The 111,782-nt window shown below is 72.1% G+C and carries 104 protein-coding genes (2 of these 104 running past the window's edge); 49 read left to right on the top strand and 55 right to left on the bottom strand.

What is annotated here, in order from left to right; all coding sequences use genetic code 11:
- The 5 genes in view from GXW74_RS05225 to GXW74_RS05205 are tightly spaced (at most 6 nt apart) and all read right to left on the bottom strand, a layout consistent with a single transcriptional unit that may run on beyond the window.
- Positions 1-1,683: the 5' portion of a polysaccharide biosynthesis/export family protein gene (locus tag GXW74_RS05225; RefSeq protein WP_246522888.1), read on the bottom strand. 165 nt of this gene lie to the left of the window's left edge; 1,683 of the gene's 1,848 nt are visible here — the first part of the coding sequence; it begins with the start codon at positions 1,681-1,683; its stop codon lies off the left edge, out of view.
- Positions 1,673-2,869, bottom strand: coding sequence for a capsule biosynthesis protein (locus GXW74_RS05220; protein ID WP_211845244.1), 1,197 nt, complete (start codon positions 2,867-2,869; stop codon positions 1,673-1,675). Before GXW74_RS05220 ends, GXW74_RS05225 begins: the two co-directional genes overlap by 11 nt.
- Positions 2,838-3,476, bottom strand: a complete 639-nt coding sequence (locus GXW74_RS05215; protein WP_246522887.1) for an ABC transporter ATP-binding protein — start codon at positions 3,474-3,476, stop codon at positions 2,838-2,840. Before GXW74_RS05215 ends, GXW74_RS05220 begins: the two co-directional genes overlap by 32 nt.
- Before the next feature lie 6 nt (positions 3,477-3,482).
- Positions 3,483-4,274 carry an ABC transporter permease gene (locus tag GXW74_RS05210; RefSeq protein WP_211845242.1) on the bottom strand — a complete coding sequence of 264 codons (792 nt, stop codon included), beginning with the start codon at positions 4,272-4,274 and terminating at the stop codon, positions 3,483-3,485.
- A complete protein-coding gene (locus GXW74_RS05205; protein WP_211845240.1) occupies positions 4,271-4,645 on the bottom strand; it encodes a DVU3141 family protein in 375 nt (124 codons plus the stop codon). Before GXW74_RS05205 ends, GXW74_RS05210 begins: the two co-directional genes overlap by 4 nt.
- A 147-nt stretch (positions 4,646-4,792) precedes the next feature.
- On the opposite strand from GXW74_RS05205, the gene GXW74_RS05200 reads away from it, so the two are divergent.
- The 4 genes from GXW74_RS05200 to GXW74_RS05185 are packed head-to-tail and all read left to right on the top strand — an operon-like array spanning position 4,793 to position 10,111.
- Positions 4,793-6,679: a capsular polysaccharide export protein, LipB/KpsS family gene (locus GXW74_RS05200; protein ID WP_211845238.1), complete on the top strand. Its 1,887-nt coding sequence runs from the start codon at positions 4,793-4,795 to the stop codon at positions 6,677-6,679.
- Positions 6,679-7,911 carry a capsule biosynthesis protein gene (locus GXW74_RS05195; RefSeq protein WP_211845236.1) on the top strand — a complete coding sequence of 411 codons (1,233 nt, stop codon included), beginning with the start codon at positions 6,679-6,681 and terminating at the stop codon, positions 7,909-7,911. The genes GXW74_RS05200 and GXW74_RS05195 overlap by 1 nt, the downstream gene beginning before the upstream one ends.
- A complete protein-coding gene (locus GXW74_RS05190) occupies positions 7,908-8,699 on the top strand; it encodes an SDR family NAD(P)-dependent oxidoreductase (RefSeq protein WP_211845234.1) in 792 nt (263 codons plus the stop codon). The genes GXW74_RS05195 and GXW74_RS05190 overlap by 4 nt, the downstream gene beginning before the upstream one ends.
- The gene (locus tag GXW74_RS05185; RefSeq protein ID WP_211845232.1) at positions 8,696-10,111 is read left to right on the top strand and encodes an LTA synthase family protein; all 1,416 of its coding nucleotides are present in this window, start codon (positions 8,696-8,698) and stop codon (positions 10,109-10,111) included. The genes GXW74_RS05190 and GXW74_RS05185 overlap by 4 nt, the downstream gene beginning before the upstream one ends.
- Positions 10,112-10,176: 65 nt before the next feature.
- On the opposite strand, the gene GXW74_RS05180 is transcribed toward GXW74_RS05185, so the two are convergent.
- The 4 genes from GXW74_RS05180 to GXW74_RS05165 all read right to left on the bottom strand — a co-directional run bounded on the left by GXW74_RS05180 (position 10,177) and on the right by GXW74_RS05165 (position 21,041).
- Positions 10,177-10,965, bottom strand: a complete 789-nt coding sequence (locus tag GXW74_RS05180) for a formyltransferase family protein (RefSeq protein ID WP_211845230.1) — start codon at positions 10,963-10,965, stop codon at positions 10,177-10,179.
- Between the two features lie 185 nt (positions 10,966-11,150).
- Positions 11,151-12,464 (bottom strand): aminotransferase class I/II-fold pyridoxal phosphate-dependent enzyme, encoded by a 1,314-nt coding sequence (locus GXW74_RS05175; RefSeq protein ID WP_211845228.1) that lies wholly within the window; start codon positions 12,462-12,464, stop codon positions 11,151-11,153.
- On the bottom strand, positions 12,461-19,687 hold the full coding sequence (locus tag GXW74_RS05170; RefSeq protein WP_211845226.1) for a type I polyketide synthase: 7,227 nt from the start codon (positions 19,685-19,687) through the stop codon (positions 12,461-12,463). The genes GXW74_RS05175 and GXW74_RS05170 overlap by 4 nt, the downstream gene beginning before the upstream one ends.
- A 34-nt stretch (positions 19,688-19,721) precedes the next feature.
- On the bottom strand, positions 19,722-21,041 hold the full coding sequence (locus GXW74_RS05165; protein WP_211845224.1) for a glycosyltransferase family 4 protein: 1,320 nt from the start codon (positions 21,039-21,041) through the stop codon (positions 19,722-19,724).
- Positions 21,042-21,401: 360 nt separating this feature from the next.
- Here GXW74_RS05165 and GXW74_RS05160 point away from each other — a divergent pair, with 360 nt between their 5' ends.
- The 9 genes from GXW74_RS05160 (at position 21,402) to GXW74_RS05120 (ending at position 29,886) form a co-directional block, all read left to right on the top strand.
- Positions 21,402-21,830, top strand: coding sequence for a PaaI family thioesterase (locus GXW74_RS05160; RefSeq protein ID WP_211845222.1), 429 nt, complete (start codon positions 21,402-21,404; stop codon positions 21,828-21,830).
- A gap of 100 nt (positions 21,831-21,930) precedes the next feature.
- Positions 21,931-22,632, top strand: a complete 702-nt coding sequence (locus tag GXW74_RS05155) for an isochorismatase family cysteine hydrolase (protein ID WP_211845220.1) — start codon at positions 21,931-21,933, stop codon at positions 22,630-22,632.
- Positions 22,629-23,624 carry an asparaginase gene (locus tag GXW74_RS05150; RefSeq protein ID WP_211845219.1) on the top strand — a complete coding sequence of 332 codons (996 nt, stop codon included), beginning with the start codon at positions 22,629-22,631 and terminating at the stop codon, positions 23,622-23,624. The genes GXW74_RS05155 and GXW74_RS05150 overlap by 4 nt, the downstream gene beginning before the upstream one ends.
- 152 nt (positions 23,625-23,776) lie before the next feature.
- On the top strand, positions 23,777-24,529 hold the full coding sequence (locus GXW74_RS05145) for a YoaK family protein (RefSeq protein ID WP_408903856.1): 753 nt from the start codon (positions 23,777-23,779) through the stop codon (positions 24,527-24,529).
- A gap of 389 nt (positions 24,530-24,918) precedes the next feature.
- Positions 24,919-25,539 carry an HD family hydrolase gene (locus tag GXW74_RS05140; RefSeq protein ID WP_211845218.1) on the top strand — a complete coding sequence of 207 codons (621 nt, stop codon included), beginning with the start codon at positions 24,919-24,921 and terminating at the stop codon, positions 25,537-25,539.
- 462 nt (positions 25,540-26,001) lie between these two features.
- Positions 26,002-26,895, top strand: a complete 894-nt coding sequence (locus GXW74_RS05135) for an amidohydrolase family protein (RefSeq protein WP_211845216.1) — start codon at positions 26,002-26,004, stop codon at positions 26,893-26,895.
- 325 nt (positions 26,896-27,220) lie between these two features.
- Positions 27,221-28,234: an NAD-dependent epimerase/dehydratase family protein gene (locus GXW74_RS05130; protein WP_211845214.1), complete on the top strand. Its 1,014-nt coding sequence runs from the start codon at positions 27,221-27,223 to the stop codon at positions 28,232-28,234.
- Positions 28,231-29,202 (top strand): tripartite tricarboxylate transporter substrate binding protein, encoded by a 972-nt coding sequence (locus GXW74_RS05125; protein WP_211845212.1) that lies wholly within the window; start codon positions 28,231-28,233, stop codon positions 29,200-29,202. Before GXW74_RS05130 ends, GXW74_RS05125 begins: the two co-directional genes overlap by 4 nt.
- Before the next feature lie 63 nt (positions 29,203-29,265).
- Positions 29,266-29,886 carry a hypothetical protein gene (locus tag GXW74_RS05120; RefSeq protein WP_211845210.1) on the top strand — a complete coding sequence of 207 codons (621 nt, stop codon included), beginning with the start codon at positions 29,266-29,268 and terminating at the stop codon, positions 29,884-29,886.
- Positions 29,887-29,910: 24 nt separating this feature from the next.
- Here GXW74_RS05120 and GXW74_RS05115 read toward each other — a convergent pair whose 3' ends face one another.
- The 5 genes from GXW74_RS05115 to GXW74_RS05095 all read right to left on the bottom strand — a co-directional run bounded on the left by GXW74_RS05115 (position 29,911) and on the right by GXW74_RS05095 (position 35,053).
- Entirely contained in the window at positions 29,911-30,567 is a 657-nt protein-coding gene (locus tag GXW74_RS05115) for a sulfotransferase family 2 domain-containing protein (protein WP_211845208.1), read from the bottom strand.
- On the bottom strand, positions 30,567-31,262 hold the full coding sequence (locus GXW74_RS05110; protein WP_211845206.1) for a sulfotransferase family 2 domain-containing protein: 696 nt from the start codon (positions 31,260-31,262) through the stop codon (positions 30,567-30,569). Before GXW74_RS05110 ends, GXW74_RS05115 begins: the two co-directional genes overlap by 1 nt.
- A 434-nt stretch (positions 31,263-31,696) precedes the next feature.
- Entirely contained in the window at positions 31,697-33,043 is a 1,347-nt protein-coding gene (der, locus tag GXW74_RS05105) for a ribosome biogenesis GTPase Der (RefSeq protein ID WP_211845204.1), read from the bottom strand.
- 10 nt (positions 33,044-33,053) lie between these two features.
- Positions 33,054-34,394 (bottom strand): outer membrane protein assembly factor BamB family protein, encoded by a 1,341-nt coding sequence (locus tag GXW74_RS05100; protein ID WP_211845202.1) that lies wholly within the window; start codon positions 34,392-34,394, stop codon positions 33,054-33,056.
- Positions 34,394-35,053 carry a tetratricopeptide repeat protein gene (locus GXW74_RS05095; RefSeq protein ID WP_338148142.1) on the bottom strand — a complete coding sequence of 220 codons (660 nt, stop codon included), beginning with the start codon at positions 35,051-35,053 and terminating at the stop codon, positions 34,394-34,396. The genes GXW74_RS05100 and GXW74_RS05095 overlap by 1 nt, the downstream gene beginning before the upstream one ends.
- A gap of 108 nt (positions 35,054-35,161) precedes the next feature.
- Between GXW74_RS05095 and GXW74_RS05090 the strand changes: the two genes are divergently transcribed.
- Positions 35,162-35,692: a hypothetical protein gene (locus GXW74_RS05090; protein ID WP_211845199.1), complete on the top strand. Its 531-nt coding sequence runs from the start codon at positions 35,162-35,164 to the stop codon at positions 35,690-35,692.
- Here the strand turns inward: GXW74_RS05090 and GXW74_RS05085 are convergent.
- The 4 genes from GXW74_RS05085 to radA form a co-directional block, all read right to left on the bottom strand.
- Positions 35,675-36,394, bottom strand: coding sequence for an SDR family NAD(P)-dependent oxidoreductase (locus GXW74_RS05085; protein WP_211845196.1), 720 nt, complete (start codon positions 36,392-36,394; stop codon positions 35,675-35,677). The genes GXW74_RS05090 and GXW74_RS05085 overlap by 18 nt on opposite strands.
- A 167-nt stretch (positions 36,395-36,561) precedes the next feature.
- Positions 36,562-38,022 (bottom strand): amidophosphoribosyltransferase, encoded by a 1,461-nt coding sequence (gene purF, locus GXW74_RS05080; protein WP_211845194.1) that lies wholly within the window; start codon positions 38,020-38,022, stop codon positions 36,562-36,564.
- 9 nt (positions 38,023-38,031) lie between these two features.
- Positions 38,032-38,592, bottom strand: a complete 561-nt coding sequence (locus GXW74_RS05075; RefSeq protein WP_211845193.1) for a CvpA family protein — start codon at positions 38,590-38,592, stop codon at positions 38,032-38,034.
- A 33-nt stretch (positions 38,593-38,625) separates the two neighbouring features.
- Positions 38,626-40,038, bottom strand: a complete 1,413-nt coding sequence (gene radA / locus GXW74_RS05070) for a DNA repair protein RadA (protein ID WP_211845191.1) — start codon at positions 40,036-40,038, stop codon at positions 38,626-38,628.
- A gap of 89 nt (positions 40,039-40,127) precedes the next feature.
- Between radA and GXW74_RS05065 the strand changes: the two genes are divergently transcribed.
- Positions 40,128-40,934: a tetratricopeptide repeat protein gene (locus tag GXW74_RS05065; protein WP_211845189.1), complete on the top strand. Its 807-nt coding sequence runs from the start codon at positions 40,128-40,130 to the stop codon at positions 40,932-40,934.
- Positions 40,935-41,061: 127 nt separating this feature from the next.
- Here the strand turns inward: GXW74_RS05065 and asnB are convergent, their stop codons facing one another.
- The 4 genes from asnB to GXW74_RS05045 all read right to left on the bottom strand — a co-directional run bounded on the left by asnB (position 41,062) and on the right by GXW74_RS05045 (position 45,817).
- Positions 41,062-42,819 (bottom strand): asparagine synthase (glutamine-hydrolyzing), encoded by a 1,758-nt coding sequence (gene asnB, locus GXW74_RS05060; RefSeq protein ID WP_211845188.1) that lies wholly within the window; start codon positions 42,817-42,819, stop codon positions 41,062-41,064.
- Positions 42,820-42,823: 4 nt separating this feature from the next.
- Positions 42,824-43,837, bottom strand: coding sequence for a glycosyltransferase (locus GXW74_RS05055; RefSeq protein ID WP_211845308.1), 1,014 nt, complete (start codon positions 43,835-43,837; stop codon positions 42,824-42,826).
- Between the two features lie 14 nt (positions 43,838-43,851).
- Complete coding sequence (locus tag GXW74_RS05050) at positions 43,852-44,631, bottom strand: glycosyltransferase family 2 protein (protein ID WP_211845187.1); 780 nt, start codon at positions 44,629-44,631, stop codon at positions 43,852-43,854.
- Positions 44,632-44,878: 247 nt separating this feature from the next.
- Entirely contained in the window at positions 44,879-45,817 is a 939-nt protein-coding gene (locus GXW74_RS05045; RefSeq protein ID WP_211845186.1) for a glycosyltransferase family 9 protein, read from the bottom strand.
- Between the two features lie 73 nt (positions 45,818-45,890).
- Between GXW74_RS05045 and ygfZ the strand changes: the two genes are divergently transcribed.
- From ygfZ to GXW74_RS05030, 3 genes are all read left to right on the top strand, one after another.
- Entirely contained in the window at positions 45,891-46,715 is an 825-nt protein-coding gene (gene ygfZ, locus GXW74_RS05040; RefSeq protein WP_211845185.1) for a CAF17-like 4Fe-4S cluster assembly/insertion protein YgfZ, read from the top strand.
- Positions 46,712-47,173, top strand: a complete 462-nt coding sequence (locus GXW74_RS05035) for a methyltransferase family protein (protein WP_211845184.1) — start codon at positions 46,712-46,714, stop codon at positions 47,171-47,173. The genes ygfZ and GXW74_RS05035 overlap by 4 nt, the downstream gene beginning before the upstream one ends.
- A gap of 319 nt (positions 47,174-47,492) precedes the next feature.
- Positions 47,493-48,311, top strand: coding sequence for a hypothetical protein (locus GXW74_RS05030; RefSeq protein WP_211845183.1), 819 nt, complete (start codon positions 47,493-47,495; stop codon positions 48,309-48,311).
- Here GXW74_RS05030 and GXW74_RS05025 read toward each other — a convergent pair whose 3' ends face one another.
- The 4 genes from GXW74_RS05025 to GXW74_RS05010 are packed head-to-tail and all read right to left on the bottom strand — an operon-like array spanning position 48,312 to position 55,069.
- Complete coding sequence (locus GXW74_RS05025) at positions 48,312-49,349, bottom strand: PDDEXK family nuclease (RefSeq protein ID WP_211845182.1); 1,038 nt, start codon at positions 49,347-49,349, stop codon at positions 48,312-48,314. It lies immediately after the preceding gene.
- 15 nt (positions 49,350-49,364) lie between these two features.
- Positions 49,365-52,037 (bottom strand): pyruvate, phosphate dikinase, encoded by a 2,673-nt coding sequence (gene ppdK / locus GXW74_RS05020; protein WP_211845181.1) that lies wholly within the window; start codon positions 52,035-52,037, stop codon positions 49,365-49,367.
- 13 nt (positions 52,038-52,050) lie between these two features.
- Positions 52,051-54,207, bottom strand: a complete 2,157-nt coding sequence (glyS, locus tag GXW74_RS05015; RefSeq protein ID WP_211845180.1) for a glycine--tRNA ligase subunit beta — start codon at positions 54,205-54,207, stop codon at positions 52,051-52,053.
- Complete coding sequence (locus GXW74_RS05010; RefSeq protein ID WP_211845179.1) at positions 54,200-55,069, bottom strand: glycine--tRNA ligase subunit alpha; 870 nt, start codon at positions 55,067-55,069, stop codon at positions 54,200-54,202. Before GXW74_RS05010 ends, glyS begins: the two co-directional genes overlap by 8 nt.
- A gap of 77 nt (positions 55,070-55,146) precedes the next feature.
- Between GXW74_RS05010 and GXW74_RS05005 the strand changes: the two genes are divergently transcribed.
- The 3 genes from GXW74_RS05005 (at position 55,147) to GXW74_RS04995 (ending at position 57,654) form a co-directional block, all read left to right on the top strand.
- A complete protein-coding gene (locus GXW74_RS05005) occupies positions 55,147-55,554 on the top strand; it encodes a ketosteroid isomerase-related protein (RefSeq protein ID WP_211845178.1) in 408 nt (135 codons plus the stop codon).
- A 163-nt stretch (positions 55,555-55,717) separates the two neighbouring features.
- A complete protein-coding gene (locus GXW74_RS05000) occupies positions 55,718-56,464 on the top strand; it encodes an HNH endonuclease (protein ID WP_211845177.1) in 747 nt (248 codons plus the stop codon).
- A 56-nt stretch (positions 56,465-56,520) separates the two neighbouring features.
- Positions 56,521-57,654 carry a M20 family metallopeptidase gene (locus GXW74_RS04995; protein WP_211845176.1) on the top strand — a complete coding sequence of 378 codons (1,134 nt, stop codon included), beginning with the start codon at positions 56,521-56,523 and terminating at the stop codon, positions 57,652-57,654.
- A 111-nt stretch (positions 57,655-57,765) separates the two neighbouring features.
- On the opposite strand, the gene GXW74_RS04990 is transcribed toward GXW74_RS04995, so the two are convergent.
- A complete protein-coding gene (locus GXW74_RS04990) occupies positions 57,766-58,581 on the bottom strand; it encodes a S49 family peptidase (RefSeq protein WP_211845175.1) in 816 nt (271 codons plus the stop codon).
- A gap of 60 nt (positions 58,582-58,641) precedes the next feature.
- Positions 58,642-59,268: a hypothetical protein gene (locus tag GXW74_RS04985; RefSeq protein WP_211845174.1), complete on the bottom strand. Its 627-nt coding sequence runs from the start codon at positions 59,266-59,268 to the stop codon at positions 58,642-58,644.
- Between the two features lie 243 nt (positions 59,269-59,511).
- On the opposite strand from GXW74_RS04985, the gene GXW74_RS04980 reads away from it, so the two are divergent.
- From GXW74_RS04980 to GXW74_RS04945, 8 genes are all read left to right on the top strand, one after another.
- Positions 59,512-60,144: an isochorismatase family protein gene (locus tag GXW74_RS04980; RefSeq protein WP_211845173.1), complete on the top strand. Its 633-nt coding sequence runs from the start codon at positions 59,512-59,514 to the stop codon at positions 60,142-60,144.
- Positions 60,141-60,962, top strand: coding sequence for a hypothetical protein (locus GXW74_RS04975; protein WP_211845172.1), 822 nt, complete (start codon positions 60,141-60,143; stop codon positions 60,960-60,962). The genes GXW74_RS04980 and GXW74_RS04975 overlap by 4 nt, the downstream gene beginning before the upstream one ends.
- Positions 60,963-61,247: 285 nt before the next feature.
- Positions 61,248-61,997, top strand: coding sequence for a maleate cis-trans isomerase family protein (locus GXW74_RS04970; RefSeq protein ID WP_211845171.1), 750 nt, complete (start codon positions 61,248-61,250; stop codon positions 61,995-61,997).
- Complete coding sequence (locus GXW74_RS04965) at positions 61,997-62,506, top strand: GNAT family N-acetyltransferase (RefSeq protein ID WP_211845170.1); 510 nt, start codon at positions 61,997-61,999, stop codon at positions 62,504-62,506. Before GXW74_RS04970 ends, GXW74_RS04965 begins: the two co-directional genes overlap by 1 nt.
- The gene (locus tag GXW74_RS04960; RefSeq protein WP_211845169.1) at positions 62,503-62,931 is read left to right on the top strand and encodes a CoA-binding protein; all 429 of its coding nucleotides are present in this window, start codon (positions 62,503-62,505) and stop codon (positions 62,929-62,931) included. Before GXW74_RS04965 ends, GXW74_RS04960 begins: the two co-directional genes overlap by 4 nt.
- 110 nt (positions 62,932-63,041) lie before the next feature.
- Positions 63,042-63,818, top strand: a complete 777-nt coding sequence (locus tag GXW74_RS04955; RefSeq protein WP_211845168.1) for a DUF2076 domain-containing protein — start codon at positions 63,042-63,044, stop codon at positions 63,816-63,818.
- Positions 63,819-64,306: 488 nt separating this feature from the next.
- The gene (locus GXW74_RS04950) at positions 64,307-65,164 is read left to right on the top strand and encodes a LysR family transcriptional regulator (protein ID WP_211845167.1); all 858 of its coding nucleotides are present in this window, start codon (positions 64,307-64,309) and stop codon (positions 65,162-65,164) included.
- Positions 65,165-65,227: 63 nt separating this feature from the next.
- Positions 65,228-66,028, top strand: coding sequence for a YdcF family protein (locus GXW74_RS04945; protein ID WP_211845166.1), 801 nt, complete (start codon positions 65,228-65,230; stop codon positions 66,026-66,028).
- Positions 66,029-66,168: 140 nt separating this feature from the next.
- Here GXW74_RS04945 and mltG read toward each other — a convergent pair whose 3' ends face one another.
- Genes mltG through GXW74_RS04930 form a run of 3 tightly spaced genes read right to left on the bottom strand, consistent with a single transcriptional unit; the run spans position 66,169 to position 68,748 of the window.
- On the bottom strand, positions 66,169-67,176 hold the full coding sequence (gene mltG, locus GXW74_RS04940) for an endolytic transglycosylase MltG (protein WP_338148141.1): 1,008 nt from the start codon (positions 67,174-67,176) through the stop codon (positions 66,169-66,171).
- A gap of 13 nt (positions 67,177-67,189) precedes the next feature.
- Positions 67,190-68,473: a beta-ketoacyl-ACP synthase II gene (gene fabF / locus GXW74_RS04935; protein ID WP_211845164.1), complete on the bottom strand. Its 1,284-nt coding sequence runs from the start codon at positions 68,471-68,473 to the stop codon at positions 67,190-67,192.
- 35 nt (positions 68,474-68,508) lie between these two features.
- The gene (locus GXW74_RS04930; protein ID WP_211845163.1) at positions 68,509-68,748 is read right to left on the bottom strand and encodes an acyl carrier protein; all 240 of its coding nucleotides are present in this window, start codon (positions 68,746-68,748) and stop codon (positions 68,509-68,511) included.
- A 244-nt stretch (positions 68,749-68,992) separates the two neighbouring features.
- Between GXW74_RS04930 and GXW74_RS04925 the strand changes: the two genes are divergently transcribed.
- From GXW74_RS04925 to rsmA, 10 genes are all read left to right on the top strand, one after another.
- Complete coding sequence (locus tag GXW74_RS04925) at positions 68,993-70,576, top strand: ABC transporter substrate-binding protein (RefSeq protein WP_211845162.1); 1,584 nt, start codon at positions 68,993-68,995, stop codon at positions 70,574-70,576.
- Positions 70,577-70,989: 413 nt separating this feature from the next.
- Positions 70,990-71,547 (top strand): chromate transporter, encoded by a 558-nt coding sequence (locus GXW74_RS04920; RefSeq protein WP_211845161.1) that lies wholly within the window; start codon positions 70,990-70,992, stop codon positions 71,545-71,547.
- Complete coding sequence (locus GXW74_RS04915; RefSeq protein ID WP_211845160.1) at positions 71,544-72,068, top strand: chromate transporter; 525 nt, start codon at positions 71,544-71,546, stop codon at positions 72,066-72,068. Before GXW74_RS04920 ends, GXW74_RS04915 begins: the two co-directional genes overlap by 4 nt.
- Before the next feature lie 69 nt (positions 72,069-72,137).
- Entirely contained in the window at positions 72,138-72,458 is a 321-nt protein-coding gene (locus GXW74_RS04910) for a hypothetical protein (protein ID WP_211845159.1), read from the top strand.
- A 103-nt stretch (positions 72,459-72,561) separates the two neighbouring features.
- Positions 72,562-73,989 (top strand): FAD-binding oxidoreductase, encoded by a 1,428-nt coding sequence (locus GXW74_RS04905; protein ID WP_211845158.1) that lies wholly within the window; start codon positions 72,562-72,564, stop codon positions 73,987-73,989.
- 235 nt (positions 73,990-74,224) lie between these two features.
- Positions 74,225-75,379 (top strand): LPS export ABC transporter permease LptF, encoded by a 1,155-nt coding sequence (gene lptF, locus GXW74_RS04900; protein WP_211845157.1) that lies wholly within the window; start codon positions 74,225-74,227, stop codon positions 75,377-75,379.
- Positions 75,376-76,500, top strand: a complete 1,125-nt coding sequence (gene lptG, locus GXW74_RS04895) for an LPS export ABC transporter permease LptG (protein ID WP_211845156.1) — start codon at positions 75,376-75,378, stop codon at positions 76,498-76,500. Before lptF ends, lptG begins: the two co-directional genes overlap by 4 nt.
- A 12-nt stretch (positions 76,501-76,512) precedes the next feature.
- Complete coding sequence (locus tag GXW74_RS04890; RefSeq protein ID WP_246522886.1) at positions 76,513-78,771, top strand: LPS-assembly protein LptD; 2,259 nt, start codon at positions 76,513-76,515, stop codon at positions 78,769-78,771.
- A 204-nt stretch (positions 78,772-78,975) separates the two neighbouring features.
- Positions 78,976-80,325, top strand: coding sequence for a peptidylprolyl isomerase (locus tag GXW74_RS04885; protein WP_246522884.1), 1,350 nt, complete (start codon positions 78,976-78,978; stop codon positions 80,323-80,325).
- Between the two features lie 10 nt (positions 80,326-80,335).
- A complete protein-coding gene (gene rsmA, locus GXW74_RS04880) occupies positions 80,336-81,166 on the top strand; it encodes a 16S rRNA (adenine(1518)-N(6)/adenine(1519)-N(6))-dimethyltransferase RsmA (protein ID WP_211845154.1) in 831 nt (276 codons plus the stop codon).
- Positions 81,167-81,229: 63 nt separating this feature from the next.
- Here rsmA and GXW74_RS04875 read toward each other — a convergent pair whose 3' ends face one another.
- From GXW74_RS04875 to GXW74_RS04865, 3 genes are read right to left on the bottom strand one after another with little or no spacing between them, the layout of a single operon-like run.
- Positions 81,230-82,579 carry a sensor histidine kinase gene (locus GXW74_RS04875; protein WP_211845153.1) on the bottom strand — a complete coding sequence of 450 codons (1,350 nt, stop codon included), beginning with the start codon at positions 82,577-82,579 and terminating at the stop codon, positions 81,230-81,232.
- A complete protein-coding gene (locus tag GXW74_RS04870) occupies positions 82,576-83,235 on the bottom strand; it encodes a response regulator transcription factor (protein ID WP_211845152.1) in 660 nt (219 codons plus the stop codon). Before GXW74_RS04870 ends, GXW74_RS04875 begins: the two co-directional genes overlap by 4 nt.
- Positions 83,235-83,549: a PepSY domain-containing protein gene (locus tag GXW74_RS04865; RefSeq protein WP_211845151.1), complete on the bottom strand. Its 315-nt coding sequence runs from the start codon at positions 83,547-83,549 to the stop codon at positions 83,235-83,237. Before GXW74_RS04865 ends, GXW74_RS04870 begins: the two co-directional genes overlap by 1 nt.
- Before the next feature lie 126 nt (positions 83,550-83,675).
- Between GXW74_RS04865 and GXW74_RS04860 the strand changes: the two genes are divergently transcribed.
- Entirely contained in the window at positions 83,676-83,978 is a 303-nt protein-coding gene (locus GXW74_RS04860; protein WP_211845150.1) for a PepSY domain-containing protein, read from the top strand.
- Between the two features lie 68 nt (positions 83,979-84,046).
- Positions 84,047-84,613, top strand: coding sequence for a cytochrome b (locus tag GXW74_RS04855; RefSeq protein ID WP_211845149.1), 567 nt, complete (start codon positions 84,047-84,049; stop codon positions 84,611-84,613).
- Positions 84,614-84,648: 35 nt separating this feature from the next.
- Here the strand turns inward: GXW74_RS04855 and GXW74_RS04850 are convergent, their stop codons facing one another.
- The 3 genes from GXW74_RS04850 to GXW74_RS04840 form a co-directional block, all read right to left on the bottom strand.
- Positions 84,649-85,572 (bottom strand): AEC family transporter, encoded by a 924-nt coding sequence (locus GXW74_RS04850; protein WP_211845148.1) that lies wholly within the window; start codon positions 85,570-85,572, stop codon positions 84,649-84,651.
- Positions 85,573-85,738: 166 nt separating this feature from the next.
- Entirely contained in the window at positions 85,739-86,374 is a 636-nt protein-coding gene (gene gmk, locus GXW74_RS04845) for a guanylate kinase (protein ID WP_211845147.1), read from the bottom strand.
- Complete coding sequence (locus GXW74_RS04840; RefSeq protein ID WP_246522882.1) at positions 86,364-87,269, bottom strand: YicC/YloC family endoribonuclease; 906 nt, start codon at positions 87,267-87,269, stop codon at positions 86,364-86,366. Before GXW74_RS04840 ends, gmk begins: the two co-directional genes overlap by 11 nt.
- Before the next feature lie 30 nt (positions 87,270-87,299).
- Here GXW74_RS04840 and GXW74_RS04835 point away from each other — a divergent pair, with 30 nt between their 5' ends.
- Both GXW74_RS04835 and GXW74_RS04830 read left to right on the top strand, forming a co-directional pair.
- Positions 87,300-88,088 carry an SDR family NAD(P)-dependent oxidoreductase gene (locus GXW74_RS04835; protein ID WP_211845146.1) on the top strand — a complete coding sequence of 263 codons (789 nt, stop codon included), beginning with the start codon at positions 87,300-87,302 and terminating at the stop codon, positions 88,086-88,088.
- Between the two features lie 75 nt (positions 88,089-88,163).
- Positions 88,164-89,255 (top strand): acyltransferase family protein, encoded by a 1,092-nt coding sequence (locus GXW74_RS04830; protein ID WP_211845145.1) that lies wholly within the window; start codon positions 88,164-88,166, stop codon positions 89,253-89,255.
- Positions 89,256-89,389: 134 nt separating this feature from the next.
- Here GXW74_RS04830 and GXW74_RS04825 read toward each other — a convergent pair whose 3' ends face one another.
- The 3 genes from GXW74_RS04825 to GXW74_RS04815 all read right to left on the bottom strand — a co-directional run bounded on the left by GXW74_RS04825 (position 89,390) and on the right by GXW74_RS04815 (position 92,388).
- Positions 89,390-90,262 carry a DMT family transporter gene (locus tag GXW74_RS04825; protein WP_211845144.1) on the bottom strand — a complete coding sequence of 291 codons (873 nt, stop codon included), beginning with the start codon at positions 90,260-90,262 and terminating at the stop codon, positions 89,390-89,392.
- Positions 90,263-90,361: 99 nt separating this feature from the next.
- Entirely contained in the window at positions 90,362-91,051 is a 690-nt protein-coding gene (locus tag GXW74_RS04820) for a nitroreductase (RefSeq protein ID WP_211845143.1), read from the bottom strand.
- The gene (locus GXW74_RS04815) at positions 91,051-92,388 is read right to left on the bottom strand and encodes a dihydroorotase (protein WP_211845142.1); all 1,338 of its coding nucleotides are present in this window, start codon (positions 92,386-92,388) and stop codon (positions 91,051-91,053) included. Before GXW74_RS04815 ends, GXW74_RS04820 begins: the two co-directional genes overlap by 1 nt.
- 110 nt (positions 92,389-92,498) lie before the next feature.
- Here GXW74_RS04815 and GXW74_RS04810 point away from each other — a divergent pair, with 110 nt between their 5' ends.
- The gene (locus GXW74_RS04810) at positions 92,499-93,458 is read left to right on the top strand and encodes a patatin-like phospholipase family protein (protein ID WP_211845141.1); all 960 of its coding nucleotides are present in this window, start codon (positions 92,499-92,501) and stop codon (positions 93,456-93,458) included.
- 139 nt (positions 93,459-93,597) lie between these two features.
- Here the strand turns inward: GXW74_RS04810 and GXW74_RS04805 are convergent, their stop codons facing one another.
- A complete protein-coding gene (locus GXW74_RS04805) occupies positions 93,598-94,482 on the bottom strand; it encodes a TauD/TfdA dioxygenase family protein (protein ID WP_211845140.1) in 885 nt (294 codons plus the stop codon).
- Positions 94,483-94,705: 223 nt separating this feature from the next.
- On the opposite strand from GXW74_RS04805, the gene GXW74_RS04800 reads away from it, so the two are divergent.
- Positions 94,706-95,212, top strand: coding sequence for a GFA family protein (locus GXW74_RS04800; RefSeq protein WP_211845139.1), 507 nt, complete (start codon positions 94,706-94,708; stop codon positions 95,210-95,212).
- A gap of 104 nt (positions 95,213-95,316) precedes the next feature.
- Here GXW74_RS04800 and GXW74_RS04795 read toward each other — a convergent pair whose 3' ends face one another.
- From GXW74_RS04795 to GXW74_RS04730, 14 genes are all read right to left on the bottom strand, one after another.
- Positions 95,317-95,853, bottom strand: coding sequence for a carboxymuconolactone decarboxylase family protein (locus tag GXW74_RS04795; RefSeq protein ID WP_211845138.1), 537 nt, complete (start codon positions 95,851-95,853; stop codon positions 95,317-95,319).
- A 173-nt stretch (positions 95,854-96,026) separates the two neighbouring features.
- Entirely contained in the window at positions 96,027-96,602 is a 576-nt protein-coding gene (locus GXW74_RS04790) for a peroxiredoxin (RefSeq protein WP_211845304.1), read from the bottom strand.
- Between the two features lie 174 nt (positions 96,603-96,776).
- Positions 96,777-97,553, bottom strand: coding sequence for an ABC transporter ATP-binding protein (locus tag GXW74_RS04785; protein ID WP_211845137.1), 777 nt, complete (start codon positions 97,551-97,553; stop codon positions 96,777-96,779).
- The gene (locus GXW74_RS04780; RefSeq protein ID WP_211845136.1) at positions 97,550-98,335 is read right to left on the bottom strand and encodes an MlaE family ABC transporter permease; all 786 of its coding nucleotides are present in this window, start codon (positions 98,333-98,335) and stop codon (positions 97,550-97,552) included. Before GXW74_RS04780 ends, GXW74_RS04785 begins: the two co-directional genes overlap by 4 nt.
- Positions 98,336-98,339: 4 nt before the next feature.
- On the bottom strand, positions 98,340-99,431 hold the full coding sequence (gene alr, locus GXW74_RS04775) for an alanine racemase (protein ID WP_211845135.1): 1,092 nt from the start codon (positions 99,429-99,431) through the stop codon (positions 98,340-98,342).
- On the bottom strand, positions 99,431-99,904 hold the full coding sequence (locus GXW74_RS04770; protein ID WP_338148140.1) for a GNAT family N-acetyltransferase: 474 nt from the start codon (positions 99,902-99,904) through the stop codon (positions 99,431-99,433). The genes alr and GXW74_RS04770 overlap by 1 nt, the downstream gene beginning before the upstream one ends.
- A complete protein-coding gene (locus tag GXW74_RS04765; RefSeq protein ID WP_211845134.1) occupies positions 99,897-101,408 on the bottom strand; it encodes a replicative DNA helicase in 1,512 nt (503 codons plus the stop codon). The genes GXW74_RS04770 and GXW74_RS04765 overlap by 8 nt, the downstream gene beginning before the upstream one ends.
- Positions 101,409-101,584: 176 nt before the next feature.
- Positions 101,585-102,589 (bottom strand): glycosyltransferase family 2 protein, encoded by a 1,005-nt coding sequence (locus GXW74_RS04760; protein WP_211845133.1) that lies wholly within the window; start codon positions 102,587-102,589, stop codon positions 101,585-101,587.
- A gap of 202 nt (positions 102,590-102,791) precedes the next feature.
- The gene (locus GXW74_RS04755; RefSeq protein ID WP_211845132.1) at positions 102,792-104,021 is read right to left on the bottom strand and encodes an SAM-dependent methyltransferase; all 1,230 of its coding nucleotides are present in this window, start codon (positions 104,019-104,021) and stop codon (positions 102,792-102,794) included.
- A 148-nt stretch (positions 104,022-104,169) separates the two neighbouring features.
- Positions 104,170-104,739 carry a 50S ribosomal protein L9 gene (gene rplI / locus GXW74_RS04750; protein WP_211845131.1) on the bottom strand — a complete coding sequence of 190 codons (570 nt, stop codon included), beginning with the start codon at positions 104,737-104,739 and terminating at the stop codon, positions 104,170-104,172.
- Positions 104,736-105,659, bottom strand: a complete 924-nt coding sequence (locus GXW74_RS04745) for a DUF2232 domain-containing protein (RefSeq protein WP_211845130.1) — start codon at positions 105,657-105,659, stop codon at positions 104,736-104,738. The genes rplI and GXW74_RS04745 overlap by 4 nt, the downstream gene beginning before the upstream one ends.
- 24 nt (positions 105,660-105,683) lie before the next feature.
- The gene (gene rpsR / locus GXW74_RS04740) at positions 105,684-105,962 is read right to left on the bottom strand and encodes a 30S ribosomal protein S18 (protein ID WP_211845129.1); all 279 of its coding nucleotides are present in this window, start codon (positions 105,960-105,962) and stop codon (positions 105,684-105,686) included.
- Between the two features lie 6 nt (positions 105,963-105,968).
- Complete coding sequence (gene rpsF / locus GXW74_RS04735) at positions 105,969-106,442, bottom strand: 30S ribosomal protein S6 (RefSeq protein WP_211845128.1); 474 nt, start codon at positions 106,440-106,442, stop codon at positions 105,969-105,971.
- Between the two features lie 174 nt (positions 106,443-106,616).
- Entirely contained in the window at positions 106,617-107,195 is a 579-nt protein-coding gene (locus GXW74_RS04730) for a TetR/AcrR family transcriptional regulator (RefSeq protein ID WP_211845127.1), read from the bottom strand.
- Between the two features lie 87 nt (positions 107,196-107,282).
- On the opposite strand from GXW74_RS04730, the gene GXW74_RS04725 reads away from it, so the two are divergent.
- The 4 genes from GXW74_RS04725 to GXW74_RS04710 all read left to right on the top strand — a co-directional run.
- On the top strand, positions 107,283-108,119 hold the full coding sequence (locus tag GXW74_RS04725; RefSeq protein WP_211845126.1) for an N-acyl homoserine lactonase family protein: 837 nt from the start codon (positions 107,283-107,285) through the stop codon (positions 108,117-108,119).
- Positions 108,120-108,230: 111 nt separating this feature from the next.
- Positions 108,231-109,190, top strand: coding sequence for an ACP S-malonyltransferase (gene fabD, locus GXW74_RS04720; protein WP_211845125.1), 960 nt, complete (start codon positions 108,231-108,233; stop codon positions 109,188-109,190).
- Between the two features lie 201 nt (positions 109,191-109,391).
- Positions 109,392-110,129, top strand: a complete 738-nt coding sequence (gene fabG / locus GXW74_RS04715) for a 3-oxoacyl-[acyl-carrier-protein] reductase (RefSeq protein ID WP_211845124.1) — start codon at positions 109,392-109,394, stop codon at positions 110,127-110,129.
- Between the two features lie 642 nt (positions 110,130-110,771).
- Positions 110,772-111,782: the 5' portion of an RtcB family protein gene (locus GXW74_RS04710; RefSeq protein ID WP_211845123.1), read on the top strand. It continues 333 nt past the right edge of the window; 1,011 of the gene's 1,344 nt are visible here — the first part of the coding sequence; its start codon is at positions 110,772-110,774; its stop codon lies off the right edge, out of view.

Genomic DNA, 111,782 nt, shown 5'->3' with positions numbered 1-111,782 from the left:
GCGCAGCATCAGCGTGGACATGCGGCCGCGCTCGGTCAGCCCGCCGGCGGCATCGATGAACTGCTGCGTCGACCAGCCATCGCGCCAGACGACCGCCTGCGGCATGTTGACCTCGCCTTGCACCATCACGGTCTGGGATCGCTCGGGGATGACGATGATGTCGCCGTTCTCGAGCCGCAGCGGCGCGCAGGCGCCGTCCTGCCCCATCACCACGAGCCGCCCTTCCGGCTGCACGCGCCGCGCGCGGGAGATGTACTGGGAGACGAGGTTCGCCTCCGCCGTGCGCGCCTCCGCGACCGAGCCCGTGGGCGCGGGGGAGAGGAAGAGCTGCCGCTCCAGCCGGTCCAGCGCCTCGTCGATCGCGCGCTTCTGCTGCAGCGCGAGCGAAGGGCGCAGGATGAAGACGCCCTCGGTGTTCGCGAGCCCTGCATCCACCGCGATGTGGTCGAGGATCTGGCAGACGGTCATGTCGCGGTCGGCCACCAGCACGGAGGGGTAGAGCCGGCTGCCCTCGATGTTGACGCGGATGGTCCGCGTCGCGACGTCGGCGACGAAGGTGACGGTGTCCTGGTCCTGCAGCGTCTGCTGCGCGAGCTCGCGGATCGTCATGTAGCGGGAGAAGGGTTGCGCGTTGCGCACGCCGCGCACCACCGCGTTGGTCGCGGCGGGCAGCGGCCGGGCGAGCTCGACCAGGTCCCGCCCCGAGAGCGAGCCGCGGCTCGTGCTCTCGAACAGGTAGTTGTTGCGCACCGCCCCGTCGGCGCCGACCATCGCGCGCTGGCGGCCGACCACGATGGTGTCGCCTTCCTGCAGGCGGAGCTGCGGCAGCCTGCCGTCGAGCAGGAAGCGGTAGAGATCGACGTTCGCGATGATGCCGCCGCCGCGGGTCAGCGCGATCTCGCGAAAGGAGCCGCGGCCCGGATCCACGCCCCCCGCGCGGACGAGGAAATCGAGGATGCTGTCCGAGGCGACGCCGGCATAGCGGCCCGGCGCGCGCACGAACCCGGTGACGAAGACGCCGATGCGCTGGGTCGAAAGCGTCGTTGCATAGACCTGCACCTGGGAAGTGTAGACCTTGCGCACCTCGGATTCGACCACGGCCTGCAGGTCGCCGACGCGCACGCCGGCGACGCGGATCGGCCCGATATTCGGCAGGAACAGGTTGCCCGCCGGGTCGATCACGCCGACCAGCTCGGAATCGACGGCGCCCCAGGCGCGCACCGAGACGCGGTCGCCCGGCGCCAGCACGTAGTTCGGGTTCGGCGCCTCCGAGGAACTCTGCGCCTGGCCGGTGAAGAGGGACGCGCCGAAGACCGTGGTGGCGGGGCCCGACAGACGCGCCTGGTCGCCGAGCGGCGCGACGAGGGAGGCGCCGCCCTCCGCCTGGGTCGGGCTGCCCATGCGTTCGGTGCCGCGCTGCTGGCCGGGGATGTCGGCCAGGCTGCGCTGGTCGAAGATGGGCGGCGGCTGCGCGGCAGGCGTGCCGGAGGGCGTCGTCACCACGCCCTGCTGCTGCGTGCCGGACTGCCCGAGCAGCGGGAAGCCCGGCAACTGGCCCGGCACGCCGCCGATGCCGGTGGCCAGCGAGCGGGAGGAGGATTGCGCCACCGCCTGACCGGCCGCCATGGCCCCGATCGCCAGCGCCAGCAGCAGCGCGAGGCAGCGCCGCAAGTCAAACCGCATGTTCGCGCATCCCCGCCACGAGCAGCCACCCGATCCCGAAGGCCACGCAGAGTCCCATGAAGATGCTCGCGACACTGATCAGCTTCCGCGGATAGAGGGGGTAGACGGCAAGGTTCGGCTCGACGACGCGCGAGAGGTACATCTGCTGCCGCTGCGCTTCCATCCGCGCCGTCTCGAGGCTGGCGGTGGCCGAGGCGAGCTGCCGGTCGGCGAATTCGCGTTCCAGCATCAGGCGTTCGAAGGTGCCGAGCTGCTGGGCGAGGGCGCCGTCGCCGCGGGTGCGGCGTGAGCGTTCGGCCGCGATCTGGCGCTCCAGCGCCTCGATGCGGTTGCGCGTGTTCTGCAGCGCCGGATTGTCGGGCCGCATGAAGGCCATGCGCTCGCGCAGTTCCGCCTGCGCCGCGACGACCGCGGATTCGAGCGCGGAGATGGTCTGCACCGCCGCCTGCGCCGTGCCGGCGCTGTCGAGGTCCTGCTGCTGCTCGCGGAAGCGTGCCAGGGCTTCGCGGCTGTTGGCGACGCGGCGCTCGGCGATGGTGACCTCGTCCCGCGCGACGCGGAGCGCGTCCTCGCGCGCGCGTTCCGAGAGGCTGTTCACCAGGGTTTCGGAGAGCTGCAGCAGCGTCTCGGCGAGCGCCTTGGAATCCTCGGGGCGGAAGCTGCGCACGCGCAGCGTCATCACGCCCGTCGCGGCGTCGAAGGTCGCGCTCACCATGTTGTTGTAGTAGCGGGTCAGCCGTTCCGGATCCTCGTTCCAGAGCCGGGCGAGGCTGTCGGCCTCCTCGCGCTGCCAGATGTCGATCAGGTTCAGCCGCTCGTTGGCGCGCATCACCGCGTCGTGGGAGAGCAGGAAGTCGCGCACGCTGTTCGCCTCGCCCGAGGCGGAGGCCCCGCCGCCCGCGCCCACCGCCGCGGAGAGCATGGTGCCGAGCGAGAGCTGCGGCGCGTCGGCGCGCGAGCGGACGACGAAGCGCGCCTCGGAGACGAATTGCGGCGCCGCGATGCCGTAGAAGTAGATGATGGCGAGCAAGGTCGGCGCCAGCACCCACCAGGTGAAGGGGTGGCGCAGGAAGCGTCTCAGCCGCCGTTCCGGCCTGCGCGGCGGCGTGTCCGGAGCCGGGCTCCAGGTCGCGACCGGCTCGGCCGGGGCGACCTCAAAGGCTGTTGTAGGTGGCGAGAGCTTCATCGATGTCTTCGTAGAAGGTGAGGGTGCCCTGATCCAGCACCGCCGCCCGGTTGCAGAGCTGGCGGACGAGGGAAGGCTGGTGCGTCACGAGAATGAGACCGGCCCGCTGCAGCCTTGCCGCGAAGGCCCGGCCGAATTTCGTGTCGCCCACCGCCAATGCCTCGTCCACCAGGAAGCAGTCGAACTCGACCGCGAGCGAGATGGCGAGGCCGAGGCGCGAGCGCATGCCGCTCGAATAGGTGTGGACCGGCATGTTGAGGTATTCGCCGAGCTCGGCGAAGGATTCGACGAACTCGACCGTCTCCTTTGCCGGGCGTCCGTAGATGCGGGCGATGAAGCGCGAATTGTCGGCGCCCGAGAGCGCCGGCTGGAAGCCGGCCGCCATGCCGATCGGCCAGGAGACCGACATGGACCGGCGGATGGTGCCGCGTGTCGGCGCCTCGACGCCGCCGAGGATGCGCACGAGCGTCGACTTGCCGGTGCCGTTGCGGCCCAGCACGCCGACGCGCTCGCCCTTGCGGAACACCGCGTTGACGCCGCGCAGCACGTGCTTGCGCCCGACATTCATCGGATAGGACTTCTCGATGCCGATGAGCTCGAGCGCCATCGCCGCCTATTCCAGGCCCAGGCGGTTGCGCACCAGCCGCAGGCCGGCGAGCCCGAGCAGATGCGGCACCAGGATCCAGCCCGCGACATAGGACAGGTCGTAGACCGGCCGGTAGGTGTCGCCGAACTGGCCGTCGCGCAGCAGCTCGAAGATGTGCACCGTCGGCACCCAGAGCACGATCTCCTGCATCCACTCGGGCAGCCAGTCCACCATGAAGAACAGGCCGCTGAAGGGCAGCATCAGGTAGGACATGGCGTGCACGAAGCGTTCCAGCCCATCCCACTCGCTGGTCGCGGCACCGATCATCAGCGCCAGGCCCTGGGCCAGCAGGAACATCAGTCCCATCGAGGCCAGCATCTTCACCGGGCTGTCGGGAAACTCCCCGCCCATCGCCACGGCGGCGAAGACGAAGACCACCATCACGCCGGTGCAGGCGATCGATTCGATCAGGTGGCGGGCATAGAACAGGTCGGGCAGGGTGACCTGGCGATGGTAGAGCAGGCCCCGGTTGGCCCCGATGGTGCCGGAGGCGCGGTTGACGATGCCGCGGAAGTTGAAGAACAGGATGTAGCCGATCGCGAAGAACTCGAAGTTGCTGCGGATGCCGTCGGTGCCGCGGACCTGGTGGATCACCGCGATCATCGTGCCGAGCAGCAGGGGTTCGAAGAACAGCCACAGGTAGCCCAGCCGGTGCCGGCCGAAGCGCGTGTGCATCTCGCGGATGATCAGCGCGCCGATCACGCGCAACTGCATCCGCGCGCAGTCGATCAGCAGCGGCCGGGACGCGCTTTGGCTCACGGAGAAGCCGTGGCGTTGCGGATCAGCGGGCGCGCCTCGCGCCAGCCGGTGCCGGCGCGGCAGAGCAGCCGCGTCTCGGTTCCGCCGCCGGTGCGGACCAGGACCTCCCGGCATTCCCGTCCGCTCGCGGCGGCATAGGCGCGCACCATCCGCACGCGGGCGGTCTGCCCTGTCCCCGCCAGCACGACGCCATCCTCCGCGCCGGGCGAGGCGGAGGCGGCGAAGGCGACCACCGGGTCGGTGATCGGCGCCGGCGCATCCGCGATCGAGGACGCAGCGCCGCCGCCTGTCTCCGCGCAGGCCGCCAGAAGAAGCGCGACGAGGCCCCCCGTCGCCAGGCCGCGTCCGAACCGGTTGAGGCCAACGCCCATCCGCATGCAATCCTTGGTGCTTGTGGCGCCGGAACCTAGCCTTTTGCCACGGCTTACGCAAAAACAAGACGGTGCGGTTGACTGCCACGATCGCGTGCGGGGCAACCGCTCCGGCCATACAATCTTTCGCATCGGGATAACGAAGGCTTGCAACCCGCGCGTGCAGATTCCTCCCCCGGACGCCTCCTTGCGGCGGGGAACCTGCTCCGGCGCTGGCCACACCTGCCCGCCTTCTTCCCGGAGGAGCCGCTGCGGCCGCTGCCGCCGGTTGCGGCCGGCGAGGATCGCCTCGCCCTGCCGGTCGAGGACCCGGCGCCGGCCGCCTGGGGCGGGCGCGTCCTGCGCCTTGCCGCGGGCCCCTTCGCGCCGCCCCGCTTCGGCGCCCGCCTCGTTCCCGCCGTGCTGTTCGCCGCCGAGGACCCGGACCCGGTCGCCGCCGCGCTCGCCCGCGCACCGCCGCCGGAGGCGCTCGCCCGCGCCGCCGCGCTTCGTGCCCTGCTGCGGCAGGCAAGGATCGGCGGCCCCGCCGGCCTGCCCGACCCGGGCCCCACCGCGATCGGCAGCGGGCCGGGGGAAGCCGTGCTGGTCATCGACCCCTGCGACCCGGCGCGTGCCGCGGCGGCGGCGGCGCTCTGGCGCCGGGCCGAGACGCTCGCCGCCGGCCGTCCCCTGCTGGCCTGCCGAGATCCGGAGGCCGCCCCTGACGCGCGCCCGGTCCTGCCGGCGACGCGGCCAGGGCGGTTCTCCCCCTGGACGCTGATCGATGCGGCCGCGGCGTTGCACGCCCTCCAAGGCCCCACTGCGCTGCTCGCCGCCCTCGCCGGCGTGCCGGGCACGCACGCGGACGGCCTCGCGCTGCTCGCCGCGCTGGCTGCCGCGGCGCGCTGCGCCGACCCGGTGCGCAACCGCCCGATCGCGCTTGAGGAGGCGATCCCGCTGCTCGGCGCCTGGCGTGTCGAGGAAGCGGCCAATCGCGGCATCGCCGTCTGCCTCGGCATGGCCTTCTGGAAGCGCCGCCGCATGGCGGCCGCGCTCGCCTCCGCCGCCGGTCCGCCCGCCTTCGTCCGCCGCACCGGCCCGGCCATCGCCCAGGCCCTGCGCCGCGGCGGGGCGATCGCCGCCTGGCCGAGTCGCGCACCCGCCGACCTCCTGCCGCGCGCGCGCGCCGCCGGCGTGCCGGTGGTCTGGGTGGAGGACGGCTTCATCCGCTCGGCCGGGCTCGGCGCCGGCTTCCTGCCGGCCGCCTCGCTGACGCTCGATTCGCGACGGCCCTGTTTCGATCCCTCGGGGCCGAGCGACCTCGAAGTGCTGCTCGCCACCGCGGAGTTCCCGCCGGCGCTGCTCGCCCGGGCCGCGGCGCTGCGGGCGACGCTGATCGCCCGCGGCATCACCAAGTACAATCTTGGCGGCGAGGCGCCGATGCTGCCCGCGACACCGGGCCGGCGGCGCATCCTGGTGCCGGGGCAGGTGGAGGACGACCTCTCCGTGCGACTCGGCGGGACGGCTGAAGTGCGCGGCAACCTGGACCTGCTGCGCGCCGTCCGCGCCGCCAACCCGGATGCCTTCATCGCCTTCAAGCCGCATCCGGATGTCGAGGCCGGCTACCGCCGCGGCGCGGTGCCGGATGCCGAGGCCCGCGCGCTCGCCGACGCCGTGCTGTCCCGCGTGCCGATCGCACCGCTGCTCGCACAGGTGGAGGAAGTCCATACCCTGACCTCGCTGACCGGCTTCGAGGCTCTGCTGCGCGGCCTTGCCGTCACCTGCTGGGGCCGGCCGTTCTACGCCGGCTGGGGGCTCACCGAGGACCGTGCGCCGCTCGCGCGCCGCGTGCGTCGCCTCAGTGTCGATGCACTTGTCGCGGGTGCGCTCATCCTGTTTCCCCGCTATCAGGACCCCGTGTCGGAACTCCCTTGTCCGCCCGAAGCGCTGCTCGACCGCCTGGCGGATGCCGCCCCCTGGAGGGGTGGGCCGATCGCGCGGCTGCGGCGCTGGCAGGGACTTGCGATGGCGCGCCTGCTGCCGGGGCGCGGCTGATGCCGCGACGTTCCTTCCTCTTCCTGCAGGGCCTCGCGACGCACTTCTTCGTGCGCCTGGGGGATGCGCTCGCCGCGCGTGGCCATGCGGTGCACCGGGTGAACCTCAGCCCCGGCGACCGCCTGTTCTGGCGCCGTCCCAACGCCACCGACTTCACCGGACGCCCGGAGGACTGGCCCGCGGCGCTGGCCGCGCTGATCGAGGCGCACGAGGTCACCGACCTGGTGATGTTCAGCGATTGCCGGCCGATGCATGTCGCGGCGCTGGACCTCGCGCGCAGCCGCGGCGTCACCTGCTGGGTGCTGGAGGAAGCCTATCTGCGCCCCGGCTACATCACGCTGGAGAACGGGGGCGTGAACGCCAATTCGCCGCTGCCGCGGAACGCCGGCGCCATCCTGGCGCTGGCGCGGGGCCTACCGCCGGCGGCGCCGGAGACGGCCTCCGCCGGCTCCTTCCTGCGCCGCGCCACCGATGACGTCCGCTACAACGTCGCCAATCAGCTCGGCCGGCGCCGCTTCCCGCACTGGCGGACGCATCGGCAATGGAACGCCTTCCACGAATATGCGGGCTGGATCGCGCGCGGGGCGCTGCGTCCCGCGCGGCGCGCCATGGCGCGGCGGCGGCTCGCGCGCCTGCTGGCCTGGTCCGGGCCGGTCTTCGTCCTGCCGCTGCAGCTCGAAGGGGACTACCAGCTTCGGCTGCATTCGCCCTTCGCCAGCCTGCGTGACGCCATCGCGCGAATCGTCGCCTCCTTCGCCGCGCATGCGCCGCGCGACGCGCTGCTGGCGGTGAAGGGCCATCCGCTCGACAACGGCCTGACAGCCTGGGGCCGCATCGCGCTCGATGAGGCGCGTCGCGCGGGTGTCGGCAACCGTGTCGTGTGGCTGCCGGAACTGCCCTTCGGCCCGGTGCTGGCGCCGGCCGCCGGGGTCGTCACGGTCAACAGCACAGCGGGGCTGCAATCCCTGCGGGAAGGCAAGCCGGTGGTGGTGCTCGGCAGCGCGCTCTACGACATTCCCGGCCTGACCTTCCAGGGCGGGCTCGACCGCTTCTGGACCGAGGCCACGCCGCCGGACATGGCGCTGGTCGATGCGCTGCGCCGCGTGCTTGCCGCGCATGCCCTGATCCGCGGCGGCTTCTTCGACGACGCCGGCATCGACGAGGCGGTGCGCAACGCGGTGGCGCGCATGGACGCGCCGGTCAGCCTCGCCGCGCTGAAGGCGGCGGAATGAGCGCGCCGCTGCCGCCGCCCCGCTGCATCGTCGTCTCAGGCGCCTCCCGTGGCCTTGGTGCCGCGCTGGCCGAGCGGCTGGCAGCCCCCGGCGTCGTGCTCCGCCTGGTCGCGCGCGGCGCGGAGGGCCTCGCCGCCACCGCCGCGCGCTGCGCCGCGCAGGGGGCCGAGGTCGAGACCGCCGCGATCGACGTGCGCGACGGCGCCGCCCTCGCCGCGCGGCTGCTGGCGTGGGAGGCGGCGCGGCCGGTCGATTGCGTCATCGCCAATGCCGGCATCTCCCGCGGCGTCGGCCCCGACGGCGCCTGGGAGGGGCTGGACGGTGCGACCGCCCAGGCAGCGGTGAACCTGCTCGGCGCCATGCACCTGGTCGAGCCGCTGCTGCCCGCGATGCGCGAGCGCCGTGCCGGGCGCATCGCGCTGGTCGCCTCCGTCGCCGCCTATCGCGGGCTGCCGGATGCGCCGGGCTATGCCGCCTCCAAGGCCGGGCTGCGCGTCTATGGGGAGGGGCTGCGCGCGGCGCTCGCCCCAAGCGGCCTGTGTGTGACGGTGGTGCTGCCGGGTTTCTTCGACAGCGCCATGGGTGCCCGCTGGAATGGGCCGAGGCCGCTGGCCATGGGGCTCGATCGCGCCGCGGACATCACCCACCGCGCCATCCTGCGCGGGGCGCGGCGCTGCGCCTTCCCGCTGCCGCTCGCCGCGCTGCTGCGCGTGGTGGACGCGCTGCCGGCGGGGCTGTCCGACTGGGCGGTGCGGCGGATGCGCTTCAGCATCGCGCCCGAGGCGTGATCCCGGAGTTCCACCTCCTGGCCGGTGCCCTGCTGCCGCTGCCTGCCTGGGCCTGGCTGCGGCACGGAGCGCGGGCGAGGGCCTCGGCCTGGATGCTGCTGGACGCGGCGCCGGTGGCGGCGCTGTTCCTGGCACTCCTGGCGGTCACCGAACGGCCGGTGCTGGCGGGCGGGCTGGCAGCCGGCGCCTGCGTGTTCCTCGCCGTCGCCGACCGCGCCAAGCGCGCGACGCTCGACGAGCCGCTGGCCTTCACCGATGGCGGGCTGCTCTGGCAGGTGCCGGCGCATCCGCGCTTCTACCTGCCCTTCGTGCCGCGGGCGGTGCTGGTCGGCGGGATCGGCGCGGGGGTGCTGGCCTTCGTCGCGGTGCTGGTGCTGGAGCCGGCGGTGGCACTCGGCCTGACCGGGCGCGCGGCCCTGCTGGCGGCGGCGCTGGCGCTGGCCGGGCTGGTGCTGCGGCCGTTGCCGCTGCTGCGCGGCGCGGCCCTGGCGCGGGACCCGGCGCGGGATGCGGCGCGGTTCGGCCCGCTTGCCACCTTCGCGCTGCATGCGCGGCTTGCGGGGACAGAGCGGCCCGCGCGCCGCGCCGCGCATCCGCCCGCGCCGGCCGTGCTGCGGGCGGATGAGGTGTCGCCGCATCTCGTGCTGCTGCAACTCGAATCCTTCTGCGATCCGCGCCGCTTCGGGCTGGCGCAGGCGATGCCGTGCTGGGATGCGCTGGCCGGGATGGCGCTGTCGCACGGGCGGCTCGCGGTGCCGGGTTTCGGCGCCAACACCATGCGGACGGAATTCGTGGTGCTGACCGGGCTCGACGATGCGGCGCTCGGGCTCGACCGGCTGAATCCCTATTTCCGCTTCGCGCGGGCGCCGGTGGCGTCGCTCGCCTGGGCGCTCGGCGGGGCCGGCTACGGGACGGCCTGCCTGCATCCGTATGATCCGCGCTTCTTCGGGCGCGACCGCGTGCTGCCGGCGCTCGGCTTCCGTCGCTTCGAGGCCGCGGACGCCTTCGCCGGCGCGCCGCGCGAGAACGGGCTGGTGACGGATGCCGCGCTCGGCGCGCGGATCGCGGCGGAGATCGCTGCCGCCGAGGGACCGTTGTTCCTTTACGCCATCACCGTTGCCGCGCATGGTCCCTGGCCCGGGCCGGACCCGGCGGCAGGCTGGGCGGCGCGCATGGCGGCGACGGATGCGATGCTCGGGGTCGTCGCCGATGCCGCGCGCGCCTGTGGCCGCCCTGTCGTGCTGGCGGCCTTCGGCGATCATCGCCCGTCCCTGCCGGCGATGCGCCGCGGCACCGACACCGACCACCTGATCTGGCGCAGCGATGTCTTGGCCGGTGGGGCACGTCAGGATCTCGACGCCGTCGGCCTGCATCGTGCGGTGCGCGCCGCGCTTGGCATGCAGTCCAGGTAACGGGGTCCAGGGGCCTTTCGGCCCCTGGCAGAGCGGGACGGGGGAGACGGCGTCTCCCCCGGTCTCTACGCCGCGACGCCGCCCAACTCCCGCGCCACGCGATAATCGCCGAATCCGGCCAGCCCGACCCCGGCCTTCGCCGCCGCCTTCAGCGCCGCCCGGTCCGGGAAGGGCCGATAGGGCAGCGCCGCCACCTCCCGCCCGCGCTCGCGCCCCGCCGCGATGTCGTCGATCACCTGCAGCAGCATCTCGGCGCCCGCATGGTGCAGCGCCCGCGCGATGCCCGAGACGGTGGCGCCCGCCGGCAATGCCACCGCGCGCTGCGCCAGCACCGCGCCGGCGTCGATGCGCGGCGCCAGGCGATGCACCGTCACGCCGAAGTACCCATCGCCGTCAACGGCGGCCCAGAAGCACGGCATCGGCCCGCGATGCAGCGGCAGCAGGGAAGGGTGCAGGTTCACCCCGCCCCGCGTCGCCAGCGCGATCGTCTCCGGCGACAGGATCTGGTCGAAATGACAGGTGACGATGAGATCCGGCCGCGCGGCTTCGAGAGCCGCCTGCCCCGCGCCGTTGATGTCGTGGATCACCACCGGCCGCAGGCCCCGCGCGGCGGCCGCGGCGGCGAGCGGGCCGGCGCCGCGCGGACGCAGCAGGCGCGGCGCGGCGAACTCCACGAACAGCCAGGGGAGGATGCGCGGCCCGCAGCGGGCGACGATCTCCCGCGTGCGCGCCACGCCGCCACGGAAGGGGTCGGAGATGCCGAGGAAGACCACCTCCTGCGAGGTCTCGCGCAGCACATGCGCGGCGGCGGCGGCGCTGGCGGTGCTCTCCAGGGTCAGCAGGGCGATGCGCATGGTCACGGAGCGCCGGGGGAGGGGAACCTCCCCCGGCACCCCCTTCCTTCCTTGCGGCTCCGCCCTCGCATGAGGGGCGCGCTAGAGCAGATCCCGATCAGGTGGAATCACCTGATCGGGCAAAGATGCTCGCGAAAACAAGAGGCCGGAGCGGTTGCCGTGAGCCAAGGCGAACGGAAACCACTCTAGCCGTCGATCTCGGCGGGCTGGGCGCCGGCCATGGCAGAGCGGACGGCGGCGATGGTGCCGCGAAGCTGCGCCTCGCTGTGCTCGCATGAGAGGAAGAAGCGCAGGCGGGCGGAACTGTCGGGGACCGCCGGATAGAGGATGGGCTGCACGTTGACGCCGCGATCGAACAGCGCCTGCGACAGGCGCGCCGCGCCGACCGAGGACCCGACGATGACCGGCACGATCGCCAGGCCGTTCGATGTGCCCGTGTCGAGCCCCGCTTCCTTCGCGAGGCGCAGGAACATCGACGCATTGGCCTGCAGACGCGCGACGCGCTCCGGTTCCGCATGCAGGATGCGCAGCGATTCCAGCGCGGCGGCGGCGAGCGCCGGCGCCATGCCGACCGAATAGACGAAACCCGGCGCGGAGTGCTTGAGCCACGCTATCAGGTCGGCATTGCCCGCGATGTAGCCGCCGCAGCCCGACAGCGTCTTGGACAGCGTGCCCATCCAGATGTCGACATCCTTCGCATCCACGCCCCAATGCTCGTGGATGCCGCGGCCGGTGGCGCCGACCACGCCCATGCCGTGCGCCTCGTCGACCATCAGCCAGGCGTCGTGGCGGCGCGCCATCTCGACGAAGCGCGGCAGTTCCGGGATGTCGCCATCCATGGAATAGTGCCCCTCGATGACGATCAGCGCGCGGCGCGCCCCGCGACGGGCGGCGGCGAGCTCCTTCTCCGCCGCGCGCCAGTCATTGTGGGCGAAGGCGATGCGTCGCGCCCCCGACAGCCGCGCTCCCTCGGCGCAGGAATTGTGGATGGCGGCATCGTGCAGGATCAGGTCGCGCGGCCCCATCAGATGGCCGAGCACCGTGACGTTCGTGGCATGGCCCGACACCAGCGCGAGCGCGGCATCGACGCCGTAATGCGCCGCCAGAGCCTCCTCCAGCGCCGCATGCACGGGCCTTTCGCCGGACACCATGCGCGACGCCGAGGCCGAGACGCCGTAACGCTCGATCGCCGCATGCGCCGCTGCCAGCACGCGCCGATCCCCGTTCAGCCCGAGATAGTTGTAGGAACCGAAATTCACGACCTCCCGGTTGCCGATGCGGGTCGTCGCCCCGGCGATGCCCTCGTGCGGGCGGAAGAACGGGTTTTCGAGGCCCAGCGCGCCGGCGGCCTCGCGGATCAGCTCCATGTCGCGCTGGCCCGGCAGCTCGCGGAAAGCGCGCGCCGTGCGGGGGGCTGGCCCCTTCTCCTCCCTGCGCTTCGACAGGCGCTGCAGAAGGGCGAGGCGCGCCGTCGCCGAAAGCCCGAAGCCCTGGGTCATGGCTCTGCCCCCACCACCGCCGGGGCTGGCTCGTAGGCATCCATCAGCGACTGCAAGGCCTGCTCCGCCCGGTCCTCCAGCACCACGCCGGCGATGCGGCCGGCAAGCATGGCGATGGTCAGGTCCTCCGTTACCGCCGCCAGCGGCACCTGAACGCCGAGGCGGCGTTCCAGCGCCATGCGCAGCTCCAGCCCGCCGAGGGAATCGAGCCCCAGCCCCGCCACGGGCGCATCCGCCGCGATGGCCGCGATCGGCAGGCGGAGGATGCGGGCGATCTCCTCCTGCGCCAGGCGCACGAGCCTGTCGCGCGCTTCCTCTGGCGGCAGGGCGCGCAGCTCGGCGCGCAGGTCGGCGCCCTCCGCGCCGCCCTCGCGCGCCGTGCGCACGGCGGCATAGGCGGGTTCGGCGAGCACCGGCAGGGCGGAGGACAGGCTCGACCAGGTGACCCGCGCAAGATGCGCCACCGGCACGCCCGCCCTGAGCAGCGCGGGCAGCGCCGAAAGCGCCTCCTGCGCCGGCATCGGCGCGACGCCGGTGCGGCGTTCCAGTGTCCCGGCGGTGACGGCGTCGCGCGCCAGCACGCCGGTATCGGCGATCGGGCCCCATCCCACGGCGAGCGCGGGCCGGCCCTCGGCCTGGCGTCGCCGCGCGATCGCCTCCAGCGCCATGTTCGCCGCGACGTAGTTGGCCTGGCCCGGATTGCCGAAGGCCGTGGTCGCCGAGGAGAACATCAGGAACAGGTGCAGCGGGTCGTTCGCCGTCAGACGGTCGAGATTCTCCGCAGCGGTCACCTTGGGCGCCAGCACGGCGGCGAAGCGTGCCGCATCCATGGTGGGGGCGGCGCCGTCCGCGAAGGCCGCGGCAGCATGCACCACGCCGCGGATCGGCGGCTCCTCGCGCCGCAGCCGCGTGAGCAGCGCGCCAAGCGCCGCGGCATCCGTCGCGTCGCAGGCCTCGATGCGCGCGCGGGCGCCGAGCGCGGCGACCGTGCGCAGCGCCGCGCCCGCCCCCGGTGTTTCTCCGCCGCGGCGGGAGACCAGCGCGAGATGCGTCGCCCCGTTGGCCGCCAGCCACTTCGCGCATTCCAGCCCGAAGCCCTGCACGCCGCCGAGCACCAGGTAGGTGCCGTCCGCATCCGGCCGCCATTCGGCCGGTGCCGTGCCGCCCAACGCCGCCGGTGGTCGGATCACCAGCTTGCCGATATGCGTCGAGGCCTGGAGCGTGCGGAACGCCATCTCCGCTTCCTCGGGCGCGAAGGCCGCGTGCGGCAATGGCAGCAGCGCGCCTTCCGCGAGCCGCGCGGTGATGTCGGCGAGCAGCGCCTGCGCGAGCTCGGGCTTCGCCCGCGGCAGCGCATCCGCATCCACCGCGAAGTAGGACACGTTGCGCCGGAACGGCCTGAGCGGCGCGCGGCGGTTCTCGACGAAGTCCCGCTTGCCGAGCTCGATGAACCGCCCGAAGGGCGCGAGGAGGCCGAGGCTGCGTTCCATCGCCTCGCCGGCCAACGAGTTCAGCACCACGTCGACGCCGTCCGGCCAGACAGCGCGCAGGGCGTCGGCGAAGCCGGCATCGCGGCTGTCCAGCACGAGGTCGGCGCCGGCGAGGCGCAGGAAGGCGCGCTTCTCCGCGGTGCCGGCGGTGGTCGCGACCACCGCCCCGGCAGCCTGCGCGATCTGCAGCGCCGCGAGGCCGACGCCGCCCGCCCCGCCATGGATCAGCACGCGCTCCCCGGGCCGGATGCGCGCCAGCGTCTCCAGCGCATAGGAGGCGGTGATGAAGGCGACCGGCACGGTGGCGGCCGCTTCCGGCGCCATGCCGGCGGGCAGCGGCGCCAGCGCCTCGGCCCGCGTCAGGGCATGGGTGGAGAAGGCCGATGGCGCGAAGCCGAACACAGGCTGACCGGGGCGGAGCGCGACGCCGGGGCCGACGGCCTCGACCACGCCGGCGCATTCCATGCCGAGGGTCGGGCCGGCGAAGCCGTCCATCAGCGCATCCTCGGGCAGCAGCCCCTGGGCCCACATCAGGTCACGGAAGTTCAGCCCGGCGGCGTCGATGCGCAGCCGCACCTCGCCGGGGCCGGGGGGCGGGAGGGCCGGCTCCGCTTCCCAGGCCAGCGAGCCGATCTGCCCCGGCTGGCCGACCGCGAGACGGCGCGCGCCGCCGCCGGCCGGGGCGGGCAGGCCGGCGGAGAGGCGCGGGGTCATCCGCCCTGTCGCGGCGATCGTGACTTCGGGCGCGTCGGCGCCGAGTTCCGCAGCCAGCCGCCGCGCCGCCGATTCGGGCGCGAGCGAGGCGTCCAGCGTGATGCGGCGCGGCCTGAGGTCCGGCATCTCGTTCGCCAGCACGCGGCCGAGGCCGGTCAGCGCCGCCGCCTGCGCGGCCGGCCCGGCGCCGACCAGCGCGAAGCCTGCGGCGGCTCCCTGGGCGGCCTCCGCCAAACGCGTCGCCTGGGCCAGCGCCTCGGCCAAGCTGTCATCGCCAAGCAGCGCGACGACCTGCGCGCCCTTCAGCTCCCGCGGCGCCGGTGGCGGCGAGAGCGGGCGGGCCTGGACCGCGTGCCCCTCGGCCCGCAGCGCGCCTTCCAGCGCCGTGGCGAGCCGCTTCGCGCCCTCCGCGGCGAAAACCGCCACGCGGCGCGGCTTCGGTTCGGCAGGCATGATGACGGAGGGAGCGCGCGCCGCCAGCAGCAGCGCCGGCCAGGGCGCAGCGGCGAGCGGCAATGCCTCCGGTGCCTCGAAGCCGGCCTCGGCGAGGGCGTGGTGCCAGGCCTCGCCATCGGGCAGCGCGCCGTCGCCACCTTCCCACCAGGCAGGGTCCTGGCCGAGCGCGAAATCCCATAGCCGCCCGGGGGCGGGCTCGGCGAGCAGCAGCAGCGCGCCGGGCGCGGCGGCACGGCGCAACGCGCGGGCCAGCGCCGCCCCCGACCGCCCACGTGCCCCGACGGCGAGGCCGATGACGAGGTCTGCCGGCTCCACGCTGCCGCTCGCGGCCAGCGGGTCCCACGGCGTCCAGGAGAAGGCGATGCCCTCCGCGGTGGGCGGGGCGGCGCCGGCGCGGGCTTCCCCGGCGGCGCGGTAATCCACCTGCCGTCCGCTGGCGGCCAGCGCGGCGACGGCGCGGCGCGTCAGCGGCCCGCCGGCGCCGAGTTCCAGCACGCGCAGCGGCCGCCCCTGCGGCCAGCGCGCGGCGATGGCGGCGATCGCAGCCTCCATCACCCCGGCCAGCCGCGCGAAGGCTCCGGCCTCCGGCGGCGGGGGCGCGGCGGGGCGCGCTTCCCCGGCGAGCGCCGCCGGCAGCGCCTCGGCGGCACGGGCGAGCCAGGCCATGTCGAGGGCGAGCCGCGGCTGCTCGGCCAGCACGGAACGCCAGATCTCCTCCGGCGGCGGCAGCGGCTGGTCCTCCGCCAAGCGCCAGGTGCCCCGGGTCTCCTCGGCGAAGCCGGCCTCCGCCAGCCCGCGCCACAGGGCGCGGCGATAGGGCGTGACGAGCGGCGGCGCGCCGGCCAGGGCGGCAATGGCGACGGCGGCGGCGAATCCCTCCAGCAGCAGCGCCGCCTCGGTCATGTCGGCGGCGGCATCCGCGGCGCGTGCGGCCTCCAGCGCCGCTTCGGCATCGACCGGCGCAGGGACCGCAGGCAGCGCCGGCGCGGGCACAGGGTCCAGCCGGAAGGCATGATCCGCCGCGGCGAGCCGCCCGGCGAGGCGCACCCGCTGCAGCCACACATCCTGGCAGGTGGCGACGACGGCGCCCGCCGGGTCGCGCAGCACCAGGTCGGCGGCGAGGAAGCGTTCCCCCCGCCGGGTCAGCGCGATATCGGCGGCGACCGGCGGCTCGGCGCCGCGCCGCACGGCCAGGCGGCCGATGCGCACCGGCACCAGCGACTGCCCCTCCGGCCGCACCACGGCGGAGAGCAGCGCGATCAGCCCCTGCAACGCGCCGTCGAGCAGCACGGGGTGGAGCAGGAAGCCCTCCGCCGGCGGCGCGGCCTCCGGCAGGCGCAGCGCGACACGGCCCCGCGCGGCGGTGTCGTCCACCAGCACGCGTTCGACCGGCTGGAAGGCCGGCCCGTAGTCGAGGCCGCAGCGCGCGGCGACGGCCACCACCTCCGCCCCGGCCACGGTCCGGCCGGCGGTCTGCGGCGCGTCCGGCAGCACCGGCAGGCGCGGCAGGGCAGCGATGCGGGCCCGGGCCGAGAGGCTCCAGGGCTCCTCGGCCAGCCGGCGGCGGCTTTCCAGCGCGAAGCCGCCCTCGGCGTCAGCGGTGGTGCGCAGCTCGCGGCCGCGCTCGGCTTCGAGCGCGAGCGGGCGGAGGATGGCAAGATCCGACACTTCCAGCGCCGGCGCCTCCGGATGCAGCGCGGCGGCGGCCGCGAGCGCCATCTCGGCCATGCCGGCGGCGGGCAGCACCGCTTCCCCCATCAGCCGATGGTCGGCGAGCCAGGGCTGCAATTCGGTGTCAAGGAAGGCCGACCAGATGCCGGGCTCCGCGCCGGCGCGGATGCCGAGCAGCGGATGCTCCCGCACCGGGTCGGTCAGGCGGGCGCTCTCGACCGTGCGGGGGAACCAGGTCGGGATGCGGGCGAAGGGCGTCGGCGGCAGGGCGCGCGCGGCGGGACCGGCAAAGCCCGCGCCGCCGCGCGGGTCGGCGCCGCGCGCCACGGCGCGGTCGGCGACGGCGGGGAAGGGGTCGCCCGGTGGGTCGCGGCGCGACAGGCTGGCGAGCACCGCCGCCTCGCCGGTGTCCTCCCGCAGGCTTTCGCGCAGGTAGGATTGCAGGACGGGGGAGGGGCCGATCTCCAGGAACAGCCGCGCGCCCATGCGCCCCGCCTCGCGCGCCGCATCGCGGAAACGGACGGGCTCGCGCAGGTTGCGCCACCAGTAGGCGGCGGCGGCCTCCTCGCCCGGCAGCGCCGCGCCGGTGACGGTCGAGACCATCGGGATCGTGCCGGCCCGCGGCGCCAGCGTCGCGAGGTCGGCGAGCAGCCCCTCCCGCACCGGCTCCATCGCCGCGGCGTGGAAGGCGTAGTCGAGGTCGAGCGGCACGGCGGAGAAACGTGCCTGCTCCGCCGCCGGGCAGAGCCGCGCGATGGCCTCGGCGGGCCCGGCCACGGTGATGGCGGAAGGCCCGTTCACCGCGGCGATCTCGAGCCCCGGCCCGCAGGCTCCGAGCAGCGCCGCCGCCGCCTCGGGCGAGGCGCCGATCGCCGCCATGCGCCCGGCGCCCCTGGTGGCGTGCTGGTGGGCGCTGCGCGCGACGATCAGCCGCGCCGCCTCGTCGAGCGGCAGGATGCCGGCGCACCAGGCGGCGGCGACCTCGCCCACCGAATGGCCGAGCACCATGGCCGGGCGGATGCCCTGCGCGGCCAGCGCGCCGACCACGCCGACCTGCACCGCGAAGAGCAAGGGCTGCGCGACATCGGTGCCGGCCAGTGCCTCGGCCGTCACGCCACGCGCCAGCGCCGCGAGCGGCGACCAGCCGAGCACCGGCGCGAGCGCCGCATCGGCCTGCTTCACCGCCGCGCGGAAGGAGGCGGAGGCGGCGAGCGCCCCCTTCGCCATGCCGGCGTATTGCGCGCCATTGCCGGAGAAGACGAAGGCGAGCGCGCCGCGCACGGCCTGGCCCTGCTCCGCGCCGGCGGGCTTCTCGCCGGCGGCCCAGGCGTCGATCTTCGCGGCCAGCGTGTCGCCGTCCTCGCCGCGCAGCACCAGGCGATGGGTCGCGAGGTCGCGATGCCGCGCCACGCCGCGCGCGAGCGCGGCGGTTTCCCCGGCCTCGGCGCCGTCCAGCCGGTCGCGCCAGCGTTGCGCCAGCAGGCCGAGCGCCGCTTCCGAACGCGCCGAGAGCACGAGCGGCGGCGTAGCGCGCCCACGTGGTTCCACGCGCGGCTTCGCCGCCGGCGCGCGGCCGACCAGCACCGTGGCATTGGTCCCGCCGAAGCCGAAGGAATTGATGCCGACGACGCTGTCCGCGGCGACCGGTGCCGGCGAGAACCGCGTCTGCACCGCGATGTTCAGCTCGGCGAAATCGATCTCGGGGTTGGGTTCGCGGAAATGGAGCGAGGGCGGGATCGCGCCCTTCTCCAGCATCAGCAAGGATTTGAGCAGCCCGGCCATGCCGGAGGCCGCCTCCAGATGGCCGATATTCGTCTTCACCGAGCCGATCGGCAGCAGCGCCGCACGACGCTGGGCGATGGTGGTGCCGATCGCCCAGGTCTCGGCCGGGTCACCGACGCGCGTGCCGGTGCCATGCGCCTCGAAGGCGAGGAAGCGGTCGGGCGCGATGCCGGCGCGGCCGATGACGCGCTCCATCAGCGTCGCCTGCGCCATGCGGTTGGGCAGCGACAGGCCGATTGTCCGCCCGGCCGCATTGGCCCCGCTGCCGAGCACGACGGCACGGATCGCATCGCCCGCCGCGACCGCATCCTTGAGCCGCTTCAGCACCACCACGCCCGCGCCTTCCGCGCGCACATAGCCGTCCGCCGCCGCGTCGAAGGCCCGGCAGCGCCCGGTGGGGGAGAGCATCCCCGCCTGCGAGAAGCCGATGAAGGAATAAGGCGAGAGCAGCATGGAGACGCCGCCCACCACCGCCGCCTCCAGCGCCGGGTCGTCCTCCAGCGCGCGGATCGCTAGGTGCAGCGCCACGAGGGAGGAGGAGCAGGCGGTGTCCACCGTCTGCGCCGGCCCGCGCAGGTCGAAGACGTTGCCGATCCTGTTCGACAGGATCGACAGCGCATTGCCGGTCATGAAGAAGCGGTCGGCCGCCGAGGGGTCCGACAGCCGCAGCTCCGCATAGTCGGTGGACGACCCGCCGATGAAGACGGCGAGGTCGCGCCCGGCCAGCTTCTCGGCCGGCCAGCCCGCATCCTCGAAGGCTTCGGCGGCGACTTCCAGCAGCACGCGCTGCTGCGGGTCCATCTCGGCGGCCTCGCGCGGGGACAGGCCGAAGGCCTGGGCGTCGAAGCCCGCCGCGTCGCCGATGGTGCCTGCGGCGAAGGTGTAGGCGCGGCCGGCCTCGGATTTGCGCGGATGCAGCCAGCGCGCCTGGTCGAAGCGGTCCGGCGGGATGGCGGTGACGGCGTCCCGCCCTTCCGCGAGCAGCGTCCAGAAGGCGTCGAGGTCCGGCGCGCCCGGCAGGCGGCAGGCGGCACCGATGATGGCGATTCCATCGCCGGCGAGGCGCTTCGGCCGATCCGGTCGCCGGCCCGGCCGCCGAGGCGTGGTCATGCTGCAATCCGGCCGGACGCGGGGTGCGGCACCTTCATCGCAGGCCAAACCGTCCGGCGATCACGGGTTCGGGCGCCCGCGAGGGCACAGGCTGAGGCCGCCGCGCCCGCGCGGTGACGGCGACCGATGCCGGGACCATGCGCGCGGCGACATCCTGCAGCAGCCCCTCCACGGCGGCGAAGTGGTCCTCCCAGGAGGGCGGCGACCAGCTTCGCAGGCGGGCGAGCTGGGCGGCGCGGGCGCGGCTGTCCGGCGCGGCATAGTCGAGGATCATGCGACGCCAGCCCGCCCCGTCGAGCGGGTCGAGATATTCCGGTACATCGCCCCCCAATTCCCGCAGCGCTGGAAGGTCGGAACCGATCACCGGCGTGCCGGCGGCGAGTGCTTCGGCCAGCGGCAGGCCATAGCCTTCCGCGAAGGACGGAAAGAGCAGCGCGCGGCTGCCGGCGAGCAGGGACGCCACCTGCGGGTCGGGCAGCGAGCCAGCTTCCTCCACCAGGCCGCGCAGGAGGGTGCAGCGCTCGAGCAGGTCGAGCACGTTTTCGTTCTCCCACCCGCGTCGGCCGACCAGGATGAGCCGCGGCGCGGCCGGGCCCCACTTGGCCGCGAAGTCGCGCCACAGATGCAGCAGCAGCAGGTGGTTCTTGCGCGGCTCGATGGTGCCGATCGAGACGAAGTAGGGCGAGGCGGTGCCATCCTGCGGCAGCGGGCCGGGCAGGATGCGCTCGATCCCGAGCGGGGCGACGAGCATGGGCGGCGTCGCCGCCTGTTGGACCAGGTGCGGCCGCAGCACCGCGGCGGTGGCGGCGGAGTTCACGATGATGCCATCCGCGAGCGAGGCGACCGTCGCGAGCCGCTGCAGATGCTGCATCGCAACACCTGGGCGGGCGTATTCCGGATGCGTCGCCGGGATCAGGTCGTGGACCAGCGGGATGAAGGCGGCACCGGCGCGGCGCAGTGCTTCGATCGGCTCGGGCTGCTCCATCAGCCGGTGCGACACGAGCAGGAAAAGTGTACGGCGTTCCCGCTCCATCACCTCCGCCAGGCGGCCGCGGCCACGGCCGAAGGTGAGGCTGGCAAGGGCGACCAGGCCAGTGCGCCGGGCAGCCCTGCAGGCGGCCGCGGCATCCGGCCCGCCCGCCCAGGCGGCGCCGAGCTGCTCCGCCAGGGCCAGGACCAGCCGCCGCGGCACCGACGCGTAACTGCCGCGCGGCCCGCGCGCCGCGAAGGTCACCCGTGCGGGCGGCGCGGCCAGCCAATGCCGCACATAGGCAGCCTCGACGCGATCGATTCCCGATGGCGCGCGACGGCGCCCGCAGGCAAGAAACCGGGAGACGTCCAGCACTACGTGCATAGCATCACCATCCATTCCCGATCACGGCCAACCGGCACGCTGTTCCGCCCTGGGCTTCGTCGTGCCGCACTCCCGGTGCCGGAGCGGGGCGATGATCCGGAGATCGGCCCCCGCCGAGAGGGATGCGGATGATCTTAATTCTCGTCAAATAGATTATTCTTGTGACAAGATTTTGGAGATCATTACGCGAATTGCAGCTACGCAATGATCAACTTAATGGTTCTTGAATTGGCTGCCAAGGTCAACCCTAGCGCCTGTGCTGCGCATGCGAAGGTCACCCTTTCGCGCCAACCGCCCTTGCCGCTCGCACGTTGGCGTGACAGGCAGCCAGGCAGCGCGCGGACACCCGAGGGGAGACACATGAGCATCTGGCAACGCCCAGCCGAGGCAGCGGCGATGGAGGCGCGATTCGCGGGCAGCCTGCCGGGTCTCTTCGGCATCCGCATCATCGAGGTGGGGCCCGATTTCATCCGCGCCGAGATGCCGGTGGACGAACGCCACGCGCAGCCCTTCGGCATCCTGCACGGCGGCGCCTCGGTCGTGCTGGCGGAGACGCTCGGCAGCATGGCGAGCGCCCTGACCCTGCCCGAGGGCCGCATGGCCGTCGGTCTCGAGGTCAACGCCAACCATGTCGCTTCCGTGCCGAAGGGCGAGACGGTGAGTGCCATCTGCCGTGCGCTGCATGTCGGGCGTTCGACGCAGGTCTGGCAGACCGAGATCCGCCGCGCCGATGGCAAGCTTGCCTGCGTCTCCCGCCTGACGACCGCGATCGTCGATCGCCGCGGCTGAACAGGCCGCCGGTTGCGGTGGCGGTGGGCTGCCGATAGCGTGCCGCGCGGAAACGCAGAACGTCGCCGGCGGCCCGCTGAACCCGGGGGAGACCGCCCGCATGCATCCTTTGAACATCCCGCCCGAGATCGTCGCCCGCGTCGAGGCGCGCTGCGGACGCGCGCATCCCTTCGACGACCTCGACCCGCGCCGCACGGCCTTCGTGGTGATCGACCTGCAGGTCGGCTTCATGGATCCCGCCATCAGCCATGCCTACTGCCCGATGGCTGAACATATCGTTGCTGCGGTCAACCGCCTGGCCGCGGCGGTGCGCGAGACGGGCGGCGGCGTGTTCTGGATCCAGAACACCCACGATGCGCGTTGCGACACCGAATGGAGCGTGATGCAGCGGATGGCGACGCCCGCGGCCCGCGCGCGCCGCGTCGCGGCGATGACCGAAGGCAGCCCCGGCCACGCGCTGTGGCCCGCGCTCGATGTGCGGGCCGAGGACGAGAAGGTGCTGAAGTACCGCTTCAGCGCCTTCATCCAGGGGTCTTCCGACCTCGCAGCGCGCCTGCGCGCGCGCGGTTTCGACACCGTGCTGATCGGCGGCACGGTGACGAACGTCTGCTGCGAAAGCAGCGCGCGCGACGCCATGATGCTCGATTTCCGCACCGTCATGGTGGCGGACTGCAATGCGGCGAACAGCGATGCGGAGCACAACGCCTCGCTCGCCTCCTTCTGGAACATCTTCGGGGACGTGATGACCGTGGAACATGTGATCGAGCGGCTGCGCATCGGCGCGGCGGACAAGGCGGCATGAGCGCGAAGCCGAAGGTCGCCGTCATCGGCACGGGCGGCACCATCTCCTCCGTCGGGCGCGGGCCGCTCGACCTCATCGACTACGGCGCGGCGGGGCAGGTGCTCGACGTCGATGCCGTCATCGCCCGCGTGCCGGAACTCGCGCTGGTGGCCGATGTGCTGCCCGTTCCCTTCCGCGCCATCGCCTCCACCGCGCTCGGCTGGCCGGAATGGAAGGAGTTGCTGCTGATCTGCGACCGGCTGGTGGCGGAGCACCCCGACCTCGCCGGCATCGCCGTGACGCACGGGACGGCGACACTTGAGGAGACGGCGTATTTCCTCTCGCTCACGCTGAAGATCCCGGTGCCGGTGGTGCTGGTGGGCGCGCAGCGGCCGGCGAGCGCGCTGGCCGGCGACGGGCCGATGAACCTGGTCAACGCCGTGCGCGTCGCCGCCGATCCGCGCGCACGGGGCCTCGGCGCGCTGGTGCTGCTGAACGACGAGATCCAGGCGGCGCGCGAGGTGACCAAGACCTCCACCCTGCGCCTGCAGACCTTCCGCACGCCGGATTTCGGCTGCCTCGGCCACGCCGATGCCGATGAGATCTGCTGGTACCGCAAGCCGCTGCGGCGGCTGGCGCCGGACACGGAATTCGACGTGCGCGGGCTCGATGCCCTGCCGCGCGTGGACATCGCCTATGCCTATGCCGGGGCGGATGGCGCGGCGATCGACGCCTTCGTCGCCGCCGGCGCCAGGGGCATCGTCAGCGCCGGTTTCGCGCCGGGCTTCGTCACGCCGGCCATGGCGGAGGCGATGGAAGCGGCGGTGCGGCAGGGCGTCGCGGTGGTGACGTCGAGCCGCGCCGGGTCGGGCCGCGCCGCCAGGACGACCAGGGGCGCGAGGGCGGGCTTCGTGACGGCGGACAACCTCACGCCCCAGAAGGCGCGCATCCTGCTGTCGCTCGCGCTCGCCGCAGGCGCGACGGACCTCGACCGCGTGTTCGCGACCTACTGACCGGGCCTGGCCGGCGCGGCCGCACAGGGCAGGGGGACCACCCCCTGCGTTCCGCCGCGCCATCACACCCGGGCTGCCATCCTCACCGCCGGATGCGGCCATGCATCCGCCGCATCTCAACGAGCGGGGGCTGATCGCGTCTAATGGAGACCATGCAGAAGACTGCAATCGGAGAGGCGGCGCGTTGGCGGGCCGCCGCGCGGCGCATGTTGCACGCGGAGGCGACGGAAGCGCAGCTCGGCCTCACGCTCTGCTTCGTCGCCGGCGCCATCAATGCCGGCGGCTTCCTGGTCGTCGGGCAATACACCTCCCACATGTCCGGCATCGTCTCGGCGATGGCGGACCACCTGGCGCTCGGGATGGGAACCCTCGCCGCGGCCGGGCTGGTCGCGCTGCTCTCCTTCATGGCCGGCGCGGCCCATTCCGCCTGGCTGATCAATTTCGGCCGGCGCCTTGGCTGGCGCAGCCGCTTCGCTCTGCCGCTGCTGGTCGAGGCGGCGCTGCTGCTGTGCTTCGGCCTGATGGGGGCGCTGCTCGACAGCCAGGTCGTCGCCATCCCGGTCGTGCCGCTGCTGTGCTTCCTGATGGGGCTGCAGAACGCGTCCATCACCAAGATCTCGGGGGCGCGGATGCGGACGACGCATGTCACCGGCATCGTCACCGACCTCGGGATCGAGATCGGCAAGCTGTTCTACTGGAACCGTGCCGGCGATGCCCTGCCGGGGCCGCTGGTGCGCGCGGATCGGGCGAAGATGCGCCTCCTGGGCGGGCTGCTCGGCTGCTTTGCCCTCGGGGGGCTGGTCGGTGCGGTGTGCTTTGCCTGGATCGGCCTCGCCGCCTGCCTGCCGCTGGCGGTTGTGCTGCTGGTGCTGGCGAATGCGGTGATCCCCTCCGATGGCGCTTGATCCGTCGCGCCGCGCGGGTCCCGGCGCGGCACGCCGGGGCTGCTTCCGCTCGGCCCGGTTCGTGGCAGCCGCGCCGCTCGCCCGCTTTCGCGGCCGTCATCGCCCCGTCGGCTGATACCCGCCGGCGGGATCCGCCCGGTCGCCCCCGGCCCGCTGTCCCGCGGACGTCATTTCCGGGCGAGCGGCCCTTCTTCCTCTAGCCCGCCCGCCGCCTTCGCCGCCGGTGCGACGAAGGGGGGTGGACACGACACCGGGCTTCCGGTCGTCATGCCGGGGTGGGGTATCGGCTTGAGACAGGCATTCGGCAGAGGCGCGCATGGCCTTCGAGGTCCCATCCGGTCCCGGAGAGGGAGGGCGAGCGATGTCGGCGCAACCGACCGGTCCCGCTGATGGCTGACCGCGCCTGGGTGCGCCTGCCCTCCGGCCGAAGGCTCGACCTGCTGTCGCCGACGCCCTTCGACTGGACGGACAAGGATCTTGCCGCGGGACTCGCCCGCACCTTCCGCTGGGGCGGCCATTCCGCCTGGCCGGAGCCGCTGTCGGTCGCGCAGCATTCGCTCACGGTGCTCGCGTTGCGCCGCCGCCGCACGCGCCATCGCCTGACGCCCATCCAGGAGCTGCGCGAACTGCTGCACGACGCCGATGAAGGGCTGATCAACTTCGATTGCATCTCGCCGCTCAAGCCTTTCCTCGGGCCGCGATTCGCGGAGCTCCAGGCGCGTCTTCTGGCGGTGATCGCGGCGCGCTACCGCCTGCCGGCCTGGACGCCGGAGGAGAAGCGCGCCCACAAATCCGTCGATGTCGCGGTGGCGGCGGGCGAGGCCGTGCACGTCGTCGGCTGGACCGCGCAGGAGGTGCGCGAGACGCTCGGCATCCGCGCCGCGGTGATGGCGGAGGATCCGCTCGCCGTGCGCTACGGGGACCCGCCCTGGCGGCCCTGGGCGCCGGACGTGGCGGCGGCGCGCTTCCTCGAGGAACTGACGGCGCTCCAGGCGCGGGCAGGCGTGTGAGAGGGCGTTTGAGAAGTCCGGCACCGGCCCGCACCCCAACCCGGCCAACCATTCCCGGATAGCGACGTGGGTGGCCGGGTAGGGGTGCGGGCCGGTGTCCGACCCGGAAACGCGCCGCACGGCGCCGTTCCAAACAGACTCCGAGAAGCCGCGTGGGAATTGCGGGGCGGTGCCGGCATCGGGAACGCGCCATTCGGCGCATTCCCGGGGGCGGTTTCCGAGGGTCGCGGCGCCGCGAGCATCCCCGGTCGTTCATGCACCCTGGGTTGTCGCCGCGGAAGGGTCGTCCCTATCCTCGCGGCCGCCATGGCTCCCGGAGATTGCTGCCGCCGTGATGTCCTCGCCCCCCCTTCCGCGCCGTGGTCTGATCGCCGCCGCCTCCGCCGTCGCCGCTGCGCCGGCCGGGTCGCGCTGGAGGAACACTTCATCGTCCCCTCCTTTCTCGACTACCTGGCGCATGCCATGCCGCCCGTCTCGCGCGAGGTGCATGATGCGCTGATCCGCCAGCTCTCCGATTTCGGCGAGGAACGGCTGGCGGCGATGGACAGTGCCGGCGTGCGGATTTCGGTGCTCTCCATCTCCGGTCCCGGGGTGCAGATCGAGCGCGACACCGCGACCGCCATCCGGCTGGCGGCGGGAGCGAACGACATGCTGGCGCGAGAGGTCGCGAGGCGGCCCGACCGCTATGCCGGCTTCGCCCATCTCGCCATGCAGCAGCCGCGCGCCGCGGCCGATGAGCTGGAACGCTGCGTCCGCCAGCTCGGCTTCCGCGGCGCCATGGTGAACCACCACACCAATGGCCTCTATCTCGACGACCCGCGCTACGACGTGTTCTGGGAACGGCTGCAGGCGCTCGACGTGCCGCTCTACCTGCATCCGGACGACGGCTTCGTCACGCCCCATGTCCTGCAGGGCGCGCCCGAACTGACCAAGGCGACCTGGGAGTGGACGACGGAAACCTCCACCCACGCGCTGCGTCTCATCGTCTCGGGCGTCTTCGACCGTTTCCCGCGCGCGCAGGTGATCCTGGGTCACATGGGCGAGACCCTGCCCTACGTGCTGTGGCGGCTCGACAGCCGCTATGCGCTGACCGCCACGGACCGGCGGGTGCGGCGCAAGCCGTCCGACGACATTCGCGGCAATTTCCGCGTCACCACCTCGGGCCAGCGCTCGGAGGTCCCGCTGAAGGCGGCGCTCGCGGCCATGGGACCGGAACGGGTGATGTTCTCGATCGACTACCCCTATGAATCCTCCGAGGTCGCGGGGCAGTTCATCGCCACCGCGGACATCGCCGAGGATGTGCGCGGCCGCGTCGGCGGCGGCAACGCCCGGGCCTTGCTGCGACTGACGGCCTGATGCCGGCCAGCCTCGGCGGCATGGGGCCGCCGGGCCGTCCGGAGGCCGGTTCCGCGGTGTCCCGGATGTCGTTCCCGGGTCGCAGGTCCGTGGCTTCGGCGGCCTGCCCGTCCGCCCTCTTCCCGATGATCGGGGCGGATTCCGCGGGCGGCGCGCTGGAGCAGAACCCGATCGGGTGGAATCGCCCGATCGGGTGAAGACGCTCGTGAAATCAGGAGGCCAGTGTGGTTGCCGTGAGCCGGGGCGAAGGGAAGCCGCTCTAGCCACCAGCGCGATCCCGCGCGATCATTTCCCGGGGAACACGTCCGAGAGGGATCGCAAGCGCATGACTGCCGCCGTGCAAGTCGCTGGCCACAAGTTCATCATCATCGGCGGCGCGAGCCTCGTCGGCTCCGCCACCGCCGCCGAGCTGCTCGATGCCGGCGCGTCGGAAGTGGTGCTGTTCGACAATTTCTCGATGGGCTCCGAACAGGCCATCGCGCACATCAAGGACAATCCGCGCCTCAGGACCGTGCGCGGCGACGTGATGCGCCTGCCGGACCTGCTGCGCGCGATGGAAGGCTGCGACGGCGCGCTGCTGCTCGCCGCCTACATGACGCTGAACATGGACCGCGACCCCTGGGGCGGTCTGGACGTGAACATCCGCGGCGTGCAGAACGCGCTGGAGGCCGCCCGCGCCAACAAGGTGAGGAAGGTCGTCTTCGCGTCGTCGAACGCCGTCTATGGCTACGGCCCGGGCGTGAAGGGCGACCTGGTCGAGGACACGCCCTTCCATTCCGTCGGCGCGCCGCCGGCCGCCATCCTCTACGGCGCGACCAAGATCATCGGCGAGCAGCTCTGCCGCGACGCCAGGCGTCGCTTCGGCCTCGACTACGTCGTGCTGCGCTACTCGACCGTCTATGGCGAGCGGCAGCACTACCGCGCCGCCAATGCGCTCTACATCATCGAGACCTGGGACAGGCTGAAGAAGGGCGAGCGCCCGCAGGTCTACGGCGACGGCTCCGAGACGAAGCACTTCGTCTATGTCGGCGACCTCGCGCGCGCCAACCGCATGGCCTTCGAGGCGGATGCGACCGACGTGGCGGTGAACACCTCCGGTCCCAGGCCCGTCACCACGCTGGAACTGGTGCAGATGGTCACCAGGCTCGCCGGCAGCGATCTGCAGCCCGAATTCATCGGCGACACGCCGGGCAAGGTGCGCCTCACCTCCGGCGGCGCCTTCCGCATCGCCCATGAGGAAGCCTTCAAGGCCATCGGCTGGAAGCCGCTGGTCGGGATGGAGGACGGCCTGCGCCGCCTGATGGCGTGGATCGACAGCAACGAGGGGAGGACAACATGACAACGACCAGAAGGACGCTGCTGGCCGGCGCGGGCGCGGCACTCGCCGCACCCGGCCTCGCGCCGGCGCTTGCCCAGACGAACCGCTGGCCGGAACGGCCGGTCGAGATCGTCGTCGGCTTCGTGCCCGGCGGCGCCACCGACCTCGACGCGCGCGCCGTGGCACCGCTGCTGGAAAAGCGCATCGGCGGGTCCGTCGTGGTGGTGAACCGCCCCGGCGCCGGCGGCGAGGTGGCGCTCGCCTCGGTCGCGCGCGCGCGACCCGACGGGCATGTGCTCGGCACCACCAACATGCCGGGGCTGCTCACCATCCCGATCGAGCGCCAGGCGCAGTTTAAGCTCGACGATTTCGCCGGCATCGCCAACATGGTCACCGACCCGACAGCGATCACCGTGCATGAGGACAGCCCCTACCGCACGCTGGCCGATCTGATCGCCGCGGCGCGGGCGCGGCCGGAGGCGATCACCTACGCCTCGCCGGGCGTCGGCACCGACGACCACCTGCAGCTCGTGCTGCTGCAGGCGCAGACCGGCACCCGCTTCACCCATGTCGTCTTCCAGGGCGACCCGCAACTGATGGCGGCTGTGCTCGGCCGGCAGGTGGATGCGATGGGCCTCAATCTCGGGCCGGTCTCGGCAAACCGCGACAAGCTGCGGACGCTCGCCATGGCCGGGGCGGCGCGCAGCCATTTCCGCCCGGACGTGCCGACCCTGCGCGAGCTCGGCCATCCGGTCGAGATGGCCTCCGAACGCGGCCTCGTCGCCCCCGCCGCGACGCCGCCCGCCGTGCTGCAGAAGCTGCGCGAGGCGATGGCCGAGGTGGTGAAGGACCCGGAATTCGTCCGCATCCTGCAAAGCCGCTTCACCGAGCCGCGCTACGAGGAAGGGGCCGCCTGGTTCACCCGCCTCGGCGGGCTGCAGGAAAACTATCGCACACTGTGGCAGCGCACGCCCTGGTCGCAGCGGTAGAGTCGATGGCGCCGGGCCGCGCCGCCCGCGCGCCATCCGGGTGCAACAGCAGGAGAGACATGCATGCCCTTTGCCACCGGCCTCATTCTTCTCGGCGAGTATGAATTCGGCTTCTCGACGACGCGCATCGGCTTCCCGAGCATCAGCGCCTGCCGTGCCATCCTCTACCAGACCACCACCGGCCTGTTCGGCTTCCACCAGGCGACCGGCTACGGGCCGATGAAGATCGACCGCGACGCGAAGAAATTCGCCAATTTCGTCAATGGCCATTCGGCCGGCGTGGGCACCGGGCTCAATCTCTATGTCGGCGCCAAGCTCGGTGCCGGCGGCACCTATTCCATGGGCATGCCGGGCATGCAGGAATTCGTCGCCGAGATCGGCGCCATCGCCGGCGAGCTGCGTTTCGACGGGCCGGCGCGCTGCTACGATCTCTCCTACGGCCGGCCCGGTGCGCAGGGCGTCTTCGTCGAATTCGGCGTCAATGGCGGGGCCTGCGACATGATGGTGAACGACTGGATCGAGCACCACGGGGACGGCAACAAGGGCGCGCCCCTCGGCAATGCCGGCGACCATGTGATCAGCCATGCGGGCAAGTCGGATTTCTCGATCCCGGCCAGCGTCTTCCTGCGCGCCGACACGACCAACCAGAAGCGCGTCGATCCGATCCCGGTCGCGCTGCGCTGATCCGCGCCGCGGCGCCGGCGCCGTTCACGCCCGCGCCGGGTCGCGCGCGTGTTCGGCGGCCCAGCGGGCCTGCGCCTGGCGGTAGAGTTCCACGTCGCGGGCATATCGGCCGGCGACGACCGCCCGTGCGTGGTCCGTCACCTTCGCCTTCACCTCGCCGGAGACATTGGCGATCGGCAGCGGCGCCACGATCCCGAGCCGCAGGCAGACCAGCCGCCAGGCCTCCGCAAGCCGCGTGTAGGGGGCGAGCACGGTGACCATCGGCAGCCCCGTCCCATGGTCGCAGACCAGCTCGGCCTGCGGCGCGAGGCTTTCGCAGGCCTCCTCCACGAAGGCGTCGAAGCTGTCGTGCACGGCGAGCCGCCGCTCGGCCTTGCCGGGATGCTCGTAGCTGCGGATCCAGCGATAGTAGGACACCATCCGGTCGAGCGGATCGCGCAGGATCGCGAAGGACAGCACCTGGCGGAAGCGGTCCTGGCCCATATGCGCGGCGATGTGCGCGGCCGAGGAGTGCTTGCCCATGTGCAGGTGCTCCTCGTACCAGTTGTCGAGGCTCACCCGCCACGCCGCCAGCACAACGTCGCCGAAGCGCAGGTTCGGCTTGTAGGCCTGCTCGATCGCCGTGCCGCCGGTCTTGGGCACATGCACGAAGCAGAAGTTGCGGCTCGGCGACCAGATCATCAGGCGGCCTGCCCCGCGCCCGGCTGCGATGCCGTCGCGGGCTGCGCCGGCTGCCCGGCGGAGAGGGGCACGAAATCCCGTTCCGCCGCCTCCACCAGCGCGGCGTCCCTGGCGAAGGTCTCGCGCAGCATTGCCCGCGCGCTGTCCGGCACCTGCACCCCGACCTTGCGGGAGGAGGCGTTGACATGCGGCAGCGCCGCATCGAGCCCGATCCGCGCGGCGACGCCCGCCCAGCCTTCCGCCAGGCGGCGGAAGGGGATCAGGTGGCTGACGATCACCGCGCCGGTCTGCGGGTCCGTCACCATGTCCACCTGGCGCAGGAAGAAGGTGCAGACCTTCTCGGCGAATGGCTCGAATTCCTTGATCTCACTGAGTTCGCGCTCGCGCTGGCCGCCATGCGTGCCGGTGTGGATCCAGCGATAGTAGGACACCATGCGATCGATCGGATCGCGGACCACGGCCACCGAGAGCACGCGATCGAAGTTCTGCCGCCCGGCCATCAGCCGGATACGCCGCGCAGGAGTGTGCTTGCCGATCGCGAGGTGCTTTCCGTACCAGTGGTTCATGCCGTGCTGGTGGGCCGAGAGGATGATGTCGCCGAAGCGCAGATGCGGCGCGTAGGCTTCCTCGACGGAGGTGCCGCCGGTCTTCGAGATGTGGATGAAGCAGAACTTCCGGCTCGGCGACCAGATCATCGCAGCGGCTTCCCGTCTTGCCCGGACCATCGCCGCCGTCGCGCTGCGCGCAGCCCGGCCAGCCCGAGTCTGCTGCCGTTTTCTTTCAACCCGGGCGACAGGGCAAGCCACCGCGCGGCGGCGGCCCGCCCGCAGGAAACAGGCGAGCCCGGACGGAAGGGCCGTCGGAGGATGCGCCGGGCGGCGCATGACTGATGCCGGCACCGGCCCGCACCGCCGACCGACCACCTGGCCGGGATGCAGTCGTTGGATGGCGGGGTGACGATGCGGGCCGGTGCCGGCATTCTCAATCGGTACCCGAGGGCCAGATATCGGCCAGCCTTTCGGCTGACGCAGTGTGAGAGCCCCGATCTGCCGCGCGGCCGCCACACCAGCCCTGCGCGCGATGCCGTCCGCCTTGCCGATGACGACGCCACCAGCAAGGCTCGGCGGCATCACTCCTCCGCGTAGGGGTTCCGCGTCCCGCGCAACTGCAGCCGGATCGGCACGCCCGGCATGGCGAAGGCCTCGCGGAAGGTGTTCACCAGATAGCGGCGGTAGTCCTCCGGCAGCTCCTCCGCACGCGTGCCGAAGACCGCGATGGTAGGCGGCCGCGCCTTGGGCATGGTGGCGTAGCGCAGCTTCACCCGCCGCCCGTCGACCGCCGGCGGCGGGTGGCGCGTCAGCGCCGATTCGAGCCAGCGGTTCAACTCGCCCGTGCCGATGCGCTTGTTCCACAGCGCGTAGGTGGCCCGCACCGTCGGCATCAGCCGGTCCACCCCGCGCCCCGTCGCGGCCGAGAGCGGCACGACGGAAATGCCCTTCATCTGCGCCAGCGAGGCGGTCAGCACGTCGTCAAGCTGCCTGCGCGTCGCGGCACGGTCCTCGACCGCATCCCATTTGTTGAAGGCGATGACGACGGCCCGGCCTTCGCGCTCCGCCAGGCGGGCGATGCGCAGGTCCTGCTCATCCATGCCGAGCAGCGCATCGACCACAAGGACGACGACCTCGGCCTCCTTCAGCGCGCCGAGGGTCGAGGCTACCGACATCTGCTCCAGCCGGTCCTGCACGCGCGCCTTCTTGCGCATGCCGGCAGTGTCCACCAGCCGCACCCGCCCGCCCGTGCCGTCGCGCCATTCCACCGCGACGGAATCGCGTGTCAGGCCGGGTTCCGGCCCGGTGATCATGCGCTCCTCGCCCAGCAGCGTATTGAGCAGCGTGGACTTGCCGGCATTGGGCCGGCCGACGATGGCGAGCCGCAGCGGGCGGTCGGGGTCGTCCGCCTTCTCCCCCGCTTCGTCCGGCGGCTCTCCGAGCGCCTCCGCCACCGCTTCGTGCAGCGCGCCGAGGCCCTCATTGTGCTCGGAGCTGATGGCGATGGGGTCGCCGAGGCCGAGTTCGAAGGCCTCCATCGCCGCCGCCGCGCCGCCACGGCCCTCGGCCTTGTTCGCCACCAGCAGCACGGGCAGCGAGGCGCGGCGCAGCCAGGCGGCGAAGGCGCGATCGGCCGGCGTCAGCCCCGACCGCGCATCGACCACGAAGAGCACCAGGTCCGCGGCGCGCAGCGCGGCCTCGGAGCTCGACCTCATGCGGCCCGCCACGGTGTCGGGCGGCGCTTCCTCGAGCCCCGCCGTGTCCACCAGCGTCACGTCCCGCCCGCCGATGCACGCCGGCGCTTCCTTGCGGTCGCGGGTCACCCCGGGCGTGTCGTCCACGATGGCGATCCTGCGCTGCGCCAGGCGGTTGAACAGCGTGGACTTGCCGACATTCGGCCGGCCGAGGATGACGACGGTGGGAGTCACGGGGCCGGGCTCAGCCGCCGCCGGCCAGGGCGAGCAGCGTCGCGTCGTCGGTGGCCGCCAGCAGCAGGTTGCCCGCGATGGCGGGCTGCAGCGACAGTCCCCCGGGCAGGGGTGTGCGGCCCTGCACGGCCCCGCTGGCGGGGTCGAGCGCCACCAGCTCCTCCCGGCTGGTGCCGACCAGCAGGCGGCCGCCCGCGAGCACGGGGGAGGACAGGTTGATCCGCTCCTGCGGCCGGTTGCCGCGCGCCTCGGGGCGCAGCGAGACCGCCCAGCGGACCTGCCCGCTGTCGCGCCCGATCGCCGCCACCTGGCCGGCATCGGTGGTCATGAACACCCAGTCGCCGGCCGCCCAGGGGGCTTCCGTGCCGCCCGCCTCCTGTTCCCACAGGCGGCGGCCGGAGCGCAGGTCGACGCAGATCGACAGCCCGCCCACGCCGACGGCAATGGCACGCCCGCCGCTGAGGACCGGGCTCGCGCGCACGCCGGCGATGTCGGACAGCGCGCCGGTGCCCGCCGCGGCGAGGCTTTCGCTCCACATCACCCGCCCGTCGCTGGCGCGGAGCGCGAAGAGCTCGCCGGAGGGGAAGCCGGCCACCACCGTGTCGCCTTCCACCGCCGGGGCGGGCAGGCCGAGCGGGATGGTCGTGGTTGGCGTCGCCCGGTGCTGCCAGACCCGGCTGCCATTCTCGGTCGAGAGGCAGACGAGCTGGCTCGCGACGGTCGGCACGAAGATGCGGCCGCCGGAGACGGTCGGCGCCCCGCGCGCCGGCGCCGGCAGGTCGATCCGCCAGCGCACCGCGCCGTCGGCGACGTTGAGCGCCAGCAGCTCGGCCAGGCCGGTGGCGACGTAGAGCGTCTCCCCCTCCAGCGCCACGCCGGCGCCGAGGGTGCCCACGTCGTCGTTTTCCCGCCGGCTGTCGCGGCGCCAGCGGCGCCCGCCGGTGGTGAGGTCGAAGGCGGAAACCTGACCGAAGGCATCGGCGACAAAGGCGCTGCCGCCGCCCGCGACCGGCCCGGCCACGAGCCGGCGGCGATAGGCGGTGCCGCTGCCGAAGCTGCTGCTCCAGGCGCGGCCGAGGGTGCGGCCGAGGGCCGGGTGGCCGCCGGCATGGGCGGCGTCTCCACCCATTTGCGGCCAGTCCGCACGCGGCGCCGGCGGGGGCAGCACGATGCCGGTCCCCTGGGCGGCGGAATCGGCTTCGAGCGTGCGCTCGGGCGTGGTCACGACGGCGCGGCGTTCGCCGGGAAAGGCTTCGCGGCGCTCGCCGAAGATCGAATCGATGGTCTCGCAGCCGCCGAGCAGGGCGGCGGCACCGAGCAGCGCCCCGCGGCGCGTCATCGTCCCGCGCATCAGCCGGCGATCCCGGCAGCGATGCGTTGGGCGCGTTCGCGGATGCCGCGCGGCGCCGTGACGTCGGCGGCCAGCGCCTCGAGCGAGCGCTTCGCTTCCTCCCGCTGGCCGGCGCGCAGCGCCACCAGGGCCGAGAGTTCCCGCGCCGAGGCGTTCCACGGCTGGTCCGGCCGCGCCAGCGGCGCGATGCGGGCGGCGAGCAGCGCCGGATCCGCGGTGTCGAGCGAGCGCAGCACCCACATCAGCGAGGCAAGGTCCCGGTAGAGCTGGTCGGCCGAGCCGTCGGCGGCGACCCGGTCATAGAGCGCCAGCGCCGCGTCGCGGTCCCCGGTCTCGGCGCGCAGCGCGGCCGCGCGCAGCAGGGCCAGGGTGCGGTACCCGGCGGGGCTGGTGGGCGCGAGCGCCTCGAAGCGCGCGGCGATGGCGGGCAGGTCGGCACCCTCGGCCTCGGCGGCCCGGTGGATGGCCATGAAGGTGGTCGCGGCGGCTTCCCGCTGGCGATTCTCGTACCACTGCCAGCCCTGCCAGGCGCCCACGCCCGCCACCGTCAGGACCAGCGCGCCGAGCACAGGTGTGGCCAAGCGCCGCCACAGCCGCTGGGCGCGCTCGGCGCGGAGGTCCTCTTCCACCTCGTCGAAGATGTCGGGCAAGTGCAGCACCCCTGATTGCCGGCCGGCGCGGTCCCGGCCCGGAAAGCGGCGGACCATACAGTCCCGTTGGCGGGGCGTTAAGCCCAGGCAGGGTCACATCGGCCGATGCGTCGCGCCATGATCCCGATCCTCATGCTGCTGGGTGGCTGCCAGGCGGTCGGCGCGCCGGGGGCGCCGCTGCTCGCCATCCCTGCGGCGGTGGAGGGCGTGTCGCTGCGCGCCTTCGGCCGTACCACCGGCGATGCGCTGGTCTCCCTGGTGACCGGGGAGGATTGTTCGATCGCCCGGATCGGCCGGGGGGAGGCCTATTGCGGCCGCGACGACCCGCCCGCGCCGCCGCCGGTCTGCACCCGCAGCCTCGGCGCGGTGGATTGCTGGACCGTGCCGCCCGCGGCCTGGCCGGCCTATCGCGGCGTCGCCGACGGGCCGGCGACGCTGAACGAGGCACAGGAGAACAACCGCATCGGCTGGACCGGGCGCATTGCCCGTAGCCTCGAACGCGCCGCCGCTGCCGCCGCGCCGGCGGAGCCTCCGCCGCCCCCGGCGCCGCCCGTGATCGTGCCGGGGTCGGGCGAGCCTTCCGCCGCGGTGGCCGCCCAGGTCGCCGCCGAGGCGCTGATCGCGCCGCGATCAGCCGAGGGGCGGTAGCCGCACGGTCTCGCCGTTGCGGGTCTCCTCCGCCTCGCACAGCGCTGCGATGGCCGGGGCGACATCCTTCGGCTGCCAGAGCCTCGACTGATCCTCGCCCGGCATGGCGGTGGCCCGCATCTGGGTGGCGACGATGTCGGGATCGAACAGGTTCACGCGGACGGCGGTGTTGGCGAGTTCCGCGGCCCAGGTCTGCACCAGGTGCTCCATCCCGGCCTTGGCGGCACCATAGGCACCCCAGTAGGGCTTGGGGCGCTGAACGCGGCCGGTGGTGAGGAAGACCGCGCGGCCCGCCGGCGCGGCGCGCAGCGGCGGCTCCGCGGTGCGGATCAGGCGCCAGGCCGCGGTCAGGTTCACGCCGACCACGTCCGCCCAGTCCTTCGGCGTGACGTGGGACACCGGCGTCAGCGTGCCCAGCGCGCCCGCATTGTGGACCAGGATGTCGAGCCGCCCGAAGCGTTCGACGATCGACGGGCCGATCATGTCGATCTTGTCGGCCTGCCGCACGAGGTCGAAAGGCAGCAGCGTCGCGGGCAGGCCGCCGGCGGCGCGGATGGCGTCGTCGGTTTCCTCGAGTCCGCCCTGGGTGCGCGCCACCAGCACGCATTGGGCGCCACGGCGGGCGAGCTCGACGGCGAGGGCGGCGCCGATGCCGCGGGACGCGCCGGTGATCAGGGCGACCTTGCCGGAGAGGGATGTCATGCAGGGCCTCATGCAGTCAGGGCGGGGAGGGCTCTGCCCTCCCCGGACCCCACCCGCCAAAGGCCGCAGGGCCTTTGGAAACCGGGACTTGGGTTATGGGGTCCAAGGGCCTTCCGGCCCTTGGCGGGGAGAGGTGCGGAAAGGGGCGGCGCCCCTCGCCGCCGGCTTCACTGCCCTGCGGGCGCCAGCAGCGACAGCTGCCGGTCCGAATTGTCCTGCCAGTCCGTCAGCGGGATGGCGTAGTCCCCGGTGAAGCACGCATCGCAGAATTCGGGCTTCGACGGGTCCCGCGCCGGCCGCCCCAGCGCGCGGTACAGCCCATCGAGCGAGATGAAGGCCAGGCTGTCCGCCCCGATGATGCGCGCCATCTCGGCGACGTCATGCTTCGCGGCCATGAGCTGCGCCCGTTCCGGCGTGTCGATGCCGTAGTAGCAGGAGTGCGTGGTGGGCGGGGAGGAGATGCGCATATGCACCTCCTTCGCCCCCGCGGCGCGCACCATCTCGACGATCTTGCGGGAGGTGGTGCCGCGCACGATCGAATCATCGACCAGGATGACGCGCTTGCCCTCGAGCATCGGCCGGTTCGCCGAATGCTTCAGCTTCACGCCGAGGTTGCGGATCTGGTCGGTCGGCTCGATGAAGGTGCGGCCGACATAGTGGTTGCGGATGATGCCGAGCTCGAAGGGGATCCCCGCCTCCGCCGCGTAGCCCATGGCCGAGGGGACGCCCGAATCCGGCACCGGCACCACGACATCGGCGGGCACGCCTGATTCGCGGGCGAGCTCGGCACCGATGCGCTTGCGCGTCTCGTAGACCGGCGTGCCTTCCATCACCGAGTCCGGCCGCGCGAAATAGATGTATTCGAAGATGCAGAACCGGCTCTCGTGGCGGCCGAAGGGCTTCACGCTGCGCACGCCGGAATCGTCGACGACGACGATCTCGCCGGCCTCGATGTCGCGCACGAATTCGGCGCCGACGATGTCGAGGGCGCAGGTCTCCGACGCCAGCGCCCAGCCGCCATTGGCCAGCCGCCCGAGCACCAGCGGCCGCACGCCGAGCGGGTCCCGCGCGCCGATCAGCGCGCCGTTGTGCAGCGCGACCAGCGAATAGGCGCCCTGGACCTGCTTCAGCGCGTCGATCAGCCGGTCCAGCACGGTCGAATAGAGGCTGATGGCGATGAGGTGGATGAACACCTCGGAATCGGTGGTGGACTGGAACAGGCAGCCGCGGCGCACCAGCGCGCGCTTCAGCGCCTGGGCGTTGGTCAGGTTGCCGTTGTGTCCCACCGCGAAGCCGCCGAACTCGAAATCGGCATAGAGCGGCTGGACGTTGCGCAGCGCCGTCTCGCCGGTGGTGGCGTAGCGGTTGTGGCCGACCGCGGCGGCGCCGCGCAGGGAGGCGATGACCTTGGCCTCGCCGAAATTGTCGCCCACCAGGCCGAGGCCCTTGTGGGCGTGGAAGATGCCCTTCTCATCGAGGGTGACGATGCCGGCGGCCTCCTGGCCGCGGTGCTGCAGGGCGTGCAGGCCGAGCGCCGTCAGCGCCGCGGCGTCGCCGCCGTTCCACACGCCGAACACGCCGCATTCCTCATGCGGCTTGTCGTCGTCCTGGTCGATGGTGGCGAGCATCGGCGGTCCTCAGTTTCGGCTGCGCGCGGGGGGGCGCAGCAGGTCATCGACGGTCGGCCCGCCGGATTCCGGCGGCTCGACAAGGCGTGGGCGGTAGGCTTCGGGCACCTGCTCGACCACGCGGCGGGACGCCTCGGCGACGAATGGCAGGCTTCGCGCCTCCTTCACGGCGGCGGGCCAGGCGTTGGTTTCCGGGGCGAACATCCCGGCGAGGATATAGGCCGCCACCACCAGGACCGCACCCCGCGCGGCGCCGAAAGCAAGACCCAGAACGCGATCGAGCCCGCCAAGGGCCGAATCCTGCACGCGGTCGGCGATCATGTTGGTGATCACCTTCAGGATCACCAGCACGACCAGGAAGACGGTGCCGGCGCCGACGGCATCGGCGACCCAGGGGGGGTCGATCCAGCCGGAGGTGATCGGCAGCAGATGCGGCCGGGCGAGGAAGGCCGCCGCCGCGGCGCCGATCCAGGCGCCCAGGCTCAACACTTCCCGCACCAGCCCGCGGAAGAACGCAACGGCCGCCGAGATCAGCACCACCGCCGCGAGGGCGCCATCAACCCATGTCATGTCGCGACCCTATAGCGACCGCCGCCGCCTGCGTCACGGGCCGGCGCGGCGGGGTTTGACGGTCTTTTCGGCAAAGACCGCGACGAGGTCCGCGAGGTGCCCCGTCTCGTGCAGCACGAGGCCCTGGGGCGGCGCCGGCGCCTTGCCCCCGCGCGCCACCCGGCGGGGCAGGGTGGCGGCGGAAAAGCCCAGCTTCGCCGCCTCCCGCAGGCGTGGTTCGGGTTGCGAAACCTGGCGGACCTCGCCCGAGAGGCCGACCTCCCCGAAATAGACCGCGCCGGCGTCGGTCGGCCGATCCGTCGCCGCGGAAACCAGGGCGGCCGCCACCGCGAGGTCCGCCGCGGGTTCGTTGATGCGCAGCCCGCCGGCGATGTTCAGGTAGACGTCGTTCTGCCCGAGCGACATGCCGCAGCGCGCCTCCAGCACCGCCAGCAGCATGGACAGCCGCCCGGAATCCCAGCCCACCACCTGCCGGCGGGGGGACCCGCCCGAGGAAGGCGAGAGCAACGCCTGGACTTCCACCAGCACCGGCCGGGTGCCCTCGATGCCGGCGAAGACCGCAGAACCGGAGACATTGCCCCGCCGCTCGGCGAGGAACAGGGCGGAGGGGTTGGCGACCTCGACCAGCCCGGTGCCGGTCATCTCGAAGACGCCGATCTCGTCGGTGGCGCCGAAGCGGTTCTTCACCGCGCGCAGGATGCGGAACTGGTGGCCGCGGTCGCCTTCGAAATAGAGCGTCGCGTCCACCATGTGCTCGAGCACCCGGGGCCCGGCGAGGGTGCCTTCCTTGGTCACGTGCCCGACCAGCACGATGGCGAAGCCGCGCGCCTTGGCGAGGCGGATCAGCTCGGCCGCGCAGGCGCGCACCTGCGCGACCGTGCCCGGCGCCGATTCCAGCGCGTCGAGCCAGACGGTCTGGATCGAATCGATCACCACCAGGGCGGCGTCGCTCTCGCCTTCCAGGCTGGCGACGATGTCGCGCAGGGCGGTGGCGGCGGCGAGCGCCATGGGGCTTTCGGTCAGGCCGAGCCGGGCGGCGCGCAGCCGCACCTGCTCGACCGCCTCCTCCCCGCTGACATAGAGAACGCGGCGGCCGGAGGAGGCGACGCGCGCGGCCGCCTGCAACAGGATGGTGGACTTGCCGATGCCCGGATCGCCGCCCACCAGCACCGCCGAGGCCGCGACCAGCCCGCCGCCGAGCACGCGGTCGAGTTCCGCGATGCCGGTCGGGATGCGCGGCGGCGGAGCGCTCTCGCCCTTCAGCCCGACGAATTCGACCCGCCGCCCGCCCCCGGCCTTGGCGGCGGGGCCGGGGCCGCGAGCCGGGGCGGGGGCTTCCTCGGCGAGGGTGTTCCATTCCCCGCAGCCCTCGCAGCGCCCCTGCCACTTGGGGTGGACGGTGCCGCAGGCCTGGCAGACGAAGCGGGTCTTGTCGCCGCGCGCCATCGCGACTCCATCCTGGCGGTTAGACTGGTGGCAGTAGAGGAGATGGCCCGCGAGGAACAAGCCTCGGGTCGCCGCAACCGGAGTCCGCCATGGCACGCAAGCCGACCGCCCGTGACCTCCATGCCCTCGAAGCCGCGCAGGACATCGCCTACCGCGCCTGGGAGGCGCCGAAGGCGAAGCGCCGGGCGCTGGCCGAGAAGGCCCTGGCCACCAGCCCGCTATGCGCCGACGCGCATGTGATCCTGGCCATGGAGGAGCCGGCGGGGTCGGCGGAGGCGCTCGCGCACTGGCAGCGGGCGGTGGCAGCCGGGGCCGCGGCGCTCGGCCCGGCCGGGTTCAGGGAGATGGAAGGGGAATTCTGGGGGTGGCTCGAGACGCGCCCCTACATGCGCGCCCTGCACGGCCTGGCCGGTGCGCTGTGGGCCGCCGGCCAGGCGGAGGACGCCATTGCGCAGGCGCGCGAGATGCTGCGTCTCAACCCGAACGACAACCAGGGCGTGCGCTACGAGTTGCTCGGCTGGCTGCTGGCGGAGGGACGCGACGACGAGGTGGCGGCGCTGATCGACACCTATCCGGAGGAAGGCATGGCTGTCTGGCCCTGGGCGCGCACGTTGCTGGCCTTCCGGCGGGAGGGCGCAGGCCCGGCGGCGGATGCCGCCCTCGCTTCGGCGATCGAGGCCAACTCGCATGTCGCGCCGCTGCTGGCCGGGACCAAGCGGCGCCCGAAGCGCCCGCCGGCCATGTACGGCTGGGGCGATGCCAATGAAGCGGCGGTCGTCCTGGAGGAGATCGGAGCCGGCTGGATGCTGACGCCCGGCGCGATCGCATGGCTCAAGGCTAAGCTGCCGCCCGTCCCAGCCCGCCGGCCATCTCATACCAGCGGCACGGGTTCTTGACTCGTGCCGAGGCCGCGAACGCGGCCTGCCTGTGGTCCGGCGAAGCCAAGCGAACCGGAGGTTGGCGCCCGGCGCCTGAGGGCAGGAAAAGCCGGATACCGGCGGTCGCGAATAGCGTCCGTTGGTATCAGCGTTCCGCCAGATAGGCGAAGACGTCGCCCTGCGCCGGCATGCCCTCGACATGCCGCCGGTGCCACAGGGCATGGAACAGCAGGTGCCAGGCGGCGAAGCCTTCCCGCTTGCCGGCGGCGGCGCGGAACAGCGGCAGGATGCGGTCGGGCCTGGCGATCTCCGCCACCCCCGGCTGGGCGGCCACCAGCGGCGCCAGGCGCTCGGCTTCCTCGGCGATCCAGGCGCCGACCGGCACGGTGAAGCCCTGCTTCTTCCGGAACGGCTCGGAGGCCGGGAAATGCTTCGCCAGCCATTGCCGCAGGATCCACTTGCCCTGCCCGTCGCGCACCTTCATCGCATCCGGCAGGCGGAAGGCGGCTGCCGCGACGCCGGCATCGAGAAAGGGCGTGCGCCCCTCCACCGCATGGGCCATCAGGCAGCGGTCGAGCTTGGTCAGCAGGTCATTGGGCAGCCAGTCCGCGACGTCGAGCGCCTGCGCCGCCTGCAGCCGCGTGCGGCCGGGCATGGCGGCGGCGGCCGAGGCGGCCTCGATCCCGTCCCTCCAGTAGCGCGGCGGTTCCCGCAGCACGTCGAGCCGGTCGAAGGCGCCATGGGCGCGCATCGCCTTGCCGCCCATCCACCATGGCTTCATCGCCGAGCGGTAGCGGCCGTAGCCGCCGAAGATCTCGTCGCCGCCCTCGCCGGAGAGCACGACCTTGACCTCCTGCCGCGCGCGGCGCGCCAGGAACCAGGTGGGGATGATGGCGTAGTCGGCCGCCGGGTCGTCCATGCAGGCGACGATCTCAGGCAGGTGGCGGAACACTTCCTGCCGGGTGACGTTCAGCGTGACGTGCCTCGCGCCGGCGACCTCGGCGGCGCGGGCGGCGGCCTCGCGCTCATCGGCGGCGCCGGGGATGTCGAAGCCGGCGGTGAAGGCGAGCACCGGCTTCTCGTTCAGCCGCGCCATCATCGCCAGCACCGCGGCGGAATCGGTTCCGCCCGAGAGGAACATGCCGTAGGGCACGTCGCTGCGCTGGTGCAGGTCCACGCTCTGTTCCAGCGCGGTGTCGAGGCGGGCGAGGGCGGCTTCCTCCGTAATGGTCTCCGGCCCGCCCTCGGGCAGGGCGGCGCGGCGGCGGCGGGCGACGATCGCGCCGTCTGAGATGACGAGGGTCTCGCCAGGCAGCAGGCGGGTGATGCCCTCGAAGATCGTCTCGGCGCCGGTGGTGAACTGGAGCTGCAGCAATTCGTGCAGCGCGGCGGCGCGCAGGCGCGGGGCGACCAGGCCGGCGGCGATCAGCGCCTGCGGTTCGGAGGCGAAGGCGATGCCCTGCTTCGTCTCGGTGATGTAGAGCGGCTTGATGCCGAAGGGATCGCGCGCCAGCACGACGTGATGCGAGGCGCGGTCGTGGATGGCGATGGCGTACATGCCGCGCAGCGTCTCGGCGAAGCCGTTGCCGTCGCGGCGGAAGAGGTGCAGCGGCGGCTCGCAATCCGACTGCGTGACGCAGCTCAGCGCGTTCTCCGCGCGCAGTTCGCGGTAGTTGTAGACCTCCCCATTGCCGACCAGGCTGGCGGGGCCGGCATGCAGCGGCTGGTCGCCGGTGACGAGGTCGATGATGGCGAGCCGCGTGTGCGACAGCGCGACATTGCCCTGCACGTGGTGCCCGTGCCCGTCCGGGCCGCGATGGGCGAGGGCGCGCGTCAGCGCGTCGAGCACCTCGACCGGGGGCCTCTCCCCGGGCTTCAGCGCGAGGCCGGCGATGCCGCACATGGCGTCAGGCCGCCTGCCGCCGCGGCGCGACGGAGGCGAGGAAATCCCGCCAGCGCGCGACGACGGCGGCTTCCGTGAAGTCGCGCCCGAAGGCCGCGCGGCCGCATTGCGCGAGGCGGGCGGCGCGCTGCGGGTCGTCCAGCAATGTGCTTATGCCGCGCGCCAGCGCCTCGGAATCCTCGGTCGGAACCAGCAGGCCGGTCTCTCCTTCCTCGATCAGCTCGCGCGGCCCCTGCGCCGCGGCGGCAACCACCGGACGCGACGCCGACCAGGCTTCGAGCACGATATTGCCTAAGGGTTCGTGGCGGGAGGAACACACGAAGATGTCGCAGCCCGCCAGCAGCGCGCCGACATCCCTCCGCCAGCCCAGGAAGGCGACGCGGTCCGCCACGCCGAGCTCCCGCGCGAGGGTTTCCAGCGCCGCGCGTTCGGGCCCTTCGCCAGCGATCGACAGATGCGCGCCCGGCAGCAGCGCGAGCGCGCGCAGCGCGACGTCGAAGCCCTTGTTGCGATGCAGCCGCCCCATCGCCAGCAGGCGCGCCGAACCGGCCGGCGCGGGCAGCGCGGCGGGGACGGCGCCGGCGAGGTCATCGACGAAATTCGGCACGTGGTGCACCCGTGCCGCTGGCCAGCCTTGCTCCGCGATCCAGCGCACGAGGTCGCGTGTGTTGCCCACCAGGTGGTCGCAGCGCCGGTAGTATTTCAGGTCGTAGTAGCCGCCGAGCCGCCCCACCAGCGTCCACGGCCCCTTCGGCGCGAAGCGCGCGGCGCGGTTCATCCAGGCGACGGTCACGGCGGGCGCGAAGGCTGCCAGCGCGGCGCGAAGCCGCGGGCCGGTCAGCAGGTCGAGCGCGCCGCCGAAGCCGAGCTGCACCGGATCGAGCCCGCCCGCGCGAAGCCGCGCGGCGCGTTCGGCATCGCGGCGGATCACCGGCAGCACCTCCTCGCCCGCCGCGTGCAGGGCGAGGCAGAGCCGTTCGTAGAAGCCCTCCGCGCCGCCGTGATGCGCGCCCGCCATGACCTGCGCCAGCTTCACCGCGGCCCCCCGTGTTTCTCGGGTTCCAGCTTCGCCTTGAGATAGGACAGCAGCGGGAAGGCCCCGGTGCAGAGCGCGAGCAGCACGCCCCAGCCGCCCTCGCGATATCCCTTGCGCGACACGTAGGACTTGAAGCCGCGCGAGACGAAGCGCCGCACATTGGCGCGCAGCGTGCCGATATCGCCGCTGGCGATCAGGTCCGCCGCCTTGGCGGAGGAATACTTGTCGAGCCGCCGCAGCATGTCGGAGATGTCGCGGTCCACCAGGTGGACCAGTGCGCCTTCGGTGATCTTCGGCCCTTCCTGCCCCGTCCAGTCGAGGCCCGGATGCACGCGTTGCGCCCGCCACATCTTTGCGCCGCGGCGGAACAGGCGGGGGACGGAGGTGGTGCCGAAGGACCCTGCCCAGCCATGGCGGATCAGCCGGTCGCCGACGTAGTTGTCCACCGGCACCTGGTGCCAGGCATGGGTGCTGGTCGCGATGGTGGCGCGGATCGCCGCGGCCAGCGTCTCGTTCACCCGTTCATCCGCATCGACTTCCAGGATCCAGTCGCCGGTGCAGGCCGCGATGCCGGTGTTGCGGCGCTCGCCCTCGAGCTCCCAGGCGCCCTCGATGACGCGGGCGCCGGCGGCACGGGCGATCTCGGCGCTGGCATCGGTGCTGCGGTCGAGCACCACCACCACCTCGTCGGCGAAGGCGACGGAGGCGAGGCAGTCGGGCAGGCGCTCCTGCTCGTTGCGGGCGACGATCAGGGCGGAGAGGCGGGGGGCGGTCATGGCAGGGCACGCCGGGGAGGGCGCTGCCCTCCCCGGGCCCCTCCCGCCAAAGGCCGAAAGGCCTTTGGAAACCGGGACTTGGTGCCTCGCGGCGCAGTCGCACCCAACCGCCCTCGGTGCACCAGAGCCCCCTGGACAGAAGGTGCCGGTCCGTCTCGCCCAATGGCAGGTAACGGTTCCCAAAGGCCTTTCGGCCTTTGGCGGGGTGGTCCGGAGGGGCGGCGCCCCTCCGGTGCGGCCATCGCCCTCACGCCGCCACCTCCCCCACCGGCACCGGATCCCGCCGCGCCAGCAGCGCCGCCGCCTGTTCCGCGACGCGCGTCGCCGACAGCGCCCCCATCGGCGCCGCGCCGGGCGGCCCCTTGGCCAGCACCGCCAGCGCCCGCGCGCCGACCGGCGCGTATTCCGAGGCCGGCGTCGGCCCGAACAGCCCGATCGTCGGCGTGCCCGTGGCGGCGGAGAGGTGCATCAGCCCCGAATCATTGCCCACGAACAGCGCGCAGCGGGCAAGCACCGCCGCGGCCTCCGGCAGGTCCAGCGCGCCAACCAGATCCACCGCGCCCGGCAGTCCTGCCAGCACCGGCGCGGCCATGGCGCGTTCCTGCTCCCCCGGCCCGCCGAGCACCACGATGCGCGCGCCCTCCAGCGCCCCGCCCGGCCCGGTCAGCAGCCGCGCGAGATGCAGGAAGCGGTCCGCCGGCCACACCTTCCGCACCCAGTTCGCCGTCGGCCCGAGCGCCAGCACCGGCGCGCCGGACGGCAGCAGCGCCTCGGCCCGAGCGGCTTCCTCTGCCCCGAACCAGGCGACCGGCCGTGGTGCCGGGCTCACGCCCAGGGTCTGCGCGATGTGCAGCAGCCGGTGTCCCGGCCGCCGGCCGCCGCGCATCACCGCGCGCCGCTTCGCCAGCAGCAGCCAGGCGATCGCGGACCCTCGCAGGTCCACCACAAGGTCCCATCGCCGGAACGCCACCTGCGACCACAGGCCCAGCCAATGCAGGCCGAAGCGCTTCTTCTCGATCGGGATGATCCGCTCCAGCCCCGGCATGCGGCGGAACACGCCTTCCGCCACGCGGCCGACGGCGATGGTGAAGCGGGCGTCCGGATGGGCGCGCATCAGGTGGTCGAGCAGCCCGGTGGACAGCACGGCGTCGCCGATCCGGGTCGAGGTGATGAACAGGATGCGCACGCGCCGCGCTTACCACGCCCCGCACCCGGGGGGGAGGTTGCGCGGAGGCCCGGTCCGGCACACCTGTCATGGCATGAGTCTGGCGACCCTTCCCGAACGGGGCGTGCTGGAGGTGGCGGGCCCGGACCGGGTCGCCTTCCTGCAGGGCCTCGTGTCCAACGACGTATCCGCGGCCCGCCCCGGCGAGGCGGTCTGGACGGCGCTGCTGACGCCGCAGGGCAAGTGGCTGGCGGATTTCTTCGTCGTCCCGGCCGGCGAGGTCCTGCTGATCGACGCCGAGCGCGCGCAGATCCCCGGCCTGGCGCAGCGGCTCGCGCGCTTCCGCCTGCGCTCCAAGGTGACGCTGCGCGATGCCTCCGCAGAATGGCACGTCCATGCGGCCTGGGGTGGCGAGGCGCCGGACGAAGGCATCGTTGCCCGCGATCCGCGGCTGCCCGATGCCGGCTGGCGGGTCCTTGCCCCCGCCCCGCTGGCCGGCGACGCCACGCCGGAGGACTACGACCGCCACCGCCTCACCCTCGGCCTGCCCGACGGGTCTAAGGACATGGAGGCGGAGAAGTCCGTCCTGCTCGAAGCCGGCTTTGATGAGCTGCACGGCGTCTCCTGGTCCAAGGGCTGCTACATGGGCCAGGAGCTGACCGCGCGAACGCGTTACCGGGGCCTGGTGAAGCGCCGGCTGGTGCCGGTGGCGGTGGAGGGCCCGCTGCCCCCGCGCGGCACTCCCCTGACCGATCCGGCCGGCGCGGAGGTGGGCGAGATGCGCTCCGGCCGCGACGGCCTGGGCCTCGCGCTGCTGCGGATCGGGGCGCTGGACCGCGGTCCCTTCCGGGCCGGAGAGACCAGGCTGACCCCCCGCATCCCCGCCTGGATGCGCCTGCCGGCGCGCGAGGAGGCGTGAGCGCGCGCGACCATGGCCCGGGCGTGCGCGTTCCGCCGCCGGTCATGGTCGCCGGCGCACTGGCCCTCGCCTGGGGGATGCAGCGCGTGCTGCCGGTGCCGCTCGGCCCACCGCTGCCGGAGTTCGGCGCGCTGGTCATCTTCGCGGCGCTGGCACTGATCGGCTGGGCGGTGCTGGCGCTGGTCCGGGCGGGCAACGACCCGCGGCCCGACAGGCCCGATGCCGCCTTCGTCGAAGCCGGGCCGTTCGGCTTCAGCCGCAACCCGATCTACCTCGGCTTCCTGGTGGCGACGGCGGGATTCGCGCTGCGCTGGGGGGATCTCTGGGGATGGCTGGCGGTCGTCGCCAGCCATCTCATGCTCGACCGCCTGGTGGTGGCGAAGGAGGAAGTCTATCTGGCGGCCCGCTTCGGCAGCGCCTACGAGGCGTATCGCCGCCGGGTGCGCCGCTGGGTGTGATGCGAGCGACACGAGTTCTTGACTCGTGCCGAGGCCGCGAATGCGTCCCGCCGGTGGTCCGGCGAAGCCCAGCAAACCGGAGGTTTGCGCCCGGCGCCTGAGGGCACGAAAAGGCGGATACCAGCGGCACGAGTCATTGACTCGTGCCGAGGCCGCGAATGCGGCCCGCCGGCAGTCCGGCGAAGCCAAGCAAACCGGAGGTTTGCGCCCGGCGCCTGAGGGCACGAAAAGGCGGATACCAGCGGTCGCGAATAGCGGCCGCTGGTATGAGCCGGCCGTTCATTCCGGATTGACCTCTGGCCGGCAGAATGTGCCGGTCATGACCAGCCCGACCGCCCCGCGCCAGGCCGGCCCGCCCGCCCAGGTCGCCGCGCCCAGCCGCGCGCCGAAGCACCGGGACTTCAAGCAGGCCCTGGCGCGGGCGACACCCCCGGCGGTGCCCGGCCCGGCGCGCGTCGCTGCGCAGCCGGCAATCGCCCGCGGCGTGACGCCGGCGGCCATCCCCGCCGTGGCACGGGCCGTTCCGGCCGGGCAGACTCAGGCCGCCGCCTTGCGCCCCTGGGAGGCCCAGGCCAATGCCGCCTTCCGCCAGCGCATCGCCGAGGCGGAGCGCAGTGCCGAACACGTTCAGGACGGCTACGCCCTGCGCAACCCGGTGTCCGGCGCGCTCGGCCGCTACCAGTTCGTCCCCGTCGCGCTGCGCGACATCGGCTGGGTCGACGCGGAGGGCGGCTGGACCGAGGCGGCCGCGCGCCACGGCGTCAGCGACGAGGCCGGCTTCCTCGCCAGCCCTGCCGCGCAGGAGGCTGCCTTCTCTGCCTTCCTGGCGCGGCAGGAGACGATCCTCGACCGTGGTGGGGCGCTGGCCTCCGCCGGCGCGACCATCACCGCACTGGACGGCACGGCGATCACCCTGACCGAGGGCGCCATGGTCGCCGCGGCCCACCGGCGCGGGGCCGGGACGCTGGCCCGCTACCTGACGCATCGCACCCAGACGCCGGATGCGCCGCTCACCGCGGCCCAGCGGGCCGCCTTCGAGAGCGTGGAACACCGCCTGCGCGGCTTCGCGGACGTGGCCTATGTCAGCGAACGGCCGGGGAACCGGATGTTGGCGCGGCGGGCAGGGCCAGCGGCGTGATCAACTCATCTCCTGCTCGGGGCCTTCGTCTTCCGGTGCCGCAACTTCGGTTGCGTAGCGGAACTGGACGTCGCGAAGATCAGTCTCGAAGGCGGTTCGGAAACGCTGGCAGTCTTCCGCGGTGATCAGTCGGAAGCCGACTTCTCGATCATGAATCCTCGGGCGAATACGTCCCGGGAGCGAAAGACGCTCGCGCCAGAACTCGACGTCGCCATCGAATCGGCCGTGCTGGCCCACCGTGGCGAAATCGGGCTTCACCACCATCCAGAAAATTCGTCGGCCATCGCGCCAGAAGCGGACGCTCCGCCGTTCGGGTGAGGAGGTACGGCCAGGCCGTCGCAACTCCTCGCGCACGAAGTCGGCGAGCGCGGTGTTACGGATGTTCGTCAGCGCCTCGTCCCAATCGCCGGGGCCGCTCTCGGAACGGGGGCGCTCGGCGGGCTCGGTTCGCGGCGGCGGATAGACCCTGTTGAATGCCAGGTACTCATCGTCGCCGTCGACGAAGGCCTCCACGCGAACGCATGTGAGATCAACGCGGTGCTTCTCGTGCAACCATTCCGCAGCAGCCAGAAGGGCCGCATCGAAACCCTCGGCCACCAGGACGAGGCGTTGCCGTCGGTTCAGCGATCCCGTCGCGTCCTCGAGGTATTCGTCGATGATCGCCTGCGCTTCGCTCGGCGCCCGGCCAAGGGTAGTGGCAAACTCTTCGGCGAAGCGCTCGGATGCCCATCGCTGCACCATGCCCGCATACGACGCCGCCTGTAGCAGGTGCATGCGATGGCTGCCGCGCTTGAGTTCGAGGATCACGCTCGCGCCATCCGGCCCGATGGCGAGCAGGTCAATCCTGTCCGCAACGATGTCGGAGGGGCGAATCTCTTCTCCGATGATCAACAGGTCCTCGCCGATCTCGGCGAAAACCTCCTTCGCAGAGCGCCGAATCAGCGCCTGAAGGTCAGCGCGCTCCCGAAGGCCAGCCTCCCCGAGAGTGCGCCTGGCGACCGGATGGAGAAACCGCGCGCTTCGATCGAGCTTAAGCACCGCCCCCCCGCCTGCCTACGCCGTCCGGTCCGTCCCGCCACCTGCCAGCGCCGCCTGTGCCGCGGCGAGCCGCGCGACGGGCACGCGGTAGGGCGAGCAGGAGACGTAGTCGAGCCCCACGCTCTCGCAGAATGCGATGGACGACGGGTCGCCACCATGTTCGCCGCAGATGCCGAGCTTCAGCGCCGGCTTCACCCGCCGCCCCTTTTCGGAGGCGATCTGCACCAGCGCGCCGACGCCGTCCGGGTCGATCGAGACGAAGGGGTCCTTCGGGAAGATCCCCTTCTCGACATAGAGCGGCAGGAACTTGCCGGCATCGTCGCGCGACAGGCCGAAGGTGGTCTGCGTCAGGTCGTTGGTGCCGAAGGAGAAGAAGTCCGCGCTCTCGGCGATGGCATCGGCGGTGAGGGCGGCGCGCGGCAGCTCGATCATGGTGCCGACGCTGTAGTCCACGTGGTAGCCGGTCTCGGCGAAGACCTCCTGTGCCACGCGGTCGATCTGCGCGCGGGTGATCTCCAGCTCGCGGCGCGTGGCGACGAGCGGGATCATGATCTCCGGATGCGGCGCCTTGTGGGTTTCCTTGCCGATGGCGCAGGCGGCCTCGAAGATCGCGCGCGCCTGCATCTCGTAGATCTCGGGGAAGGAGATGCCGAGCCGGCAGCCACGATGCCCGAGCATCGGGTTGGCTTCGGACAGCTCCTGCGCCCGGCGGCGCATCTCGTCCACATTGGCGCCGAGGGAGGTCGCGACCTCCGCGATCTCATAGTCCGTGTGCGGCAGGAATTCGTGCAGCGGCGGGTCGAGCAGACGGATGGTGACCGGCAGCCCCGCCATGATGCGGAACAGGTCGATGAAGTCCTGCCGCTGGAAGGGCAGCAGGCGCGCGAGCGCGATGCGCCGGCCGGCTTCCGTCTCGGCCATGATCATCTGGCGGACGGCGCCGATGCGCTCCGGGTCGAAGAACATGTGCTCGGTGCGGCAGAGGCCGATGCCCTCGGCGCCGAACTTGCGCGCGGTCTCGGCATCGAGCGGCGTCTCCGCGTTGGCGCGCACCTTCAGGCGCCGGACCTGGTCCGCCCAGCCCATCAGCGTCGCGAAGTCGCCGGAGAGCTGCGGCTCGACCATGGCGACGGGGCCGACGAAGACCTCGCCGGTGCCGCCGTCGATGGTCAGCACCTCGCCGCCGCGCACCTGCACGCCGCCGGAGGAGAGCACCTGGTTGTTGTAGTCCACCGAGACGCCGCCGCAGCCGGCGACGCAGGGCCGGCCCATGCCGCGGGCGACCACGGCGGCGTGGCTGGTCATGCCGCCGCGCGTGGTCAGGATGCCCTTGGCGGCGTGCATGCCGTGGATGTCCTCGGGGCTGGTCTCGATGCGCACGAGGATGACGGATTCACCCTTCTGCGCGCGCGCCTCGGCCTCATCCGCCGAGAACACGACGATGCCGGAAGCCGCGCCCGGGGAGGCCGGCAGGCCCTTGGCGAGCAGCTTGCGCGGCGCCTTGGGGTCGAGCGTGGGATGCAGGAGCTGGTCGAGCGCCGCCGGATTCACGCGCTTCACGGCTTCCGAATGATCGATCAGCCCCTCGCGCGCCATGTCGACGGCGATCTTGAGCGACGCTGCAGCCGTGCGCTTCCCGTTGCGCGTCTGCAGCATGTAGAGCTTGTTCGACTGGACCGTGAACTCGATGTCCTGCATGTCACGGTAGTGGCGCTCGAGCGTCTCGCGCACCTTCACCAGTTCGGCATAGGCGGCGGGCATGGCCTTTTCCATGCTGCGCTCGCCCGGCTTGGCGCGCGCCTCGGACATCGGCTGCGGGGTGCGGATGCCGGCGACGACGTCCTCGCCCTGCGCGTTGATCAGGTACTCGCCGTAGAAGATGTCCTCGCCGGTCGAGGGGTCGCGGGTGAAGCACACGCCGGTCGCGCAATCCTCGCCCATGTTGCCGAAGACCATCGCCTGGACGTTCACCGCCGTGCCCCATTCGGCCGGGATGTCGTGCAGGCGGCGATAGGTGACGGCGCGCTGGTTCATCCAGGACCCGAACACCGCGCCGACCGCGCCCCAGAGCTGTTCCCAGGGATCCTGCGGGAAGGGCTTGCCCGTGACCTCGCGGACCATTTCCTTGTAGCCGTCCACCACGCGGTGCCACTCGGAGGCGGTGAGCTCGGTGTCCTCGATCTTGCCGGTATCGAGCTTCACATGCTCGATGATCTCCTCGAAGCGGTGGTGGTCCACGCCGAGCACGACCGAGCCGTACATCTGGATGAAGCGGCGGTAGCTGTCCCAGGCGAAGCGGGCGTCGCCGGAGGCGGTCACCAGCCCTTCCACCGTCGCGTCGTTCAGGCCGAGGTTGAGGACCGTGTCCATCATGCCCGGCATCGACACCCGCGCGCCGGAGCGGACGGAGACCAGCAGCGGCTTGTGATGGTCGCCGAACCTGTTGCCGACGGCTTCCTCGATGCGGGCGAGGCCCTGCTGCACCTGCGCTTCCAGGTCCGTCGGGTACTGCCGCTCATGCTGGTAGTACCAGGTGCAGACCTCCGTCGTGATGGTGAAGCCGGGGGGCACGGGCAGGCCGATGGAGGCCATCTCCGCGAGGTTCGCGCCCTTTCCGCCGAGCAGGTTGCGCATGTCTGCGCGCCCTTCGTTGCGGCCGGCGCCAAAGCTGTAGACCCACTGCGTCATCGGGGGCTCCCCCTCAGGCTTCGATCTTCGAGAAATCAGCCACCGCGTCCATCGTGGCGCGGAGCCGGGCGAGTAGTTTCAGGCGATTGCGGCGGAGTTCCGGCGCGGGATCGTTGACGATGACCTTGTCGAAGAAAGCGTCAACGGGCGCGCGGAGGGTGGCCATGGCCTCCATCGCGCGCTCGAAATCCTCTGCCGAGAGGTCGAGCTCGATGCGGGCGGCGGCCTCTTCCAGCGTGACGGCGAGGGCTTCTTCCTCATGCGCCTTGAGCAGGTGGCGCTCATAGCCGGTGTCGTAGGTGTGGCCGTCGCGCTTTTCCTCGATGCGCAGGATGTTCGCGGCACGGCGATGGGCGGCGAGGAGGTTGGCGCCGGCCTCGGATTCGACGAAGGCGCGTACGGCATCGGCACGGCGGAGCAGGCGGTTGAGGTCGTCGTCGGGAGCGGCGCCGAGCACGGCGGTGACGACGTCGTGGCGGGTGCCCTCGGCGCGGAGCTGGACGCGGAGGCGGTCGGTGAGGAAGTCGAGGATCTCAGGCGCCACCACATCGACGGGACGGTCTCTGCCCTGTACCCGCCTGGTCGCGCGAAGGGCGCCGATCGCGAAGGAGCCGCTCTGGGCTCGCGCAGCCGCGGCTTCTGCGGCGTGTGCATCGCGGAAGGCGGAATCCAGCGCGGCTTCGAAGATATCGAACAGCCCCAGCCGCAGCCCATTCTCCCGCACGATGCGGATCACCCCCAGCGCCGCGCGCCGCAGCGCGAAGGGATCCCCCGACCCGGTCGGCTTCTCCCCCACCGCGAAGAACCCGGCGAGCTGGTCGAGCTTGTCCGCCAGCGCGACGGCGATGGCGACGGGTTCGGACGGCGCTTCATCCCCCGGCCCGAGCGGGCGGTAATGCGCGGCGATGGCCTCGGCGACGCGCGGATCCTCGCCCTGGCCGAGCGCGTAGTAGCGCCCCATCACGCCCTGCAGTTCCGGGAATTCCCCGACCATGCCGGAAGCGAGGTCGGCCTTCGCCAGCTTCGCCGCGCGCGCGGCAAGCGCCGGCTCGGCGCCCACCTTCTCGGCGATCAGCCGCGCCAGCCGCTCCAGCCGTGCGACGCGCTGCCCCTGCGTGCCGAGCTTGGCGTGGAACACCACGGAATCGAGCTTCGGCAGGAAGCTCTCCAGCGTCTGCTTACGGTCGAGATCCCAGAAGAACCGCGCATCCGCGAGCCGCGCGCGCAGCACGCGCTCATTGCCTGCGACAATGGCTGCACCGCCATCCGGCGCCACGATGTTCGCCACCAGCGCGAAGCGCGGCGCGGCGGAACCGTTCGCGCGCCGCAGCGCGAAATAGCGCTGGTTCACGCGCATCGTCGTGCGCATGACCTCGGGCGGCAGGTCCATGAAGGCGTCGTCGATGCGCCCGAGCAGCGGCACCGGCCATTCGACCAGGCCGGCGACCTCGGCCACCAGGCCGTCATCCGGCACCACCGTCAGGCCCTCGGCGCCGGCCAAAGCGGCGATGCCATCGCGGATCAGCGAAGCGCGCTCCGCCGCGTCCAGCACGACGCGCCGTTCCCGCAGCCCGGCCTCGTACTCGGCGAAGCCGCGCACCGCGAAGCCGCCGGGCGCCATGATGCGGTGGCCCTCGGTCAGGTCGGCGCTGGACAGGCCATGCCCGTCATCCTCGCCCGCGCGCAGGTCGAAGGGCACCACGGCGCCGTCGAGAACGCAGAGGATGCGCTTCAGCGGCCGCACCCACACCATGGAGGACGACCCGCCCCAGCGCATCGACTTGGGCCACGGGAAGGCACGGATCACGGCCGGCACCGCTTCCGCGACCAGGGTGCGCGCCTCCATCGTCTCGCCCGGCTTCGCCAGCACCCAGAACTGGCCTTCCTGCTTCAGCGCGTCGCGCGTCGCGCCGTGCTTGCGCAGGAAACCGTCCAGCGCCTGGTCGGGCGCGCCGATACGCGGGCCACGTTCCTCCTTGCCCTCGGTCGTGACGGCGACGCGCAGCGTGGCGGTCAGGCCGATGCGGCGCGGGCCGAAGAACAGCTTCGGCTGGGCTTCCAGCAGCGCGGCGCAACGATCGGCGAACAGGCGGCCGAGATCCTCCGCCGCGCGCGCCTGCATGCGCGCCGGGATCTCTTCCGAAAAGAGTTCGAGCAGCAGTTCAGGCACCGGCCGTCTCCCCCGCGAGCCAGGCCTCGCAGCAGCCCTTCGCCAGGTTGCGCACGCGGCCGATATAGGCCGCGCGCTCCGTCACGCTGATCGCCCCGCGCGCATCGAGCAGATTGAAGCGGTGCGACGCCTTGATGCACTGGTCGTAGGCCGGCAGCGCCAGGCCGCGTTCCAGCAGCGCGGCGCATTCGTTCTCCGCATCCTCGAAGTGGCGGAACAGCATGGCGACGTCGGCATGCTCGAAATTATGCGCGGAGTATTCCTTCTCGGCGCGCAGGAAGACCTCGCCGTAGGTCACTCCGTCGCCATTGAAGTCGAGGTCGTACACGTTCTCGACGCCCTGGATGTACATCGCCAGGCGTTCGAGGCCGTAGGTCAGCTCCGCGCTCGGCTTCTCGCAGGCGATGCCGCCGACCTGCTGGAAATAGGTGAACTGCGTCACCTCCATCCCGTCGCACCAGACCTCCCAGCCCAGGCCCCAGGCGCCCAGCGTCGGGCTTTCCCAGTCGTCCTCGACGAAACGGATGTCGTGCAGCGCCGGGTCGATGCCGAGGGCGCGGTAGGACTCGATCAGCAGCGCCTGCGGGTCGGCCGGGCTCGGCTTCAGGATGACCTGGTACTGGTAGTAGTGCTGCAGCCGGTTCGGGTTCTCACCATAGCGGCCATCGGCCGGCCGGCGCGAAGGCTGCACATAGGCCGCCTTCCAGGGCTTCGGCCCGAGCGCGCGCAGCGTCGTCGCCGGGTGGAAGGTGCCCGCGCCGACTTCCATGTCGTAGGGCTGGAGGATCACGCAGCCCTGCTCCGACCAGAAACGGTGCAGGCGCAGGATGATGTCCTGGAAGCTCGGGGGCTTCTGCGGCATGGATGGTCCAGGCTGGCGTTGGTCTTTGATGCGCTGCACCTATACGGGCCAGACCTTTCCCCGGCAAGGAAACCACCTTGAACGCCGCCGCAGACCTGATCCGTTCCTATCTGGATGCCTTCAACCGGGGCGACCGGCCCGCGATGCTGACCCTGCTGACCGAGGATGTCGCCCACGACATCAACCAAGGCGGCCGGGAGACGGGCCGCGACGCCTTCGCCGCCTTCATGGCGCGGATGGACCGCTGCTACCGGGAACGACTCACGGATATCGTGGTCATGGCCGAACCTGGCGGTACCCGCGCGGCGGCGGAATTCGTGGTGGAGGGGGAATACCTCGCGACCGACGAAGGCCTGCCCGAGGCCAAGGGCCAGACGTATCGACTGCCGGCCGGGGCCTTCTACGAGGTCCGGGACGGGCGGATCGCGCGGGTGACGATGTTCTACAATTTGCCGGATTGGGTCAGGCAGGTGGAGGTGCGCTGAGGAGTTCCACCGAGGTCCTTTGCTCGCCCCGGGGCCGATCCGGCAGGGGGGGCCTATGCGCCGAGTGCCGGCCTGGTTCAAATGTCACCACCGCAATGCAACCCGTGGACATCGTGGCAAAATCAGCACGTGCACATTCGGGACGATGGAAAGGAAAATCCGCATGAATGCAAAAAAAGATCCAAAAAAGTTTCATTATACAGTTGAAATTATTAAAGAAGAAATGAATTTAGCTGGCGGAGAAATAAGAATAGAAGATTTAATGGAAAATCTGATGACAAAATACCCACAGATAAAAATAAAATATAAATTTCCAAGAAAAACATTGCAAGGATTTATACAGTATAGGTCAAGCGATTCAGAGGCGTACGGAAAAAAAGAGGATATCTTTTACAATAAGAAGCCAAAAGGAAGTGGAGTATGGGGGCTGCGGCGGCTTGCGATATCGACTGAAAAAGCATCCCGGCAGTCACTTCGGGGCGCAGGGATTGCCGACCTCGATGATTTCATCGAGGCCTTCGAAGGAACACCGCGCGTCGTCGAACATGTCATGCGAGAGCGCAGCCCGGCACTGATCCGCGCTTTCAAGCAGAGTCTTCGGTCTTGGTCCTGCACTGTGTGCGGGTTCGACTTCGCCGCGCAGTATGGGGACATCGGCAAGGGCTTCATTGAGGCGCATCACGCCGTGCCGCTGGCCAAGGCCGGCGCAGGCCGCAAAGTGAAGCCCAGCGATCTCATGGCCGTCTGCTCGAACTGCCATCGGATGCTCCATCGCCTCGACGACCTGCAAATGGACACGCTTCGCCAGTGCATCGCGGATGCCAAGGAAAGCCCGCCTCGTGACCGCAGCGCGGGCGGCACGGCATCCCCAACATCGCGTGCAAGCGTCTCGCGTGGCAGGGCCGGATGAGCGGGGATTCAAGAGGTAAGGCTTCGGCGCTCATCAGCGCTCCTGAAATGACGGCGATGTTCGACCTGACCTCCGACACCCTCCTCTCCGCCGTCCGCGCCTGGGTGGACATCGAAAGCCCCACCCAGCACGTCCCGGGCGTCAATCGCGTCGCCGACCATGCGGAGGCCCTGTTGCGCGGCCTCGGCGCCGCCATCGAGCGCACCCCCGGCCGCGACGGCTTCGGCGACATCCTGATCGGCCGCGTGCCGGGCCAGGAGGCCGGGCCTGGCCTGCTGCTGCTCGGCCACATGGACACGGTGCACCAGCCCGGCAGCTTCGCCTTCCGGCGCGACGGCGGCCGTGCCTACGGCCCTGGCATCTACGACATGAAGGGGGGCAATGCGATCGCGCTGGCCGCGCTGCAGCACCTGCACGCCACCGGCCGCCGCCCGCGCCTGCCGGTCAGCTTCATGATGATCCCGGACGAGGAGATGGGCAGCCCCTCCTCCCGCCCCGCCATCGAGGCCGAGGCGGTGAAGCACCGCGCCGCCCTGGTGGTGGAACCGTCGGGGCAGGGCGGGCGGCTGACCATCGCGCGCCACGGCATCGCACGGTGGCATTTGCGCACCCTCGGCCGCAGCGCGCATGCCGGCGCCTACCATGCGGAAGGCCGCAGCGCGGTGCGGGAGATGGCGCACCACATCCTGGCGCTCGAGTCGCTGACCGACCACCCGCGAAATTTCTACGTGAACATCGGCATCGTGCAGGGCGGCACGCATGAGAACATGGTCCCCGCCGAATGCCGCGCCATCTGCTACGCGCTGGTGCCGACGGCGCAGGAGGAAGCCGAGCTGCGCGACGCCATCCATGCCTTGCCGCAGCACGACCCCGATGTGCGGACCGAGGTGACGCCGGGCCTCGGTCGCCCGCCCTTCGTGAAGACGCCGGCGATCCAGGCGCTCTACGACCATGCCGCGGCGCTGGCGCGGGAGATCGGCTTCGAGGTGGCGGGTGAACGCATCGCCGGCGGCGGCAGCGACGGCAACTTCACCGGCGCGCTCGGCGTACCGACGCTGGACGGGCTCGGCGTGATCGGTGGCGGCCCGCACACCACCGAGGAATATCTCGACATCGCCTGCCTGGTGCCGCGCACGCGGCTTCTGGCGCGGATCTTCGAGACGCTCGGTCCGGGAACGGCAGGGCTTTGAACGCCCTCACGCCATCGCACGGCCGCCCGAGGCCCTTCCCGACCACGTAACGGGTTCCGAGGGCCTTTCGGCCCTCGGCGGGGGGTGGAGGGGGGCAGGGCCCCCCTCCTTCTACAATCCCAGCCTCGCCCAGGCCGCGCGTTCCTCGGCGGCCTGGGCGATGGCCTCGACGCCCTCCCGCGCGCCGGGGATCAGCCGCCAGGGGAACGGCCGCCGGCGCTGGCCGAGGCGGATGATCTTCACCTTCTCCCCGAAGCGGCGCTTCGCCTCGGCTTCCGCATCGCCGAGCGCATCGGCGAGGCCAAGCTCCACCGCCTCCCGCCCGGTCCAGAAGCGGCCGGTGAAGAGGCTGTCCTCGGGCGCCTTGAGCTTTTCCCCGCGGCGGGCGCGGACCCAGGCCTTGAACTCCTCGTGCAGCTTCGCGAGCAGATCCTCAAGGCGAGCGACGTCCTGCTCCCGTTCCGGCCGGAAGGGGTCGAGGAAGGATTTTTCCGCCCCCGCGGTGCGCAGCCGCCGCTCCACGCCGAGCCGCGCGATCGCCTGGTCGAAGCCGAAGCCGGCGCTGATGACGCCGATCGAGCCGAGGATCGAGGCCGGATCGGCGATGATCTCGTCGGCCGCGCAGGCGATCCAGTAGCCGCCGGAGGCCGCCGCGTCCTCGACCACGGCGATGGCCGGGATCTTCTTCTCCTCCGCCAGGCGCCGGATGCGCTGTGCGATGAGGGAGGACTGCACCGGCGACCCACCGGGCGAATTCACCACCAGCATCACCGCCGAGAGCCGCCGGATGCCGAAGGCGCGGTCCAGCAGCGGGCCGATGGCGGCCGCGTTCAGCCCCCCGCCGAGCGGGTCGGGGCGGGCGGCGATCAGGCCGGCGAGGCGCAGCAGCGCCACGCGCGGCGCGCGGTGGAGGAGGGAAAAGGCCATGCGCCATAGATGCCGCCTTGCCGCCCGGCATCAAGCGGCCTCGCGCGCGGCCCCGGCTGCCTACGGCGTGACGCGCAGCACGATCCCGGCGAAATTGTAGGTCACCGTGCCGACCTGCTGCGTCGTTCCGAAGGGCGCGTTCATCCATGCGACGATGCCGGGCAGGGTATCCTCGGTGCCGCCATCGGGGTTCATGACGCTGAAGCTGCCGTTCCACCGGCGCGCCAGCACCCAGTGGGTCAGCCCCGATGGCAGCACGACGACGAGCATGAGCCGCGCATCGCCGTCGAAATCCGATTCCTTGAAGGGATCGGCCACGTCGCGCTTCTCACGCGGCAGGCCCTGGATGTCGGCCTTGTAGCCGGCGTAGGCGACCTCGAAATCCGGCGAATGCGCACGCAGCCCGGCTTTCCCGGTCTTCGCGCGGTCCTCGATGATCGACGCCTTCAGATTGAAGTCGCTGGAGAGGATGGCGACGATCTTGGAAACCTCGGATTCGTCGTTCTGGCCGCGCCAGATGCGCTGATAGACATCCTTCGCGTCGGAATCATTCGGCTGGCCGGCATAGGTGCCGAACTCCGCCGCCGTGCACAGGATGCAGGATGCGCCGCAGGCCTTGTCGCCATTGATGCCGAGATTCTGCTGCGACTGCGTGATGCCGTTCTGGTCATGCTGGAACAGTGGCATGGCGTCAACTCCCGCTGTCCTGCGCGCGTCGCCTGCGAGAACAATCCGCATACCAAACGATTGCATGGCCGCGCCGCCGCGGAAAGGGCTTTCCGTGCCCGCCCGAGGGGGTTGCACGGCTCCCGCCCCCGGCGGGCGGCATGGAGGCGGGCGTACGGCCCGGCTTGCAGGGCAGCGCGCCCCGGCGGAAGCTTGGCAGGATGGGGCGTGGCCCTTGGACGTCCAGCAGCCAGGACATTCCCGATGAGCGGGCACCCCGAAGCCGACATCTACCACCGCCAGGGCATGGGCAATCCGTCCGGGATCGGCGACAGGCCGGCGCTGGTGATCGTCGATTTCGTCGAGGGCTTCGCGGACCCGGCGCATTTCGGCGGCGGCAACATCGGCCCCGCCATCGCGGAGACGGTCGGCCTGCTCGCCTTCGCCCGCCGGCAGCACTGGCCGGTCGCGCATACCCGCGTGGTCTATGCGGAGGACGGATCGGATGCCGGCGTCTTCACGCTGAAGGCACCGAGCCTGCGCAAGCTGACGGAGACCAGCCCGCTGTCGCAGATCGTGCCGGAGCTCGCGCCGCGGGCGGGCGAGCTGATTGTCCGCAAGCAGGGCGCCTCCGGCTTCTTCGACACCAGCCTTGCGGCCTGGCTGGCCTTCCGGCGGGTGGACACGGTGGCGGTGGCGGGCTGCACCACCTCGGGCTGCGTGCGGGCGACGGTCGTCGATTCCATGCAGCACAATTTCCGCACCGTCTGCGTGATGGATTGCGTCGGAGACCGCGCGCTGGCGCCGCATGAGGCGAACCTCTTCGACATCGGCCAGAAATACGCGGACCTGATGACGCGGGCCGAACTCGAAGCCGCCTGGATGGCGCGGCCGTGAGCCTGGCGGAGGTCCGCGAGGCCGAGGCCACCCCCGCCGTCGCCGTGGTCTATGCCGGGCTGCGGGCCGGTGTGGGCGTCGCCCAGGTCAACCTGATCTGGCGGCACGCGGCGGCCTTGCCTGGGGTGCTCGACTGGCTGTGGGCGCAGGCGCGGCCGGTGCTGGAAAGCGGCGCGGCGGCCGGGGCGCGGGACCGCATCGCTGCGCGCATGACGCTGCCGCGGTTGCCGCGCGCCGAGGCCCCGCCCGATGCCGTCGCGCTGGTCGAAACCTACAGCCGCGGCAACCTGACCAACCTCGCGGTGCTGACGGCGATCCGGCTGCGTGCCGCGGGACTTGCGCCCGGCGCGCAGGGTGCCGCGGCCGAGGTTGGGGCGATGCTGCCGCCGCCACCGCCTTTGGCGCGCCTGGCGGAATTGCCGCCGGCCTCGGCTGCGGTGGCGCGCGCGCTGGCGGCGCGGCATGGCCTGTCGGATCCCTCGGTGGTGCCGAGCCTGTATCTCCACCTCGCGCAGTGGCCCGAGGTCCTCTCGGCGCTTCCTGGCCTGCTGGCGCCGCTGTTCGACGGCGGCGTGCTGGCGGCGTCGCGCGATGCCGCCGTGGCGGCGGCGGAGGCTGAGGCCCCCGGCCTGATCGCGGGCCTTGGCGCCGCGCCGCCGCCGCCGGTGGCGCTTGCTGCCTTCGAGCCGAGGCTTGCGCTGTTCACGCGGGAGGTGATCCCCGGGATGGTGCCGGTCGGGCTGGCGCTGCGGGATGCGTTCGGGGGGAAGGGAACTTCCCCCCGAACCCCCCAACCTTCCTTGGGACTTGGAGACTGATCTCGGCAGTCATGCCAACGGCACGAGTCATTGACTCGTGCCGAGGCCGCGAATGCGGTCCGGCGAAGCCAGGCAAACCGGAGGTTCGCGCCCGGCGTCCGAGGGCAGGAAAAGCCGGATACCAGCGGCCGCGCATGGCGGCCGCTGGTATCATTTCCCAAAGGACAAGGAAGGGAGGGGGAGCAGGGGAGGTTCTCCTCCCCCGCCCTTCCCGATGGCCGGGGCTGGTGCTGCATCGCCCCTGTGGCAGGCTGCGCACCCTCGGCGAGGGGACAGGAGGCGGCGATGGACAGGGACGTTCTGGGCTGGCGCAGGCTGTTCGGCGTGATGGGCCCGTCCACCAACACCGTCGTGCAGCCGGACTACGACATGATGCGCCCGCCCGGCGTGACCAACCACTATTCGCGCATCTACACGCCGAATGCCGATGCCGTCTCCAACGAGACCTTCCGCGCCGGCATCGAGGTGATCGGCGGCAATACGCTTGATGCCGTGCGCAGCGTGATGACCTGCCGGCCCGACTACCTGGTGATGGGCATGTCCGCCGTGACCTTCTTCGACGGCGCCAAGGGCGCGGACCGCTTCATCCGGCAGGTGAAGGAGGTCTCGGGCCTCGATGTCTCGGTCGGCAGCCATGCCTGCACGGCGGCGCTGCAGGCCTATGGCGGGGTGAAGCGCATCGCGGTGTTCTCGCCCTACTGGCCGACGATGAACGCGGAGGTCACGCGGTATTTCGGCGACATGGGCTTCAGGGTGGTGCGCGACATCGCGCTGCAGTGCCGGTCCTGGACCGGCATCGCGCAGGTGCGGCCGAAGCAGTGCGCGGAGGCGATCAGGCGCCTCGACGGCGACGACGTGGACGCGATCGTGCAGGTCGGCACCAATCTCTCGATGGTGAAGCTCGCGGCGATGGCCGAGATGTGGCTCGGCAAGCCGGTGATCGCTATCAACGCCGCGACCTACTGGCACGCGCTGCGCGCCAACGGGATCACGGACAGGGTCGAAGGCTGCGGCCGGCTGCTCGAGGAGTTCTGATGACGATCCGCCCCGCGACGGAGGCCGACCTGCCGGCGATCACCGCGATCTACAACGAGGTGATCGCGACCTCGACGGCCATCTACGCCGATGATCCGCTGACCGTCGACGACCGCCGCGCCTGGCTCGGGTCGCGCCGCGCGGCGGGTTTTCCGGTGCTGGTGGCGGAGGAAGGCGGGGCGGTGCTCGGCCTGTCCTCCTTCGGCGCCTTCCGCGCCTTTCCCGGCTATCGCCACACCGTCGAGCATTCGGTGCATGTGCGGGCGGATGCGCGCGGCAAGGGTCTCGGCACCGCGCTGGTCGCGGCGCTGTTCGATCCGGCGCGCGCGCTCGGCATGCATGTGATGATCGCGGCGGTGGACGCGGCGAACGAAGGATCGATCCGCATGCACGAACGGCTCGGCTTCGCGCGCGGCGCAGTGCTGCGCGAGGTCGGGCGCAAGTTCGGCCGCTGGCTGGATCTGGAGCTCATGCCGAAATTCCTCGACGCGCCGGGGGCGCCGCGATGACCGATGCTGAGATCCGCGACCTGCTGTTGCGCACGCGCCGCATCGCCGTGGTCGGCGCCTCCGACCGGCCCGGGCGGCCGAGCCATGGCGTGTTCCGCTTCCTGCTCGACCACGGCTACGACGCCATCCCGGTGAACCCGGCGCTGGGCGGTCGGCCGGTGCATGGCGTGGCCTCGGTGGCGAAGCTGGAGGCGGCGGCGCCGCTCGACCTGGTGGACGTGTTCCGCCGCAGCGCCGAAGCGGGCGCCGTGGTGGATGAGGCGATCCGACTCGGGGCGCGGGCGGTGTGGCTGCAACTCGGCGTGGTGGACCAGGCGGCGGCAGCGCGCGCCCGCGCGGCGGGGCTCAGCGTGGTGATGGATCGCTGCCCGGCGATCGAATGGCGGCGGCTGGGTCTGCCGCCGCGCGTTCCCGCCGTCGTGTGACACTTCGCGACGTGCCTTGAAACGCACCTCGGTTCGGGCCACTTCGCCGCCGGACGGGGGCGCGCCGGTCAGGCCTGCGTCCGCAGCCATGTCGGGAGAGGACGAGACGCATGACGGATGAGGAACGGCGGATCATCACCGCCTTCGTGGAGCGGATCAGCGGCGCCGCGCCGGTGGCGCAGGCGCCGAGCGGCCCCTGGGGCGCGACCGGCCCCGCGCAGCGGCCGAACCTGCCGCCGGTGGACCCGGAGGCCGATCGCCTGATCGCCGACCTCTTCGCCCGCTACCCCGAGGCGCGCTACCGCATCACCCAGTCGGCCTTCGTGCAGGAAGCGGCGCTGATCGAGGCGAACAACCGCATCCAGCAGCTCGAATGGGAAGTCGAGAACGCCCGCCGCCAGGGCCAGGCCCAGGCGGCGCAGGCCGGCGGCGGGGGCATGTTCGGCGGGCTGTTCGGCGGGCGTTCCAACGCGCCGATGCCGCCGCCGATGCCGCCCCGGCCGCAGCCGCAATATCCGGCGGGCTACAGCCCGCAGGCGCTGCAGCAGCAGTCGCGCGGCGGCATGGGCTTCCTCGGCACCGCCGCAGCGGCGGCGGCGGGCGTGGCCGGTGGCATGCTGATCGGCAACATGCTGATGGGCGCGCTGGGTGGCGGCCATGGCGCGGCGCAGGCGGCGAGCCCCTTCGGCACCGGCGGGCAGGATGCGACCCCGACCTCCTCCCCCTGGACGGACCCGGCCTCGGCCACTGGCGGCGAGAAGGCCCCTGCAGAGTCCGGCTGGGGACAGCAGGACGCCGCCGCGGCCCAGGATGCCAGCGCCACCGACCAGGACGCCTGGGGCGCCCAGGATGACGGCGGCGACTGGGGCGGGGACGAAGAAATCTGAGGTCCTGACCGCCGAAGCCCGGCGGGCCTCGTTGCCGGGCCGTGGGCGCATGGCGCCCGCGGTTCGTCGATCCCGTGCCCGCGCCGGGAATCGGTGCGGGCGAGGATCGCGGCGGGAGGCGAGGTCCCGTCGGCATGGCCTGCCGCAGGCAGCGGACCACCGCTGCTTCGCGCAGGCGGGGCGGATAGGCCGCAGCGCCGGCCTTGCCGGCCCGGGGCGCTGCTGCGGACCGAATCCGCGGGCTGGAGCGGCATCCGTTCCCATCGGCCCACGGCAGCCGCTCCAGGCCTGCGGTTTCGCGAGCATCTTCACCTGATCGGGGTGAATCCGCCTGATCGGGACCCGCGCCGGCGGCCGCGGGGCGGGTGGCGGATCGGGGCCATTCCGGCCGCGGGCCGGGTTGCCTGGCGGCGGCCCCACCGCCAGCATCCGGATATTCATTTGCATGCCTCATTGACGCGGCCGCCGGCATGATGATCTCTCATGCCATGCGCGTTCCCGATCTCGATCTCGACCTGCTGCGCGGCTTCGTCACCGTGGCCGAGCGCGGTGGCTTCACCGCCGCCGGCACCGCCCTCGGCCTGACCCAGTCGGCGATCAGCCTGAAGGTGAAGCGGCTCGAGGACATCCTCGGCAAGCGCGTGCTCGACCGCGGCGGCCGCGGCGTGGCGCTGACGCGGGAAGGGGAGACACTGCTCGCCTATGCCCGCCGCATGCTGGCTCTGAACGACGAGGCCGTGCGCCGCATGATCGCCCCGCCGGTCGCGGGGCGGCTGCGGCTTGGCGTTGCCGACCATTTCATCCCGCGCAACCTCGCCCCCGTGCTGGCCCGCTTTACCCAGACCTACCCGGAGGTCCGGCTGGAAGTGGAGGTCGGCCGCAGCCACGAGCTCCGCGCGGCGATGGCCGAGGGCACGCTCGACCTGGTTCTCGGCAAGCGGCGTGACGGCGAGACCGAGGGCCGCCCGGTCTTCACCGAAACCATCGTCTGGGTCGCGGCCCCCGGATGGGAACCGCCGCAGGACCGGCCCCTGCCGATCGCCATGCTGCCGCAGGGCTGCATGTTCCGCGACCGCGCGCTCGCCGCCCTGGCGCGGGCCGGGATCGCCTTCGAGGTGCTCTACACCTCGGCCTCGCTGCTCGGGGTGGCGGCGGCGGCGCAGGCGGGTTTCGCGGCGACCGTGCTCGGCCGCACCGGGCTGCCGCCGGGGCTCGTGGAACTGGCGGGCCTGCCGCCCTGCGGCACGGCGGAGATGTGCCTGTTCGGCGATGCGGAGGGCCGTTCCGCCCTGGTCGAGCCGCTGGTCGGCTTCATCCGCGCGAGCCTCGAATCGGCGGCGGGCTGACGATGGCGGCCATGCTATGCGGCCGCCACAGAAACGACGTCTCCGCGCCGGACAGAGAGGCCCATGACCGACATCCTCTTCGCGATCTCCAAGATCCTGTGGTTCCCGGCGCGGCCGGGGCATTTCGCGCTGATCGTGGGCTTCCTCGGCCTGTTCCTGCTCTGGCGCGGGCGGCGCGGCGGGCGGTGGCTGGTGCTCGCTTCCCTCGGCTTCTTCCTGATGCTGGTCGTCACGCCGGCCAACCAGTGGCTGATGCTGCCGCTGGAGGACCGCTTCCCACGCCCCGCGCAGGTGCCCGAACGCGTGGACGGCATCATCGTGCTCGGTGGCGCGGTCGACCAGAACATCACCGAGGCGCGCGGCATCCCCTCCCTCAACGGCGCGGCGGAGCGGATGACGGAGGGCGTCGTCCTCGCCAACCGTTACCCGCAGGCGCGGGTGGTCTTCACCGGCGGGCAGGGGTCCTTCGTCCACGGCCAGACCACGGAGGCCGATGTCGCGCGCATGCTCTGGACCGCGATGGGCATCCCGCCGGAGCGCGTGATCTACGAGGACGCGGCCCGCAACACCCATGAGAACGCGGTCCTCACCCACCGACTGGTGCAGCCAAAGCCGGGAGAGGTGTGGCTGCTGGTGACCTCGGCGGCGCACATGCCGCGCTCGGTCGGCGTGTTCCGCGCGGCGGGCTGGCGCGACATCGTGCCCTGGCCGGTCAACTACCGCACCGGGCACTCCTGGGCGGTCTGGTACGACGCGCCCTTTCCGGAACGGCTCGGGCAATTCGAATGGGCGTTCCGGGAATGGCTCGGGCTGGCGGCGTACTACCTGATGGGGCGGACCGAGAGCGTGCTGCCGGCGCGGTGAAGGTCGGGGGAGGGGAACCTCCCCCGATCCCCCTCCCTTCTTTGTCACTTGGGAACTGACATCGGAGGTCAGTCCCCATGTGACAAAGAAGGTTGAGGGGGGGGGCCGGGGGGAGAAGTTCCCTTCTCCCCCGCCTTCCATCACCGCGTCGCGTTCCGCCGTTCGATCTCCCGCCACCGCGCCACGTTCCTGTTGTGCTCCTCCAGCGTGCGCGCGAAGGCGTGCCCGCCGGTCCCGTCCGCGACGAAATACAGCGCGTCCGTCGCATCCGGCCTGGTCGCCGCCTCCAGCGAGGCGCGCCCCGGGCTGGCGATCGGCGCCGGCGGCAGGCCGCGGTTGCGGTAGGTGTTGAACGGGTGGTCCCGCTCGAGATCCGCGCGGCTGATCGCACGTTCCATCGGTTCGCCGCCGGTCGCGGCGTAGGCCACGGTCGGGTCCGACTGCAGCGGCATGCCGCGCCGCAGGCGGTTCACGAAGACCCCGGCGACCTGCGCCCGTTCCTCCGCCCGCCCGGTTTCGCGCTCGACGATCGAGGCGAGCACCAGCGCCTCCCGCGGGGAGTTGAGAGGCAGGTCGGGCGCGCGTGCCGCCCAGGCCGCGGCCAGGGCGCGCTCCATCGCCGCCGCGGCGCGGCGGATGATGGCGGCGCGGCTCTCGCCCCATTCGTAGGCGTAGGTTTCGGGCAGCAGCTCGCCTTCGCCGATCGCCGGGGCTTCGCCGACCAGGCCATCGGTCCGTTCGAGGAGTGCGCGGATCTGGTGGGCGCTCAGCCCTTCGGCGATGGTCAGGCGGCGCTGCACGGGGCGTTCCTCGCGCAGGATGCGGAGCACCTCGGAGAGCGGCGCACCGGCGGGAAAGGCGAATTCGGCCGCCCGCAGCGGCCCCTGGTCGCGGGTGACCCAGGCGGCGAGGGCGAAGGCGCGCGCGTCGCGGATGACCCCGCGCGCGGCCAGCGTCGCGGCGATGGTTTCGGTGCCGCCGCGCGGGATGACGATACGCGTGGGCTCGGCGAGCGGGCCCGGCGCGGACCAGCCATGATACGCGGTGCGCGCAGCCCAGCCGCCGCCGGCCAACAGGCCGAGCAGCACCACGAGCGCGACGCCCGCACGCCGCAGGCGCCGCCGCAGCGGCGGCGTGCGCCTGGTCACGCCCTCCGGCGCCTCAGGGGGCGGCGCGGAAGACGATGCTGGCGTTGGTTCCGCCGAAGCCGAAGGAGTTGGACAGGGCGACATCGATCTTGCGCGGCTGGGCCTGCAGCGCGACACGGTCGATCGCGCTCTCGCGCGACGGCTTTTCCAGGTTCAGCGTCGGCGGGGCGACCTTGTCGCGGATGGCGAGGATGGAGAAGATCCCCTCGACCGCGCCGGCCGCGCCGAGCAGATGCCCGATCGCCGACTTGGTCGAGGACATCGCCAGCCCCCTGCCGGCATCGCCCCAGAGGCGCTCCACCGCTTCCAGCTCCAGGTCGTCGCCGAGCGGCGTCGAGGTGCCGTGGGCATTGACGTACTGGACGTCGGCCGGCGTCAGGCCGGCGCTGCGCAGCGCCGCGGTCATGGCGCGGAAGGCGCCCTCGTGGCCCTCGGCCGGTGCGGTGATGTGGTAGGCGTCGCCCGACATGCCGTAGCCGATGACCTCGGCATAGATCTTCGCGCCGCGCGCCTTGGCATGCTCGTATTCCTCGAGCACCACCACGCCCGCGCCCTCGCCCATGACGAAGCCGTCGCGGCCCTCGTCCCAGGGGCGGGACGCGGCCTGCGGCGTGTCGTTGAAGGCGGTGGACAGCGCGCGCGCGGCGCAGAAGCCGGCGACGCCGAGTTCGCACACCGCTGCTTCCGCGCCGCCGGCCACCATCACGTCCGCATCGCCGAGCGCGATCAGCCGCGCCGCGTCGCCCAGCGCATGCACGCCGGTGGCGCAGGCGGTGACGACCGAGTGGTTCGGCCCCTTGAACCCGTAGCGGATCGAGACCTGGCCCGAGGCGAGGTTGATCAGCGCGGAGGGGATGAAGAACGGCGAGATGCGCTTGGCCTTGCCGGAGACGGCGAGCTGCGCGGCCTCGTGGATCGTCTCGAGCCCGCCGATGCCCGAGCCGATCATCACGCCGGTGCGGCAGCGCGCCTCCTCATCCTGCGGAGTCCAGCCCGAATCGGCGACCGCTTCCTCAGCCGCGACGAGCGCGAACTGGATGAAGCGGTCCATCTTCTTCTGGTCCTTGACCGGGATCCATTCGTTGATGTCGAGCCCGCCGTCCGCCTTCACGCCGGACGGGATCTGCCCGGCGATCTTGGCCGGCAGGGCGGAGACGTCGAAGGACTGGATGCTGCCGATGCCGGATTCGCCGGCCAGCATGCGTTTCCACACATGCTCGACACCGAGGCCGAGCGGGCAGGCGATGCCCATGCCGGTCACGACGACACGTCGCGGCGAGAAACCGTTCTGGAACACGCGCTCTACCCCCCAAACCCGGTCAATTGCGGGCGTTACTCGCCCTTGTGCTTCTCGATGTACTCGATCGCGTCCTTGACGGTGGTGATCTTCTCGGCCGCGTCGTCCGGGATCTCCACGCCGAAGGCTTCCTCGAAGGCCATGACCAGCTCGACCGTGTCGAGGCTGTCCGCGCCCAGGTCGTCGATGAAGGACGCCTCGGGCGTCACCTTCGCTTCCTCGACGCCGAGGTGCTCGACGACGATCTTCTTGACCTTCTCGGCGGTGTCGCTCATCGCGTGACTCTCTCCGTTCTGCCGGGCCTGACCCGTGCCAATATGCCGACTGCGTTCCGACCGGTGCCGGCCGGACTCGCGCCCCGGGCCCCCGCGGAACCCGGCGCTTAACATGGAAGCGCGGCGGGGCCTAGGCGGTCCCGGCGGTCCCGGTCAAGGGCCAGATGGCCCGCGCCCTTGCCTGCCGACAGGGTGCGGCGTCAAGTAACGGACAACGAAAACCGTGAGGAGGCTTCCCCAACCCATGCTCACCCGCCGTTCCATCCTGGCCGCCGGCGCCGCGACCGCCGCCGCAGGCCTCACCGCGCCGGCCCTCGCCCAGGGGGCCGGGCGCAATGTCCTGCGCTTCATCCCGCATTCCAACCTGGCCTCGATCGACCCGGTCGGGACCACGGGCTACATCGTCCGCAACCACGGCTACATGGTCTACGATACCCTGTTCGCGACCGATGCCGAGTTCCGCATCCGCCCCCAGATGGTCGAATCCTGGGAAGGGTCGGGCACCGACCTGGTCTGGACCTTCCGCCTGCGCGAAGGGCTGAGGTTCCACGACAACGAACCGGTCCGGGCGCGGGACGTCATTCCCTCCCTCCGCCGCTGGGGCGCGCGCGATTCCTTCGGCCAGACCCTGATGGCCGCAGTCGCTGAGATGACGGCGGTGGACGACCGCACCTTCCGCATCCGCCTGAGCCGGCCCTTCCCCCTGCTGATCGACGCCATCGGGAAGCTGTCCTCCCAGGTGCCGTTCATCATGCCCGAGCGGTTCGCGACGCTGGATCCGAACACGCCGGTGCCCGAGGCGGTCGGCTCCGGCCCCTTCCGCTTCCTGCGCGCCGAATGGGTGCCGGGCAGCCAGGCGGTCTATGAGCGCTTCACGGGCTACGTGCCGCGCAACGAACCCTCCTCCTCCGCCGCGGGCGGCAAGCGGGTGCATGTCGAACGCGTCGAGTGGCGCATCATCCCCGACCCGGCGACCGCCGCCGCCGCGCTGCAGACCGGCGAGGTGGACTGGTACGAACAGCCGGCCTTCGACCTGCTGCCGCTGCTGCAGCGCTCCCGCGAGGTCCGTATCGAGCAGATCGACCCGGTCGGCAGCATCCTGATGCTGCGCTTCAACCACCTGCATCCGCCCTTCAACAACCCGGCCATCCGCCGTGCCGTGCAGATGGCGGTGAACCAGGCCGACTACCTGCAGGCGGTCGTCGGCAACGACCGCTACTACCGGGAATGCAAATCGGTCTTCTCCTGCGGCACGCCGCTCGCCTCCACCGAAGGCGCCGACCGCATGGCCGGCAATCTCGACCGCGCGAGGCAGATGCTGCGGGAGGCCGGGTATGCCAATGAGCCTGTCATCATCATCAGCCCGACCGACATCCCGGCGAACCACGCGCAGTCCCTCGTCACGCAGGACCTGCTGCGGCGGCTCGGGATGAATGTGGAACTGGTGGCGACCGACTGGGGCAGCGTGCTGGCCCGCCGCGCCAGCCGCAATCCGCCGGCGCAGGGCGGCTGGTCGATCTTCCATACTTGGTGGGTGGGGCCCGATCTCGCCAATCCCGCGCTGCATGCGCCGCTGCGCACGCATGGCGCCAATGCCTGGGCTGGCTGGCCGACGGATGTGGAGCTCGAGTCGCTGCGCGACCAGTTCCTCGTCGCGCCGACCGAGGCCGAGCAGAAGCGCATCGCTGGGCTGATGCAGGCCCGTGCGATGGAGGTCGTGCCCTACATCACCGTCGGCCAGATGTGGCAGCCGACCGCCTTCCGGCGGAACGTGCAGGACATCCTGCCGAGCCCCGTTCCCTTCTTCTGGAACGTCCGCAAGACCTGATGCCAACGGCCGCTATTCGCCACCGCTGGCATCGGCCGTTTCGTGCCCTCAGGCGCCGGGCGCAAACCTCCGGCCTGCCTGGCGTCGCCGGACCACCGGCGGGCCGCATTCCGGATCCCCGGTCACGTTGCAAGGCAAGGTGGCCGGGTGCCCGTCGCGGCCTCGGCACGAGTCAAGAACTCGTGCCGCTGGTGTGACGCCGCCCTTCGAGGGTTCCCAAGGCCCAGAGAAGGGAGGGGGGCGGGGGAGGTTCTCCTCCCCCGCGTCCTGTCGCCGCCCTGGCTGCGTCCCGGCCCGCATCAGCCGCCGGCGCGGCAGGTCCCCGCGCCTGGCACGTCTGCACCGCGCACAGCGCAGCCCCGACGAGCCGGGGGGATTGATCCCGCCTGCTCCCCGCTGTCCCCTGTCGCGGCATGTCCGATCCGCCGCCGCGCCCCGTCCCGACCCTGCTCGACCTGTTCCTGACCTACGGGAAGATCGGGCTGATCGGCTTCGGCGGCATCAATGCCTGGGCGCGGCGCGTGCTGGTCGAGGAGAAGCGCTGGCTGACCGACCAGGACTATGCGGAGACGCTCGGCCTCGGCCAGGTGCTGCCCGGCCCGAACGCGCTCAACGCGGCGATCATGGTGGGGGACCGGTTCCACGGCACGGCGGGGGCGATCGTCGCGCCCGGGGCGATGTTCGGCGGGCCGCTGATCCTGCTGGCCGGCCTCGCCACCTTCTACGACGCCTATGGGGAGGTCCCGCTCGTCAGGGCGGTGCTGGCCGGCGTCGCCGCGGCGGCGGCCGGGATGGTGATCGGCACCGCGGCCAAGATGACGCAGAAGCTGAAGCCGCCGCCGGCGCTGCTGGCGGTGGGGCTGACGGCGCTGGTCGCCGCGGGGGTGTTCCGGGTGCCGCTGCCCTATGTGGTGCTGGGGCTCGCCCCCTTCGGCATCTGGGCGGCGCGGCGGGCGATGCGGGCGCGATGACGGCCACGGTCTTCTGGCAGCTCGTGCTCGGCTTCGGGGCGATCTCGCTGGTGTCGGTCGGCGGCGGCATCGCCGTGCTGCCGGAGATGCACCGCCTGGTGGTCGAGGTGCATGGCTGGATGTCGGATGCCGATTTCGCCCGGCGCTTCGCCCTCGCACAGGCGGCGCCGGGGCCGAACGTGCTGGTGGTGGGGCTGTTCGGCTGGCATGTCGGCGGCATCGGCGGGATGCTGACGGCCGTGCTGGCGATGACGCTGCCGACCTCCTTCATGGCCTTCGGCTTCTCCCGCCTGCGGGCGAGGCTGGCGGGCAGGCTGTGGCTCAAGACCATCGAGCGCGGGCTGGTGCCCATCGCGGTCGGGCTGATCGCGGCCTCGGGCCTGATTCTGGCGCGCGGCACAGCGACCGGGTGGCTGCCGGCGGTGGTGACGGCGTGTTCCACGCTGTTCGTCTGGCGGACGGATTATTCGCCGCTCTGGGTGCTGGGCGCCGGCGCGGTGGTCGGCCTCGCCTTCCTCTGACGGCGCGGGCGCATTGCCCCTGCCGCCCGCACGGCCCATAGGTCCCGCACAACGCGAAGGAACGCCGACATGGACAAGGATGCGCTGACCGCCTGGGCGCTCGCCAATGGCTGGCAGATGATCGGCGGCAATCCGAGCCTGACCAAGCCGTCCTCCCCCAAGGAGGCGATCGTGCGCATGCTGCTGAAGGCGACCGTCGTCACCATCGAGGTGAAGAAGCCCGCCGGGAAATGGGAGAAGGTCGCCTCCGAGCCCTACGGCAAGGTGGAAGCCGACCCCGAGGGCGGCCCGCCGCAGGGCCTGGGCCTCGGGAAGATCCCGAGCCTGACGATGCTGATGCAGGAAAACCGTGACCGCCAGGTGTTTGCCCGGATGACCGGCAAGGGGTGAGGGTCAGGCCGGGAAGCGCGGCAGCACGGCAGGGGAGGCCAGCGCCGCGTGTCCCGTCGCGGGACGATTGACCCGGCCCTCGGTCGGGCGTTTTCTCCGCGCCATGCCTGACGCCCTTCCGCCCGATCGCCTGCTGGCCGACCTGATTTCCCTGCTCGGCCCCGCGGGCGTGCTGACCGATTCCGCGGATATCGCCCCGGCGCTGTCCGACTGGCGCAGCCTCTACCAGGGCAAGGCGCTGGCGGTGCTGCGCCCGGCCTCGACCGAGCAGGTCGCCGAATGCGTGCGCCTCTGCGCCGCCGCCGGCATCGCCATCGTGCCGCAGGGCGGCAATACCTCCATGGTCGGCGGCGCGACGCCCACCGAGGACGGCCGGTCGGTCGTGCTGTCCCTCGCGCGCATGAACCGCATCCGCGACCTCGACCCGGTCGACATGACCATGACCGCCGAGGCCGGTGTCGTGCTCAAGACCGCGCAGGACGCGGCGGCGGAATGCGGCTGCCTCTTCCCGCTCAGCCTCGGCGCCGAGGGCACGGCGACCATCGGCGGCGTGCTCAGCACCAATGCCGGCGGCAACACCACCGTCCGCTACGGCAATGCGCGCGAGCTGATGCTCGGCCTCGAAGTGGTGCTGCCCGACGGGCAGGTCTGGAACGGGCTGCGCCGGCTGCGCAAGGACAATACCGGCTACGCGCTGCGCCACCTGTTCGTGGGGGCGGAGGGCACGCTCGGCATCGTCACCGCCGCCACGCTGCGCCTGTTCGCCCGGCCGCGGGCCAATGAGGTCCTGTTCTGCTCGGTGCGCGACGAGGACGCCGCGCTCGCCGTCTTCCGCCGCTTCCGCGAGGCCGACGAAACCGCCATCCGCGCCTTCGAATACATGTCGGGCACCGGCGTCGAGTTCGCGGTGAAGCACATCCCCGGCGTGACGCTGCCGCTGGCGGAGCGGGCCGACCACTACATCCTGGTCGACCTCGCCTCGACGCGCGCCGATGCCGACCTGCAGGGCCTGGCCGAACAGGTCCTCGGCGCGGCGATGGAGGAGGGCGAGGTGCTCGACGCCGTCATCGGCGGCAACGAGGCGAAGCGCGCGGCGATCTGGCGCATCCGCGAGGAACACCCCGAGGCGCAGCGCAAGGAAGGCGCCTCGGTGAAGAACGATGTCTCCGTGCCGGTGTCGAAGGTGCCGGAGCTGATCCGCCGTGCCTCGGCCGCCTGCATCGCGCTGATCCCCGGCACCCGCCCCGTGCCCTTCGGTCATCTGGGCGACGGCAACATCCACATGAACCTCGAACAGCCGGTGGACATGGATGGGGCGGCCTTCCTCGCCCGCAGCCACGACATCATGGACACGGTGAACGAGGTGGTGCGCGATCTCGACGGCTCCTTCTCCGCCGAGCACGGAATCGGCCGGCTCAAGACCGACATGATGGAGGTCTGGCGCGGCGGGGCCGAACTCGATGCGATGAAGCGAATCAAGGCGGCGCTCGACCCCTCCGGGTTGATGAACCCGGGCAAGGTCCTGCCCTGACCTCGCGCACGAACCCGTGTCCCGGCGCCCCATGCTGCCTGCCGTGCCCGGCGCCAGGTGACGGTTTCCAAAGGCCCTGGGCCTTTGGTGGGGCGGCGTGGGGGGGCAAAGCCCCTCGATTCGTCGCATTCTGCCCCGATCCGCGCCCTCCGGTTGCATCCGTTACAGTGTAACGCCCGCTCTGCCGCAAGACTTCCGGCGCGGGGGACAAACCTCTAGGTTGCCCGCATCCCCCATGACCCGGATCGACCGCTACCTCTTCCGTCAGCTTTCGCTCGCCCTCATCGCCGTGACGGTGGGGCTGGCGGCGCTCGTCTGGCTGACCCAGTCGCTCCGGTTCATCGAGCTGGTGCTCGACCGCGGCCTCTCCATGCTGGTCTTCGTCGAGCTGACCAGCCTGATGCTGCCGTCCTTCTTCGCGGTCATCCTGCCGATCACCACCTTCGTCGTGGTGCTGTTCATCTACGTGCGGCTGGCGGCAGACCGGGAACTGGTGGTGATGCGCGCGGCGGGGCTGTCGCAATGGAGCCTGTCGCGCCCGGCGGTGCTGCTGGCGCTGCTCGCGACCGGCGCCTGCTTCGCGCTCAACCTCTGGCTGGTGCCGCTCTCCCACACCGCCTTCCGCCAGTGGCAGTTCGAGATCCGCAACCAGCTCGTCGGCGTGCTGCTGCAGGAAGGCGTCTTCTCCCAGGTGGGCGACGACCTGACCGTCTATGCCCGCTATCGCGACCCGGACGGGACGCTGCGCGGCATCCTGGTGCACGACCAGCGCGATCCCGGCGTGCCGGTGACGATCCTGGCCGAGGCCGGCCGCATCAGCACCGGCCCCACCGGCCCGCGCGTGACGCTGCTGAACGGCGTGCGCCAGCAGGTCGAGCGCGCGCCGGCGAATGCCGCCCCGGGCACGCCGCCGCTGCGGCTCAACACCCTCACCTTTTCCGAGAACAGCGTCGACCTCGCCCGCGCGACGCGGGGGGAGGAGGCGCGCAGCCGCGATTCGCGCGAGCGGCCGGTGGCCGAACTGCTCAACCCCGATCCTTCCGAGGGCCTGCGCGAGAGGGAGATCCGCCGCTTCCGGGCGGAAGCGCACCAGCGCCTGTCCGGTCCGCTGACGACGCTCACCTTCGCCCTGGTCGGGCTGGCGGTCGCGCTGACCGGCGAATTCCGCCGCCATGGCGGGGGCATGCGCATCGCCGTCGGGATCTCGCTGGTGGTCGGGCTGCTGGCGCTCGGGCTGACGGCAGGCAATCTGGCCCAGCGCGACAACACCTGGGTGCCGCTGATCTGGGTGCAGACGCTCCTGCCGGGCGTCATCGCCGCCTGGTGGCTCGGCGTCGGGCGGCGGGCCGGCCTGCGCCGTGCCCGTCCGGCGGTACCGGCCACGCCATGACCTTCGCGCGCACGCTGATGATCTACGTGGCGCGGCGCTTCGCGGCGATGACGCTCGCCATGCTCGCGGCGCTGGCCGGCCTCGTCGCGCTGTTCGACCTGATCGAGCTGCTGCGCCGCGCGGCGACGCGCCAGGATGCGACCTTCGCCCTGGTGACGCAGATCGCCGCGCTGCGCCTGCCCTTCGTGGCCATGCAGATCCTGCCCTTCGCCATCCTGCTCGGCGGCATCGTCGCCTTCTGGCGGCTGACGCGGTCTTCGGAGCTGGTGGTGGCGCGGGCGGCCGGCGTTTCCGCCTGGGGGTTCCTGGCCGGGCCGGTCGGCGTGGCGGTGCTGCTCGGCGCGGTGGCGACGACCGGCATCTCGCCGCTCTCCTCCGCCATGCTGGCGCGGGCGGAGCGGCTCGACGCGCAGTACCTGCGCAACACCAGCGGCATCTCCGCCCTCGCCGGCGGGCGGCTGTGGCTGCGGCAGGCGGATCCGGGGCTCGACCCGCGCGGCGTCGCGATCCTTTCGGGCCGCCCGGTGCCGGTGCGCGACCTGCGGCCGGGGGAGGCGTTCCGCCTCGATGACGTGAGCCTGTGGCGCCTTTCGGCCGACGACCGGCCGCTCGCGCGGCTGGAGGCGCCTTCCGCGGTGCTCGCTCCCGGCCGCTGGCTGATCACCGGTGCGGTGGTGTTCGGCGCCGACCGCATGCCGGCGCCGGCGCAGCGGCTGGAACTGGTGACCGACCTGACGCCGACGCGCATCCAGGATTCCTTCGCCAGCCCGGACACGCTGTCCTTCTGGGCGCTGCCGGACTTCATCCAGGTACTCGAATCGGCCGGCTTCTCGGCGGTGCGGCACCAGCTGCAATTCCAGTCGCTGCTCGCGCTGCCGCTGCTGGCCGCGGCGATGGCGCTGCTGGCGGCCGGCTTCTCGATGCGCTCGTCGCGCCGAGGCGGCGTGGCGCAGATGATCGGCGGCGGCGTTGCGGCCGGGTTCGCATTGTTCGTGATCGACAAGGTGACCGGCGAGTTCGGGGAGGCGGGCACGCTGCCCGTCGTATTCGCTGCCTGGGCGCCGGCGGGCGCCGGCTTCCTGCTGGCGACCGCCTTGCTGCTGCACCTTGAGGACGGCTGAAGGGGCTTGGCCATGACACCGACTCTGCCCCGCATTGCCGCGCTGCTCGCCCTGGGCGCGGCGCCGGCCCTGGCGCAGACCAACGTGATGCCGCCGATCACCCAGCCGGCGGACATCGCCCCGGTGCTGCCCGGCGGGCCGCCCGCTGCCGCGGCGCCCGCCCCCGCGGCACCTACGTCGCCGGACCAGCCCGTCACCTTCACGGCGGCGGAACTCGAATACGACCAGAATCGCGCCCTGGTGGTTGCCCGCGGCAATGTGGAGGCCTGGCAGGGCAACCGTGTGCTGCGCGCGGAGGAGTTCACCTACGACCGCAACACCGGCGTCGCCACCGCCCGCGGCAACGTGCAGCTCATCGAGGCGGACGGCCAGGTGGTCTTCGCCGACAGCGTCGTGCTGGAAAACCAGTTCCGCGACGGCGTGCTGGAAGGCCTGCGCGCGCTGCTGGCGCAGAACGGGCGCCTCGCCGCCGCCGGCGCGCGGCGCACCGACGGCAACTTCTTCGACCTGTCGCGCGTGGTCTATTCCTCCTGCGACCCCTGCCGGGAGGACCCGCTGGCGCCGCCGGTCTGGCAGCTCCGCGCGCGCACCGCGACGCTCGACCAGGCGGGGCGCCAGGCGCGCTACCGCGACGCGGTGGTGGAATTCGGCGGCGTGCCGATGTTCTGGACGCCCTACCTGCAGCACCCGGCGGGCTCGGCGCCGCGGCAATCGGGCTTCCTCAGCCCCACCTTCGGCATCACCGGCTACCTCGGCGGCTTCGTCGAGACGCCCTACTACTGGGCGATCGACGAGAGCCAGGAGCTCGTCCTGCGGCCGCAGATCGCGACCCGGCAGGTGCCGAACCTCGGCCTCGAATACCGCCGCCGCTTCAACTTCGGCGAGGTCGAGGCGGAAGGCTCGATCGGCTACCTGAATGGCGATTCGAACACGGAACGCGGCGCCGCCGGGCACATCTTCTCGCGCGGCCGCTTCAACATCGACGACACCTGGCGCACCGGCTTCGACTTCAACTGGGCGACCTCCGAGGACTACCTTCGGATCTACCGCTACGGCGCGCGGCGCATCCTGAACCAGACGGTCTTCACCGAGGGCTTCTGGGGCACCGACGCCTATGCCCGCATCGAAGGCCGCGCCTTCCAGGGGCTGCGCGCGACCGACGACAACAGCCAGATCCCCTACGTCCTGCCCAACATCTACCTCGACTGGCGCTCGCAGCCGGATGCGCTGGGCGGCACCTTCACCGTCGACACCTGGAACTTCGCGGTGTTCCGCGACCAGGGCACGGACACGCAGCGCGGCGCCGTGCGGATCGGCTACAGCCTGCCCTACACCGACGGCGTGGGCGGGCTGTGGACGCTGCGCGCGCAGTCGGACCTCGCCGCCTACGCCTTCACCGACCTTTCGGGCGCGCCGAACTACTCGACCGCCGCCAACAATGGATCGACCGGCACCGCCAACATCCGCGCCGCGATCGACTGGCGCATGCCCTTCGTGCGCAGCGCCGGCGAGTATGGCCACCAGGTGATCGAGCCGCGCATCCAGCTCGTCGGCGGCCCGCTGACCGGCAACCAGGCCGGGGTGCCGAACGAGGACAGCATCGACCTCGAATTCACCGACGCCAACCTGTTCAGCCTGAACCGCTTCAGCGGGCGGGACCGGCAGGAAGGCGGCACGCGCGTCGACTACGCGCTGCGCGGCGCCTGGTACTTCCCCAATGGCGGTATGCTTGAGGGCCTGGCCGGCGCCTCCTACCGGGTCCAGCGCGACGGCGGCCCGTTCTACGAGGGCAGCGGCCTCGAGAACCGCGCGTCGGATTACGTGGCGCGGGCGCGGGTGATGCCGACGCCATGGCTCGAGTTCCTCGGCCGCGGCCGCTTCGACCAGGAGAACGGCGCGACTCGCTTCCTCGACCTCTCGACCTCCGTCAGCTTCGAGACCGCCACCACGGTCACCGGCGGCTACCTCTACACGCCGGCGGTGCCCTACCTGACGCCGGTGCGGGATCGGAACGAGGTCGCGGTCGGCGTCTCCCAGCGCTTCGGCCACTGGCGCTTCAGCGCCTACGGGCGTTACGATATCGACATCAACCGCCCGGTCGCGATCAGCGCCTCGGCGGCCTACGAGGACGAGTGCTTCCTGCTCGAAGCGCGCGTCTTCAAGCGCTTCGCTGAGGACCCGGCGACCAACAACCTCTATCCGGCGAACACCGTCCTGCTGTTCCGGATCGGGCTCAAGACCGTGGGCGATGTCGGTTTCCGGGCGATCTGAGATCCGTACGAGCCGGTCTTCACCCCGGGCGGGCGGGGAAGGGGCGCCGGGCCGCGGCGGCGGCCGGGTGCCGGCGCGGCCGGCCCTCGCAGGCCGCGCGGGCGCGATTCCCCCGCGATGCGGGTGCCGGCGCCTGCACGACCGGCGCCGCGCGCGCCCTTCCGCGCTTCCCCGCGGCCTCCGCAGGTCCTAAAGAGCGGTGCCATGACAGCCGTGACGCTTCCCCCCGCCCGGCGCCTTCGGCGCCTCGCGGTCCTGCCGGCCGCCGCGCTGCTCGGCCTGCTCGCCCTTGCGCCGCCCGCTGCGGCGCAACGCGCGAACCGCGTCGCCGCGGTGGTGAACGGCGACGTCGTCACCCTGCAGGAGGTCGAGAGCCGCCGGCGGCTGCTCGCCCTGACCGCGGGCATCACCGGCGATACCGGCGGACGCGCCAACGACCAGATCCTGCGCCTGCTGATCGATGAGCGGCTGCGCACCCAGGAAGTGGCCCGCCGCCGCATACCGGTCACCGACCAGGACATCGCCAATGCGGTGGGCGACATCGAGAACCGCAACGGCCTGCCCCCCGGCGGCCTGCGGGACAACCTGCGCCGCGCCAACATCGACCCGCGCGTGCTCTACGACCAGATCCGCGCCCAGATCGGCTGGAACCGGCTGCTGCGCACCCAACTCGGAAGCCAAGCCAACATCAGCCAAGCCGAGATCGACGAATACGTGAATGCCGCGCGCGCCCGTACCGGCCAGCCGGAATTCCTCGTCTCGGAGATCTACATCCCCGTCTCCAACCCGGGGCAGGAGCCGGAGGTCCAGCGCTTCGTCGCCGACATCATCGTCCGGCTGCGCCAGGGCGCACCCTTCCCGATGGTGGCGACGCAGTTCAGCCAGGCGCAGACCGCGCTGCTCGGCGGCGACCTCGGCTGGATCCAGCCCGACCGGCTCGACCCGGAAGTCGCCGCCATCGTGCGCCAGATGCCCGAGGGCGCGGTCTCCAACCCGATCCGCGTGCCCGGTGGCTTCGTCATCGTGACGCTGCGCCAGAAGCGGATCGCGGGGCGCGACATGGCGACCCTGCTGACGCTCCGTCAGGCCTTCTTCCCCTTCGAGGGGCAGGTGAATCCCGCGGCGCCGACCGCGCAGCAACTCCGCCAGGTGGACCGCGCGCAGCAGCTCTCCGAAAGCGCACGAAGCTGCGAGGCGATCGAGACCGCGGCGCGCGGCGGCCCGCGTCCGCCCGATCCCGGCCAGGTGCGGCTCGAAACGGTCAACCCGCCCGAACTGCGCGATCTGCTCGGCAGCCTGCCGGTCGGCCGCCCGTCGCAGCCGATCATCTCGCCTGACGGCGTGATGGTGATCGCCGTCTGTGCGCGCGAAACCCGCAACCTCGCCGAGATCACCCCCGAGCAGGCGCGCGAGCGGCTCCTGCGGGAGCGGGTGGAGCTGATCTCCCGCCAGGTGCTGCGCGACCTTCAGCGCCGGGCGCAGATCGACATCCGCAACGAGCCGGCCGCTCCGCGCGAGGCGCCGGCCGCGGGCCAGCCGCAGCGCCGCGGCTGACGCAGCACCCGTGACTGGGGCGGACCTGCCGAGCCTGCGCGAAACCGTCGCGCGGCACGGGCTCGACGCGCGCAAGTCGCTCGGCCAGCACTTCCTGCTCGATCCCGCGGTCTGTGCGCGGATCGCGGGGCTGGCCGGGGCGCTGGATGGCCGTCATGTCATCGAGGTCGGCCCCGGCCCGGGCGGCCTGACCCGCGCGCTGCTCGCCAGCCCGGCGGCGGAGGTCGTGGCGGTGGAACTCGACCGCCGCGCCGTCGCCGTGCTGGCGGACCTCGCCGCCGCGCATCCCGGGCGGCTGCGCATCGTCGAGGGCGATGCGCTGAAGGTCGATCCCGCCGCGCTGGTCCCGGCACCGAGGAAGATCATCGCCAACCTGCCCTACAACGTCGCGACGCCGCTGCTGGTCGGCTGGCTGCGCGGCGCGGCGGCGCTGGAAGGCATGACGCTGATGTTCCAGCAGGAGGTCGCCGAGCGCATCTGCGCCGCGCCGGACACCGAGGCCTACGGAAGACTGTCGGTGCTCGCGCAGTGGCGCTGCCGCTGCGAGATGCTGCTGCGCCTGCCGCCCGGCGCCTTCAGCCCGCCGCCCAAGGTGTGGTCGGCGGTGGTCGGCTTCACGCCGCATGCCGAGGACCCCGGGCCTGCGCTGTTCGCCGCCATGGAGCGCACGACGGCGGCCGCCTTCGGGCAACGGCGGAAGATGTTGCGCGGGGCGCTGAAGTCGCTGGGCAATGCGGAGGCGCTGCTCGCCACCGCCGGAATCGACGGCGCAAGGCGGGCGGAGACGTTGAGCGTCGCGGAGTTCGATCGCCTGGCGCAGCTGGTCGCCGCGCGCAGCTGAACCGCGGTGACGGCCGCGGCGTTCGAGCCCGCCACCGCGGCGACGCGGCGGCCGGCTGACCCTTCACCCTGCGGGCACCGCCCCGCGCGCCGGCAGGCGCAGCGTCGCGCACAGCCCGCCCGACGCCGCGCGGCCGAGCTCCAGCGACCCGCCATGCAGCGCCGCGAGATCGGCGACGATCGCGAGGCCGAGCCCCGCGCCCGGCGTCGCCTCGTCCAGCCGGACGCCGCGTTCCAGCGCCGCGCCGCGCTGGCCCTCGGGCAGGCCGGGCCCGTCATCGGCGACGGCGATCTCCACCATGGCGCCGCCGGCGACCGCGACCGTGACGCGTCGCCGCGCCCATGTGCAGGCATTCTCCATCAGGTTGCCGAGCATCTCGGTGAGGTCCTGCGGATCGACGCGCAGCCGCGCGGCAGCGTCGCCCGTCACCGCGATGACGCGGTCCTGCCCGGCAAACAGGCGTCGCAGCGCCGCCGCCACCTCCTCGGCGACGGCGAGCGGAGCGACGGCGGGCGCGGCACCGGCGCCCGCCCGCGCCGCGGTGCGCGCCCGCGCGAGGTGGTGCTGCACCAGGCGGTCGAGCGCCACGGCCTCGGCCCGCGCCGCCGCCAAGTCGGGCGGTGCCGCCGCCAGCGCGTTGCGCAACACGGCGAGCGGCGTCTTCAGCGCATGGGCGAGGTTGCCGACATGGGTGCGCGCCCGCTCCACCGTGGCGCGGTTGGCGGCGATCAGCGCATCCACCTCGGCCACCAGCGGCGCGACCTCGGCCGGGGCGATCAGGTCCAGCCGGTCGCGGCGCCCCTCCCGCACCTCGGCCAGCGCGCGCCGCGCCTGCCGCAGGGGTGCGAGGCCGGTCACCACGGTCGCCACGACGCCGCCGACCAACCCCAGGCCGAGCAGCGCGAAGACGCCCGCCAGCACGCCGCGCAGCCGGGCGATCTCGGCCAGGGTCGGCGCGCGGGACAGCGCCACGGCGACGTGCACCGGCCCGGTTGCGCCCGGCAGCAGAAGGTCGCGCTCGGCGACGCGGAGCGGTTCACCACGCGGGCCGGCGGCATCGCGCAGCAGGATCACGGCATGGCCTTCCATCGCCACCGGCAGCGACTGGTCCCACAGCGAGCGGGAGGTCGTGACGACACCGCCCGGCCCGGTCACCTGCCAATAGGCGCCGGAGAAGGGCCGGTCGAAATCGGCCCCGGCCGGGGGGCGCGTCACCACAGCGCGGTCCTCCGCATCGATCGCCACCGCGGCGGCGGCGCCATCGAGCAGCCCGGCGAGGCGCGCGTCGAAGGCGGTCTCCACCTGGCGCACCGCCACATCGGTCACGAACCAGGCCGCCGCGCCCAGCCCGGCCGCCACCCACAGCCCCGCCGCCAGGGCGAGGCGCAGCGTCAGCGATCGCGGCCGCCTCATCCGGCCGCCAGCCGGTAGCCCTGGCCGCGCAGCGTCTCGATCAGGCCTTCGCCGAGCTTCCGGCGCAGGCGGCCGACCACCACCTCCAGCGTGTTGCTGTCGCGGTCGAAATCCTGCGCGTAGAGGTGCTCTGTGAGCTCGGTCTTGGACACCACCTCCCCGGCGCGCAGCGCCAGGTAGGCGAGCAGCCGGTATTCGAGGCCGGTCAGCCGCACCGGCGCGTCGTCGAGCAGCACCCGCCGCGCCGCCGTGTCCACCACCAGCCGGCCGAGTGCGATCTCCGGCCTGCTGTGGCCATGCGCGCGGCGCACCAGGGCGTGAAGCCGCGCCACCAGCTCCGGCATCACGAAGGGCTTGGCGAGGTAGTCGTCGGCGCCGGCATTGAGGCCGGCGACCTTCTCGCTCCAGGCGTCGCGCGCGGTCAGGATCAGCACCGGCATGCCGCGCCCACCGGCGCGCCAGCGCTTCAGCACCGACAGCCCGTCGAGCCGCGGCAGGCCGAGGTCGAGCACCACTGCGTCATAGGGCTCGGTCTCGCCGAGGAAGAGCGCTTCCTCCCCATCCGCCGCGACATCGGTGACGAAGCCGGCCTCGGCGAGCGCGTCGCGGAGCTGGCCGGCGAGCGCCGCATGGTCCTCGACGACGAGGGCGCGCATCAGCGGCGTTCCTGCACCGGCCCGCGGCTGCGGATCAGCGCCCCGGTCGCCGCGTCGAGCTTGATCTCGAAGACGCGGCCGGAGGGCGGCAGCAGCTTGAACTCATAGACCCAGCGGCCGTTGTCGCGATCGAGCTCGGTCTCGATCACGGTGCCGACGTAGCGGCGTTCGACCTCGGCGAGCAGATCCGCGAGGGGGCGGATCTCCCCCGCGGCGAGGGCGGCGCGCGCGCGTTCGTGGTCGCGCCGGTCAGAGGCGTGCGCCGGTTGGGCGAGGAGGGGCAGCAGAGGCAGCAGGAACAGGGCTCGGCGCATGGGCGAAGGCTGACGCAGGCCACCTGAACCCCGGCTGAACGGGCGGCTCAGCGCCGGTTCAGGTGGCGGGACGGAGGATGCGCCCCGTTGCGGAAGCACCGCAATCGACATCCCGAGGAGAACACCGTGATCCGCCGTTTCCGCCCTGCCGCCGCGCTGGCCCTCGCACTCGCCGCAGCGACGCCCTTCGTGCCCGCCATGGCCTCCGACCGCGACGACCGCCGCACCGAGGAGAACCGCGCCGTCACCGCCGCCCGCGTCGATGCGGCCGCTGCCGTGGCGGCGGTGCGTGCCGCCGGCTACGGCCCGGTCCGCGAACTCGACTGGGAGCACGGCCAGTGGGAGGTGAAGGCCTCCGACGCCGAGGGCCGCCGCGTCGCGCTCCGCGTCGATGCGACCACCGGCGCCGTCACCCGCCGCAGCCGCTGACCGCATGCCGCGCCCCGTGCCCGGCCGGCTGATCGGCCGGGCAGCCTGACCGCCTTGAGGATCCTGCCATGACCACCTCTGCCCAAGCCCGGCTGCCGGGCGGCGCGCCTTCGGCACCCAACCACGGCACGACGACGATGCTGCTGCACTGGGGCGCCGCCGCGCTGCTGGTCGCCGCCTTCGCGCTCGGCCTCACCCTGGAGGACTGGCCGCGCGGGCCGCAGCGCGACACCGTGATGATGGTGCATTACAGCCTCGGCACGCTGGTCTTCGGGCTGGTGATGATCCGGCTGCTGCGGCGCCTGCTGCTGCCGCAGCCGCCGCTCGAAGGCAGCCTGGCCGCCCGTCTCGCCGCTGGAGCGATGCATTGGGCGCTTTACGCGATGATGGTCGCGCTGCCGCTGACCGGCGCCTTGGACCGCTGGGCGCGCGGCCGTCGCCTCGCGATCTTCGGCGACAACGTCATCCCGGCGCCCTTTCCGATCGGCGGCGGCAGGGTCTGGGGCGAGGCGCATGAGGTTATCGCCAACCTGCTGCTGGCGCTGGTCGCGCTGCATGTCGCCGCCGCGCTGTGGCACCACCTCGTGCTGCGCGACGGCACGCTGCGCCGCATGCTTCCCGCCCTGCGGGCCTGATCCGGTGCGGGGCCGGGCATCCGGCCCCGCCGCCGTCACGGGCGGATCCAGGCGAGCACCGCCGCCAGGGTGAACACCGAGATCACCGTCGAGACCAGCACCGTCGCCCCCGACCGGTCCGCCCCGGTCGCGTAGCGCCGCGCCAGCAGGAAGGCGTTGGCCCCGGTGGGCAGCGCCGCCGTCATCACCGCCACGCCGGTCTCCAGCGGGGAGAGCGCGAGCAGCGTGCAGGCCCCCCAGACCATCAGCGGCAGCGCGGCGAGCTTCAGCACCGTCGCCCAGGCGACCTCCCGCCACGACTGCCCGGCGCTGAAGGCGGCGAGCGATCCGCCGAGGCAGAACAGCGCCACCGGCGGCGTCGCGGCGCCGAGCATTTCCAGCGTCCGCCGCATCACGCCGGGCACCGGCAGGCCGATCGTGCTCCAGGCCAGTGCGACGAAGACCGTGGCGACCACCGGGTTGCGCGCGATGCCGGCGAAGGTCGCGACGACGATCCGCCGCCAGGGCGCGTGGCGATGCAGCCCGACCTCGGCGACCACCGTGCCGAGCGTCAGCAGCACCATGGAATGCAGCGCGATGATGGTGATCAGGATGGGCAGCCCGGCCTGGCCGAAGGTGGCCGCGATCAGCGGGATGCCCATCATCACCGTGTTGCCGAAGGTGCAGTTCAGCGCGAAGAGCCCGGCTTCCCCGAGCGGCATCGCCATCCGCCGCGCCGCCAGCAGCAGCGCGCCGCCATAGAGGATGACGGCCGGGACGAAGAAGGCGACGGCCGCTGGCCCTCCGCCGACATGGCCCGAGGTGCCGCCGACGAAGAGCAGCGCCGGCGCGGCAAGGGAGAAGGCGAAGTCGTTGAGGCCGCGGAAGCCGGCCTGGTCCACCAGGCCCCGGACCGCCGCCAGGTAGCCGAGGCCGACGATGGCGAAGACCGGCGCGACGATGTCGAGGATGACGCCCATGGGTCAGGCGTGCGCCGGAGGGGCCTTGCCCCTCCGAACCACCCCACCAAAGGCCGAAGGGCCTTTGGAAACCGGAACCGGAGTCATGGGTTCCGAGGGCCCTTCGGCCCTCGGCGGGGAGAGGTTCGGAGAGGGGCGGCGCCCCTCTCCGGTGCGCCTGCGCCGATCATCCGGCCAGCAGCCGCGCGATGAACCCCGCCATCCCCGGCTGCCGCCGCCGCTCGCTGCGCGCCGCATGCAGGATGGCGCGCACCTGCGCGACCGTCGCGGCGAAGTCCCGGTTCACCACCACATGGTCGAACTCGTCCCAATGGGTGATCTCCTCGCGCGCCGCCGCCATGCGCTTGGCGATCTCCTCCGGCCCGTCCTGGCCACGGTTGCGCAGCCGGGCTTCGAGGTCCGGCAGGGAAGGGGGCAGCAGGAAAATGCCGACCACGTCCTCCGGCAGCCCGGCCTTCATCTGGCGATGGCCCTGCCATTCGATGTCGAACAGCACGTCCCGCCCGGCGGCGAGCGCCGCTTCCACCGGCCCGCGCGGCGTGCCGTAGGACCGGCCGAGGAAGCGCGCATGTTCCAGGAACTCGCCGCGCGCGGCCATGGCGTCGAAGGCGTCCTGGGTCTTGAAGAAGTAGTGCACGCCCTCCTGCTCGGCGGGGCGCGGGGCGCGCGTGGTGGCGCTGATGGACAGGGAGAGCTCCGGCTCGGTTTCCAGCAGCGCGCGGGAGACGGAGGTCTTGCCCGCCCCCGGCGCCGCGGCGAGCACCAGGCAGAGGCCGCGCCGCGCGATGCCGTCATTCGACATTCGCGGACTGCTCCTTGAGCCGTTCGATCGCCGCCTTCAGCTCCAGCCCGATGCGGGTCAGCGCCGTGCTGGACGACTTGCTGCACAGCGTATTGGCCTCGCGCACGAATTCCTGCGTCAGGAAGTCGAGCTTGCGGCCGATCGCCTCGCCGGAAGTCAGCAGCCGGCGCGCCTCGGCGATGTGCGCCGACAGCCGGTCCAGTTCTTCCCGCACATCGGACTTCGTCGCCAGCAGCGCGACCTCCTGCGCGAGCCGGTCTTCCGGCACGCGGCGCTCGCCTTCCAGCAGGGCGGCGAGGGCTTCCAGCAGCCGCTGCCGGTGCAGGGCGGGCTGGTCGGCGGCTTCCTTGCCGGCGAGCTCGCGCAGCGCGGCGACCTCATCCAGCAGCACGGTGAGGATGTCGGCGAGCTTCGCGCCCTCCGTCCGGCGGGACGCCACCAGCCCGTCCAGCGCGCGGGTGAAGGCGACGGCGATGGCGGCGCGCTTCGCCTCCTCCTCCGCCTCGTCGGGTTCGGTGGCCTCGGCGCGCAGCACGCCGGGCAGGGTCAGCAGCGCCTCGGCGCGCGGCGGCGGGCAGCCTGGGATGCGGGCGGCGAGGTCGAGGGCGATCTTCAGCGCCTGCTCCAGCGCGGCCGGATCGGGCGTCAGCCGCGCGGCGGTGCGTTCCTCGCGCTTCACCGTCAGGGTGGCGGAGACGTTGCCGCGCTTCAGCACCCGCCCCGCCGCCTCCTTCAGGCCGGATTCCAGCGCGTCGAAGCCGTTGGGCAGGCGCAGGCGGATATCGAGGCCGCGGCCGTTGACGCTGCGCACTTCCCACAGGAAGGAGGAACCGTCCGGCAGCGTGCCGCCCTCGCGGGCGAAGCCGGTCATGGAGGAGAGGGGGGATCTGGCCATGGCGCCGCTTCTCCCCCGCGGAGGAAGCCGATGCAAGCCGCCTGGACCCATGTGCTGATCACCGGCGCCTCCTCCGGCCTGGGGCGCGCGCTGGCCGAGGCCTGCGCCCGGCCGGGCGCGGTGCTGCACCTGTCCGGCCGCGACGCGGACCGGCTGGAGCAGGCTGCCGCCGCCTGCCGCGCCAAGGGCGCGGAGGTGCGCCCCGTGGTCCTGAGCGTGACGGATGCCGCCGGCATGGCCGAATGGATCGCAGGCGCCGGGCGGCTCGACCTGGTGATCGCCAATGCCGGCATCTCGGCCGGGACGGGCGACGACACGGAGCCCCCGGACCAATCCCGCCGCATCTTCGAGACCAACGTGACCGGCGTGCTGAACACCGCCCTGCCGGCGATCGGGGCGATGGCGGCTCAGCCGCCGGGGGCGGATGGGGTGAGGGGGCGGATCGCGGTGATCGCCTCGCTCGCCGCCTTCGTCGCGGCGCCGGGCGCGCCTGCCTATTGCGCCACCAAGGCAGCGGTGCAGCGCTGGACGGAGGCGCTGGACGGCACCGAGCGCCGCCGCGGCATCCGCCTGCACGCCGTCTGCCCCGGCTATGTCCGCACGCCGATGACGGCGACGAACGCCTTCCCCATGCCCTTCCTGATGGATGCCGAGGAAGCGGCGCGGAGGACGCTCGCCGGCATCGCGCGCGGCCGCCTGCGCATCGCCTATCCCTGGCCGACCTATGCGATGGCGCGTTTCGTGGGGGCGCTGCCGCCGACGCTGCGCAACCGGATCTTCACCCGCATGCCGGCAAAGGACCGGGCCGGTCCAGGGTAACTATTTCGTTATCGATTCATAAGTTTTCCCGGCCTCTCGTTGAGCCGGGCGGCAGGCCCGCGGGACAAGCGCGGCATGGCCCAGGTGCTCAAGCTGTCCCCGATTGCCAGCCTGGCGCCCGCGCGCCAGGCTGCGGACCTGGCCGTCGGGGCGAGGCTCGACTGGGTCGATGCCGCGAAGGGTGTCGGCATCCTGCTCGTGGTGGTCGGTCACGCGATCGGCGGCCTGATGGAGGGCGGGATCGAGCCCAAGACCGGCTGGTTCAGGCCGCTGCTGCTGGTGCTCTACTTCTTCCACATGCCGCTGTTCTTCTTCCTCTCCGGGCTGTTCTTCCCGCATCGGCTCGGCGCCGGCGGGGCGGATGTCGCAAGGCGCGCCATGACCGGCATCGTCTGGCCCTATTTCCTGTGGTGCTCGGTCCAGATTCTCGTCGTGTATGCGGCCGCGGACCTCGTGAATGCGCCCGGGACCGACCTCGGCGGCGCCTTCGTCGGCATGCTGTTCACCTGGCCGCCGGGGCAGTTCTGGTTCCTCTACGTCCTGTTCGTCGTGCAGGTGGTGGCGGCGCTGGCCCTGCCGGTCATCGGCGCGACCGGTCTGCTGGCGGTGTCGCTCGCGCTGTGCCTCGCGAAGCCGGAGGGTCTGCCGCTGGTCTTCTCGATGGGGCTGACGATGCTGCCCTTTTTCGCTCTTGGTGGCTTTGTCGGAGCGCGCGGATGGCTCGCTTCCCCGGCGCCTCTCTCACGCGCGCAGGCGGCTGGTGCCATCGGCGTCGCGGCGGCCGTGACCTGGCCCACCTTCGGGCATTCGGTCGCGGCGGTCGGCGCGGCGAGGTTCGATGACCTGCGCACCATCGACATCGCGATGCTCGCCTGGTCGCAGGCCGCGATTCCCGCCGCCGTCACGGGCATTGCCGCCGTCGTCGCCGTCGCCGCGGCGATGCGCGGCCGGCTCCGGGCAGCCTTCGCCTATCTCGGGCGGCGGAGCATGGCGATCTACCTCCTGCATATCCTCGCGCTCGCCGGCACGCGGATCGTGCTGGTGAAGGGATTCGGGGTCTCCGACCCGGATATCCTCATCATCCTGGTGGCGGTGGGCGTCGGCGCGCCGGTCATCGCGGCGGAACTCGCCCGGCGATACGGCGTCGCGCGCATCCTCGCCCTCTGATGCCGGCGACGGACGTCGTGATGCCTGCGACGCCGGGAACCGCATCCGCACTTGCGCGAGGGCGGCTCGCCGGCTCCGTGCTCCACGCCGAAGCCGGGGTTTCCGGCGATGCGGCATGAGGCGCCCGCCGCCGGCTACCGTCGCCCCGTCACCAGCCAGATCGCCGCCAGCACCACCGCGCCGCCGGCAAGGACGCGCCAGGACGGCACCTCCCCCAGCCAGGCCGCGGCGATGGCCGTCGCGAAGACGGGCTGCAGGTAGCCCACCATCGCCGCATCCGCCGCCCGCGCCCGCGTCACCAGGCCGAGGAACAGCGTGAGCGGCACGGCGGTCGCGAAGATGGCGAGCACCACCGCCACCACCCAGACCTGCGGCGGCTGCACCAGCGCGCCGGGCCCGTCCACCGCCAGGGCCAGGCTGCCGGAAAGCACCGCCGAGACCGCCTGCTGCGCCAGCGCGAGCGCCGCTGCCGGTCCCCGATCCGCGCGCCGCAGCCAGATGGTGCCGACGGCGTAGGAGAAGGTCGCGCCGAAGACCAGCGCCGCGCCCAGCAATGTCCCGCCTCCGAGCCCATCCGGACCGATCACCAGCGCGATGCCGCAGAATCCCACCGCGACGCCGAGCAGCATGCGCCGCGTCGGCACCTCGCCCGGGAGGAAGGCGGCGGCGAGCAGCGTCACCACCAGCGGCCCCGCCGCCTGGACCAGGGAGGCCGGTGCCGCCTCGATCCGCTGCAGGGCCATCGGCATCAGCGTGTTCGGCAGCACGCCGTTCAGCGTGCCGAGCAGCAGCGCCGCGACCACGACGGAGCGGCCGATGCCGGGCAGTTCACGTCGGAACCACAGGAAGACCAGTACCGCCGTCGCGGCGAGCGCGCCGCGCACGCCGGCCAGCGCGAAGGGCGGCAGATGGAAGGCGAGCCAGCGGATGAGCGGAAAGGCCGCGCCCCAGAGCGCGCCGATGACGACGAGCCGCGTCCAGAGGGCAGGGCCGGTCAGCGGGGGCATGGGGAAAGGTCGGGGGAGGGGAACCTCCCCCGAACCCCCTCCCTTCCGTGTCCGGGTCGCACCGACTGCGTCGGCGCGACGGCATGCCGGGCGGGCAGATCAGTCGTCCCAGCCGAGGAAGCGGCAGAATTCCCGTGCCGGGGCGCGCTCCGTCACCAGGCCGTTCTCCGGCGCCTCCGGATCGGCATGGCCGAGCGCCATGCCGCAGATCACCACCTCCTCCTCGGGGATCGGCAGATGCGCGCGGATGGTGCGGTGGTGGGAGGCGAAGGCCGCCTGCGGGCAGGTGTCGAGACCCATCCCCCGTGCCGCGACCGTCAGGTTGCCGAGGAACATGCCGTAGTCGAGCCAGGAGCCGATCTCGAGCCGTCGGTCGATGGTGAAGATCAGCCCCACCGGTGCGCCGAAGAACTCGAAGTTCTTCGCGTGCTGGCGCTTCATCTTCTCCGTCTCGCCCTTGGCGATGCCGAGCAGCCCGTAGAGATCCCAACCTACCTTGCGGCGGCGGGAGAGGTAGGGCTCGAAGAAGGCGTCCGGGTAGTAGCGGTACTCGCCCTCGCCACCATGGCCCTCCATGTGCTCGGCGACCAGCGCGGCGGAGAGCCGCTTCAGCGCATCCCCGGCCAGCGCATAGGCGCGCCAGGGCTGCATGTTGGTCCCCGACGGCGCCCGCGCGGCGATGTCGAGCAATCGCTCCACCGTCTCGCGCGGCACGGGTGTCGGCAGGAAGGCGCGGATGGAGCGGCGGGAGGTGATCGCCGCCGCCACCGGCTCCGCGGTGCCGTGCATCAGGCGCGCGCCGTGTCGGAGAAGGCGACCGGGCGGCCGACCGGCGTGCCGAGCACCTCGTCCTCCCGCATCACCAGGTTGCCGCGCACGATCGTCATCATCGGCCAGCCGGTGCAGCGATGGCCCGCGAAGGGCGTCCAGCCGCAGGGGGAGACGATCCAGGATTCCTCGATGGTGCGCTGCCGCTTCATGTCCACCACGGTGACGTCGCCGTCGTAGCCCACCGCGAGCCGCCCCTTGTTCAGCGCGCCATAGACGCGCGCGGGGCCGGTGCCCATCAGGTCGGCGAGGCGCGGCAGCGTCAGCCGCCCGGCGCTGACATGGTCGAGCATCAGCGGCACGATGGTCTGCACGCCGGTCAGCCCCGCCGCCGTGGTCGGCCAGGGGCGTTCCTTGGCCTCGCGGGAATGCGGCGCGTGGTCGGACCCGACGCAGTCCACCCGCCCGTCGCGCACCGCCGCCCAGGCGGCTTCCAGGTGCCGCGCGTCGCGGATCGGCGGGTTCATCACCGCATAGCCGCCGAGCCGGTCATAGGCCTCGTCCGTCTGCGTCAGGTGGTTGAGCAGCACCTCGCAGGTCGCGATGTCGCGGAAGCCGGAGAGGTAGTCGAGCTCCTCCGCCGTCGAGACGTGCAGGATATGCGCCGGCCGCCCGGTCTTGCGCGCCAGCGCCATCAGCCGCCTGGTGCCGAGCAGGGCGCATTCCACGTCGCGCCAGACCATGTGGTTGCGGTGCGGCATGCCCGGCGTGAACATCGGCTTGCGCGCCTGCAGGCGGTACTCGTCCTCGGAATGGTAGGCGATGCGGCGGCGGCCGGCGCGCATCACGCGTTCGAGGTTCTCGTCGTCCTCCACCATCATGTCGCCGGTGGAGGAGCCGGCGAAGACCTTGATGGCGCAGACATTGGGCTGGTGCTCCAGCTCGGCGAGCGTCGCGATGTTCGTCTTGGTGGCGCCGACATAGAGCCCGACATCGCAATGGGCGACGCCCGCCAGCCCATCCCGCTTGGCATCGAGCCGCGCCCTGTCGGTGATGGCGGGGGATGTGTTCGGCATGTCGAACACCGCCGTCAGGCCGCCGAGCACCGCGGCCTTCGTGCCGGTGCCGATGGTCTCGACCTTCGGGTCGCCCGGGTCGCGCAAATGCACATGCGGGTCGATCAGGCCGGGCAGCACGTGCAGGCCCTTGCAGTCGACCACCTGCGAGGCCTCCGCCGTCCGCAGGTCGCCGATCGCGGCGATGCGGCCGGCACGGATGGCGAGGTCGGCCTGTTCCACCCCCCAGGGCATCACGACCTGCCCGCCGCGGAGAAGAAGATCGAAGCGTTCGGTGGTCATGGGCAGGCTCCTCACTGGTCCGGGCGCCCTTGTCGCACCGGGACACGCCGCCCGGAAGTCCTGGCCACGCCTTGCCACGGGTCGGCTCGCCACCCAAATGGCATGCTGCAATGCAACAAGATTCAGATCCGGCGATCCGGCCGCTCGCCCTGGCGCTCCAGGGTGGCGGATCCTTCGGCGCCTTCACCTGGGGCGTGCTGGACCGGCTGCTCGCCGAGCCTTCCCTGCCGCTCGACGCGGCGAGCGGTGCGAGCGCGGGCGCGGTGAACGCCGTGCTGATGGCCGACGGCCTGCTCGCCGGCGGGCGGGAGGAGGCGCGCGCCCGCCTGGCGCGGTTCTGGCGCCTGCTGTCCGACCGGGCCGGGCTCGCCGGCCTGCCGATCGTCGGCTCCGTCTTCGCCGCGGCGGATCTGCCGGCGCTGCCCTTCGCCCTGACCCTGCCCGGGTCGGACCCGTTGCGGGAGCTGCTCGGCGACCTGGTGGATTTCTCGCGGCTGCGGACGGAACGGCCCCTGCCGCTGCTGATCGCCGCGACCCGCGTCCGCGACGGCGAGGCCCGCATCTTCCGCGAGCATGAGGTTTCGCTCGACGCCGTGCTCGCCTCCGCCTGCCTGCCCCTGTTGCGGGAGGCGGTGGAGATCGACGGCGAACCCTATTGGGATGGCGGATACAGTTCCAACCCGCCATTGCGCGAGCTGATCCAGGCCAGCAGCGCCGAGGACCTTCTGCTGGTGCAGCTTGCCCCGGACGAGAGGGAGGGCAGCCCGCGCCTGCGCCAGGACATCCGCCACCGTTCGCTGGAGATCGCCTTCTCCGCCCCGCTCAAGCGGGAACTCCAGGCGATCCGGGACCTGCGGGCACTGTGCCGGGAGACGCCGCTGCTGCGCCCGCGCCTATGCCGCAAGCTCGATCGCCTGCGGCTGCACCGCCTGTCGCTGTGGGATGGGTTCGAGGATGCCGGGCAGGCCAATGCGGCCAACCTCACCTGGCCGTTCCTGACGCGGCTCGCGGATGCTGGGCGGGAGGCGGCGGAACGGTGGCTGGCACCGGCGGAGGCGGCGGCGGAGTAGCGGAAGGCCGGGGGAGGGAACTCCCCCGGACCCCCTCCCTTGTCTGTCGGTCAGCCGGGAGTGCCCGGCGCGCCGGGTGCGCCCATCCAGGTGATCAAGGAAGGAGGGGGGATCGGGGGGAGTTCTCTCCCCCCGGCCTTCAAGCCGCCTGCTGTTCCAGCGTCGGCGCCGCATCCTCCAGCGTGACCCGCCGCATGTCGCGGGGGTAGGTGCTGTCCTCGAAGGGCCGGGCACGGTGCAGCGTGCAGCGGTTGTCCCACATCACCAGGTCGAATTGCCGCCACCTGTGGCGATAGACGAACTCCCGCTGGGTCGCGTGCTCGGTCAGGTCGCGGATCATCGCCATGCCTTCGGGCACCGGCATCCCCTCGACGCGCCCGATATGGGCCGAGAGGTAGAGCGAGACCCGCCCCGAGCCCGGATGCCGGCGGACCAGGCGCTGCGGCACGGGGGCGAAGACCCTCTTCTCCTCCTCCGTGTACTCGTCGAAGCCGAGCTGCGCGCGCGAATAGATCAGCGAATGCCAGGTGGTGAGGCCCTTCACCTTCGCCTTGTCCTTTTCGGGCAGTGCATCCCAGGCGGCGCGCATGTCGGCGAACTCGGTGTCGCCGCCCTCGGGCGGGATCACCCGCGCATGCAGCATCGAATACTTCGCCGGGATCGGCTTGAAGGAGGAATCGCTGTGCCAGAGCCGGTTGCCCAGGGCGAACATCCGCCGCCGGTCATCGGCCGCGAGCAGCTTGCCGTCGGTGTCGAGGTTGGAGATGTCGTTCATCTCCTGGTGCTTCAGGCGGTGCTTGTGCGCGTCGACCACGCCGCGCGTCGGCTCCAGCTTCCCGAGGGCACGGCCGACGGCCATCTGCTGTTCGTCGTCGAGTTCCTGGCCGGGGAACACCAGCACGGCGTAGCTGTCCATGGCGCGGTGGATCTCATCCGCCAGGCCCGGTGACGGGGGCTGGCGGAGGTCCACCCCTGTCGCCTCCGCGACGAAGAGGGGATGCAGGGGCCTGAGCGAGAGCGGCATGGGCGGCTTCCTCCAACCGTCCCGGTCCCGGTCGGCCGGGCTCTTGGGACGAAGCGTCACCCCGCCAGGGGAGGATGGTCAAGATGGGCGGCGCCGGGCCGTCGATTCAGGACGGGCCCCGCCTCCGGTGCCGCATGTCGTCGTGGCGCCGCCGACCTGCTCTGCGCGACAATCGGCCTGCCCGGAACGGACCGGGCACCGGAAACGTGACGGGAGGTCGCCCATGGAAGGCGGATGCACCTGTCGGCAGCTGCGCTACCGGGTCGAGGGCGCGCCGCTGATCGTCCATGCCTGCCATTGCACCTGGTGCCAGCGGGAGACGGGCACGGTGCATGCGCTCAACGCCCTCTACGAGGCCGACCATGTGATCCATACGGCCGGCGAGCCCGAGATCGTCTACACGCCCTCGGCCAGCGGCCGGGGCCAGCTCATCGCGCGCTGCCCGACCTGCAGGGTCGCGATCTGGAGCAACTATCCGGAGGCCGGTGCGGCGGTCCGCTTCGTACGGGTCGGCACGCTGGACACGCCCGAACGCTGCCCGCCGGACATCCACATCTACACCTCCACCAAATTGCCCTGGGTGGTGCTGCCGCCGGGTGCGAAGGCGGTGCCGGAATTCTACGATACCGCCGATGTCTGGCCGGCGGAGAGCCGCGCGCGCGTGCGCGCCATGCGGCAGCGATTGCGTGAGCAGGCGGCTGTGCCGGATCCGGCCGACCCTGGCAGTTGAGGGCGGGTGCGCGAACGACGAATGGCGGCCACGGGGCCGCCATCCGGAATCGTGCCGGGGCCGAGCCGGGAATGCACCGTTCGGCGCATTCCCGCATGGCTGGGTCAGGCCGCGCTCGCGAGCGCGTCCTCGGCGTCCAGCACGCCGGCCACCGCATGCACCACGGCGGCGATGCGCACCGCGGCCTGCACCGCTTCCTTCGACAGGCCGCCATGGAGGACGACCTTCTCATGCGCCTCCATGCACATGCCGCAGCCGTTGATGGCGGAGACGGCGAGCGACCAGAGCTCGAAATCCACCTTCTCCACGCCCGGCTTCGCCATGACGTTCATGCGCAGCTTGGCGGGCAGGTTGGCGTAGTCGCCGCCGACCAGGTGGGTGAAGCGGTAGTAGACGTTGTTCATGCCCATGATGGCGGCCGCGGCCTTGGCGGCGGCGAGCGCCTCGGGGGAGAGCTTCGGCCCGAACTCGGCGAGGATCGCGCGCGTCACCTCGGCGTTGCGCGCGGCGATGGCGCTGGCGACGAAGGTGCCGGCGAGCTGCTGCTGGGTCAGCACCGGCTCGGCGGCCAGCGAACCGAGGTTCAGCTTCAGGTCCTTGGCGTGTTCGGGCAGGCGGGCGCGCAGGGATTCGAGGGACATCGGTGCCTCCGGGACGGACATGTCCCGCACGCCGGCCGGGCGCGCGGGACCAGGGTTCTGTGAGGGGCGAAGGCCCCAGTCGCGCACCCGGTCAGGGCCGCCGGGCACCCGCCGCGGCGAGCCGCGAGGGGGGGCGGCCTGGCGGCCGGCCGCGTGCGCGATCCGCGCGGCCGTCAGGCCGCCTTGTTGAACAGCTCCTCGGGCTTCAGCACGTCCTTGCCCTTCTCCCAGTTGCAGGGGCAGAGCTCGTCGGTCTGCAGCGCGTCCAGCACGCGCAGCACTTCCTGCGGATTGCGGCCGACGTTGAGGCCGTTCACCGAGGCCCACTGGATGGTGCCGTCCGGATCGACGATGAAGGTCGCGCGCAGCGGCACGCCGGCGGCCTTGTCGAGGATGCCGAGCGCCGAGGACAACTCGCGCTTGATGTCCGCCAGCATCGGGATCGGCAGGTCGCGGATGTCGTCGTTATGGACGCGCCAGTTCAGGTGGACGAACTCGCTGTCGGTCGACACGCCGTAGACCACCGCGTCACGGTCGGCGAACTCGCCGGCGAGCTTGCCGAAGGCGGCGATCTCGGTCGGGCAGACGAAGGTGAAGTCCTTCGGCCAGAAGAAGACGATCTTCCACTTGCCGGCATCGGTGTCCGAGGTGATCTCGGTGAAGGACACGCCGGGGCCGCCGAGGCCCTCCTTGCCGCCCTTCACGGCGGTCAGGGCAAAGGCGGGGAACTTGTCGCCAACGGTCAGCATGCGGTCACGCTCCTCGGGGTTGCGGGCCATGGGGCCCTTGTGCAGTGCACCTTGTGCGACGCAGCAATTGCCGGCGCCCCCGGATTCTGTCCAACGGATTTCTTCGAAGAATTCGATCGATGAATTCGATTTGATCGGTTTGATCAGGCGCAAGGACAACCGGCGCGCGACAGGCTAACGGCGCAGCTCCATCTGGATCGGCCCTTCGCGTTCCCCGCGGGCGAACTGGTCCACCAGCGCATTGCCGGTGTTGCCCAGCGCCGCCGCCGCCCCTGTCCAGACGATCCTGCCCTTGTGCAGCATCGCCGCGTCGTCGCCGATCCGCCGCGCGCTCGCCATGTCGTGGGTGATCGACACCGCCGTTGCGCCCAGTCGCTTCACCACGTCCACGATCAGCCCGTCGATCACCGCCCCCATGATGGGGTCGAGCCCCGTGGTCGGCTCGTCGAAGAAGATGATGTCCGGCTGGGCGGCGATGGCGCGCGCGAGGCCCACGCGCTTCTGCATGCCGCCCGAGAGCTCGGCCGGCGAGAGATCACCGACGGATGCCGCGAGCCCGACCTGCGCCAGCACCTCCGCCGCCTTGTCGCGGGCGGCGCGCCGCGTGATGCGCTTCTGCGCCAGCAGCTTGAAGCAGACATTTTCCCAAACGGGGAGCGAATCGAACAGCGCGCCGTTCTGGAACAGCATGCCGATGCGGTCGTTCAACTCCTCGCGTTCGCGCCGGTTCATCGCCAGCACGTCGCGGCCGTCGATCTCGATCGTGCCGGCATCCGGCGCGATCAGTCCGAGCACGCACTTGATCGTGACCGACTTGCCGGAGCCCGAGCCGCCCAGGATCACCATGCCGTGCCCGGCGCGGATGTCGAGATCGACGCCGTCGAGCACTCGCTTCTCGCCGAAGGCCTTGCTGAGGCCGCGCAGGCGGATCTTCGGAACGTCGTCCTTCATTGCGCGAAGAACATCTCGGTCAGGATGTAGTCGAGGGCGAGGATGAGGATGGAGGAGGCGACCACCGCCGTCGTCGTCGCCGCGCCCACGCCCTGCGCGCCACCCTTGCTGTTGTAGCCGCACCAGCAGCCCATCAGGGTGATGACGAAGCCGAAGGCGGCCGCCTTCACGAGGCCGGAGACGACGTCCATCACCTCGAGGAAGTCCATCGTCGCCTTGAGATAGCCCGTCGACCCGAAGCCGAGCTTGGTCGTGCCGATCAGCCAGCCGCCCATGACGCCGAGGATGTCGGCCACCAGCACCAGGAAGGGCAGGGCGAGGACCCCCGCCAGCAGCCTTGGCGCCACCAGGTACTTCATCGGGTTGGTGGACAGCGTGGTCAGCGCGTCGATCTGGTCGGTCACGCGCATGGTGCCGATCTCGGCGGCGAAGGAGGCGCCGATGCGGCCGGCCACCATCAGGCTCGCGATCACGGGGCCGAGTTCGCGGGTGATGGACAGCACCACCACATTCGCCACCGCCCCTTCCGCATTGAACCGCGCGAAGCCGGTGTAGGACTGCAGCGCCAGCACCATGCCGGTGAAGATCGCCGTCAGTGCCACCACGGGCAGGGAGAAATAGGCGATCTCGACGAGATGCCGAAGGAACAGCCGCCCGTAGAAGGGTGGCCGCAGCAGGTGCGACAGCGCCTCCAGCGCGAACAGCGCCAGCGCGCCGACCTCGCGGCAGGCCGAGAGGACGGCCCGCCCGACCGCGGCGACGGGGTTCAGCACCAGGTCCAATCCCTCAGTCCCTGATGTAGTCGCGGACGTAGCGCGCGCCGAGGGAGGTCAGCACCTCGTAGCCGATGGTCCCCGCCTGCGCGGCGATCTCGTCGGGCGTGCAGCCGGGGCCGCCGATCAGCGTCAGGCGGTCGCCGGAGGCGATCTCCGGCAGGTCGGTCACGTCGAAGGTCGTCAGGTCCATGGACACCCGGCCGATGAGGGGCACCGTCCGGCCGCGGAAATCCGCCACGGCACGCCCGGAGAGGCTTCTCAGGTAGCCATCCGCATAGCCCACCGCAACCGTGGCCACCCGCGTCGGCCGTTCGGCCGTCCAGGACGCGCCGTAGCCGACGCTGGTCCCGGGCGCGATTTCCCGCGTCTGGAGCACCGGCGCATCGAGCCGAACCACCTGTCGCATCGGGTTCGGCCGGTCCGGCGTCGGATTGATGCCGTAGAGCGCGCAGCCCGGCCGCGACAGGTCCGAGGCGAAATCCGGGCCGAGGAACATGCCGGAGGAATTGGCGAAGCAGCGCCGCACCGCCGGCAGCCCCGCGCAGGCCGCCGCGAAGCGGGCCGCCTGCGCCGCGTTCATCGGATGCGTCCGCTCGTCGGCGCAGGCGAGATGCGTCATCACATAGAGGAGATCGACACCGGCCAGCAGGGAGTTGTCCGCCGAGAGCCGCTCGAGCTCCGCCGCATCCAGCCCGAGCCGTGCCATGCCCGTATCGACGTGCAGGATCGCCCGCCGCGCCACGCCGGAGGCCCGCCCCGCCGCCGCATGCGCCGCCACCTCGCCGAGCGTGTTCAGCACCGGCACCAGCGCCGCGTCGCCGTCCTCCCCCGGCGCGAAGCCCCCCAACACCGCGATCATCGGCCCCGGGCCGATCGCCGCTCGCAGCGCCAGGCCCTCGGCGAGCTGTGCGACGAAGAAGTGCCGGCACCCTGCCGCACGCAGGGCCCGCCCGACCTCCGCCGCGCCGAGCCCGTAGCCATCCGCCTTCACCACCCCGGCCACGGCGCCCGGCGCGCCACGCGCGGCCAGGTCCCGCCAGTTGGCGACGATGGCGGGCAGGTCGATGGTGAGGACGGCTTCGGTCGAGGCAACGCGCGGCATCACAGGTCCTTGCGATAGAGCAGGAAGCCGCCATGCGCGGCGACCTGGTCGTAGAGCCCGCGGGCGCGGGCATTGGTCTCGTGGGTATGCCAGTAGACGCGCTGCGCCCCGGCGGCGCGCGCCCGCGCATAGAGCGCCTCGATCAAGGCCCGCCCGATGCCGCGGCCGCGGATATCCGGCGCCGCGAAAAGATCCTGCAGGTAGCAGGTGGACCCTTCGAGCATCGTGTTGCGGTGGAAGATGATGTGCGCAAGGCCGATCAGGCGACCATCGGCCTCCGCCACCAGGCATTCCATCGGCTCCAGCGCGTCGAAGAAGCGGGACCAGGTCAGCCGCGTGATCGACTCCGCCGGCGCCGTCGCGCCCTCCCGCCCGTAGAAGGCGTTGTAGCCGAGCCAGAGCGGCAGCCAGGCATCGTAGTCCTCCGGCCGCGCCGGGCGGACCAGCAGCTCGGACAGGCGGGCCTCACTCACGCATCGGCTCGTCGTGATGGGTGTCGAGGTCGCCGAAGCGGGTGAACTCGGCCTCGAAGAACAGGCGGATGGTGCCGGTCGGGCCGTGGCGCTGCTTGGCGATGATCAGCTCCGCCTTGTTGTGCGCCAGTTCCATGTCCTTCTGCCACTTCTCCATCGCCTCGTGGAACTTCTCCGGATTGTCGAAGTTCAGTTCCTTGGGCTGGCGCTGCTGCAGGTAGTAGTCGTCGCGGTAGACGAACATCACCACGTCGGCGTCCTGCTCGATCGAGCCAGATTCACGCAGGTCGGAAAGCTGCGGCCGCTTGTCCTCGCGCGATTCCACCTGGCGCGAGAGCTGCGACAGCGCGATCACCGGCACGGCCAGTTCCTTCGCGATCGCCTTCAACCCCTGGGTGATCATCGAGATTTCCAGCACGCGGTTCTCCGGCCGCGTGCCGGCGGCAGGCCGCATGAGCTGGAGATAATCCACCACCACGAGGTCGAGCCCCTTGGTGCGCTTGAGCCTGCGGCAGCGCGTCCGCAGCGCGGAGATGGTGATGGCCGGCGTGTCGTCGATCCACAGCGGCAGGGCGGCGATCTCGCGGCTGACTTCCACGAAGCGGTCGAAGTCGCGCTGGCCGATCTCGCCGCGGCGGATGCGGTCGCCGGAAATGCGCGCTTCCTCCGACAGAAGGCGGGTCGCGAGCTGGTCCGCGCTCATTTCCAGCGAGAAGATCGCGACGCCGGCCTTGGGCACGGCGTTGGGGTCGTTCTCCCGCGCTTCGCGCAGCAGCGACTTCGCGGCGCCGAAGGCGACCTTGGTCGCGAAGGCGGTCTTGCCCATGCCGGGCCGCCCCGCGACGATCAGCAGGTCCGACGGGTGCAGGCCGCCCATCTTGGCGTCGAGGTCACGCAGCCCCGTCGTCAGGCCCGAGACGCCGCCGGGCGTGCTGAAGGCCTTCTCCGCATGCTGCACGGCGATGGTCAGCGCGCGTTCGAAGGAGACGAAACCGCCATCCCCCGCGCCGCCTTCCTTCGACAGTTCGAACAGCGCCTGTTCGGCGGCTTCGAGCTGCCCCTTGGCGTCGAGTTCCGGTTCCGCGCCGAAGGCGCGGTTCACCACCACCTCGCCGAGGTCGATCAACTGCCGCCGCAGATAGGCGTCGTAGACGACACGGCCATATTCGCCGGCATTGATGATGCCGACCATGGCCGAGAGGAGCTGCGCGAGATAGGCCGGGCCGCCGACCTCGTCCAGCAGGCCGGAATGCTCGAACTCCGCGCGCAGGGTGACGACGTCGGCGAGCTGGCCCGCCTCCACCCGTCGCTGGATGGCCTGGTAGATCCGGCCATGGATCGGATCGGCGAAATGTTCCGGCGCGAGGAATTCCGAGACGCGCTCATAGGCCTTGTTGTTGGCGAGCAGCGCGCCGAGCAGCGCCTGCTCCGCCGACAGGTTCGACGGCGGCAGGCGCTGCGAGAGGCCGAGCAGGCCCCCCGCCGCGGGGTCGATTTCATTCATGGCGCCAGTCTAGACCCGGCCACCGCGTCGCGCCCCCTGTGTATCGCGGGGATGACGGGGATGACGGCGAAGACGGTGCCGCCGCCGGAGCATCTTCCGCTGGCGCCGGGGTGCGGCACATGCTCCCGATCGTCCGGTCCGCGCGCATTGTCACCCGAACGGGTGATCCGTCCCGATCAGGAACCGCCCGCGCCGCCGGCGCGGCGCAGGGCCGCGCGCTCCGGCGTCGCGGCCTCGAGCGCGGCCTCGTCGCCGGCGAATCGGATGGCCCATGTCTCGTGCGGGGCATCGGGCGGCTCCCGCCAGGAGAGCAGCGCCTCCTGTGCGGCCACCTCGGCGGGCGAACGGCATGGCGAAGGCAGGCCTTCCAGCCGGCCGATCGGCGCCCATGGGAGCGGCATGGTGGTCCCGACGCCCTCTTCGCGCCTGGGCCGCATCGGGTAGGCGAGCGCGAAGCGCCGCAGATCCGCTTCGCCCGCCGGTGTCATCATCGCGGCGAGCCGGTCGTCCTCGATGCCGTACTGGATCGACTGTCGTGCCTGCCTGTCGGGTCGCGCCGCGGTGGCGGTCCGGTTGATGCCGATCTTCAGCGCGAAGCGTTCGGGATGGCGGATCGGGATGTGCAAGAGCTCGCCGATGGGCTCCGGCGCATGCGGCCAGGCCGCGCGCCTGCCGCAAGCGTGACTGCCGTGTCCGATCACGAAGCGCGGCGCGACTTCGGCGAGCCTTCGCGACAGGGCGATCTTGACCGTCTGCTGGGCGGTCGTCTCGTGCCGGCCGGCTGCGGCGAAGCGCCCGAAGCTCCCCCGATCCGCCGGCCAAAGGTTGCGCCATCGCCAGGCGACCAGCGGAGGCGCCGCGGTCAGCAGTCCTTCCAGCGCCTCGCGGTTCGGCAGCAGCGGGAACTCGTCGGCATCGAGCGGGAAGACCCAGTCGGCGCCCCGTGCGAAGGCTTCCCGGGCCAGGCTGGTGGTGACGAGGCTCATCAGCTTGCCCTGGCACGCGAAGCGCCAGACCCGCAGGGGCATGCGACGCGCCGCCGCGGCCAGCATCTCGGCGGTGCCGTCGGTGGAGGAATGATCCACCGCCAGCACCTCGTCGAACAGCGCGGCGCAGTGGCCGAGGAAGTCAGGAAGGATGTCCGCCTCGTTGCGGATCATCGAGACTGCGATCAGGCGCATGGGGTCCGGTGCTGGCGAGACGCGACGATAGGGCGGATGCGCGGCCGGCTGAAGGGGGGCGGCCAGCGCAGCCGCCTCATGCCGCCGAGCCTTGCCGATGACCTCATCGGCAAGGCTCGGCGGCATGGGTCGCAGGGCTGGCGGGGCGGCTGGGCGCGAAGCCAGGATCCCGATTCCGGGTCAGCCGGGAGCCTGGCCGGCCTCAGGCCGATTGCCGCGCCCGCTCCGCCGCCTGGCGTTCCGCCTCGAACATGTAGTCGCGCGTCAGCGGCACCGCGTCGGGCTTCCGCGCGACCTGCATCTGCCAGACGAAGTGGCCGCCATGGCGGAAGGTCAGCTCGCAGCCGGCGAGGTAGAATTCGAACATGCGGCAGAAACGCTCGTCGAGGAGGCTCGCGATCGCGTCCCGGTTGCCGGCGAAGCGCGCCCGCCAATGCGCGATGGTCTCGGCATAGTGCATGCGCAGGATCTCGATGTCCGTCACGTGCAGCAGGTTCTTCTCCACGGCCGGGAGCACCTCGGACAGCGCCGGCGAATATCCGCCGGGGAAGATGTATTTCGCGAGCCAGGGATTGGTGGAGGCAGGCCCCTCGTAGCGCCCGATGGCGTGGATCAGCGCCACGCCGTCCTCCTTCAGCGCGTCCCGGATCACGCGGAAGAAGCGGCGGTAGTGGTCGATGCCGACATGCTCGAACATGCCGACCGAGACGACGCGGTCCACCGGGCGCGTCCAGGCGCGATAGTCCATCAGCTCGAAGGTCACGCGGTCGGCGAGCCCGGCCTCGGCGGCGCGCGCCCGCGCCACCGCGAGCTGCTCGGTGGACAGGGTGATGCCGGTGACGCGCGCGCCGTATTCCTGTGCCAGCGTGATCGCCGTTCCGCCCCAGCCGGAGCCGATGTCGAGCACTTCCAGTCCTGGCCGGTCGAGCTTCAGCTTGGCCGCGATGTGGCGCTTCTTGGCCGCCTGCGCGTCCTCGAGCGTCTCCTTCCCGGTGGGGAAATAGGCGCAGGAATACTGCCGGTCGCGGTCGAGGAAGAGCGAATAGAGCCGCCCGTTGAGGTCGTAGTGGTGGGCGACGTTGCGCTGCGCGCGGTGGGCAGGATTGAGCTGGTCGATGCGCCGGCGCAGCTTGCGCCAGACCTCCATCGCGCGTTCCGCCGGATGCGTCCCGCCGGCCATCAGGTTGAGCAGCAGGAGCTCGAGGAGTTCGTAAAGCGAGCAGCCCTCGGGGCGGATCTCGTCGTCCATGTAGCCCTCGCCGAGGGCCAGCGCCGGATTGAAGGTCATGCCGCGCAGCGCGCGCGGGGTGGCGATGTGCATGCCGGCATCCGGCCCCGGCGCGCCCTGGTAGGTCTGCTGCGTGCCGTCGGGATAGCGGACGCGGAGCGTACCGTGGCGGATCAGCCGCTTGAGGGCGAGGTGAAACAGCATCCAGGTTTCTCCCGGCCAAGGGGAAACCAGATTTGCAGATCGCGCATGTTGCAGGGAAGCGTCACGTGCCGCGGCGCGGCATCAATCCCTGCGGCGGGGTCCCGCAGGGGGGGCGGCGCGGAGGCGATGGGCCTCCGCGCCGGCCGTCTCAGCGCTCGGCCTCGGCCTGGCCGGCCGCGAGCTCGGCGGCGAGCTCGGCCTCGAGGGAGGCCTGCTCGGCTTCCGCCTCGGCCTCGACGCGCTCGCCGCGCGCCTGCTTCTCGGCCTCTTCCGGGGAACGGGCGACGTTCACCACCACCGGGATCGAAACCTCCGGGTGCAGGGCGACCCGCACGGTGGTCAGGCCGACCGACTTGATGGCGTGCGGCAGCAGCACCTGGTCGCGGCCCACGGTGAGGCCGGCGGCGGTGCAGCCCTCCGCGATGTCGCGCGTGGAGACGGAGCCGTAGAGCGCGCCGCTCTCGCCCGCCTGGCGGATCACGGTGATGGACAGCCCGGAGACGCGCTCGGCGACGCGCTCGGCCTCCTCGCGGCGCTTGAGGTTCTGCGCCTCAAGCTGGGCGCGCTCGCGCTCGAAGCGGGCGAGGTTGTCCTTGCTCGCGCGGATCGCCTTGCCCGAGGGGATCAGGTGGTTGCGCGCGTAGCCGGGGCGGACCTTCACCAGCTCGCCCATCTGGCCGAGCTTGTCGACGCGCTGCATCAGGATGAGTTCGATCATGTTGCACCTCCGGGCGGGCCGGAGCGCCGCCCCCATTGCTCGAAGAAACCGAAGGCCGTCACCGCGATCGCGGCCGGCACGCTGAGGATGACGAGCCCGGCGTAGAAGGCGCCGAGCATGAAGTTGCGCCCCGGGCGGCCGACCGAGCGCCGGTGGACCGCGGCGATGCCCTGCAGGAAGACCGGCAGCAGCAGCACCAGCAGCACGGAGAGCAGGGCGGCATCCGCCTCCCCGCCGAAGACCAGCCAGGCCGCGGCCCCGACGCCCGGCAGCACCGGGTACCAGGAGGGCAGCCGCACCTCGCTCCAGCGCGGCGTCGGCGCCATGGCATGGCCGGTGCGCGCCAGCGCGGACTGCGCCGCCGCCCCGTTCACCGACAGCGAGACCGCCGCCCAGAAGCCGAGCGCCGCGGGCATCACCCGCACCAGTTCCTCCACCAGGGAGGCGCCGGCACTGCCGCCCATGCGGGCGAGGCCGTGTTCCACCGTGCCGCGCAGCACGCCGTCGAGCCCGCCCGGCGTGCCGGCGAAATGCGCCGCCACGGCCAGGATGACGATGGCCGGCCAGATGCCGAGCAGCGCCAGCGGCAGGCCGGGTTCGATCCGGCCGCCGCGGAACCCCGCGGCCACCATCGCCGCCGCCGGGATCCCGAAGGCGACGAGGAAGACCAGCATCGGAAGCGTGCCGGCGACGGCCACGTGGATCGCCGCGGCGAGCCCCGCCGCGCCCGCCACCGCCCCCGGCCCGAAGCCGAGGCCGGCGGCGAACAACGGCAGCGGCGTCAGCCAGAAGGCGGCGAAGCCGAGCGGCAGGCCGCGCATCGCCCACAGCGACAGCGTCGCGGCCAGCAGGCCGCCCGCCGTCGCCGCGAGCCAGCGCGGGTCACGCAGGATGCCCTGCCCTGACATCGCCTCGGCCATGCCTTCCTGCCCGGGGCCCCGTCCTCAGTCGTTGATGACGTAGGGCAGCAGCGCCAGGAAGCGGGCGCGCTTGATGGCCTGGGCCAGCTCGCGCTGCTTCTTGCCGGACACCGCCGTGATGCGGGACGGGACGATCTTGCCGCGCTCGCTCAGGAAGCGGGACAGCAGCCGGACGTCCTTGTAGTCGATCTTCGGCGCCTGCGGGCCGGAGAAGGGGCAGGACTTCTTGCGCCGGTAGAAGGGACGGCGGGCGCCGACGGCCGGGCGGCGGGCGGCGGGCGTCAGGTCGGTGGATTCGGACATCGTGGCTTACTCCTCAACCCCGCCGGGGCCTTCCATGTCGTCGCGGGGACGGGCGCGGAACTCCTCGCGGTCGTCGCCGCGCTCGCGGCCGCGGCCGGAACCGAAGCGACCGGCCGGGCGGGGGCCGCGGAAGCCGCGGTCGCGCTCACGGTCGTCGCCACGCTTGGCGAGCACCGCCGACGGCGCCTCGTCGATCGCCTCGACGCGGATCGTCAGGGAGCGCAGCACGTCCTCGTTGAGGCCGAGCTGGCGCTCGACCTCGGGCAGCGCGCCGGCCGGGGCGTCGATGCCGAGGAGCATGTAGTGCCCCTTGCGGTTCTTCTTCACCTTGTAGGCGAGGCCGCGCAGGCCCCAGTATTCGCGCTTCTTCACCTCGCCACCGCCTTCGGCGATGGTGGCCGCGACCTGCTCGGCGATCGCTTCGACCTGCTGCTGGGTGACGTCGTTGCGCGCGATGAACACGCATTCGTAGAGCGGCATGTGATCTCCCTGTGGCTGGCTCAGCCCTGGCCCCGGGACGGGGCGCGCAAACGGGCATAGCCGGGCGCTTGCCTTGCGCCCGGCAGGGGAGCGGGGCGTTAAGCACAGGGGCTGGCCGAAATCAAGCGCCGTGCGCGGGGGGGCGGGCCGGTGCCGGACTTTCAGGACAGGCTCTCAGCCCACGGCGGCGAGCCCCGCGAGGCCCGAGGCCATCGCGTCCGGATCGACATCGCCCATGATCGCGGCCTGGACGACATAGCCGAGGATGAGGGCAAGCAGCGCCGCCGCCGCATCGCGCCCGTCGCCCGCCCCCGGACGCCGCAGCGCCTCGGCCAGCCGGTCGCGGAAGGCGGCGTAGAATCCCTGCATCGCCAGGCGCAGGGTCGGGTTGCGCTGTGCCTCGCTCCAGCCGAGCAGGGCGATGCGCCGGAGGTCGTAGCCCTCGCGCGCCGTGAAGCCGTCGATCGCCGCCGCGATCCGCCCCAGCAGTGCGGTCGGCGGCAATGGCGGCTCGGCCGACAGGATGGGGGCGACCAGGTCCCGCAGCCCGGACAGCGAGGTCGTGACCGCCGCCAGGATCAGCGCGTCCTTGCTGCGGAAATAGGAATAGACGGCGCCCGCCGAGAGGCCGGAGGCGCGGATGATGTCGTCCATCGTCGCGGCGTGGAGGCCCTTGTCCTGGAAGCAGCGCCAGGCGGCTTCGAGGATCTGCATGCGCCGCGCGGCGCGTCTCTCGTCGGAGATCTTCGGCATCGCCCTGATCTAAAACGAACGTTCCTTCTTTACAACGGCGGCCGGTTATGTAAAGCGAATGTCCGTTCGTTTTTACCGGAGCCCGCCATGATCACCGTCAGCGCCATCGAGACCGGCAAGGCGCGCATGAAAACGGCCCAGCGCGTCGGCGCCGAGGGGCGTGGCGCCATCGGGCGCAAGATCGACATCTTCCGCGACCGGCATTGGGTCGAGCCGCTGCCGATCCTCTGCTTCCTGATCGAACACCCCGAGGGCCGCTTCCTGGTCGATACCGGCGACACCTGGCGCAATTCGGTGCCCGGCTACCTGCCCGGCTGGCACCCCTTCTACCGCCAGGTGCAGATCCGCGTGGCGCCGCATGAGGAGGTCGGCCCCAGGCTGCTCGCCCGCGGCATCGATCCCGCGACGGAGATCGACGCGGTGATCCTGACGCATTTCCACCACGACCATACCGGCGGGCTCGATCACTTCCCGCGCAGCCGGATCATCGGGCCACGCGCGAACTTCGCCGTCTCGCGCGGGCTGCGCGGGATGCTGACAGGCTGCCTGCCGCAGCGCTGGCCGGTCTGGCTCAGTCCCGAACTCGTGGCGATGGACGGGCCGGCGGTCGGGCCGTTCCCAGCCTCCCGCCCCGTCACCAGGGATGGGCGGATCCTGCTCGTTCCGACGCCGGGGCATGTCGATGGCCATGTCGCGGTGATCGTGCGCGGGGAGGGGGTGACCTGGTTCCTCGCCGGGGATGCGACCTATTCCCAGGCCAACCTGCTGGCCGGGCAGACGGATGGCGTGACCAACGACCCGGCGACGGCGCTCGCGACGCTGCGGGCGATCCGACAGTTCGCCGCCCGGGAACCCACCATCCTGCTGCCGGCGCATGACCCTCAGGCGCCAGCCCGGCTGGCGGCCGGCGCCGTGCTCGCCTGAGGGCGGCGCGGCCCCGACAGGGCCGCGGCGCGATCAGGCGTTGACAACCGCCGCCCCGCGCCGCATCCCGCGCGGCCGTATCGACCGACACAACACGGAAACGCGCGCAACATGGCTACCGCCTTCGTCTTCCCCGGCCAGGGCAGCCAGGCCGTCGGCATGGGCCGCGACCTCGCAGAGGCCTTTCCCGCCGCCCGCCACGTCTTCCAGGAAGTGGACGACGCGCTGTCCCAGAAGCTGTCCAGGCTGATGTGGGAAGGGCCGCAGGAGGAACTGACCCTCACCGCCAATACCCAGCCCGCCCTGATGGCCCATTCGCTTGCCGTCGTGCGTGCGCTGGAAGCGGAAGGCGGCTTCGTGCTGGCCGAGCGCGTTGCCCTGGTGGCCGGCCATTCGCTCGGTGAGTACAGCGCCCTCACCGCGGCCGGCGCCTTCGACATCGCCACCGCCGCCCGGCTGCTTCGCCTGCGCGGGGAGGCGATGCAGAAGGCGACCCCGTCCGGCACCGGCGCGATGGCCGCGCTGCTGGGGGCCGAGATCGACCTCGCGCAATCCATCTGCACCAAGGCCGCGACCAATCCCGAGACCGGCAAGGCCGAGGTGGTCGAGGCCGCCAACGACAATGGCGGCGGCCAGGTGGTGATCTCCGGCGCCCGCGCCGCCGTCGAGCGCGCCATCGAGATCGCCAGGGCGGAAGGCGTGAAGCGCGCCATGCTGCTGCCGGTCTCCGCCCCCTTCCATTGCGCGCTGATGGCCCCGGCGGCGGACGTGATGGCCGAGGCCCTCGCCAAGGCCGATCTGCGTGCCCCGATCGTGCCCGTGGTGGCGAACGTCACCGCCGCCAAGGCGATCGACCCGGTCGAGATCCGCGACCTTCTGGTCAAGCAGGTGACCGGCACGGTGCGCTGGCGCGAATGCGTCGCCGCCATGGCCGCGATGGGCTGCGACCGCTTCGTGGAAGTGGGCGCGGGCAAGGTGCTGACCGGGCTGATGAAGCGCAACGCGCCCGAGGCCACCGCGCTCGCCATCGGCACCCCCGCCGATGTCGAAGCCTTCCTGAAGAGCCTGTGAGCCTCCGGCCCGAGCCGACGGACGCGCCGACTGCCGCCGATGAAGCGGCGGTGCGCCCTTCGGCAGCTATTCCTTCCAGGCGCGCGGCTTGAATGCGCGCCTGGGCCATTCCCTCGCCGGCGTGATCGAGGATTGCCCGCCGGGCGAAACGCGGTGGTCCATGGCCAAGCGCCCGGACCGCGCCTGACAGGAGAGAGATTGATGTTCGACCTCACCGGCAAGACCGCGCTCGTCACCGGCGCCACCGGCGGCATCGGCGCGGGCGTCGCGCGCGCACTGCACGCGCAGGGCGCGACCGTCGCGATCACCGGCCGCCGCGCGGCGGAACTGGAGGCGCTGGCCGCCGAGCTCGGCAGCCGCGTCATCGTGGCACCCGCCGACCTTGCCGACCCGGCGGCGCCGGCCGCGCTGGTGGAGAAGATCGAGGGCGAGGCCGGCGGCCTCGACATCCTCGTGAACAATGCCGGCTTCACCCGCGACATGCTGGCGCTGCGCATGGGTGACGCCGACTGGAACGCGGTGCTGGAAGTGGACCTGACGGCGCCCTTCCGCCTGGCACGCGCGGCGCTGCGCGGGATGATGAAGAAGCGCCACGGGCGCATCGTCTCGATCGCCTCGATCGTCGGCGTCACCGGCAATGCGGGCCAGGCGAACTACGCCGCGGCGAAGGCGGGGCTGATCGGCATGTCGAAATCGCTCGCGCAGGAAGTCGCCACGCGCGGCGTGACGGTGAACGTCGTCGCCCCGGGCTTCGTGAAGACGGCGATGACGGACGTGCTGGGCGAGCAGCAGAAGGCCGCGCTGCTGTCGCGCATCCCGACGCAGCGCATGGGGACGCCGGAAGATATCGCGGCGGCGGTGGTGTACCTGGCCTCGAACGAGGCGGGCTGGGTCACCGGCCAGACCATCCATGTGAATGGCGGGATGGCGATGATCTGAGTCGGCGGCCGCCGACAGCGACCGCCTGAGTCTTCGCGTGCCTCGGGCGCCGGCGCGCGCCTGGCTTGCGCGCCCTATGCCAACGGCCGCTATTCGCGACCTTCGGCATCCGCCTTTGCGTGCCCTCAGATGCCGGGCGCAAACCTCCGGTTTGCCTGGCTTCGCCGGACCACCGGCGGGCCGCATTCCCGATCCCCGGTCACGTTGCAAGGCAAGGTGACCGGGTGCCCGTCGCGGCCTCGGCGCGATTCAGGAACTCGTGCCGCTGGTATTGGCTGTCGTGCCGCCGTCCACTGATGGTCCGGGCGCGGTCGCGCCTTGCGCTCCCGGCCCGACGCCAGGCATCGGGCCGATCCGGCGCGTCTCGCCGATTGTGCTTGCATTGCCGCGATCGTTTCGCGTATTCGCCGCGCCCTCGGCGGAACTCCTTCCGCCGAGGTTTCGTGTGTCACCCATGTCGCCGATCGCGTATCGCATCGTCGTCGCCTGCAATCCGGCTGGGTTTATGCCCGGACGGCAGGTGCGGCTGCGCGACCGCCTGATCGGCCCAGCGAAGTCGCACCCCGTCCTCGCCTGACACACCGCGGCGCGCATTCCGCGCCGTTCACCTCCCCAAGACTACGCAAGATCTGGAGTACACCCATGCGTCGCTCCGACCCGCTGGAGGCGCCTGCGCGCGAACTGGCCATGGCGGCCGGTCTCGACCCGGAGGCGCGCATCCCCAACCCCGACAAGCCCGGCAAGACCATGCCGGCCTGGACGCAGTTCCGCGATGCCGCGCGTACGGCACGCCGCGACGCGGCCCGCGCACGCGAGGCCGAGATCATGGCCGCGCAGCCCGAGGCGTATCGCGACGCGCCGCTGCAGATCTTCGGATCGCACGAGCCCGGCACCATCGAGCAGATGCGCAACTGCCTGCGCGTCGGCAACACGGTGGCGGCCGCGCTCTGCGCCGACGGGCATCTCGGCTACGCGCAGCCGGTCGGCGGCGTGATCGCCTATGAGGGCCAGGTCAGCATCAGCGGCGTCGGCTTCGACATCGGCTGCGGCAACCTCGCGGTGCGGCTCGACATGCCCGTCGCGCGGATCCGCGACGAAGTGCCGGACATCCTCGCCGGCATCCGCCGCACCATCTCCTTCGGCATCGGCCGCGCCAACGCCGCGCGCGTCGAGCACGAGGTGCTGGACGACGACGAGGCCTGGCATGCCGCCGACATGCGCGACTATCGCGGCAAGGCGGCGGCGCAGCTCGGCACCGTCGGCTCGGGCAACCACTATGTGGACCTGTTCGAGGACGAGGCCGGCCTGGTCTGGATCGGCGTGCATTTCGGCAGCCGCGGCCTGGGTCACACCAGCGCCACGCGCTACCTGAAGGCCGCCGGCGGGCGCGACGGCATGCACGTGCCGCCGACCGTGGTGGATGAGGGTTCGGAACTCGGCCAGCGCTACCTGGCCGCGATGGAACTCGCCGGCCGCTACGCCTATGCCGGGCGCGAATGGGTGGTGGAGCGCGTGCGCGCGATCATCGGTGGCGCCGTCACCGACAGCGTGCACAACCACCACAACTACGCCTGGAAGGAGACGCATGGCGGGCGCGAGCTGTGGGTCGTGCGCAAGGGCGCGACGCCGGCCTTCCCGGGCCAGCGCGGCTTC

It is taken from the genome of Neoroseomonas eburnea, assembly GCF_018129005.1.
Taxonomy (GTDB): domain Bacteria; phylum Pseudomonadota; class Alphaproteobacteria; order Acetobacterales; family Acetobacteraceae; genus Neoroseomonas; species Neoroseomonas eburnea.
Note: the sequence above shows the minus strand (reverse complement) of the source record. Positions and strands in the feature narration are given on the sequence as shown.

Excerpts from the sequence above, each read along its gene's own strand:
- GXW74_RS05220 (WP_211845244.1), bottom strand. The coding sequence starts at position 2,869 with ATGAAGCTCTCGCCACCTACAACAGCCTTTGAGGTCGCCCCGGCCGAG.
- GXW74_RS05215 (WP_246522887.1), bottom strand. The coding sequence starts at position 3,476 with ATGGCGCTCGAGCTCATCGGCATCGAGAAGTCCTATCCGATGAATGTC.
- GXW74_RS05205 (WP_211845240.1), bottom strand. The coding sequence starts at position 4,645 with ATGGGCGTTGGCCTCAACCGGTTCGGACGCGGCCTGGCGACGGGGGGC.
- GXW74_RS05195 (WP_211845236.1), top strand. The coding sequence starts at position 6,679 with ATGCCGCGACGTTCCTTCCTCTTCCTGCAGGGCCTCGCGACGCACTTC.
- GXW74_RS05190 (WP_211845234.1), top strand. The coding sequence starts at position 7,908 with ATGAGCGCGCCGCTGCCGCCGCCCCGCTGCATCGTCGTCTCAGGCGCC.
- GXW74_RS05180 (WP_211845230.1), bottom strand. The coding sequence starts at position 10,965 with ATGCGCATCGCCCTGCTGACCCTGGAGAGCACCGCCAGCGCCGCCGCC.
- GXW74_RS05175 (WP_211845228.1), bottom strand. The coding sequence starts at position 12,464 with ATGACCCAGGGCTTCGGGCTTTCGGCGACGGCGCGCCTCGCCCTTCTG.
- GXW74_RS05170 (WP_211845226.1), bottom strand. The coding sequence starts at position 19,687 with ATGACCACGCCTCGGCGGCCGGGCCGGCGACCGGATCGGCCGAAGCGC.
- GXW74_RS05165 (WP_211845224.1), bottom strand. The coding sequence starts at position 21,041 with ATGCACGTAGTGCTGGACGTCTCCCGGTTTCTTGCCTGCGGGCGCCGT.
- GXW74_RS05160 (WP_211845222.1), top strand. The coding sequence starts at position 21,402 with ATGAGCATCTGGCAACGCCCAGCCGAGGCAGCGGCGATGGAGGCGCGA.
- GXW74_RS05155 (WP_211845220.1), top strand. The coding sequence starts at position 21,931 with ATGCATCCTTTGAACATCCCGCCCGAGATCGTCGCCCGCGTCGAGGCG.
- GXW74_RS05150 (WP_211845219.1), top strand. The coding sequence starts at position 22,629 with ATGAGCGCGAAGCCGAAGGTCGCCGTCATCGGCACGGGCGGCACCATC.
- GXW74_RS05145 (WP_408903856.1), top strand. The coding sequence starts at position 23,777 with ATGCAGAAGACTGCAATCGGAGAGGCGGCGCGTTGGCGGGCCGCCGCG.
- GXW74_RS05140 (WP_211845218.1), top strand. The coding sequence starts at position 24,919 with ATGGCTGACCGCGCCTGGGTGCGCCTGCCCTCCGGCCGAAGGCTCGAC.
- GXW74_RS05135 (WP_211845216.1), top strand. The coding sequence starts at position 26,002 with ATGCCGCCCGTCTCGCGCGAGGTGCATGATGCGCTGATCCGCCAGCTC.
- GXW74_RS05130 (WP_211845214.1), top strand. The coding sequence starts at position 27,221 with ATGACTGCCGCCGTGCAAGTCGCTGGCCACAAGTTCATCATCATCGGC.
- GXW74_RS05125 (WP_211845212.1), top strand. The coding sequence starts at position 28,231 with ATGACAACGACCAGAAGGACGCTGCTGGCCGGCGCGGGCGCGGCACTC.
- GXW74_RS05120 (WP_211845210.1), top strand. The coding sequence starts at position 29,266 with ATGCCCTTTGCCACCGGCCTCATTCTTCTCGGCGAGTATGAATTCGGC.
- GXW74_RS05115 (WP_211845208.1), bottom strand. The coding sequence starts at position 30,567 with ATGATCTGGTCGCCGAGCCGCAACTTCTGCTTCGTGCATGTGCCCAAG.
- GXW74_RS05110 (WP_211845206.1), bottom strand. The coding sequence starts at position 31,262 with ATGATCTGGTCGCCGAGCCGGAAGTTCTGCTTCATCCACATCTCGAAG.
- GXW74_RS05100 (WP_211845202.1), bottom strand. The coding sequence starts at position 34,394 with ATGCGCGGGACGATGACGCGCCGCGGGGCGCTGCTCGGTGCCGCCGCC.
- GXW74_RS05090 (WP_211845199.1), top strand. The coding sequence starts at position 35,162 with ATGATCCCGATCCTCATGCTGCTGGGTGGCTGCCAGGCGGTCGGCGCG.
- GXW74_RS05085 (WP_211845196.1), bottom strand. The coding sequence starts at position 36,394 with ATGACATCCCTCTCCGGCAAGGTCGCCCTGATCACCGGCGCGTCCCGC.
- purF (WP_211845194.1), bottom strand. The coding sequence starts at position 38,022 with ATGCTCGCCACCATCGACCAGGACGACGACAAGCCGCATGAGGAATGC.
- GXW74_RS05075 (WP_211845193.1), bottom strand. The coding sequence starts at position 38,592 with ATGACATGGGTTGATGGCGCCCTCGCGGCGGTGGTGCTGATCTCGGCG.
- radA (WP_211845191.1), bottom strand. The coding sequence starts at position 40,038 with ATGGCGCGCGGCGACAAGACCCGCTTCGTCTGCCAGGCCTGCGGCACC.
- GXW74_RS05065 (WP_211845189.1), top strand. The coding sequence starts at position 40,128 with ATGGCACGCAAGCCGACCGCCCGTGACCTCCATGCCCTCGAAGCCGCG.
- asnB (WP_211845188.1), bottom strand. The coding sequence starts at position 42,819 with ATGTGCGGCATCGCCGGCCTCGCGCTGAAGCCCGGGGAGAGGCCCCCG.
- GXW74_RS05055 (WP_211845308.1), bottom strand. The coding sequence starts at position 43,837 with ATGGCGGGCGCGCATCACGGCGGCGCGGAGGGCTTCTACGAACGGCTC.
- GXW74_RS05050 (WP_211845187.1), bottom strand. The coding sequence starts at position 44,631 with ATGACCGCCCCCCGCCTCTCCGCCCTGATCGTCGCCCGCAACGAGCAG.
- ygfZ (WP_211845185.1), top strand. The coding sequence starts at position 45,891 with ATGAGTCTGGCGACCCTTCCCGAACGGGGCGTGCTGGAGGTGGCGGGC.
- GXW74_RS05030 (WP_211845183.1), top strand. The coding sequence starts at position 47,493 with ATGACCAGCCCGACCGCCCCGCGCCAGGCCGGCCCGCCCGCCCAGGTC.
- ppdK (WP_211845181.1), bottom strand. The coding sequence starts at position 52,037 with ATGACGCAGTGGGTCTACAGCTTTGGCGCCGGCCGCAACGAAGGGCGC.
- GXW74_RS05010 (WP_211845179.1), bottom strand. The coding sequence starts at position 55,069 with ATGCCGCAGAAGCCCCCGAGCTTCCAGGACATCATCCTGCGCCTGCAC.
- GXW74_RS05000 (WP_211845177.1), top strand. The coding sequence starts at position 55,718 with ATGAATGCAAAAAAAGATCCAAAAAAGTTTCATTATACAGTTGAAATT.
- GXW74_RS04995 (WP_211845176.1), top strand. The coding sequence starts at position 56,521 with ATGTTCGACCTGACCTCCGACACCCTCCTCTCCGCCGTCCGCGCCTGG.
- GXW74_RS04990 (WP_211845175.1), bottom strand. The coding sequence starts at position 58,581 with ATGGCCTTTTCCCTCCTCCACCGCGCGCCGCGCGTGGCGCTGCTGCGC.
- GXW74_RS04985 (WP_211845174.1), bottom strand. The coding sequence starts at position 59,268 with ATGCCACTGTTCCAGCATGACCAGAACGGCATCACGCAGTCGCAGCAG.
- GXW74_RS04980 (WP_211845173.1), top strand. The coding sequence starts at position 59,512 with ATGAGCGGGCACCCCGAAGCCGACATCTACCACCGCCAGGGCATGGGC.
- GXW74_RS04970 (WP_211845171.1), top strand. The coding sequence starts at position 61,248 with ATGGACAGGGACGTTCTGGGCTGGCGCAGGCTGTTCGGCGTGATGGGC.
- GXW74_RS04965 (WP_211845170.1), top strand. The coding sequence starts at position 61,997 with ATGACGATCCGCCCCGCGACGGAGGCCGACCTGCCGGCGATCACCGCG.
- GXW74_RS04960 (WP_211845169.1), top strand. The coding sequence starts at position 62,503 with ATGACCGATGCTGAGATCCGCGACCTGCTGTTGCGCACGCGCCGCATC.
- GXW74_RS04955 (WP_211845168.1), top strand. The coding sequence starts at position 63,042 with ATGACGGATGAGGAACGGCGGATCATCACCGCCTTCGTGGAGCGGATC.
- GXW74_RS04950 (WP_211845167.1), top strand. The coding sequence starts at position 64,307 with ATGCGCGTTCCCGATCTCGATCTCGACCTGCTGCGCGGCTTCGTCACC.
- GXW74_RS04945 (WP_211845166.1), top strand. The coding sequence starts at position 65,228 with ATGACCGACATCCTCTTCGCGATCTCCAAGATCCTGTGGTTCCCGGCG.
- GXW74_RS04930 (WP_211845163.1), bottom strand. The coding sequence starts at position 68,748 with ATGAGCGACACCGCCGAGAAGGTCAAGAAGATCGTCGTCGAGCACCTC.
- GXW74_RS04925 (WP_211845162.1), top strand. The coding sequence starts at position 68,993 with ATGCTCACCCGCCGTTCCATCCTGGCCGCCGGCGCCGCGACCGCCGCC.
- GXW74_RS04920 (WP_211845161.1), top strand. The coding sequence starts at position 70,990 with ATGTCCGATCCGCCGCCGCGCCCCGTCCCGACCCTGCTCGACCTGTTC.
- GXW74_RS04915 (WP_211845160.1), top strand. The coding sequence starts at position 71,544 with ATGACGGCCACGGTCTTCTGGCAGCTCGTGCTCGGCTTCGGGGCGATC.
- GXW74_RS04910 (WP_211845159.1), top strand. The coding sequence starts at position 72,138 with ATGGACAAGGATGCGCTGACCGCCTGGGCGCTCGCCAATGGCTGGCAG.
- GXW74_RS04905 (WP_211845158.1), top strand. The coding sequence starts at position 72,562 with ATGCCTGACGCCCTTCCGCCCGATCGCCTGCTGGCCGACCTGATTTCC.
- lptF (WP_211845157.1), top strand. The coding sequence starts at position 74,225 with ATGACCCGGATCGACCGCTACCTCTTCCGTCAGCTTTCGCTCGCCCTC.
- lptG (WP_211845156.1), top strand. The coding sequence starts at position 75,376 with ATGACCTTCGCGCGCACGCTGATGATCTACGTGGCGCGGCGCTTCGCG.
- GXW74_RS04890 (WP_246522886.1), top strand. The coding sequence starts at position 76,513 with ATGACACCGACTCTGCCCCGCATTGCCGCGCTGCTCGCCCTGGGCGCG.
- GXW74_RS04885 (WP_246522884.1), top strand. The coding sequence starts at position 78,976 with ATGACAGCCGTGACGCTTCCCCCCGCCCGGCGCCTTCGGCGCCTCGCG.
- GXW74_RS04875 (WP_211845153.1), bottom strand. The coding sequence starts at position 82,579 with ATGAGGCGGCCGCGATCGCTGACGCTGCGCCTCGCCCTGGCGGCGGGG.
- GXW74_RS04870 (WP_211845152.1), bottom strand. The coding sequence starts at position 83,235 with ATGCGCGCCCTCGTCGTCGAGGACCATGCGGCGCTCGCCGGCCAGCTC.
- GXW74_RS04865 (WP_211845151.1), bottom strand. The coding sequence starts at position 83,549 with ATGCGCCGAGCCCTGTTCCTGCTGCCTCTGCTGCCCCTCCTCGCCCAA.
- GXW74_RS04855 (WP_211845149.1), top strand. The coding sequence starts at position 84,047 with ATGACCACCTCTGCCCAAGCCCGGCTGCCGGGCGGCGCGCCTTCGGCA.
- GXW74_RS04850 (WP_211845148.1), bottom strand. The coding sequence starts at position 85,572 with ATGGGCGTCATCCTCGACATCGTCGCGCCGGTCTTCGCCATCGTCGGC.
- gmk (WP_211845147.1), bottom strand. The coding sequence starts at position 86,374 with ATGTCGAATGACGGCATCGCGCGGCGCGGCCTCTGCCTGGTGCTCGCC.
- GXW74_RS04840 (WP_246522882.1), bottom strand. The coding sequence starts at position 87,269 with ATGGCCAGATCCCCCCTCTCCTCCATGACCGGCTTCGCCCGCGAGGGC.
- GXW74_RS04835 (WP_211845146.1), top strand. The coding sequence starts at position 87,300 with ATGCAAGCCGCCTGGACCCATGTGCTGATCACCGGCGCCTCCTCCGGC.
- GXW74_RS04830 (WP_211845145.1), top strand. The coding sequence starts at position 88,164 with ATGGCCCAGGTGCTCAAGCTGTCCCCGATTGCCAGCCTGGCGCCCGCG.
- GXW74_RS04825 (WP_211845144.1), bottom strand. The coding sequence starts at position 90,262 with ATGCCCCCGCTGACCGGCCCTGCCCTCTGGACGCGGCTCGTCGTCATC.
- GXW74_RS04820 (WP_211845143.1), bottom strand. The coding sequence starts at position 91,051 with ATGCACGGCACCGCGGAGCCGGTGGCGGCGGCGATCACCTCCCGCCGC.
- GXW74_RS04815 (WP_211845142.1), bottom strand. The coding sequence starts at position 92,388 with ATGACCACCGAACGCTTCGATCTTCTTCTCCGCGGCGGGCAGGTCGTG.
- GXW74_RS04810 (WP_211845141.1), top strand. The coding sequence starts at position 92,499 with ATGCAACAAGATTCAGATCCGGCGATCCGGCCGCTCGCCCTGGCGCTC.
- GXW74_RS04805 (WP_211845140.1), bottom strand. The coding sequence starts at position 94,482 with ATGCCGCTCTCGCTCAGGCCCCTGCATCCCCTCTTCGTCGCGGAGGCG.
- GXW74_RS04800 (WP_211845139.1), top strand. The coding sequence starts at position 94,706 with ATGGAAGGCGGATGCACCTGTCGGCAGCTGCGCTACCGGGTCGAGGGC.
- GXW74_RS04795 (WP_211845138.1), bottom strand. The coding sequence starts at position 95,853 with ATGTCCCTCGAATCCCTGCGCGCCCGCCTGCCCGAACACGCCAAGGAC.
- GXW74_RS04790 (WP_211845304.1), bottom strand. The coding sequence starts at position 96,602 with ATGCTGACCGTTGGCGACAAGTTCCCCGCCTTTGCCCTGACCGCCGTG.
- GXW74_RS04785 (WP_211845137.1), bottom strand. The coding sequence starts at position 97,553 with ATGAAGGACGACGTTCCGAAGATCCGCCTGCGCGGCCTCAGCAAGGCC.
- alr (WP_211845135.1), bottom strand. The coding sequence starts at position 99,431 with ATGCCGCGCGTTGCCTCGACCGAAGCCGTCCTCACCATCGACCTGCCC.
- GXW74_RS04765 (WP_211845134.1), bottom strand. The coding sequence starts at position 101,408 with ATGAATGAAATCGACCCCGCGGCGGGGGGCCTGCTCGGCCTCTCGCAG.
- GXW74_RS04760 (WP_211845133.1), bottom strand. The coding sequence starts at position 102,589 with ATGCGCCTGATCGCAGTCTCGATGATCCGCAACGAGGCGGACATCCTT.
- GXW74_RS04755 (WP_211845132.1), bottom strand. The coding sequence starts at position 104,021 with ATGCTGTTTCACCTCGCCCTCAAGCGGCTGATCCGCCACGGTACGCTC.
- rplI (WP_211845131.1), bottom strand. The coding sequence starts at position 104,739 with ATGATCGAACTCATCCTGATGCAGCGCGTCGACAAGCTCGGCCAGATG.
- GXW74_RS04745 (WP_211845130.1), bottom strand. The coding sequence starts at position 105,659 with ATGGCCGAGGCGATGTCAGGGCAGGGCATCCTGCGTGACCCGCGCTGG.
- rpsR (WP_211845129.1), bottom strand. The coding sequence starts at position 105,962 with ATGTCCGAATCCACCGACCTGACGCCCGCCGCCCGCCGCCCGGCCGTC.
- rpsF (WP_211845128.1), bottom strand. The coding sequence starts at position 106,442 with ATGCCGCTCTACGAATGCGTGTTCATCGCGCGCAACGACGTCACCCAG.
- GXW74_RS04730 (WP_211845127.1), bottom strand. The coding sequence starts at position 107,195 with ATGCCGAAGATCTCCGACGAGAGACGCGCCGCGCGGCGCATGCAGATC.
- GXW74_RS04725 (WP_211845126.1), top strand. The coding sequence starts at position 107,283 with ATGATCACCGTCAGCGCCATCGAGACCGGCAAGGCGCGCATGAAAACG.
- fabD (WP_211845125.1), top strand. The coding sequence starts at position 108,231 with ATGGCTACCGCCTTCGTCTTCCCCGGCCAGGGCAGCCAGGCCGTCGGC.
- fabG (WP_211845124.1), top strand. The coding sequence starts at position 109,392 with ATGTTCGACCTCACCGGCAAGACCGCGCTCGTCACCGGCGCCACCGGC.